93 protein-coding genes, 1 tRNA gene and 4 pseudogenes are annotated in these 99,557 nt (G+C 68.5%); 54 read left to right on the plus strand and 44 right to left on the minus strand.

Annotated features, from left to right (window positions below; genetic code table 11):
• The coding region (locus ABZ880_RS46955) for a DNA-directed RNA polymerase subunit alpha C-terminal domain-containing protein (RefSeq protein ID WP_361277171.1) at positions 1-390 on the plus strand (390 nt) is incomplete at its 5' end.
• An 85-nt stretch (positions 391-475) separates the two neighbouring features.
• Here the strand turns inward: ABZ880_RS46955 and ABZ880_RS46960 are convergent.
• Positions 476-887: pseudogene (locus tag ABZ880_RS46960) on the minus strand (DUF1326 domain-containing protein); the annotation flags it as partial.
• 163 nt (positions 888-1,050) lie between these two features.
• On the opposite strand from ABZ880_RS46960, the gene ABZ880_RS46965 reads away from it, so the two are divergent.
• The 6 genes and pseudogenes from ABZ880_RS46965 (at position 1,051) to ABZ880_RS46990 (ending at position 3,914) form a co-directional block, all read left to right on the plus strand.
• A complete protein-coding gene (locus ABZ880_RS46965; RefSeq protein ID WP_361277172.1) occupies positions 1,051-1,881 on the plus strand; it encodes a DUF2182 domain-containing protein in 831 nt (276 codons plus the stop codon).
• 125 nt (positions 1,882-2,006) lie between these two features.
• A pseudogene (locus ABZ880_RS46970) lies at positions 2,007-2,306 on the plus strand (hypothetical protein); the annotation flags it as partial.
• 4 nt (positions 2,307-2,310) lie between these two features.
• Positions 2,311-2,794 (plus strand): annotated as a pseudogene (locus ABZ880_RS46975) (SRPBCC family protein).
• Positions 2,795-2,800: 6 nt separating this feature from the next.
• Positions 2,801-3,130 (plus strand): TfoX/Sxy family protein, encoded by a 330-nt coding sequence (locus tag ABZ880_RS46980; RefSeq protein WP_361277173.1) that lies wholly within the window; start codon positions 2,801-2,803, stop codon positions 3,128-3,130.
• A 115-nt stretch (positions 3,131-3,245) separates the two neighbouring features.
• On the plus strand, positions 3,246-3,473 hold the full coding sequence (locus ABZ880_RS46985) for a DUF4287 domain-containing protein (protein WP_361277174.1): 228 nt from the start codon (positions 3,246-3,248) through the stop codon (positions 3,471-3,473).
• Between the two features lie 27 nt (positions 3,474-3,500).
• Entirely contained in the window at positions 3,501-3,914 is a 414-nt protein-coding gene (locus ABZ880_RS46990; protein ID WP_361277175.1) for a VOC family protein, read from the plus strand.
• Positions 3,915-3,946: 32 nt separating this feature from the next.
• Here ABZ880_RS46990 and ABZ880_RS46995 read toward each other — a convergent pair whose 3' ends face one another.
• Together ABZ880_RS46995 and ABZ880_RS47000 are read right to left on the minus strand one after the other, a co-directional pair.
• Positions 3,947-4,771: an alpha/beta hydrolase gene (locus ABZ880_RS46995; RefSeq protein WP_361277176.1), complete on the minus strand. Its 825-nt coding sequence runs from the start codon at positions 4,769-4,771 to the stop codon at positions 3,947-3,949.
• A gap of 179 nt (positions 4,772-4,950) precedes the next feature.
• The gene (locus ABZ880_RS47000) at positions 4,951-6,321 is read right to left on the minus strand and encodes an FAD-binding oxidoreductase (protein WP_361277177.1); all 1,371 of its coding nucleotides are present in this window, start codon (positions 6,319-6,321) and stop codon (positions 4,951-4,953) included.
• A gap of 105 nt (positions 6,322-6,426) precedes the next feature.
• Here ABZ880_RS47000 and ABZ880_RS47005 point away from each other — a divergent pair, with 105 nt between their 5' ends.
• The 3 genes from ABZ880_RS47005 (at position 6,427) to ABZ880_RS47015 (ending at position 8,226) form a co-directional block, all read left to right on the plus strand.
• The gene (locus tag ABZ880_RS47005) at positions 6,427-7,125 is read left to right on the plus strand and encodes a helix-turn-helix domain-containing protein (protein WP_361277178.1); all 699 of its coding nucleotides are present in this window, start codon (positions 6,427-6,429) and stop codon (positions 7,123-7,125) included.
• A 145-nt stretch (positions 7,126-7,270) separates the two neighbouring features.
• Positions 7,271-7,945, plus strand: a complete 675-nt coding sequence (phoU, locus tag ABZ880_RS47010; RefSeq protein WP_361277179.1) for a phosphate signaling complex protein PhoU — start codon at positions 7,271-7,273, stop codon at positions 7,943-7,945.
• An 89-nt stretch (positions 7,946-8,034) separates the two neighbouring features.
• Complete coding sequence (locus tag ABZ880_RS47015) at positions 8,035-8,226, plus strand: hypothetical protein (protein WP_361277180.1); 192 nt, start codon at positions 8,035-8,037, stop codon at positions 8,224-8,226.
• 206 nt (positions 8,227-8,432) lie between these two features.
• On the opposite strand, the gene ABZ880_RS47020 is transcribed toward ABZ880_RS47015, so the two are convergent.
• Together ABZ880_RS47020 and ABZ880_RS47025 are read right to left on the minus strand one after the other, a co-directional pair.
• Entirely contained in the window at positions 8,433-9,557 is a 1,125-nt protein-coding gene (locus ABZ880_RS47020) for a tyrosine-type recombinase/integrase (RefSeq protein ID WP_361277181.1), read from the minus strand.
• A gap of 307 nt (positions 9,558-9,864) precedes the next feature.
• Positions 9,865-10,074, minus strand: coding sequence for a helix-turn-helix domain-containing protein (locus tag ABZ880_RS47025; protein ID WP_361277182.1), 210 nt, complete (start codon positions 10,072-10,074; stop codon positions 9,865-9,867).
• Positions 10,075-11,231: 1,157 nt separating this feature from the next.
• Here ABZ880_RS47025 and ABZ880_RS47030 point away from each other — a divergent pair.
• From ABZ880_RS47030 to ABZ880_RS47070, 9 genes are all read left to right on the plus strand, one after another.
• The gene (locus ABZ880_RS47030; RefSeq protein WP_361277183.1) at positions 11,232-12,221 is read left to right on the plus strand and encodes a hypothetical protein; all 990 of its coding nucleotides are present in this window, start codon (positions 11,232-11,234) and stop codon (positions 12,219-12,221) included.
• Complete coding sequence (locus ABZ880_RS47035; RefSeq protein ID WP_361277184.1) at positions 12,212-12,622, plus strand: pilin; 411 nt, start codon at positions 12,212-12,214, stop codon at positions 12,620-12,622. Before ABZ880_RS47030 ends, ABZ880_RS47035 begins: the two co-directional genes overlap by 10 nt.
• A gap of 392 nt (positions 12,623-13,014) precedes the next feature.
• Positions 13,015-14,574 (plus strand): hypothetical protein, encoded by a 1,560-nt coding sequence (locus ABZ880_RS47040; RefSeq protein WP_361277185.1) that lies wholly within the window; start codon positions 13,015-13,017, stop codon positions 14,572-14,574.
• Complete coding sequence (locus ABZ880_RS47045; protein WP_361277186.1) at positions 14,571-15,671, plus strand: PrgI family protein; 1,101 nt, start codon at positions 14,571-14,573, stop codon at positions 15,669-15,671. The genes ABZ880_RS47040 and ABZ880_RS47045 overlap by 4 nt, the downstream gene beginning before the upstream one ends.
• Entirely contained in the window at positions 15,668-17,578 is a 1,911-nt protein-coding gene (locus ABZ880_RS47050; protein WP_361277187.1) for a DUF87 domain-containing protein, read from the plus strand. The genes ABZ880_RS47045 and ABZ880_RS47050 overlap by 4 nt, the downstream gene beginning before the upstream one ends.
• 91 nt (positions 17,579-17,669) lie before the next feature.
• Positions 17,670-18,500, plus strand: a complete 831-nt coding sequence (locus ABZ880_RS47055) for a hypothetical protein (RefSeq protein WP_361277188.1) — start codon at positions 17,670-17,672, stop codon at positions 18,498-18,500.
• A 53-nt stretch (positions 18,501-18,553) separates the two neighbouring features.
• Positions 18,554-21,055 (plus strand): DUF87 domain-containing protein, encoded by a 2,502-nt coding sequence (locus ABZ880_RS47060; RefSeq protein WP_361277189.1) that lies wholly within the window; start codon positions 18,554-18,556, stop codon positions 21,053-21,055.
• Positions 21,056-21,145: 90 nt separating this feature from the next.
• The gene (locus ABZ880_RS47065) at positions 21,146-22,171 is read left to right on the plus strand and encodes a replication-relaxation family protein (protein ID WP_361277190.1); all 1,026 of its coding nucleotides are present in this window, start codon (positions 21,146-21,148) and stop codon (positions 22,169-22,171) included.
• Positions 22,172-22,177: 6 nt separating this feature from the next.
• Positions 22,178-23,122, plus strand: coding sequence for a C40 family peptidase (locus ABZ880_RS47070; RefSeq protein WP_361277191.1), 945 nt, complete (start codon positions 22,178-22,180; stop codon positions 23,120-23,122).
• 19 nt (positions 23,123-23,141) lie between these two features.
• On the opposite strand, the gene ABZ880_RS47075 is transcribed toward ABZ880_RS47070, so the two are convergent.
• The 15 genes from ABZ880_RS47075 to ABZ880_RS47145 form a co-directional block, all read right to left on the minus strand.
• Positions 23,142-23,624 (minus strand): hypothetical protein, encoded by a 483-nt coding sequence (locus tag ABZ880_RS47075; protein ID WP_361277192.1) that lies wholly within the window; start codon positions 23,622-23,624, stop codon positions 23,142-23,144.
• An 8-nt stretch (positions 23,625-23,632) separates the two neighbouring features.
• Positions 23,633-23,869, minus strand: a complete 237-nt coding sequence (locus ABZ880_RS47080) for a hypothetical protein (RefSeq protein ID WP_361277193.1) — start codon at positions 23,867-23,869, stop codon at positions 23,633-23,635.
• 187 nt (positions 23,870-24,056) lie between these two features.
• Positions 24,057-24,950 carry a hypothetical protein gene (locus ABZ880_RS47085; RefSeq protein WP_361277194.1) on the minus strand — a complete coding sequence of 298 codons (894 nt, stop codon included), beginning with the start codon at positions 24,948-24,950 and terminating at the stop codon, positions 24,057-24,059.
• 230 nt (positions 24,951-25,180) lie between these two features.
• Entirely contained in the window at positions 25,181-26,374 is a 1,194-nt protein-coding gene (locus ABZ880_RS47090) for a DUF932 domain-containing protein (protein WP_361277195.1), read from the minus strand.
• Between the two features lie 73 nt (positions 26,375-26,447).
• A complete protein-coding gene (locus tag ABZ880_RS47095) occupies positions 26,448-26,798 on the minus strand; it encodes a hypothetical protein (protein WP_361277196.1) in 351 nt (116 codons plus the stop codon).
• A 54-nt stretch (positions 26,799-26,852) separates the two neighbouring features.
• A tRNA-Ile gene (locus ABZ880_RS47100) sits at positions 26,853-26,927 on the minus strand.
• 139 nt (positions 26,928-27,066) lie between these two features.
• Positions 27,067-27,672 (minus strand): hypothetical protein, encoded by a 606-nt coding sequence (locus ABZ880_RS47105; RefSeq protein ID WP_361277197.1) that lies wholly within the window; start codon positions 27,670-27,672, stop codon positions 27,067-27,069.
• A 234-nt stretch (positions 27,673-27,906) separates the two neighbouring features.
• Positions 27,907-28,341 carry a hypothetical protein gene (locus tag ABZ880_RS47110; RefSeq protein ID WP_361277198.1) on the minus strand — a complete coding sequence of 145 codons (435 nt, stop codon included), beginning with the start codon at positions 28,339-28,341 and terminating at the stop codon, positions 27,907-27,909.
• Between the two features lie 168 nt (positions 28,342-28,509).
• The gene (locus tag ABZ880_RS47115) at positions 28,510-28,908 is read right to left on the minus strand and encodes a hypothetical protein (RefSeq protein ID WP_361277199.1); all 399 of its coding nucleotides are present in this window, start codon (positions 28,906-28,908) and stop codon (positions 28,510-28,512) included.
• On the minus strand, positions 28,905-29,489 hold the full coding sequence (locus tag ABZ880_RS47120; RefSeq protein ID WP_361277200.1) for a hypothetical protein: 585 nt from the start codon (positions 29,487-29,489) through the stop codon (positions 28,905-28,907). The genes ABZ880_RS47115 and ABZ880_RS47120 overlap by 4 nt, the downstream gene beginning before the upstream one ends.
• Before the next feature lie 216 nt (positions 29,490-29,705).
• On the minus strand, positions 29,706-30,074 hold the full coding sequence (locus ABZ880_RS47125; RefSeq protein WP_361277201.1) for a hypothetical protein: 369 nt from the start codon (positions 30,072-30,074) through the stop codon (positions 29,706-29,708).
• A 115-nt stretch (positions 30,075-30,189) separates the two neighbouring features.
• A complete protein-coding gene (locus ABZ880_RS47130) occupies positions 30,190-30,576 on the minus strand; it encodes a hypothetical protein (protein ID WP_361277202.1) in 387 nt (128 codons plus the stop codon).
• Between the two features lie 175 nt (positions 30,577-30,751).
• Positions 30,752-31,159 (minus strand): hypothetical protein, encoded by a 408-nt coding sequence (locus ABZ880_RS47135; RefSeq protein WP_361277203.1) that lies wholly within the window; start codon positions 31,157-31,159, stop codon positions 30,752-30,754.
• 459 nt (positions 31,160-31,618) lie between these two features.
• Entirely contained in the window at positions 31,619-32,440 is an 822-nt protein-coding gene (locus ABZ880_RS47140) for a hypothetical protein (protein WP_361277204.1), read from the minus strand.
• 864 nt (positions 32,441-33,304) lie between these two features.
• Positions 33,305-33,550 carry a hypothetical protein gene (locus tag ABZ880_RS47145; RefSeq protein ID WP_361277263.1) on the minus strand — a complete coding sequence of 82 codons (246 nt, stop codon included), beginning with the start codon at positions 33,548-33,550 and terminating at the stop codon, positions 33,305-33,307.
• On the opposite strand from ABZ880_RS47145, the gene ABZ880_RS47150 reads away from it, so the two are divergent.
• Positions 33,524-33,715: a hypothetical protein gene (locus ABZ880_RS47150; protein ID WP_361277260.1), complete on the plus strand. Its 192-nt coding sequence runs from the start codon at positions 33,524-33,526 to the stop codon at positions 33,713-33,715. The genes ABZ880_RS47145 and ABZ880_RS47150 overlap by 27 nt on opposite strands.
• 30 nt (positions 33,716-33,745) lie before the next feature.
• On the opposite strand, the gene ABZ880_RS47155 is transcribed toward ABZ880_RS47150, so the two are convergent.
• From ABZ880_RS47155 to ABZ880_RS47215, 13 genes are all read right to left on the minus strand, one after another.
• Entirely contained in the window at positions 33,746-35,593 is a 1,848-nt protein-coding gene (locus ABZ880_RS47155; RefSeq protein ID WP_361277205.1) for a hypothetical protein, read from the minus strand.
• A 1,038-nt stretch (positions 35,594-36,631) separates the two neighbouring features.
• Positions 36,632-37,084 carry a pilus assembly protein TadG-related protein gene (locus ABZ880_RS47160; protein ID WP_361277206.1) on the minus strand — a complete coding sequence of 151 codons (453 nt, stop codon included), beginning with the start codon at positions 37,082-37,084 and terminating at the stop codon, positions 36,632-36,634.
• Positions 37,081-37,482, minus strand: a complete 402-nt coding sequence (locus ABZ880_RS47165) for a TadE/TadG family type IV pilus assembly protein (protein WP_361277207.1) — start codon at positions 37,480-37,482, stop codon at positions 37,081-37,083. The genes ABZ880_RS47160 and ABZ880_RS47165 overlap by 4 nt, the downstream gene beginning before the upstream one ends.
• 77 nt (positions 37,483-37,559) lie before the next feature.
• Positions 37,560-38,006: a TadE family protein gene (locus tag ABZ880_RS47170; RefSeq protein WP_361277208.1), complete on the minus strand. Its 447-nt coding sequence runs from the start codon at positions 38,004-38,006 to the stop codon at positions 37,560-37,562.
• 10 nt (positions 38,007-38,016) lie between these two features.
• Positions 38,017-38,202, minus strand: a complete 186-nt coding sequence (locus ABZ880_RS47175) for a hypothetical protein (protein WP_361277209.1) — start codon at positions 38,200-38,202, stop codon at positions 38,017-38,019.
• Between the two features lie 31 nt (positions 38,203-38,233).
• The gene (locus tag ABZ880_RS47180; RefSeq protein ID WP_361277210.1) at positions 38,234-39,127 is read right to left on the minus strand and encodes a type II secretion system F family protein; all 894 of its coding nucleotides are present in this window, start codon (positions 39,125-39,127) and stop codon (positions 38,234-38,236) included.
• Positions 39,128-40,027: a type II secretion protein F gene (locus tag ABZ880_RS47185; RefSeq protein WP_361277211.1), complete on the minus strand. Its 900-nt coding sequence runs from the start codon at positions 40,025-40,027 to the stop codon at positions 39,128-39,130.
• A gap of 8 nt (positions 40,028-40,035) precedes the next feature.
• Entirely contained in the window at positions 40,036-41,475 is a 1,440-nt protein-coding gene (locus ABZ880_RS47190) for an ATPase, T2SS/T4P/T4SS family (protein ID WP_361277212.1), read from the minus strand.
• Positions 41,472-42,266: a GTPase domain-containing protein gene (locus ABZ880_RS47195; RefSeq protein WP_361277213.1), complete on the minus strand. Its 795-nt coding sequence runs from the start codon at positions 42,264-42,266 to the stop codon at positions 41,472-41,474. The genes ABZ880_RS47190 and ABZ880_RS47195 overlap by 4 nt, the downstream gene beginning before the upstream one ends.
• A gap of 38 nt (positions 42,267-42,304) precedes the next feature.
• Entirely contained in the window at positions 42,305-42,820 is a 516-nt protein-coding gene (locus ABZ880_RS47200; RefSeq protein WP_361277214.1) for an SAF domain-containing protein, read from the minus strand.
• Between the two features lie 298 nt (positions 42,821-43,118).
• On the minus strand, positions 43,119-43,508 hold the full coding sequence (locus tag ABZ880_RS47205) for a hypothetical protein (protein ID WP_361277215.1): 390 nt from the start codon (positions 43,506-43,508) through the stop codon (positions 43,119-43,121).
• Between the two features lie 635 nt (positions 43,509-44,143).
• A complete protein-coding gene (locus tag ABZ880_RS47210) occupies positions 44,144-44,503 on the minus strand; it encodes a hypothetical protein (protein WP_361277216.1) in 360 nt (119 codons plus the stop codon).
• A gap of 543 nt (positions 44,504-45,046) precedes the next feature.
• Positions 45,047-45,724, minus strand: a complete 678-nt coding sequence (locus ABZ880_RS47215) for an HAD hydrolase-like protein (RefSeq protein WP_361277217.1) — start codon at positions 45,722-45,724, stop codon at positions 45,047-45,049.
• Positions 45,725-45,856: 132 nt separating this feature from the next.
• On the opposite strand from ABZ880_RS47215, the gene ABZ880_RS47220 reads away from it, so the two are divergent.
• The 10 genes from ABZ880_RS47220 to ABZ880_RS47265 all read left to right on the plus strand — a co-directional run bounded on the left by ABZ880_RS47220 (position 45,857) and on the right by ABZ880_RS47265 (position 54,682).
• The gene (locus ABZ880_RS47220) at positions 45,857-47,068 is read left to right on the plus strand and encodes a helix-turn-helix transcriptional regulator (protein WP_361277218.1); all 1,212 of its coding nucleotides are present in this window, start codon (positions 45,857-45,859) and stop codon (positions 47,066-47,068) included.
• Positions 47,069-47,163: 95 nt separating this feature from the next.
• Positions 47,164-47,526, plus strand: coding sequence for a hypothetical protein (locus ABZ880_RS47225; protein WP_361277219.1), 363 nt, complete (start codon positions 47,164-47,166; stop codon positions 47,524-47,526).
• 241 nt (positions 47,527-47,767) lie between these two features.
• Positions 47,768-48,220 carry a hypothetical protein gene (locus ABZ880_RS47230; RefSeq protein WP_361277220.1) on the plus strand — a complete coding sequence of 151 codons (453 nt, stop codon included), beginning with the start codon at positions 47,768-47,770 and terminating at the stop codon, positions 48,218-48,220.
• A 383-nt stretch (positions 48,221-48,603) separates the two neighbouring features.
• A complete protein-coding gene (locus tag ABZ880_RS47235; protein WP_361277221.1) occupies positions 48,604-49,854 on the plus strand; it encodes a TfuA-like protein in 1,251 nt (416 codons plus the stop codon).
• Positions 49,844-50,989, plus strand: a complete 1,146-nt coding sequence (locus ABZ880_RS47240) for a YcaO-like family protein (protein WP_361277222.1) — start codon at positions 49,844-49,846, stop codon at positions 50,987-50,989. Before ABZ880_RS47235 ends, ABZ880_RS47240 begins: the two co-directional genes overlap by 11 nt.
• A complete protein-coding gene (locus ABZ880_RS47245) occupies positions 50,986-51,747 on the plus strand; it encodes a class I SAM-dependent methyltransferase (protein ID WP_361277223.1) in 762 nt (253 codons plus the stop codon). The genes ABZ880_RS47240 and ABZ880_RS47245 overlap by 4 nt, the downstream gene beginning before the upstream one ends.
• A gap of 92 nt (positions 51,748-51,839) precedes the next feature.
• On the plus strand, positions 51,840-52,850 hold the full coding sequence (locus tag ABZ880_RS47250; RefSeq protein ID WP_361277224.1) for an NAD(P)H-dependent glycerol-3-phosphate dehydrogenase: 1,011 nt from the start codon (positions 51,840-51,842) through the stop codon (positions 52,848-52,850).
• Between the two features lie 59 nt (positions 52,851-52,909).
• Positions 52,910-53,263: a hypothetical protein gene (locus tag ABZ880_RS47255; RefSeq protein WP_361277225.1), complete on the plus strand. Its 354-nt coding sequence runs from the start codon at positions 52,910-52,912 to the stop codon at positions 53,261-53,263.
• Positions 53,250-54,104: a hypothetical protein gene (locus ABZ880_RS47260; RefSeq protein ID WP_361277226.1), complete on the plus strand. Its 855-nt coding sequence runs from the start codon at positions 53,250-53,252 to the stop codon at positions 54,102-54,104. Before ABZ880_RS47255 ends, ABZ880_RS47260 begins: the two co-directional genes overlap by 14 nt.
• 38 nt (positions 54,105-54,142) lie before the next feature.
• Entirely contained in the window at positions 54,143-54,682 is a 540-nt protein-coding gene (locus tag ABZ880_RS47265; RefSeq protein ID WP_361277227.1) for a transposase, read from the plus strand.
• On the opposite strand, the pseudogene ABZ880_RS47270 reads toward ABZ880_RS47265, so the two are convergent.
• Both ABZ880_RS47270 and ABZ880_RS47275 read right to left on the minus strand, forming a co-directional pair.
• A pseudogene (locus ABZ880_RS47270) lies at positions 54,657-54,845 on the minus strand (IS630 family transposase); the annotation flags it as partial. The gene ABZ880_RS47265 and the pseudogene ABZ880_RS47270 sit on opposite strands and share 26 nt — an antisense overlap.
• A 269-nt stretch (positions 54,846-55,114) precedes the next feature.
• The gene (locus ABZ880_RS47275) at positions 55,115-56,191 is read right to left on the minus strand and encodes an enolase C-terminal domain-like protein (RefSeq protein ID WP_361277228.1); all 1,077 of its coding nucleotides are present in this window, start codon (positions 56,189-56,191) and stop codon (positions 55,115-55,117) included.
• A gap of 212 nt (positions 56,192-56,403) precedes the next feature.
• On the opposite strand from ABZ880_RS47275, the gene ABZ880_RS47280 reads away from it, so the two are divergent.
• The 7 genes from ABZ880_RS47280 to ABZ880_RS47310 all read left to right on the plus strand — a co-directional run bounded on the left by ABZ880_RS47280 (position 56,404) and on the right by ABZ880_RS47310 (position 63,339).
• Positions 56,404-57,726, plus strand: coding sequence for an ABC transporter substrate-binding protein (locus ABZ880_RS47280; RefSeq protein WP_361277229.1), 1,323 nt, complete (start codon positions 56,404-56,406; stop codon positions 57,724-57,726).
• 4 nt (positions 57,727-57,730) lie between these two features.
• Entirely contained in the window at positions 57,731-58,651 is a 921-nt protein-coding gene (locus ABZ880_RS47285) for a sugar ABC transporter permease (protein ID WP_361277230.1), read from the plus strand.
• 81 nt (positions 58,652-58,732) lie between these two features.
• Complete coding sequence (locus ABZ880_RS47290) at positions 58,733-59,599, plus strand: carbohydrate ABC transporter permease (protein ID WP_361277261.1); 867 nt, start codon at positions 58,733-58,735, stop codon at positions 59,597-59,599.
• A gap of 112 nt (positions 59,600-59,711) precedes the next feature.
• On the plus strand, positions 59,712-60,398 hold the full coding sequence (locus ABZ880_RS47295; protein WP_361277231.1) for a GntR family transcriptional regulator: 687 nt from the start codon (positions 59,712-59,714) through the stop codon (positions 60,396-60,398).
• A gap of 171 nt (positions 60,399-60,569) precedes the next feature.
• Positions 60,570-61,421, plus strand: a complete 852-nt coding sequence (locus ABZ880_RS47300) for a fumarylacetoacetate hydrolase family protein (protein ID WP_361277232.1) — start codon at positions 60,570-60,572, stop codon at positions 61,419-61,421.
• Between the two features lie 108 nt (positions 61,422-61,529).
• Positions 61,530-62,276, plus strand: coding sequence for an SDR family oxidoreductase (locus tag ABZ880_RS47305; protein ID WP_361277233.1), 747 nt, complete (start codon positions 61,530-61,532; stop codon positions 62,274-62,276).
• Between the two features lie 10 nt (positions 62,277-62,286).
• Complete coding sequence (locus ABZ880_RS47310; protein ID WP_361277234.1) at positions 62,287-63,339, plus strand: aldo/keto reductase; 1,053 nt, start codon at positions 62,287-62,289, stop codon at positions 63,337-63,339.
• 73 nt (positions 63,340-63,412) lie between these two features.
• Here ABZ880_RS47310 and ABZ880_RS47315 read toward each other — a convergent pair whose 3' ends face one another.
• From ABZ880_RS47315 to ABZ880_RS47345, 7 genes are all read right to left on the minus strand, one after another.
• A complete protein-coding gene (locus ABZ880_RS47315; protein WP_361277235.1) occupies positions 63,413-65,338 on the minus strand; it encodes an alpha-L-fucosidase in 1,926 nt (641 codons plus the stop codon).
• A 376-nt stretch (positions 65,339-65,714) separates the two neighbouring features.
• Positions 65,715-67,313, minus strand: coding sequence for an ABC transporter substrate-binding protein (locus ABZ880_RS47320; RefSeq protein ID WP_361277236.1), 1,599 nt, complete (start codon positions 67,311-67,313; stop codon positions 65,715-65,717).
• A complete protein-coding gene (locus ABZ880_RS47325) occupies positions 67,310-69,148 on the minus strand; it encodes an ABC transporter ATP-binding protein (RefSeq protein WP_361277237.1) in 1,839 nt (612 codons plus the stop codon). Before ABZ880_RS47325 ends, ABZ880_RS47320 begins: the two co-directional genes overlap by 4 nt.
• Complete coding sequence (locus ABZ880_RS47330) at positions 69,145-70,029, minus strand: ABC transporter permease (protein ID WP_361277238.1); 885 nt, start codon at positions 70,027-70,029, stop codon at positions 69,145-69,147. Before ABZ880_RS47330 ends, ABZ880_RS47325 begins: the two co-directional genes overlap by 4 nt.
• Complete coding sequence (locus ABZ880_RS47335; protein WP_361277239.1) at positions 70,026-71,036, minus strand: ABC transporter permease; 1,011 nt, start codon at positions 71,034-71,036, stop codon at positions 70,026-70,028. Before ABZ880_RS47335 ends, ABZ880_RS47330 begins: the two co-directional genes overlap by 4 nt.
• A complete protein-coding gene (locus ABZ880_RS47340) occupies positions 71,036-72,382 on the minus strand; it encodes an aminotransferase class III-fold pyridoxal phosphate-dependent enzyme (protein WP_361277240.1) in 1,347 nt (448 codons plus the stop codon). Before ABZ880_RS47340 ends, ABZ880_RS47335 begins: the two co-directional genes overlap by 1 nt.
• Entirely contained in the window at positions 72,379-73,674 is a 1,296-nt protein-coding gene (locus ABZ880_RS47345) for an aminotransferase class III-fold pyridoxal phosphate-dependent enzyme (protein ID WP_361277241.1), read from the minus strand. Before ABZ880_RS47345 ends, ABZ880_RS47340 begins: the two co-directional genes overlap by 4 nt.
• 940 nt (positions 73,675-74,614) lie before the next feature.
• Here ABZ880_RS47345 and ABZ880_RS47350 point away from each other — a divergent pair.
• The 7 genes from ABZ880_RS47350 to ABZ880_RS47380 all read left to right on the plus strand — a co-directional run bounded on the left by ABZ880_RS47350 (position 74,615) and on the right by ABZ880_RS47380 (position 85,079).
• A complete protein-coding gene (locus ABZ880_RS47350; RefSeq protein WP_361277262.1) occupies positions 74,615-75,454 on the plus strand; it encodes a polyphosphate polymerase domain-containing protein in 840 nt (279 codons plus the stop codon).
• Positions 75,451-76,128, plus strand: a complete 678-nt coding sequence (locus ABZ880_RS47355) for a DUF4956 domain-containing protein (RefSeq protein ID WP_361277242.1) — start codon at positions 75,451-75,453, stop codon at positions 76,126-76,128. Before ABZ880_RS47350 ends, ABZ880_RS47355 begins: the two co-directional genes overlap by 4 nt.
• On the plus strand, positions 76,128-77,867 hold the full coding sequence (locus ABZ880_RS47360) for a CotH kinase family protein (protein WP_361277243.1): 1,740 nt from the start codon (positions 76,128-76,130) through the stop codon (positions 77,865-77,867). The genes ABZ880_RS47355 and ABZ880_RS47360 overlap by 1 nt, the downstream gene beginning before the upstream one ends.
• A 227-nt stretch (positions 77,868-78,094) precedes the next feature.
• Complete coding sequence (locus tag ABZ880_RS47365; RefSeq protein ID WP_361277244.1) at positions 78,095-78,847, plus strand: response regulator transcription factor; 753 nt, start codon at positions 78,095-78,097, stop codon at positions 78,845-78,847.
• Between the two features lie 53 nt (positions 78,848-78,900).
• Complete coding sequence (locus ABZ880_RS47370; protein ID WP_361277245.1) at positions 78,901-80,412, plus strand: HAMP domain-containing sensor histidine kinase; 1,512 nt, start codon at positions 78,901-78,903, stop codon at positions 80,410-80,412.
• Between the two features lie 565 nt (positions 80,413-80,977).
• Positions 80,978-82,621, plus strand: coding sequence for a glycoside hydrolase 43 family protein (locus tag ABZ880_RS47375; RefSeq protein WP_361277246.1), 1,644 nt, complete (start codon positions 80,978-80,980; stop codon positions 82,619-82,621).
• 139 nt (positions 82,622-82,760) lie between these two features.
• The gene (locus ABZ880_RS47380) at positions 82,761-85,079 is read left to right on the plus strand and encodes a beta-L-arabinofuranosidase domain-containing protein (protein ID WP_361277247.1); all 2,319 of its coding nucleotides are present in this window, start codon (positions 82,761-82,763) and stop codon (positions 85,077-85,079) included.
• A 427-nt stretch (positions 85,080-85,506) separates the two neighbouring features.
• Here the strand turns inward: ABZ880_RS47380 and ABZ880_RS47385 are convergent, their stop codons facing one another.
• Together ABZ880_RS47385 and ABZ880_RS47390 are read right to left on the minus strand one after the other, a co-directional pair.
• Entirely contained in the window at positions 85,507-86,958 is a 1,452-nt protein-coding gene (locus ABZ880_RS47385) for an aldehyde dehydrogenase family protein (protein ID WP_361277248.1), read from the minus strand.
• A gap of 170 nt (positions 86,959-87,128) precedes the next feature.
• Positions 87,129-88,106: a helix-turn-helix domain-containing protein gene (locus ABZ880_RS47390; protein ID WP_361277249.1), complete on the minus strand. Its 978-nt coding sequence runs from the start codon at positions 88,104-88,106 to the stop codon at positions 87,129-87,131.
• Positions 88,107-88,405: 299 nt separating this feature from the next.
• Between ABZ880_RS47390 and ABZ880_RS47395 the strand changes: the two genes are divergently transcribed.
• From ABZ880_RS47395 to ABZ880_RS47440, 10 genes are all read left to right on the plus strand, one after another.
• Positions 88,406-89,914: a fumarylacetoacetate hydrolase family protein gene (locus tag ABZ880_RS47395; protein ID WP_361277250.1), complete on the plus strand. Its 1,509-nt coding sequence runs from the start codon at positions 88,406-88,408 to the stop codon at positions 89,912-89,914.
• Positions 89,911-90,834: a 4-hydroxy-tetrahydrodipicolinate synthase gene (dapA, locus tag ABZ880_RS47400; RefSeq protein ID WP_361277251.1), complete on the plus strand. Its 924-nt coding sequence runs from the start codon at positions 89,911-89,913 to the stop codon at positions 90,832-90,834. The genes ABZ880_RS47395 and dapA overlap by 4 nt, the downstream gene beginning before the upstream one ends.
• A 9-nt stretch (positions 90,835-90,843) precedes the next feature.
• Positions 90,844-92,337 carry a 5-carboxymethyl-2-hydroxymuconate semialdehyde dehydrogenase gene (gene hpaE, locus ABZ880_RS47405; RefSeq protein WP_361277252.1) on the plus strand — a complete coding sequence of 498 codons (1,494 nt, stop codon included), beginning with the start codon at positions 90,844-90,846 and terminating at the stop codon, positions 92,335-92,337.
• On the plus strand, positions 92,334-93,332 hold the full coding sequence (gene hpaD / locus ABZ880_RS47410; protein WP_361277253.1) for a 3,4-dihydroxyphenylacetate 2,3-dioxygenase: 999 nt from the start codon (positions 92,334-92,336) through the stop codon (positions 93,330-93,332). Before hpaE ends, hpaD begins: the two co-directional genes overlap by 4 nt.
• A 105-nt stretch (positions 93,333-93,437) precedes the next feature.
• Complete coding sequence (locus ABZ880_RS47415) at positions 93,438-94,280, plus strand: MoaF C-terminal domain-containing protein (RefSeq protein ID WP_361277254.1); 843 nt, start codon at positions 93,438-93,440, stop codon at positions 94,278-94,280.
• Positions 94,264-95,052 carry an SDR family NAD(P)-dependent oxidoreductase gene (locus ABZ880_RS47420; RefSeq protein ID WP_361277255.1) on the plus strand — a complete coding sequence of 263 codons (789 nt, stop codon included), beginning with the start codon at positions 94,264-94,266 and terminating at the stop codon, positions 95,050-95,052. The genes ABZ880_RS47415 and ABZ880_RS47420 overlap by 17 nt, the downstream gene beginning before the upstream one ends.
• Positions 95,053-95,093: 41 nt before the next feature.
• The gene (locus ABZ880_RS47425; protein WP_361277256.1) at positions 95,094-95,699 is read left to right on the plus strand and encodes a cysteine hydrolase; all 606 of its coding nucleotides are present in this window, start codon (positions 95,094-95,096) and stop codon (positions 95,697-95,699) included.
• Between the two features lie 70 nt (positions 95,700-95,769).
• Positions 95,770-96,798, plus strand: coding sequence for an ABC transporter permease (locus ABZ880_RS47430; protein WP_361277257.1), 1,029 nt, complete (start codon positions 95,770-95,772; stop codon positions 96,796-96,798).
• On the plus strand, positions 96,795-97,646 hold the full coding sequence (locus ABZ880_RS47435) for an ABC transporter permease (RefSeq protein WP_361277258.1): 852 nt from the start codon (positions 96,795-96,797) through the stop codon (positions 97,644-97,646). Before ABZ880_RS47430 ends, ABZ880_RS47435 begins: the two co-directional genes overlap by 4 nt.
• A gap of 35 nt (positions 97,647-97,681) precedes the next feature.
• A complete protein-coding gene (locus ABZ880_RS47440) occupies positions 97,682-99,466 on the plus strand; it encodes an ABC transporter ATP-binding protein (RefSeq protein WP_361277259.1) in 1,785 nt (594 codons plus the stop codon).
• Positions 99,467-99,557 lie beyond the last annotated feature (91 nt).

Here is a 99,557-nt window from a genome sequence, read left to right on the forward strand (position 1 = left end):
GGCAAGACCCTGGTCGAGCTGTTCGGTCTGGCCCGCGAGCTCAACATCGACGCCGAGGGCATCGACATGGGCCCGTCCCCCACGGACGCCGCCCTCGCCGCCGACCTCGTGCTGCCGATCGAGGACCTCGACCTCACCGTCCGCTCCTACAACTGCCTCAAGCGTGAGGGCGTCCACTCCGTGGGTGAACTCGTCGCGCGCTCCGAGGCCGACCTGCTGGACATCCGCAACTTCGGTGCGAAGTCCATCGATGAGGTCAAGGAAAAGCTGGCCGGCATGGGCCTGGCCCTGAAGGACAGCCCGCCCGGATTCAACCCGCCCGCCGCCGCCGAAACCTTCGGCACGAACAACGACGCGGACGCGGGCTTCATGGAGACCGAGCAATACTGATCGCCGCCGCCACGCTGTTCCCTGCCCGGTCGACGACATAGACCGGGCGGAGACAGCTGGCGACAAAGCGCCGGCCGATCGCACCTCAGTCGGGACCGCTCCAGTCGAAGGGGCAGTACCAACTGGACTTGCCACTGCGGCTCCAGCTGAGCCGAAGGCGTCGGCCCGGTCGGTGATGGCCCGGCCCCAGGTGGCAATCTGTCCCGGGCCGATCTCGGCACCGGGGGCGTTGTGGAGCTGGACCCGCGCCCCCTCCGGCGCGGTGGGACCGGTGAGGGCCTCGGCACGGGCGGTCGCCCGGCCGGGGACTTCGGCGCGCCACGCCCCGGGTCCTCGTCGACCTCGCCGGTGCTCGGAGCGGTGTCCATGCCGCGCATCTCGGGTCGGAAGTCCTCGACGAACTGCTGCGGCCGGCCACCGGCCTGCCCACCGAAGAGCGCGCCGAGCGCGGCGCGCTGCTGCTCGTCGCGGAAGACGGCGGCACACGGGTCGGTGTGCTCGCATCCACGAACGGGGCACCGCTCCGCTGCCGTGCGGGCCGCGCCCCGTCTCCCGGTCCTGCGCTTTTGAAGCCTTCGATTCTGTGCTCTGCTGGAGATGTCTTCGGAGTGCTCGCCGCAGCCACCCACCGCGGCGGCGGGCTTCCTTGGGAGGCATGTCATGCCGTATCTCCGGCTGGCCCCGCCGGAGCCCACCCGGCCGGGGGTCCTGCTGCCGAGGCGTGATCTGGCCCTCGGCTGGTCCCTGCTGACCCTGATCGCCGCTCTGGCATGGGTGCTCACGGCCGCGCAGGCGCGCGACATGGGGATGGAGCCGGGCACCATGGGCCTGGCGCTTCCGCTCTTCCTCCTGCTGTGGGTGGTCATGATGGCGGCGATGATGCTGCCGTCACTGGCACCCGTGGCTCTGACCTGGGTGCAGGCGATCAACCGCAGCACCGCGGGCCGCGTCCGTGCGCTGCGCCTGACGGAGTTCGTCGGCGGTTACCTGCTGGCCTGGGCCGGGTTCGGGCTGATCGTGTACGGGGCCCTGGCGGCGACCGGACACTTGGTCGACGATCACCCCGAGGCGGGCCGATGGATCGGAGCGGGCGCCTTCCTGCTCGCGGGAGTTCAGCAGTTCGGGCCGCTGAAGCGGGTCTGCCTGCGGCACTGCCGCAGCCCGATGTTCCAGCTGCTGCGATACGCGCGGTTCCGGCCGTGGGCGAAGGATCTGCGGGTGGGCGCGCACCACGGGCTGTACTGCGTCGGCTGCTGCTGGGGGCTGATGATCGTCCTGATCCCGCTCGGCGTGATGAACGTGGCGGCGATGGCGGGACTGGCCGCGGTGATCTTCCTGGAGAAGCTGTGGCGGGGCGGTCCCTGGCTCAGCTGGGCGGTGGGTGTCGCCTTCCTCGTGCTGGCCGTGCTGGCCCCGTTCCAGGACTGGCTGCTGCCGGGCCTGCAGATGTCGGATCCGTCGATGGACCAGATGCTGGGCGCGCTGCCCTGACCACGCGCCCGGTCGGCGCACCCTGAGGGTGCTTCGCGGCGGCACACCCGAGGCATTCCTCACACAAACGAACCTTCCATGACCTCAGCCGACACCCGAAGCACCGCACGAAGGGGTGGGTCCATGGGCTGATCCCCGACCAGGCCGACGCCACGATCCCGGACGAGGGCATCACCTGGAACGACACGACCTGGCTCACCATCGCCTTCCTGTTGCCGGCCGCGACCCTGCTCGTACGGTTCCGTCGCACCGGCGGCCTGGCCATGCTGCGGATGATGGGCGGGACACCCGACGGCACTGAACACGAGCACGCCCGCTGCAGAACGGTCATCACCGCTGAAACGTCACCGCGCGCGCCGGCGCGCGGCCCCTCGGCCATCTGCTGCGCACCGGGTGGTGGCTTCGGCCGGGAGCGCGGAAGGTGAAGGCATGACGATCGACGTTACGGCCGAGCGCGTCGTCCGGCTGCCGCCCGAGCGGGTGGCCGCGTACGCGATGGACTGGCGGCATGACGCCCGGGGGCACCTCCCATGCCCGTTCAGGGCTATGGGGGAGGACCCAGGGCATCCGTACGGCGGAGCTGACCCGGGAGGCGGAGGGCGGGGGCTTCGGCGTCGGGGCCGAGGTCACCCGCACGGCGTACTTCCTGGGGCGGCGCATCGACTACGTGCTGCAGGTGGCCGCGTACGACCCGCCCCGGTTGCTGGACATGATCTCGGTGGCGGGCCCTATGCCCATGCATGTCACGTACACCTTCGACCGCCACCCGGACGGCACCCTCGCCCGGATCCGCGTCCGGGGCGGCGACGGCGGCTTCTACCGGCTGGCGGCACCCCTGCTCGCCCGCCAGGTGCGGGGCAACCTCGTCAAGGACCTGCGCGATCTGGAAGCACGACTCGTGGAAGGAGGGTGAGACGCGATGGCGTACGACGAAGGGCTGGCCGAGCGGATCCGCGAGCGGCTGGGCGCGGATCCGGCGATCGCGGAGAAGCGGATGTTCGGCGGGATCGCGTTCCTGCTGCACGGCAACATGGCCGTGGGCGTCACCGGAGACGACCTCATGGTGCGGGTCGGGTCGGAGGCGACGGACGCGGCGCTCGCCCGGCCGGGGGCGCGGATCTTCGACATGACCGGCCGCCCGATGCGCGGCTGGATCGTGGTCGACGGCGCCGCGGTCGCGGAGGACGAGACGCTCGACGCCTGGATCGCCGAGGGGCGGGCCTTCGCGGCGGGTCTGCCGCCCAAGTGAGGCGGCGAACCGGAGGGCACGCGTGTGACGCAGCGCACATCGGATCGCCGATGACTTCGGACGACGCCGTCGGTCCTACAGCGGACGACACCGGCACAGACGGGAGACCACCGCCATGACTGCCCCAGTGAAAGGCCCCGCGAGCTACTTCCCTTCCATCGAAAAGAAGTACGGCCGCCCGATCGCCGAATGGCAGGACCTCATCCGCTCCTCGCCGCTGACCAAACACATGGAGCTCGTGAACTGGCTGAAGTCCGAACACGGACTGGGCCACGGCCACGCCAACGCCCTCGTCGCCCACACGCTCGCGGAGCGCACCGGCGACACCCCCGACCGAAACTGACCCCTGGCCCGTTCAGGAAGGATTGCAATGGCCTCGCGACTCAACCCGTACATCAGCTTCGCCGGCGACGCCCGCCAGGCGATGGAGTTCTACAAGGAAGTCTTCGGCGGCACGCTCGCACTCAACACCTATGGCGAATACGGCAAGCCGGACTCCCCGGAAGCGGACAAGATCATGCACGCCATGCTGGAGACCCCCAGCGGCTTCACGCTGATGGGCGCCGACTCCCCGCCCGGCATGGAACACACCCCCGGCAGCAACTTCTCCGTGAGCCTGAGCGGCGACGACGAGGCCGAGCTGCGCGGCTACTGGGAGAAGCTGTCCGCCGGCGGCACGGTGTCCGTACCCATGGAGAAGCAGATGTGGGGCGACGTCTTCGGCATGTGTACGGACCGGTTCGGCATCCCGTGGATGGTCGACATCATCGAATCGCAGAGCTGAGGGATGACCGCGCCGCCCTGGCCGCTCACCGGTCAGGAGTGGCGACGGCTGTCTTCGATGAAGCCGGTCACGCGGCGCGCGTAGGCGTCCGGGTGGGTGACATGGGGGATGTGGCCGGCTCCCTCGAAGGTGTACGTCTGCGCCTGCGGCAGCGCCCCGGACAGCCGGGCGGTGATCGTGGCGAACCACGGCGGGCTCTTGGTGCCCTTGGTCAGCAGGGCGGGTCCGGTGTAGCCCGAGAGGCTGTCGAGGTCGAGGTTGGGCCACTCCGGGTCGGCCTGCTCGTCCAGGAAGGTGGGGGCGTTGGTGAGGAACGTCTGGCGCAGCTGTTCCGGCAGCTGGTCCCAGGCCCCGGGGCCGAAGGCGACCTCCTCCACGAACTGCCGCGCTCCGGCGAGGGTCTCGTCGGCCCGCAGGTGGCCGAGGACGGAGTCGATCTTCGTTGCGGTGTCCGCCATCAGCGGCCGCAGTGCGGGGTCGTCGGCCACGATGCCCATCAGCGGAGGCTCGTGGGCGACAAGACCCCGGAAGAGTTCGGGGCGCCGGGCGGCCAGGCCGAGGACGGTCGAGGCGCCGAAGGAGTTGCCCGCGACGAAGGCCGGCGCGAGCCCCAGGGTTTCCATGAGCGCCGCCAGGTCCTCCTCGTCCTCGTATCGCGCCCCTTGCCCCGGCGGACGCTCGCTCTGGCTGTGCCCGCGCCGGTCGTAGACCAGCACCCGGAACCTCGCCGTGAGGGCGTCGAGGACCGGGGCCCAGTTGTGGTGGTCGCCCCAGGACCCGTGCACCAGGACCAGCGGATCGCCGTCCCCGGCCACCTCGTAGAAGAGCTCGACGCCGTTCACTTCGGCCCGTGGCATGCCCGGTCTCCTTACATGCTGTCGGCGGCTGCTGCGGCCCATTCAGCCACCGCACGGCCGGAGCGCACGACCGCTGCGGCCCTGCCGGACGGAAACGTCACGCGTCCGGCGCACCGGTTCGGCTCGCGGGCTTCCCTCCGCGACGGTGCGCCGTCCCCCCGAGCACCTTCTGGCCCTGCTCAACCGGGGCCGATGTTCTTGTTGTGGTGGAAGGCGTTGTCGGGGTCGTACTTGGCCTTGACCTCGGCGAGTCGCCGGTAGGTGCGATCGCCGTAGGCTTCGCGGACGCGGCCGGTGTCGTCGTCGGAGTCGAGGAAGTTGACGTAGACGCCGGTGGCGCGGTGCGGTTGGAGGGCCTGGAGGAATCGCCGCGCCCAGGCGGTCTCGGCGGCGGCGTGCTTGCCGGACTCGGCAGGGAGCCACACGCCGTCGATGATGATGTTGTGGGCCACCTCGCGACCGGCGTAGGCGGTGGCGTCCTGGGGGACGCGGGCGACGGCGCCGCCCATGTGGAACATCGCCGAGTACGACCGCGGCGAGCGGGCCGCGTAGGCGTGGTCGGTGATGACGGCGATGGTGTCGTCGGAGAGGCCGGCGAGGTTGGTGGACTTCCAGTAGTAGTGCCACCCGTGCAGGACGGTGTCGTCGGTGGCGGCCTGGAAGGCGGCGTACCGGGTGGGTGCGAGCAGGTCCACGAGCGGCGTGCCGAACCGCCGCAGGGCCCGCACCGCCCGCTCGCCGTCGTCGACGGCGCCGGCGTAGCAGCAGATGACGGCGACGGCAGGCCGCCAGTGCAGCTCCGCGGGGATGGCCGGCAGTGGGGGGACGGTGCCGAGCCGGACGACGGTGCCGAGCTCGTCGGGTGCCTCGGCGGCGAAGTCCCGGTAGAAGCGCAGCACTTCGGTGGTGTCGTCGGCGGCCCAGAAGATGGGACCGGCCAGCACGGTCGGGCCGACGGGATGCAGAGCGAAGCGGAACGAGCTGACGACGCCGAAGTTGCCGCCGCCGCCTCGCAGTGCCCAGAACAGATCGGGGTGTTCGTCGGCGGACGCCCGGACGACGTCGCCCTCGGCGGTCACCACCTCGGCGGCCAGGAGGTTGTCGACGGTGAGCCCATGGGCGCGCATGAGGAAGCCGATGCCGCCGCCGAGGGTGAGCCCGGCGACGCCGGTGTGGCTCACGATGCCGCCGGTGGTGGCCAGCGCGTGGGCCTGCGTGGTGTGGTCGACGTCGCCCCACAGCGCACCACCCTGCACCCGGGCGGTGCGGCCTGCGGGGTCGACCCGCACGGCCCGCATCGCCGAAAGGTCGATCACGATCCCGTCCTCGCACACCGCGGTGCCGGCCACGTTGTGACCCCCGCCCCGTACGGCGATCTCCAGGTCGTGGTCGCGGGCGAAGCGCACGGCCGCGGCCACGTCGGCGCTCCCGCCGCATCGGGCGATCAGCCGGGGGCGCCGGTCGACGGCGCCGTTCCACACCGCTCGGGCGGTGTCGTAGTCGGCGTGGTCAGCGGTGATCAGCCGGCCCCGGAACCCGTTGATCTTCATGGCGATCGCCTCCTCGCTCGCCATCCATCGCATCACCGGGGCCCGTGGCCGTGAAGTCAAGAATCTGGACCACGGCACCGCGGGCAGCGGTGGGAGACTGGTGTCGTGCGGAGCTATGGCCAGTACTGCCCCATCGCCCGCGGCGCCGAGATCTTCGCCGAGCGCTGGACGCCGCTGATCATCCGCAACCTGTATCTGGGCTGCGGAAGCTTCGGTGAGATCCTCCAGGGCGCGCCCGGGCTCTCCCGCACCCTGCTCTCCGGGCGGCTCAAACAGCTCGAACGGCTCGGCATCGTCGAGTCGGCACCCAAGCCCGACGGACGCGGACGCCATTACGAGCTCACACCCGCCGGTCACGACCTCTTCAAGGTCTGTGTGTCGCTCGGCGAGTGGGGTGCCGCCTGGCTCGAGATCGCCCCCGAGCACCTCGATCCCTTTGTGGCGCTCTGGTCGATGTGCAACATGCTCCGCCGGGACCGGCTCCCGGAGCAACGCGTCGTGATCCGCTTCGATTTCACCGGCCGACCGCGCCCCGAGCGGTACTGGCTGCTGATCGAGCACGGAGAGACCGAGATCTGCAGGACGTACCCCGGCCTCGACGAGGACCTCTACATCACGGCGGAGGCCGAAGCCTTCGTCAAATGGCACGCCGGCCGGCAGACCTGGGCCGCCGCCGTCCGCGACCGCCGCATCCAGCTCCACGGCCCCTCGTGGCTGGTCCGGGCGTTTCCCACCTGGAACGCCCGCAGCGCCTTCGCCCACATCAAGCCGGTCTCCGGAACTGCGGCGAACTCGGCAGCCTGACCTCTTCGACGCGGCTCCGGCGGGCCGAGATCGTCACCGGCTGCGGTCTCGAACGCTGAAGCGCCCACCGGTGGACGCCCGGCCACCGCCGTGTGCGAATCTGGCATCTGGTGCAGGCAGACCGGGGACGAGAGGGTGAGGACGGATGCGGGAGGCGTACCACAAGGATCTGGAGGCGATCAGCGAGGCCCTGGTGGACATGGCCGCCCTGGTCGGTTCGGCCATGGGCCGCGCGACCAGCGCCCTGCTGGACGCCGACCTTCCGCTCGCGGAGAGCGTGATCTCCATCGAGGAGCGGGTCGAGGAAATGCAGCGGGATCTGGAGAGCCAGGCGATCGCCGTGCTGGCTCGCCAGCAGCCGGTCGCCACCGAGCTGCGGGTGGTGGTCACCTCCCTGCGGATGAGTGCGGAGCTCGAGCGCTGCGGGGTGCTGGCCCAGCATGTGGCCGGTGTGGCCCGGCGGCGGCATCCCCAGCACGCCGTGCCACGGGATCTGCGCCGCACGATCCTGGAGATGGGCCAGCTCGCCCAGCGGCTGATGGCGCAGGCGGCCGAGGTGCTCATCACCCACGACATCGACGCCGCGCTGCAGTTGGAGAGCGACGACGACCGGATGGACGAGCTGCACCGCATGATCTTCCAGCATCTGTTGGACGACCGCTGGCATCACGGGGTGGAGACGGCCGTCGACGTCACCCTGGTCGGCCGCTACTACGAACGCTTCGCCGACCACGCCGTGTCCATCGCCCGCCGAGTCGTCTTCCTGGTCACCGGCGAACATGCGGACGACCTGGTCACCGACCCGCCCGCCACCGCGTGATCCGACCCGCCGCACACCACCTCCGCGGGCGTGACCGAGTGCCACCCGGGCATCCCGGGCTGTCATGCCCGCGCGGTTATGCTGACGATGTGAGTGCCCTCGAAGACCCGGGGTGGGACGACCTCGGCACACCTCACCTGGACGAGGCGACGGCGGCAAGACTCGTCGAGAACCTGTCGTCGACTGCAGATCCCCGTGACATCAGGGCACTGGCAGCCAAGCGGGACGCGCTTCTGACCGCGGTCGTCGCGGCGACGCACGGCCATGGCGCCTCCCACTAGTTGCTCCGGGGGCAGCGTTCGGGCGCTGCTCAGCCCCAGGCCGTCACCGGCACGAACGAACCGTCCTGGCGGGAATGTCACTGGCCACGAGTACCTCCTGCCTGACCTGCACAACAGCCTGGTCGGACAGCACCTGTCGCACATTTCATGCACATTTTCGGCAGTCGATTGCGACGCGCTGTCTACGTGCAGGACGGCTTTGGAGATCATGACTTCCCCCTTCCCTTCTGTTCAGTGGCAGTCACTGCTGAGCCCCGCTTGCGTGTGCGACGCCCCCTTCCCTCTGTCTCATTTACTCTTCGCGCGATCCGCTCCGAACGAGGAACCAACGCCTCCGCAGGCAACCTGGGAGGCGCCGGGAACCCAAACAACTCCTCGAAGGACGCCGGGGCGTTCTCCCAGTCCACCTCCAGAGCGAAGCCGTACGTGTCCAGAGTCTCCGCGAGCGTGCCGTGCCTCATCCGAGCCTGGACACTCCGGGGCGGCACCCCAGCAGCGATCAGAACGGCGTCCATGAAATCCCTCAGGTCCCGGAACGTAGCCGAGGAAGGGATCTTCACCCCGTTGGCGCGAGCTTGCCTCTTCGCTCGATTGAACGCCTCAGACAGCGTGTTCCTGCGCAGCGGCGTCCCGCGCCGGGTCACAGTGACGAGTTGGTCGTACTCCTCAGGACGCGGAGTCCAACCGCTCCTTCTGCGATGGCGCAGCGCACTGTCAGAGGGTGGCGCGGTCCGACGCGCCATGTGCGCCGCGTACTTCTCCATGAGGAACGCCCCGGCAGGGACTACCGCGTAACTGTGCGCCGTCTTGAGTGGAGCCGGCTCACCACGCTGGCGCTGCTCCACCACCTCCTGCTTTCCGAGGCTGCTCTTCATGTCTGTTGTGCGTACCGCACAGGCTTCCATGCTGCGCAGCCCTTGGAGGGCCCCGTACCAGATAAGCATTTCGAAAGCTGGGTCGATGTGCTCGGCCAAAGCAACCACGTGCTCCCAGCTCAGCCTTGCCTTCTGCCTTTGCCCTGAAGGCAACTTGATCCCGATCACCTGATTTCCTGGCATCACGTGGCCGAAGTCCGGATCGTCAAGTGCCGCAGAAAGCAGAGAAGACAGTGCCTTCTTCACCTGCAACCGATAGGCGTCGGGCATCCCGTCCGCTCGCAGTGTCGCGAAGAACTTCTTATACTCGGGCCGTCGGACCTCGGCGATCGGTCGTTCACCCAAACGCGGTACGACGTGTAAGCGCAGGCGGTAGCCGTACCCCTCCATCGTGTTCCTTCGCGCCTCGTGCTCAGCGAGGAAAATCTCGACGTACTCAGCGATCGTCGGCACCATACATGCTCTTTTTTGCCTGCGATGCAGGAGCGGGTCGCGTCCCTCCTCAACGGCCGCTCGCTGACTGCGCTGGTAAGCGATGGCAGCCGTCTTCCTGTTCTTCGGAAAGTTCTTGGACCGCTGCCTACCGTCCTTGTCGCGCCAGCGAGCCTGCCAGCGGCTTTCGATCCCATGTTCAGCACTTGGAACCAAGCCGGGGTGTTCGGCGCACTCCCGTTCACCTTCGTCCGGACGAGCCTTGTGCCAACGGTCGTACACCTCCTCCTTGGCCAATTCCTATACCTCCTTATTCTCAGCTCGCCCTACCTCAAGCAGTGCGCGGCGAGCAGTCGATCAGCTCCGCCACGTCCGACTCCCGATAACGCAGCGCCCTGTTGCCCATGCGATACGGCTGAGGACCGCGGTGCTCCACATCCCAGGTGCTGGCCCAGTTGTAGAGCGTCTTGCGTTTCACACGGAGGCGGTCCGCCGTCTCCTGTGCTGTCAGCCAACGCTCGGTTCGCGGAGACTTCGTCATCGGAGGCTTCCAATCCCCGCCCGACAGGCAGCTGTCAGAGCGCTCACGGCATGCGCGAGAGGGAAGTTGGGTGTATCGCTCGCTCCGGAGCCGGGATCCGGCGCCGTGGTCAGTCGCTCATTCACGCCGCCTCCCGCAGCAAGGCATGACGGCGTGGACGGTTGACCAAACGAGGCCGCGGTAGCCGCAGCGCGGCCCCGGGGGACGCACTACAAACGGTGCAGGCCACGGAGCCAAGCAGGCCGATGAAGTGGCTCCCCAATCGGTCACCGTCCGTGATGAAGCCGAAGAGACCACACGATGCCAGCAGTAGGTTCCCCGGCAGATTCGATGCCTCGTCCGCGTACAACGGGTCGACGGGAGCAATGTCGGCGTCGTAGGAGTCCGAGGCGACCGCGACAAGTCCGGGTCGAGGCTGAATCGGACCGGAGTGAGTCGGCGCGCGAGAGTCCGACTTGCCGAGGAGTCGCAACACCGACTGGCATACGAACCACGAAGCGTTCTGGGTGGTGCGGGTGGTGGTGTCAGACGCACTCACGCTGGCTGCCGCGGTCCGACCAAGTCGGCTTACGGTCCCGGCGGCCTCGACCAGAGCGGGCAGCAGTCCGTCCATGGTTCGCTCGTCCACACCGCTCCCGCGAAGTGTGGGGTCAGGATGGCTCGCCCGCTGAGCGACCGACCATACGGAGCTCGTACATCGTCGGGTGCGGCAAGTGACTTGCAGGCGGTCCGGCGCCATGTCCACTCTCCCGGTCGCGGTGATGTTGTGAGAGGTGCGCTGTCACCGCAAAAGACCGGGAACCAGGGCGGTTTTGGACACGGCATCACGAGATCCGCGCCACGGTCTCCCTCAAGTCGATCACATTGGGCTGCTGGATCCCTCCAGCAGCTGATTCCCAACCGAGAGGCTTCACAGCTGAGGTTGCCTAAATAGGCCTTACGGCGGACCTAAACCCGCAGGTCAATAGCTTATGAGCCACGACCAAGTCGCTACTAAACTAGAAGCTAAAGCCGCATAGGGTAGATGTTTTCAAGCCTCCCTTGGCAGCCATTTAAAGCCCTGCGGAGGAATTAGCGGCATCCCGTTGTCCTTTTCTTGTCGGCTACCTGGATTCCTTGAGGCGTCTTTACTTCCGCCTCCTGAAGGAGTCGCCGACATGTCGGACAGGCATCACGACCACGACGCCCCTACCGCCCGCGAAGCGTTGCCCCTGGACACCGCGCGAGAGTGCTTCACCCTCTTGGTCACAGGCCCGCAGCCGCTGAGCGTGGACTGCCGGCGGTACGCGGGGCTGCCCAACCGGCACATCCCGCTGGACGAGCTGCGGGATCGAATGCTGCGGCGCCGCTGCCCCCGTAAAACGCGGGACGAGGTGTGGGCACATCTCGTAGAGCAGTCTCGCGCGCACGGTGCGACGTGGACGCTGGCCTGCGCTGGGATGGCCCTGCCTGCGTTGTCATCAGTGACTCGCTGGCTGGCAGCCCGCTTCCCCGGCGACACTTTCGACCTCCAGGCGGAAGTACTCTCCGGATTCCTCGGAGCGCTGACCACCATCGACCTCGACCGGCCGCGCATCCTGGTCCGGCTGCGCTGGGCTGCATACCGCGCCGGGTTCGCCGCCTTGTCCGAGGCCCTGGACGCGCCCATGCCCGTGAACGGCGAGTTCCGATCGACGCCACCGAGGCCGCCGTGGGGTCACCCGGACCTCGTGCTGGCGCGGGCGGTCCGTGAATCGGTCCTGAATCGGACTGAGGCAGACCTCATCGGTACGACCCGACTGGAGGAGACCCGCGTCCCGGACTGGGCCGACCGCCACGGGATGACCGCCGCCGCGGCCTACAAGGCGCGTCGGCGTGCCGAGCGACGTCTCGTGAACTTCCTGCATGATCAGGCTTCAACGACGGACCCGGACGATCCTGTCGCGTCGCACGTCGCCCACGAACTGAGTCACCCGACCAGGCTCTCCCGGCCCAACCGTCGGTCACCACGCGTCACCGCCGCGGACCGATGCCCTCCACGCCCGTCGGATCGGGAGTTCAGTGAGGCATTGTCCAAACCCGTATCGGAATCCGGCCTTCTTGGGAGCGGGGGATCCGAACTCACCCTCGTGTCCCGTGTCTCTTCGGAGGTGCCCCGATGCGTCTGATCCCCCGCCAACGCTCCCGTAGTCACACCGCTGCCGACGACCGCAGGCACCTTTCTCGCGCTGACTGGCTGTGCCGGACGTTGATATTGGCCGGTCTGACCACGCTGGTGCTCGCTGTCGTCATCACCTCGGCGCACGCCACCGAGACGGCTCAAGTTCTCGGCTTGGCGAACTCGGTCAACGATGTGCTGAACAACATCCGCAACTGGATCATGGGCATTCTGGCTGGTCTCGCCACCGTGTTCCTGTCCGTCGGCGGCGTCCGCTACATCCTGGCCGGAGGCGACCCCGGCGAGGTGGAGAAGGCCAAGACGGCCTTCAAGAGCGCCGGTTGGGGCTATGCACTCGCCGCCCTGGCTCCACTCGTGGTCGAGATCCTCAAAGGGATCGTGGGGACCTGATGTTCTCGCTCCCAGCTCCGGAGGCTGTGTCCCGACCGCTTTCCGTAACGGCAATACGACGCCAGGCCGATGCAGGGAACGCGGGAACATCGAGCTCGCCTCGTACCAACTCCTCAGGACGAAGGCTCCGTTGGCGCCGTACCTTCCTGATCTGCTTCGTCCTCCTCACCGTTCTGACATCGGTGTTCTCCGCCTACGCCGATCCAAGTCCGACACCGGGACCAGCACCAACCGCAACCTCGACCGCCGATCCCGCGCCGACGCCATCAGCGCCCGTGCCGTCCTGCTCGGGACCCGACTGCATCCCTCAGCCCAGCCTCACGGCCTCCCCAATCCCGACCGCGGGAACCATTCCCCCGGCCGAGGTCCCCGACGGCGACGGTACGGGCGGTGTGGCCGGATGGATCGCCAAGGGCATCAGCAGCGCGATCACTGGATTCTTCAAATCGGTGATCAAGTTCGCGCTCAATCCGCTGTTGGAACTGATCAGCAACACCTTGCTGACCACGCCGAACCCCACATCCATGCCGCGCGTCGGCGCGCTGTGGACCAACTCTTGGCAGATCGCCCTCGCTGGCTACGTCCTGCTGGTCACGATCGCCGGAGTGGTGGTGATGAGCCACGAGAGTGTACAAACCCGCTATTCGATCAAGGAGATCGGGCCGCGGATCCCACTGGGTTTCCTCGCCGCCGGACTGTCGTTGTTCCTTGCGGGCAAGGCCGTCGATCTTGCCAACGCGCTTTCCCGTACCGCCACCGGCACGGGCGTCGACGCCGATACCGCCGGCCCCGCACTGCGCGACTTCGTACTGAGCTCCTTCCAGTCCGACAGCGGAAACCTCTTCGGGGTCCTGATGTGGGTAGTCGTCATCGTCGTCCTGGTCGCCGTACTTATGACCTTCGTAGTCCGGGTGGCGCTGACCGTGATTCTGGTCGTCGCCGCCCCGCTGGCCCTGATCTGCCACGCCCTGCCGCAGACCGACGGCATCGCGCGGTGGTGGTGGAAGGCTTTCGGTGGAGTTCTGGTCATCCAGGTCGCGCAATCCCTCGCCCTCATCACGGGCGTCCGGGTGTTCCTCACCCCCGGTGGGTTCGGCCCGACCGGGCTGTTCGGACTCACCAACAACGGACTGGTCAACGTGCTCATCACGTTGGCGTTGATGTACATCGTCTTCAAGATCCCGTTCTGGATCCTGGGATCGATCCGCTTCAGCCACGGCCGCTCGTTCGTCGGCAGCACGGTTCGCGCTTACGCCATGTACAAGACCCTCGGATTCCTTCGAGGCGGGCACGGGGTGGGGAGCGCTTCGCGCGTCGGCGGGCGCCGCACGCCACCGCCCTCTCCGGGCCCGGGCGGAGCGACATGGTCGCCGCACCCCAACGGCTCTGGACCATCGCCGGGCAACCCAGCCCGCCGCACAAGTGCCAGCCCCTCTCCCACAACAGCGGGCCAGCCCAACAGCACCCGACGGCAACCACCCGGGCAGCCACAGTTCCTCTCGCCCATTCCCGAGCCGACCCAGGCGAGCCGTCCGCCCATCCCGGCAGCCGGCCCCCCGCCGATGCCGGAGTTCCGGGCCCCCAGCGCCCCCGGCGCTGACGCTCCCTCACCACCACCGCCTCGATCACGAACACGGCCACCCCATCCTCCCGGCCAGCCGGTGTTCCGCCCATCGATCTCCCCCCGGACTCCCCGGCCCTCAGGACGGCCTCCAGCTCCGAGCCAGCCGCGCTTTCAAGAACCCACTCCCCAGCCCCGGACCCCACCGCGTCGTGCCGCCACTCCCCCAGCGCCTGCCGTATTCCGCCCACCAGTACCCGAGCCCGTCCCGGTACGACCGCGTCGCAGTGGTAGCGCCCCGCCCCCGTCCGTCTTCCGCTCACCGCCACCCAGGAACGCTCTTCCCAAGAATCGAGCCAGCGGCACCTATCCAGGAGGTGAAGCGTCATGACGCAGACCGTGCGCATTCCCGCCGACATCGACCGCGAGGACACCGTTCTGGCCGGCCTGACCGCCCACCAGCTGATGATCCTGGCCGTCACCGGCCTCGTGCTGTACGGAGGTTGGTCTGTAAGCCGTGCCTTCGTGCCGCTACCGGTCTTCCTGATCCCCGCTGTCCCCCTCTCGGCCACAGGAGTCCTTGTCGCCTTGGGCCGACGCGACGGGTTGCCTCTGGACCGCCTGATGCTCGCCGCCCTTCGCCAACGCATGGCTCCTCGCTATCAGGTGACCGCCCCGGAGGGCATCCACTCCGCCCCGGCCTGGCTGTATGAGCGGGCGGCCATGGACAACGAGCAACAGGCCGTCACTGTCGCCCCCGCCGCATTGCGATTGCCGGCCGAGGGCGTCACGGCGGCGGGTGTGATCGACCTGGGCGCGGACGGGGTGGCGGCGGTGGCGATATGCAGCACCGTCAACTTCGCGCTGCGCACTCCCGTCGAACAGGATGCCTTGGTCACCGCATTCGGCCGGTATCTGCACTCGCTCACCGCTCCTGTTCAGATCCTCGTCCGTGCCGAACGCCTGGATCTGTCTTCACAGATCTCCGAATTGCACGAGCGTGCCCCTTCCCTGCCGCACCCCGCCCTGGAAGCCGCGGCCCGCGAACACGCCGACTACCTGCATCACCTGGGCCGAACCACTGATCTGCTCCGGCGCCAGGTCCTGCTCGTCCTGCGCGAGCCCCTCGGCGCGACTGCCCCGGTAGACGGGCTCGGCGGAGCCTCACCGCTGGCCGCGCTCACCCGGCGTAAACTCGTCCACCAGCCGGCTCCGGCCAGCGACGTGACACGGCGTGCTGCTGAGGCCCGGCTGGCGCGTCGGCTTGGCGAGGCAGGCGAACTCCTGGGGCCCATTGGCGTCATCGTGACCCCCCTGGATCCAGGGCGGGCCACCGCCGTCCTGGCCTCCGCCTGCAACCCCGACTGCATGGTGCCGCCGTCCTCCGCACTCGCCGGGGCCGACGATGTCATCACCACGGCGACTGTCGGCGAGGAGGACGTAGAGGGTTCATCGCACGCTCGCTTCGAAGGTCGGGGCTCGGCGTGAAGCGACCAGGGATACCTCTGCGGCCTCAGGCACGAGCAGGAGCAGGAGCAGCCGCGGGTGATGCCGGAGCATTCACCCCGGACGCGCTGGCAATCGCCCCCCGCCATCTGGAGGTCGGCGACGAGTGGGTGGCCTCCTTCGCCGTAACCGGCTATCCCCGCGAGGTGTACCCGGGCTGGCTCCAGCCCCTGGTGACCTACCCCGGGCGGGTGGACATCAGCCTGCACGTCGAGCCGATCGATCCTGTTACTGCAGCCAGTCGGCTCAAGCGTCAGCTGGCCAAGATGGAGTCCGGCCGTCGTTACACGCAGGAGCACGGCCGGCTCCTGGACCCTCAGGTCGAGGCGGCGACCGAAGACGCCTACGATCTCTCCGCCCGCGTCGCCCGGGGCGAGGGCAAGCTTTTCCGACTCGGCCTGTACCTGACCGTCCACGCCGCCAGCCACGACACCCTGATCGACGAGGTGGCCGCGGTACGCTCGCTGGCTGCCAGCCTGTTGCTGGACGCCAAACCAACCACGTACCGCAGTCTCCAGGGTTGGGTGACCTGCCTGCCGATGGGCCTGGACCTGGTGAAGATGCGTCGCACCTTCGACACCGCGGCGCTCTCGGCAGCGTTCCCCTTCACCAGCCCCGACCTGCCCCCGCCCGACCCCACCTCGGTCACCGCGCCCTCGGGTGTGCTGTACGGCTACAACATCGGCTCGCAAGGGCTGGTGCACTGGGACCGCTTCGCCCTGGACAACCACAACAGCGTGATCCTCGGGCGGTCCGGCGCGGGCAAGAGCTACCTGGTCAAACTGGAGTTGCTGCGCTCGCTCTATCGCGGGATCGAGGTCCACGTCATCGACCCCGAGGACGAGTACGCCCGCCTCGCCCAGGCTGTGGGCGGCACGTACATCCATCTCGGAGCCGACGACGTTCGGGTCAACCCCTTCGACCTGCCCGTCCACACCGGCTCCGACGGACGCCGCACCGCGCCCAAAGATGCCCTGATGCGCCGTGCGCTGTTCCTGCACACGGTCCTGGCTGTACTGCTCGGCGACGAACTGGCGCCCAGCGAGCGAGCCGTCTTCGACCGGGCGATTGCCGCGACTTATCAACGAGTGGGGATCACAGCGGATGCCCGAACCTGGACGCGCCCCGCACCGTTGCTGGCCGATCTCGTCGCGACGCTCCGCCAATCCAAGGACGGTACGGCCAACGAGCTTGCCGCCCGACTCCACCCGTTCACCGAAGGCGCGTTCTCCGGCCTATTCGCCGGACCCACCACCACCCGGCCGGACGGCCACCTCGTGGTGTTCTCGCTGCGCGACCTGGCCGACGAACTCAAGCCTGTCGGAACGCTGTTGACCCTGGACACGGTCTGGCGCCGGGTGTCCAACCCAGCGGTGCGCCGACCACGCCTGGTGACGGTCGACGAAGCATGGCTGTTGATGAAGGAGCCGGCCGGGGCAGAGTTCCTGTTCCGGATGGCCAAGGCTTCCCGCAAGCGATGGGCCGGCCTGACCGTCGCCTCGCAGGACAGCGGTGACGTCCTCGGCTCCGACCTCGGCAAGGCGGTCGTGGCGAACGCCGCCACTCAGATCCTGTTGCGTCAGGCCCCGCAGGCCATCGACGAGATCACTCGCGCGTTTGATCTGTCCGAGGGTGAGCGGCAGTTCCTGCTGTCGGCCGACCGTGGCCAAGGGCTGTTGTCCACCGGGACGCACCGGGTCGCCTTCCACGCCGTCGCCTCGCCCACCGAGCACTACCTGATCACCACCGATCCGGCCGAACTCGCCACGTACGCCGAGGACGACACCTCCATGACGGTCGACGGGTCCTACGTGGACCTGGAAGCCGCACGCTCTGCCGCAGAGGCCTTTGAAGGCGACAGCAGCGGCCACATCGACCTCGCTCCCTGACCGCGCCGTTACCCGCGGCGGCGAGCTTCGCGCAGTCACCCGAAGCCCTTGACCTGGGCACTCTCACATCTTCTCCGCGAGGGGAGTCTTCATGCCCCTGCCCGCAGCGATGCCCTCTCCCGCATCGCCCCGCCCCATACAATTACTGACCCAGAACCGTGAGATGCGCGCGATCGGCGCATGGAACTGGACGCTGCCCGCATGGGCGGGCCGGCTTCCGGACGGGCAGACCTACAACACCTGCCCGTCCGCCGGCGTCTGCCGCCGCGTCTGTTACGCCCGCCACGGCACCTACCTCTGGCCCGTCGTCCGCGCGAAGCACCAGGCCAACCTTCAGTTCGTGCTCGACGACCTGCTTGGTTGGCAGCGAGCCATGATCGCGGAACTCGGTGCACGAAGGTTCCGTGGTACGTGGGTACGCATCCACGACAGCGGTGACTTCTTCTCCGACGAGTACCTGCTCGCCTGGCTGCACATCATCCGCGCGCGCTCTGAGACGCACTTCTACGCGTACACCAAGGAGGTCGCAAGGTTCCGCGCCTTGGTCGAGCCCGACCCGCCGTCCAACTTCCTCTGGGTCTACAGCCTCGGTGGTGTCCAGGACTCTGCCCTGGATTTCTCTGTCGACCGAGTGGCGGACGTCTTCCGTGATGAAGCGGCGATCACCGCAGCCGGATGGCACTCACAGGCAGCCAACGACCTCCTCGCCGTGCTCGGCCCCCACCTGGTCGGGATCCCGGCCAACCGCATCCCTCACTTCCTCAGGCTTCTGGGAGATCGCACCTTCGGCTCCTGGCAGGCCGAGGTCAACGCGGAGCGCGAGACCGCCCGCCGTAGACGCCTCGATCGCCAACAGGCGACCGACCCGGCGCCAATGCCCCACAGCACCTATACGGATCCTCAACACGGGCGCACCGCCTGACAGTTCGCCACGCGATCCGCGGTGTCTCGTTACCTATCCGGAGGCTCTTCACCATGGTCATCGGCCATGCCCTCCCCTCGATCCGGCTCTCTGCCCCTGCCGAACCGGACTCCCCGCTGGTGGTATACCTACGCGATCCGGCGGGGGCCGTTCACACCGTCGTCGACCACGCGCTGCGTTGGATCACCATGTGGGGGCTGACCGCGGGCTCCGCCACGGCGGTCGCTCTCATCACGTTGAGCTGGGCGCGCTGGTGGTGGCGCCGACGATGTCGCCAAGAGCTTGCCCGTGACGCTCGGCTGGTCAGCGTCCTGCCTCCACCCGCCGCCGACCCGGCGGGCGCCGAAGCTCTATGGGCGAACCTGCTGGGACTCCTACGACCGGCCTGGCGCCGCCGCCTCGCCGGCCAGCCCCACTTGGCCTGGGAATACGTCTTCGACCACGAGACCATGCGCCTGCGCATGTGGGTGCCGGGCGTGATCCCGCCCGGGATGGTGGAACGCGCCGTCGAAGCCGCTTGGCCTGGAGCGCGCACCCGCACCACACCCGCACCGTCTCTGCTGAGCGCCCCGGGCCAGAAGACCGAGGCCTCGGGAGGCGACCTTCGGCTCGCCCGCACCGAAGCTCTGCCCATCCGGACCGATTTCCCAGCCGATCCGATCCGTGCTCTGCTCGGCGCAGCCGTCGGACTCGGTCCTCACGAGCAGGCCGTCGTCCAGGTCCTAGCCCGCCCCGTCACCGGACGCCGCGTGAAGAAGGCTCGCCGCGCCGCCCGCCGTACCCGAGCGGGACGTTCCGCCCGTCCCATCGGCAACCTCCTCGATCTGATCACCCCCGGGCAGCACGCACGTCCCCGTACCCGCCGGACGACCTCGCTGGTGGACCGGCAGACCACGATGACCGCTGCAACCGAGGACAAGGTGATCGTGGCGAAGCAGCGTGGTGCCTCGTACGAAACCCGCATCCGCTACGTCGTCAGCGCAGCCGTCCCCGAAGACCTGAGCGCCGACAAGAATGCGGCGACTCGCGACCTGCTGCGCGGCCGATGCCACTCCATCGCCTCGGCGTTCGCCACCTTCACCGAGCACAACTACTACCGCCGCGGCCGGCTCCGCCACCCCCTGCCGTACCTTGCCGAACGCCGCCTCGACAAGGGCGACTTGCTGTCCATCCCGGAGTTGGCTGCGGTCGGGCACCTGCCCTGGGACGAAGCCGTCCCCGCTCTGCAACGCGCCGGTGCCCGTGCGGTGCCGCCGCCCCCCGGTATCGCCACCACCGGCCCGTCCGTCAGGCCGATCGGTCTGACGGACTCGGGGCATGCCCGCCCGGTGGGTCTGCGGGTTCCGGATGCCCGCCACCACGTGCACATCCTCGGCGCCACTGGCTCCGGCAAGTCCGAACTCATGGCCCGGATGATCCTCGCCGACGCCGCCGCCGGACGCGGTTTGGTCGTGGTGGACCCCAAGGGAGACCTGATCACTGACATCCTGATGCGCCTGCCCGAAGAGCTTGCCGAGAAGGTGGTGCTCTTCGACGCGAACAGCAAGAGCCGCCCGCCCGTGATCAACCCGCTCGAAGGCGCGGACACAGCTCGGACGGTCGACAACCTGGTGTCGATCTTCTCGCGCGTCTATGCCTCCTCATGGGGGCCGCGGACGGACGACATCCTGCGCGCCGGCCTGCTCACCCTGCGCGAACTCCCTGGCACTCCCGTCCTCACGGATCTGCCCAAGCTCCTGTCGGTACCAGCCTTCAGACAACGCGCCGTCGAGCAAGTCCACGACGACGTGCTGCGAGGCTTCTGGTCCTGGTACGACGCCTTGTCAGGCCCCGCCCGCGCCCAGGTCACTGCCCCACTGATGAACAAGGTCCGCGGATTCCTGCTGCGCCCCTTCGTCCGGGACGCCCTCGCGGGAGGATCCTCCACCGTCGACATGGATCAGGTACTCGACGGCGGAATCTGCCTGGTCCGCATCGCCAAGGACGCGCTGGGCACCGAAACCTCCCATCTAATGGGCTCGGTCGTGGTCGGTCGCACTTGGCAGGCCGCCACTCGCCGGGCCCACGTCCCCCAGGGCCGGCGGCGGGACGCCGGGCTGTATCTGGACGAGGCACACAACTTCCTGAACCTCCCGTACCCGTTGGAGGACATGCTCGCGGAGGCTCGCGGCTACCGACTGTCGATGACCCTCGCTCATCAGTACCTGCGTCAACTGCCCAAGGAACTGGAGGAAGGCATCAGCACCAACGCGCGCACCAAGATCTTCTTCAACGCCTCACCCGAGGACGCCCGCCACCTCACCCGGCACACGGAACCTCGGCTGAACGCTCACGACTTGTCCAACCTCGACGCCTTTCACGCGGCTGTGCGGCCAGTGGTTGGCGGAGCCGAGTCGCCTGCCTTCACGGTGGTCACCGAACCACTTCCCCCGGCCGTCCCTGGTCGGGCAAGCAAGATCCGTGCCGCTGCCCGCCGCAACGTCCATCCCAAGCCGCTCGCCACCGGCCGGGCGCCTGGCAGACCGGGCGCCGTCGATCCCCGCCGTGCCCCATGAGCCTTGGGTCCCCGCCCCGCCGACGCTCGCCGTTTGCCCTTACGACCTCCCGGTCCTCCGCATGCTCTCGTCAACTGGAGGCGCACGACCGTGATCACCAATCCCACCCAACAGCGTGCCCTACGGGGTCACCGGCCTCAGCGCGTCAGCCACCGTGTCGCCGCCACCGGCGAGTACGTCGCTCGACTCTCCGAGCGCCTCACTGACCGCGACCGCTGGCTCGCCCGCATGCTCTACGAGCACAAGGTCCTCACGACTCACCAGATCACCGAAATCGCCCACCCCTCCCCCCGCGCGGCCAACACACGGCTGCTCCAGCTGTACAAGTGGCGTCTGGTGGACCGCTTCCAGCCCTTCATCACCTCCGGCAGCGCCCCCATGCACTACGTCCTCGATGTCGCCGGCGCGACCATCCTGGCCCGCGAAGACGGACTCGACCCCAAGCAGCTGAACTACAAGCACGAGCGAGCCATCGGCATAGCCCACTCCCTACACTTGGCCCACACCGTCGGCACCAACGGGTTCTTCACCGCTCTCATCGCCTACTCGCGCCGACCCCGGACTCCCGGGGAACTCACCACCTGGTGGTCCGAGTCCCGCTGCCGACGTCACTTCGGCGACATCGTCCTTCCCGACGGCTACGGCCGCTGGCGCGAGCAGCGCACCGAGTTCGAGTGGTTCCTGGAGTTCGATCTCGCCACGGAACGCCCCGACCGGGTCGCCGCAAAGCTGCCCCGTTACGCACAACTCGCCACCGCGACCGGCATCATCACTCCCGTCCTGGTCTGGATGCCTACCGCTCGCCGCGAGACCCAGGTTCGCCGAGCGCTCACGACGTCCCTCGCCATTCTGGATGGCCCCGAGTCGGTCCCCGTTGCCACCGCTGCCGCCGACCTCAACGCTTCCCCCTACGCGGCGTGCTGGCAGCCCCTGGGCTCTCAGCAGCCCCCCACCACCCGCCTACGCCTTTCTGAACTAAGCCACGCCTGGCCGCACCTACCACCACTGAGCCCCGCCTCGTCCCTCACGAACACGACCGGCAGCGGTTCCTCCAATGATCTTCTCCCGCCACCACCGCGGGCCCCCAGCCCCACACTTCGCCGCCCCAGGCGGTGAAAGCTGATGGGAAAGATTGGCGCTGTGGTCCTGGCGGCCGTGGTCCTGATCGTCGCCCTGGCCGCGGCCGGTACGGGCGCCATGCTGTCAGCCTTCGGCAACGCTGACACGCAGCCCAGCAGGGCCGCACTCAACGACATCCCGTCCGAATACCTCGGCCTCTACATGCATGCGGCGACCACCTGTCCAGGCCTTGAATGGCCCGTCCTGGCGGCCGTCGGCAAGACCGAATCGAACCACGGCCGATCGGCGCTCCCAGGAGTCCGCAGCGGTGTCAACCACGCAGGAGCCCGAGGCCCCATGCAGTTTCTGCTGCCCACCTTCCAGAACGTGATCGCCAGACACCGCCTGCCCAAGGGCGGAGCGACCCCGCCCTCGCCGTACAGCGCGCACGACGCTGTCTTCGCCGCCGCCGCGTACCTGTGCGACTCCGGTGCACGCGACGGCCGCGACCTTACCGGCGCCCTCTACTCCTACAACCACGCCGACTGGTACGTCTCTCAGATCCTCGCGCAGGCACAGGCATATTCAGGCAGCGCCGCCTTCGGCGCCGATGCCGCCCCTGCCTCAGCCGCCCTCCAGGCGATCAACTACGCCCAGGGCCAGCTCGGGCTGCCGTACGAGTGGGGTGGCGACGGTCCCGGTGCGAGCGACGCGGGCTTCGACTGCTCCGGCTTGACCAAGGCCGCCTACTCGGCAGCGGGGATCCCATTGCCTCGCACCGCGCAGGAGCAGTTCGACGCCGGCCCGAGCGTGCCGCCCGAGCAGCCGCTGAAATCCGGCGATCTCGTCTTCTACGGCGACCCCAGCAGTGGCATCCACCACGTCGGCCTCTACATCGGAGGCGGGATGATGATCGACGCACCTCGGCCCGGCAAAGCCATCCGTGTCGAGCCTTACCGGTATCAAGGAGACGACTACGCAGGTGCAACCAGGCCTGCAAGCAGCTGACTCGCAGATCATCGGAGACCTACTGGTCTCGGGTCAGATCCCGCAGGAGGTGGCGTCCCGGAAATTCGTCGTACGGCTGAACCGGGACGGTGATGACCTCATGCTCGTCGAAGACAGGCTCGCCATTCGGGCGCCGAGCGTACGGGAGATAGCCGTAGTCCACTCCGTCGTCCGCGTCGAAGGTCATCCACGCCATGAGCTCTTGCTCGCCCTGCCTCAAGGGGAGATTGGCAACTGCCCGGCCGTACACAGCGTCCTCGGCGAACAGCCACACCTGCGGGACAGCAAACGCGAAACGGACGGCGTGAACCTGCTGTGCCTTTTCCGCCGCCCGGCGCTCGAACGCCTGGGCGGTCGCGTCGTCTCGCAGGTAGTCGAAGTCCGAAAGCGTCAAGGTCCGCTCTCCCTGCATCGCGACCATCGCCGGGCAGTCCTGCCCGCGGATAGCTCGCTCCAGCCGGTCGGTGACATCCCGCAGCAGGATCTCGGTGGCGTGGTTCATCCGGCTGCTCACTTCCCGGCCGGCCGGTCCCCATCCCAGTGTCTGAAGGCGTAAAAGGCGTCCATTACTTCGATGGAGCTTCGGCTGCCGAGATGGGCGAGGTACTGCAAGGTACGACTGACCTCTGTGCGCTGGCGCGAACCGGCACGTGTCGGAGCTTCGTCCACGACGGTGCCGTCCAGTTCCTCCAGCCGGTCGGCCAGTTCGCGTACGGTCTGCCGTACCGTGCTCAGATCGATCTGCAAGGTCCATCCTCCAGGCTCTCTGGCAGTCTTCCGCAGCCGGAACGCCCGAGGCGTTCGGCACGGCGGTCAGCTGCCGTGGCCCGGTGTTTTCCTGGTCACGACAGTCCGACAGCTGCTGAACGAGGAGGTTAGCCGTCGGGACGGCTTCGCGCAGGATGACTATGGGGAGCGGACGCTCGCCGCGGGTTCAGTGAGTGTGGCCGACCGGCTCTCCTACGTCACCCAGGTCGGGTGGCTCGCAGTAGTCGACATCCGATTCCAGCCGGAGGACTTCTCCCGAGCCAATGCCGCTGTGGTAAGCGTCGAACACCTCGCCGGCTGTGAGAGGTTCGAGTCGGTCACCGGCCATTCTCCAGCCGTAGATGCGATCCGTGGCTCCTGGGGCACTCGCACGGATCACGAAGCCTCCAGCGCTGGATTTCGCAATACCGAAGGCCAGGACCGTGACGAATTCCAGCGCTTCGCCTTCGTCCACTCGTGGCCTGCCTTCGATCTTGACGTCGGCGTGCAGACTTGCGGCGAGAGTTTCGGGCCTGGCGATCACGCTGCACACAAGGTGATGGTGGCCTGGGCCGACAGCATCGAGGATGCCCGCGAGCAACTTCGTGGCCCGCGCGTACGCTGCGCGGCCGATGTCTTCCCCACATACCGAGCAAGGGCCCATACGGGCGAGGGCTGTGGCCGCGAACTCCCAAGTGACTTTACGGACAGCCTCGTCGATGAGGACGGGGATCAGCTCGGACAGGGGTTGTCCTTCGTAGGGCAGGGCGGGACCAGTAGCGGCGAGTTCAGCCGTGTAGCGCGTACGACTGGCCGGAGCATCGGGTTCAAGACCCAGGTCGGTGCAGAACTCGACGTACTCCTGGGGGTCGAAGAGAGCGACGGTGGTGTGGCCGCCTGCGGCTGCACGGGTTTGCAGTAGCGCTTCCACCGCGTTCAGGTAGTCCTCATGGTCATCAAAAGGAAAGGTGCGATAGGCCTGCATGGCTGCGAAGTCCTGCCGATCGGTGAGCAGCCCGATGGTCCCCGCCATTTCACGACGTATGAGGCGTCGCATCGCGAGCTGATTGGTCGACGTCATGGTGGCCTCCGGTACACGTAGTTGATGCCCTTCGGGTTCAGGTGGCCCTCTCCTGGGAGAGGGAGCTCAGGAGAGGGCCGAACCGCCCCTGGCGAGAGGGGCGGAGACCGGTGGCGGGGAATGCAGACGAAGCCGCCACCGGAGTCTGATCAAGCAGGCGAGGAGACCGGTGCCTGTGCGGCCGGGCTCAAGAGTGGCAGTGGCAGACCGGACCCTCACCGCGGTCAGGATCACCGAGACAGGAGCAACAAGCCGCGGTGTGCCTTGGATTTGAGGTCGTCGTGGCTTCCCTCCAGCGTCCGCTGCGCACGCGCGAGGTCCTCGCTCAGATTGCGCGGTACAACTCGCATCCGGTGATCGAGGAAGTCGGTGATGGTCCGCTCGGCCGTGTAGGCGGTCCGGCCCAGTTTCTGTGCCTGTTCACGGAACATTCCGTCCAACTGGTCATGCCGGTTACGGGCGGAGGCCTTGGTCCGGTCGGTGGCGTCCTCGTCGACCGACCACAGGTCGTCGACGAGCTCATGGAATTCGTCGATCAACAGGTCGGTGCGGACGAGCTGGTTCTCCTCGGCCTCGAAGGTCTCCGCGTAGTTGAGCGTCAGGCCGAGCGTGCGGCGAGCCTCTTCCAGACTGGACAAGCCGCCCTTGGTGTGGCGGATGCCCCAGCGGTGGACGGCGTCCCGCGTCGCGAAGCGCTCTGTGTTGCCACACGCGATTCGCCAGGGTGTGACGACGGATTCGGCCTGCGATGTGCCGTCGTGGGAGTTGATTGCGGCGAGGTAGAGGGTGATCTCGTCGTCCAGGCCGCCGCGGTCGATGACGACCGAGCGGGGGATCCGCATGGTCACGAAAGTCTTCCGGCCCCCGCGGAGCGCGCCGGCCGACTCCCAAATCGCGTCGTAGCGCTGCACCAGGTCCTGCAGGAACTGAAAAACACGTCGGTTCTGGAAGACCTCGTACCGGCCGCCCACAGTGCCGAGGGCGTCGCCTGAGTCCGTACGGACGGTGACGTAGCGATCGGCGGCAGCACGGACCCCGTCATCCCACTCATACAGAACGCGGCGCCTGCTGACCTCCCAGTCGATTCTGGCGAGCTTGAGCACCTCGCCGATGTCCGAGATCCCGCCGGGGATCATGGCGCCCAGGCCGTGCCAAGCCGGAGTGGTGGTGTAGAGGGCCGCTCCACCGGTGGTCGTGTCCAGCCCGTGCCGGGCAAGGATCTGCTCGATCTGCCCCTCTGCGTTGCGCCGTACGGTGAATGTCTCACCCGCATCCCAGCCGGTGAGCACCTCGTATTGGTCACCGCCCAGGGGACGGATCTCGCCTCGGTCGATACGTGCCTGGAAGGCACGCGCCTCAGCACGTACGGCATCGATCTGCTCTGCCTTCACCTGCGCGAAGGCGGTGTTGACGTCAATCGTCATGGTTCGACTCCTTGAATGATGTCCCTGAGGTCGTGGGCGTCGAGGGCCATGTGCGCCCTGCGCCGTTCACGGCTCACGCGCGGGTTTCCTTGCCCATCTCGCGCAGGAGGTCGATGGCTCGGCTCTTGGCGTCCTCTGCACTACAGGTCTGCACCGTGACTCTGTTCTGGATGCGCTCGGCCGCCTCATTCAATAGTTCGGCCTTGACAGTGGGTACGGCCTCACCGGCCTCACGCCGAAAGGCGATCGTCGAGATGACGAACGGCTCGACCTTTCGGCCGTGTACGCCCATAAGGAACTTGATCGCCCAGGTGACATGCCGACCGCACACCTCAAAGGTGGTCGCCAGCCGGTCCGTCCGCAGGGCGTAAGCAGGAAATCCTGCACAATCCCCCTTGTCGCATTCCCAACCGTTGTTGGCCACGGTCCGACTCCTTGGAAGTTTTTACAATCCATGAACTTGATTGAATCCGAGTAGTAGTTGCGGCGGGGCTCGAACCCGCGACCTCAACGGCTTATAAGACCGGCGCTCTACCAACTGAGCTACGCAACCGTGGAAGGGACCTGTTCAGAAGAGCGTGACCGCAACGTTTTGGCGACGTCGGGAAATACCCGGGTATCCTTCGAGGAGCGAGAGGAAGAATGCCCGGGGCTTGGAAAGCCGAGCCCGATGATTGTGTCGGCCGACCTGGTCATCTACGAGGACCACGCGTACCGGTTCCGGCGATGCGTTCGGTGTGGACGACCCACGTAACTGACTGCACCGTGCTGGGCAGTTCACCGAGCCGCAGAGCAGCTTCGCGATAGCAGTGCGCCAGCAGCGCGTACCGACGGGCGCTCCCCAGGCCGCGGTCGCGTTGCCCGTACGTCTCCCCCACTGCGACATCGTGGGCGTGACGGTCGATCACTACCGCCTCAGGGTCGGACGGGTCGGCAATGCAGCGGAAGAACATCCCCGTCTTGCGCTCCATGGGCAGCACTTCTGCCGGGTCCGCGCCAGCCATGATCCTTGCGACCTTGGTCAGCGCGTCCTGGAAATGCCCTGAGGGAACGCCGGTTTCATATGCCTGACGGGCTAACCGACTGTTCTCCGGCCAGGACTTGTTCGCGGAGAGCGCGGCGATGACACCAGCACCGGCCCGTGGGTCACCGTCAGTTATGACAGATGCGAGGTCGTGAGCAGCGCAATACCACGAGCGTCCGCGTTGTAGTTGTTCCGGGGTGGCAGCCTGCCATGTGGCGATGATGTTGCGCACATAGCGCTCGCGCGTTTCCTCGGATGCATTGACGGATATCATGGCGTACCTCCCCGATGAGTGGAAGATCGGGCGGGCTTGCCAGCGCCCGAACGGCTGCAGCGACGAACGGTCGGCTTGCGCAAGACGGGCGCTATCACCAAGGGGCGAATTGCGGATGCATTGACCGCCCGGCGCCCTCACTCAAATACAGTTCTGAAAGGTAGCCAATTACCGATCTTGCTCGGCTATTTGCGACCAGCCCCAAACTGGGACGCGCGACGTTTCGGCAAGCCGTCAGAGGCGCTGCGCGATGTCCGGATGCAACTCCTCCTTGACCACCACGCGCTCCGGTTCCAATTCCTGCGCAAAGATGCCGGCGTTCGTGATCCGCCGGTAGGTGATCGTCCCTGCGGGGTGATCTGGCGGACCGCCGAGTGACTGGAGCGGTGTGAGCCACTTCTCGACCACGACTCGCTCGCCCTTGCGGTTGCGGTTCACATACGCCGTGATCCGGAGAGCACGCCCTCTGTCGGAGGTCACCTCACGCACGGTGATCCTGTAGAAGACAGGAAGGAGGTAGGCCGTGTTCTCGGTCGACTCGCGCCGGGTCTCCTCCCACTCGACGGTCACGAGGGGGTAGGCGTAAAACCGCCTGACGATCGCAGTACGACCGTCCCCGTCAACATGACGAACCCGCCGACCAATCTTGATGTCGTGTTCCTCGCTCACGGTCTCGTCCTCTCCCTCAGGTCATGACAAGGGCCAGGGCTCCGCCCGACATGGCGGAGCCCCTGGAATAGCCCCGCACCCTCCCGGGGGCATGGGGAGTTGAGAGGGTGCGGGAGTCTGGGTTGGTCAACTCGCTCTGCGCGCGACTCTGGTGTCAGCCCATGAAGGTCAGCTGCGACTCACTGCACGGAAGACTTCCGCGCGCTGTTGCGGGGACCAGTCGCCAGTCAGGCGTACGGACGTCTCGGTGACCCTGCTGTCGCCCTCGTACGGATCTTCGTATCGGCCGCTGAGCCAGGCATGGTCGGGAAGGGAGTCGCCAATAGGAGAAGCAGACGGCTCGGTCACTCCGGTCGGGTCGATCTTGGCGACGGCCCAGGAGATCAGGTCGCCGTCCCACCACTGCGCGTCGTCTTCGTCGTACGACTCGCAGGTCGTGAACGGCGGCTCGATGGTGCGGAAGTCACCGTCCATCCACTGTCCGCCGTACTGAACCCCGGTCGGGGTCACCCCGACCCTGGTGCGGTAGCTCACGACGTGGCGGGTGATCTCGATCGTGTAGCTCATGATCGGGCCACCTGCTCAACGCCAGACGCGGGACCGACGTCGTACGACGTTGCCCAGCCCTGACGGACGCTGTAGCTCTCGCTGTACTCCATCCGCACCGGCGCAAAGTCCCCGTGAAGGGGTTGCTTCGGCAGGCCCAGGCGCGAGACCCAACCACGTCCGTTCCGGCCCTCTCCTCCCACGGGGTGGCCGTCGGCCCGTGGCCAGTCCCAGCTCCCAGGCGCTTGGGTCGGCGCGAACACGCGCTCACGCGGGGCGTCCTGCGGGAAGCTGTCGGGGGCCTTGTCCAGGGCGTACAACAGACCCTGGTGGCGAGTGGTAGTGAGCGAGTAACGCACCTGCGGCACGACGATCGCGCCGTCGTCGAGCACCCACGCGATGGGCGTGCTGTAGCTGTAGACCTGATAGACGATGCGTCCGGCATCAGCGTCCGCCCGGTATCGGTCGGCCCACTGTTGCGGAAGACGTCCTACGCAGTAGTTGCGCTGGTTCGTGGCACGGAAAGCACCGTAGGTGGTGAACGGCTGTCGAGCAGCCAATGCCCGGCGCACTGACCACGATTCCGTGGCAAGCTTGGCCATAGTCCTGTCCTCTCCAAGACCGGGACTGTGAGGGCCACCAAGGCGTCCGGCACCCGTGTGCAAGACCTGGGTGCCACGGGGCGGCATCCCCGTAGGCGACACTTGGGGCCCTCATCCATGGAGCTGGAGTTCGGCCGGCGGAGTTCGCCGCCCTACCCAGCACACGAACGTGGAGGCGCACCACCCTCGTTCGATGCGCCTTCTGCGGGGCGGCAGCTACAACGTGATCTCCACTCCTGTCGCCAGGTCGAAGATCGCCAGTTGCTCTCGTTGCTTCCCGGCTAAGATCGCCGCCTCCCGATCGGGGATGATCTCGATCGGGTCGACGTAGACCATGCCGTCGGCCAGCCAGCCGCCAAGGCCGGTGACGTTCTCGTATTGAGTCGTCACGACGTGGACAAGGTCTGCGAACACCTCGAAGGGTGCCGCGGCGGAGACAGTGTGCTGCGTCGAGGTGACGCTCACCGCATATCCGTCGGCAGGTGCGTACACGCTGCCGTCCGGACAGATCATGATCGTGAACCCGCCGTTCAGGAACAGCGCGTCGTACAGGCAAGCAACGACAGACGTGGTCAGAGTGTCCATGACCAGTCCTCTCCAGCTGATCACGGTCCCGCCCGGCATGGCGGGAGTCTTGCGGGCTGCAAGACCAGAAGGACGCACGTCCCGGCATGGACGTGCGCCCCTCATGGCCCAGCAGTCAGGTGCCCGCGTGGACGCCGAACACGGCCAGCACTCCGCCCCATTCGGCGTTGCCGTACTCATGGACCAGCCAGGCGACGACGGCAGCGGCGAACGCGCTCACCGCCGTGGTGGCCGTATGGCCGACGGCCCGCAGTACACGCTGCCGGTCCGCGTACCAGTGGACATCGATCTCCACTGAGCAGCCGAACAGCCCGGGGTGGAACTCCCCGTGAATGCGACCGAACTTCGGGTGCAACCGAGAGGCGTTCACCCGGTGCCCATCGGTCGCGTGCTCGGTGATCTTCTCGAACCGCCATGCCTGGCCCGCTTTCGGGCCGGACACCATGTGTAACGTGGCGCCCGGCTCGACGGTGGACGCAGTGGCATCGTGGATGAGTCGCATGATCCCTCTCCTCGATCACGTGCCTGCAACGGACGGGCGTCGACACCCCGTTGCCGGAGTGCCGCACCCATGCCACGCGGCAGGCGGACTCACCAGTGCGCCAAGACGACGACCAAACTGAGCGCACATGCGGTCACTGCACACCAGCCCGTCAGGCAGGGCGCCCGTCCGGGCATCACGCGATGCCGAACTGAAGATCGCCCATCAGGTCACTCTTGCCGTTGCGTGCCGCCCAACGGCGCATCCCGTTCGCCCGGTGGGGATGGAAGGGCGCCCAGTGAGTCGGCCGCACGCGCAGGAACTCCCGAGCCTCGTGCTCTTCGATGGACATGATCACCTGGAGGAGGGCGGCATACAGGTCCTCGTCGGTGCAGTCCTTGATCACCAGAGGGAATTCCGCGTACGTGGTGATCTCTTCCGGGTAACCGGCCGGGGCTTGATCCCGGTTGCTGTTACGCGCCGGGTAGTCGACACGCACCACAATCGCGCCCTCGAACCTCTTCGTATGCTCGCGAGCGGTGAACGTCCAACCCGGCTTGTAGACCACGTGATCAACTAACTCGATCGCGCTTGCGGTTTCCATGATCCCTCTCCTACGGGTCATGGGGGCTCCAGCATGAGCACCCCAATCAGCGCGCGTGCGGGACGTGCACTGAAGTGGAGCTCTGTCGGAAGGTCGTTCATCCGGCCCGGAGAGCGCATTGCGACGACCATGTGAGCCGTAATTCGCTCTCACATAGATACGTCACCCAGAACCATCCAATTACCGATCAAGCAAAAAGACTTCCGTGAACTCTTTCCAGACCCACGGAAGTCGAAGGATGCCGACACGATCACTCACCCCGGCGTCCCGTCAAGCCCTCACAGAGATACGTGTCCCAGAATTCACCAAATCCCGATCTCCGGAAATCTCTTTGGAGATCAAAACCTGGGTACCCTCTTGAATACGGAGTGCCGAACCGCCCGATTACCGATCACAGACACATAAGCAGGGTCCCCCGACCTGTACGGTCGGGGGACCCTGAATGGAGCCTAGGGGAGGCTAGTCGTTCTTCTGCTGTCGCGTGCTGCGGTAGACCAACTCGTCCCGCGCGGAATCAAGCGACGCTGACAACGCTCGCCATTCCTTGATTCCCGCATCCCGGGCACGCTGCACTTTCGACGACGAGTTGAGCGGGCCGCCGTACAGCTCCTGAGCCGTCTTGCCGATGATGCCAGCACGACCAAGGTCGTCCGCATTGGTCGCGTGACGGAGCATCCCACGCAGCGTCGGGTATTCAGTCCCGTCGCCCCATACAGAGCGGAAGATCGTTTCACTGTTTCCCGACAGATACGGGGTCACAGCGAGGGTGGTCAGCTTGTCCGCGTGCGGAATTCCACGCGTGATCTGCCTCCCTGGAGTGGCGTCGGTTTCCTCCGGCTTGACGTCCAGCCTGTAGCCGTTGCGTGCAGCAGCGTCCCTGACTGCCCAGTACTGGAGCGTCTTTCGGGTGACGACGATCGTTTCGCCGTCCCGGCGTACGTACTGCCACGCGGACGGCTCGCGGGTAGCAACCCAGACCGCCGACACCTCGCACGTCTCGATGATGTCACCCAGCCGCTTCGCGAAGATCAAAACGGCATCCTGTGTCACGTCGTCGCTCACGTCGTCCGTGCCGTACGGGGCACCCCCGCTACGGGCGATCGTCGCGCTTCCGTCCATCCGCTTACGCGAACGGGTCGAATCGACAGTGCGGCAGTATCCGCGCGCGATCCTTTGCAGTTCCGTGAAGTCAGCCACCGTCAAGCGCTTCACGTCTTCTGCCGTGACTTGCCTGGCTCGCCGGTCGGCCGGGTTTCCCCTTCCGGATAACTGATTGCTCACGATCGTCTCCGGTCGTTCGCGACGCGTACCATAGTGTACTGCGCCTCGGTAATTCAATTATCTCGCATTTTCCGATAACAGCAAGAAGCAACGGCATTCTTTTTAAAATCCGCCAGGAAGGCCGACGACCATAGGAAATGGATTCAACTAGTGCGACCGGGTATTGCCAAGCAAGGGATTGATCGGGGTTGGCCGGCAAAAAAGGGGCTGATTAATTAGGAATGCAGAAACAATTAGGCCTCCAGTAAATGGAATGAAGCCAACAAGTAGCTATGCCGGCGCACTCTCATCCCTCAGCCCCGTCCGCACGTCTGATCAGGTGCTTACCAGTAACCCAGTTGCGTGCCACATCGGTAGGGCCCAAATTCCGTCTGCCTGCGACAAAGGCGAGTGGAGGCCTACCGCTCTAACGGGCAGTGAGACAAGAAGCCAGACAGGAAGTGAGATGGGAAGCCGTACCCCGGAGCCGATCAACCCCCGTCACTACGCTCGCCATCAGCCACATGGCAACCCGATCACTTCGCACCGTGCAGAACCTCTGTGTGCAACCTGTCCATGATGCGAGGGGCATGCCACACTGCTGGGGCGACCGGGGGGCTTGAGGAGGCATGCAACGTGTGCGCACCGCGGTTTGCCCTGACCGTCCTTCAGAGGGTGCTGGGCAGGCGGCTCCAGGAGTTGCGCCCGGCAAATGCATTTTGCTTACAAGAAGCTGACGCCATCTCATGAAGAAACCAGAGGGAGATTTTCATGCCCGATCGATTAGGCCGCTGGCGGAGACGGGGGCCAGGCAGGCATGACCAGGACGAAGAGCAACTACCGCACAGAGATGGTGAGCACACCGGGCAGGGCCCGGAGAATTTATTAACGCCAGATGATGAGCGTTTCTTGCAGGGTATTCACAATACTCGACACCTGATGAGTGGCGAATGGACTTGGGACGTCCTCGCCGCCCTGCAATCGGGTCCACTTCAGTACACAGCCCTCCTCGATGCCATTCGATCGAATCAGACCGGAAATTCCTGGCCAGGTAAAAAGCACAACTACCTTCGAGACGGCACGCTGAACAGGACTCTTCGGCGACTGGAACAGGGCGAACTCGTCAGGCACGACAGGGAAGGTGTCTTCCCCTACCGCACTGCTTACGAGTTGACATCTGCGGCGCAGAGTTTGCTCCTTGTCGTGGTGCCTCTGGCCGAGTGGGCAGAGACGAACGCGGAGCTTTTGAAACGTGCACGAGAGCGCCGACGCGTCGAGGAAGCCGGGAACAGCTGAAGGGATTTCCTGGGCCACTCCACGGCACCATCAGTCGGCTCCCAGCCCGCCTGTTGGCTGCTCGGCGGGCCGAGGGCGCTGGAGGAACTCATACAGGGCCAAGGTCTCCCGACTGGGCTCATGGTCGATCTCGGCCAGAGTTGTGGTGAGCAACGACAGTGTGCGGGAAATCGAGTCGTGCTGGCCAAGCAGAGCTTGGAACCGGGCGATGTCGCGATAGATGGCTTCGTTGTAGCGATCCAGAGTGCGGGCCTTCTCCAGGATGGCCAGCGCCCTCACCGGATCTTCGTCACGCAGAATGCGGACCAGCGCACTGACAGCGTCCAGAACGTCACGACGGAGAGCCTCGCGGGGGGCTTCAATCCATTCCACTACGAGATCGGCGGCCAGATCGCCGGCGTAGAGCTCCACTATGCGCTCCAGCGCCGTACGGCGGAGTCTCTCGTTGGAGACGATACAGCTGCTCTCTATAGCCTCTTGCAGGTGCCACAGGTCGACCGTGACCTGGCTGTGGTCCAGGCCGTAGCGGCCGTCGTCATGGAAGGTCATGTCGCTGAGGATGTCGTGAGTCGCTGTCCGCAATGCCCGTCGCAGTTGGCTCAGCGTCGCATGGAAGCTGTTGTACGGGCGGTCTCTGGGAGCGTCGGGCCATATGGCGCTGGTCAAAGCCTCACGTCGAGCGCCATCGCGGTGAAGAGCGAGGTAGACAATAACTTCGCGTTGCTTGGGCGCGAGCGAGCTGGTGAGGTCAGCATGTTCGTTGCCGCCGATTCGGTGGTGCGTCAGCCGCGTCCGGCCCAGGACAGACATCTGGAAGGGCGGCTGAGCATCGTTGTCACCTGGAGTTGAGGCAGCTTCGTCCCCTTGAAGACTGTCCCGAGCAGCCGTGGGCTGACGATCGTTCCCAAGTAGCGGCTCCTCCTCCTTCGAGCAGCCGCCAGGACCGTGCGCGGGGCGGCCACGAGGCGTGGGGCGTGCAGACCCGGTAGTGGGCGCCACGAAATCGAGGTCACCTTGCTCTGGCGAAGGAAGCGAAACTTCCGACGTGGTTGGTGGCCGCTGAGCACGAGCAAGGTGGGGTACGTCTGCGTCGCGGAGGAGATCCAGCAGATCCTGTGTGTCGAGGATGGGCAGTGTGTACAGCCGCGCACCGGTGAGTAGGTCTGCGACGGAGGAGCTGGTGGCAGCAACAGTCCCGTCGGGGCGGATGCGGACGGTGCCGCCGGGCCGCCACTGTCCGAGGAGAACGCCGGCTAGCCCGTAGGTGGAGCCGTTGTCGAGGACGGCTTGCATCCGACGGTCGGCGTGGGGAGCAGGGGTGGCGACAAGCACCAGGTTTACGGCAAACGGCGCAGTTCCGGCGGAGCCAGCCGCGGGGTCCGTGCGTGTGCGAGTGAGCAGCGCGGCCTCCATCTCGTCCAGCGCCGTGTCAAGATCGTCGACAACACGGAGCCGGGGAGGACGTTCTGCGTCCTCCCCGAACAGGGTGCGGGCGTCGGAGTCCGGGACGAGGATCTCGACCGCGTTGGCGTTGAGCGGCTGGGCTTCGGCAAGCAAGGTGACAAGCAGGGCCCGGATGGCGTCGAGAGCTCCTGGACCGACGAAGCCAAGTCCGCGGGCCTGAGCGATGTTCCAGGCGAGTGCCTGCCCGTCTTTGACGCCGATGATTCGCTCATCCGGCGGTGGGGACGCGCTTGGTGCAGGGGGCTTGAAAGGCCGTCGAGAGGCGTCGTCGACGGGAGGGCGGGGTTGCTTGGATTCGTCGGGTGTATCGGTGTCATCGGCGCTGGCCGCGTCGTCGTGGGCAACACGTAGAGCGCGCACGACGGGAGCGATGGTCAGGTCGGCACGTTCACCGTTCCCGGGTCGGTAGCTCACACGTCGTCGCCACCGGACGGTGAAGAGAGCGGCTGTGACCAGAGCGGCGAAGCCGATTCCGACGAACGCTCCGGTCGGCAGGCTGACGCCGGGGTCTTGAGGATCGCGGCCGGGGAGGGACGGTGGCTGCGCCGTAGGAGTAGAAGGAACAGCTGGAGCACCGGGGGACGGAGCAGTGGGGGATGAGGTACTCGGCGTTGCAGGAGTGTCGGTTTGAGGGGGACGGGGAGATTCGGGCGTCGGACTGGCTGGGTCACGGTGGGCAGGGCCGCTGGGAACCGGGCTTGACGCGGCGTGGGGCAGACGGAGGGCCCAGCCAGGACGGATCAGGTCGGGCCTGATGAGGCTGCGTCCGTCGGGCTGAGGGCGGCCGCGGTTGAGGGCGTAGATCTCTGGCCAACGGCTCCCGTCGCCGAGGGTGCGGTCGGCGATGCGCCAGAGGCTGTCGTAGATGCCGTCGTGAGGCGGCTCGACCACAACGGTCGCGGTCGTGCGGCTATGAATCTGTGCATGCGTTGCAGCGGGCTGTGCAGGGGCGACCAACGCGGCTGGGGCGGGCGTTGGATGGTACGTCGTGGTGGCGGTGCGCGTAGAAGCCGCGGTCGGCACAGTGGTTCCCGGGATGGTTGGCCGCTGAGCCAGCAGAGCCATGATCACAGCGCCGACGAGTACGGCTGCCGCAGAGTTCAACGGGCCGGTGCGAGGTATGACAGGCCGGGCGAGCACCCGGGCGTCGTCCGCGATCGTGCGGACGACGTCGTAGACGAACGCGCTCCAGGCCGGCCACAGGACGCATGCCAGTGTGTTGAGCAGGAAGGTGGTGCTCATAGGGGCGAACAGTGTCGCTTCGATCTCGGACCAGGTTAGGAGACGACCTGGCAGCGGCCAGCCGATGTAGCGGACCAAGCCCCATGGGATCCCGACAACCAACGCCGTCAGCACGGCAACGGCTAGCGCGCCGCGCAGCAGCACGCTCGGTGCGCGGCGGGCCAGCCGGGAACGGGACGGTGATTCGTGTGCGGGCACGGCCGGTCCTCGTCAGGGTTCGGGCGTGAGGACGCCGCGGACGGGGTGCGCAGAACCGGTGCCGGTGACGGTGAGGGAGTCGACGCCGAGCAGTCCAAGGAGTTGAGTGCCCTGGTGGGCGGTGACAGTCACCGTGACCGTGTCTCCGTTCACTGTGACCGTGCCTGCATCGCCGGTGGAGCCGAGGTAGGACTGGGCCAGCGCGCGGGCTCGACCGGGAACGACGCGCACGGCGCCGGAGTCGCGGAACGCCGCGAGATCCAGTGCTTGGGCGCCCGCACGGGCGGCTTCCTGGGCCTCACCGATGGCACGGACCTTCGCGGCCAGTGCGAGGCCGCCGTCCACGATAAGGCCGGCGAACATCACGATCGCGACCGCGAGGATGGTGATGAATGGTGTTACTTGGCCACGGTCGTCAGCGGCTCGGGCGATCGGACCGGTGAGGGGAAAGCGACTCGTTCTCACGATGCGTCACCTACAGCGTTGGTCGTGGTGGAGCGGTAGACGTCAACCGGCGAGGCGAACTCGGCGGTGAGGGCCGTGGTCCCAGGCGCTTGGAGCAGAGCCAGGTCGTGCAGCTTGACGGTGCAGGAGATCTCGACCCTGACCGTGGAACCGGCTCGCAGGGTGCCGTGGACGCTCACAGTCAGGCGCTGGCAGGCGACACCAGCGCCGCTGAGGGCGGACGCGGCGGTTGAGCGGGCGTCCGCCAGTGCGGCCGGGAGGCTGCGGTTCAAGGTGGCGGCGCGGGCGGCCTGATGGGCGGCGTCCTCGATCTGTAGCCGCGTGTCGGACGACCGGCCGCAGTACACCAGAAACCAGAGCATCAGCACCAGGATGGGGATGGTCAGCACCAGCTCCACCGTGGCTGATCCGCGCTCGCCAACGTGCTGCCATCGGCCGGCCGCCCAGCATGGACCGGACGTGCGCGGGAGCCGTCTCATGGTCCCGCCTGTCCGCCCGGGCGAAACTGCTCGACCGGGCCCGAAACGTGAGTGCGCACAGGCAGATGCAGAAACGGGACGACGCTAGTGGCGGTGCCGGTGATTCGGACTTCGGCGCCGTCAGCGGTTCGGGTGATGGTGACGTGCGTGCCGCGCAGTGGTCCGCGGCCGAGTTGGTCCAGGACTCGTTGAGCCTCGTTCTGGCCGCCGACGGCTGTGCCGTTCTCAACTCGGCTTACGGCTAAGGCATCAGACGCTGTGACCTGGGCGATGTGGACCGCATGCCACCAGATCGTGGCCTGCGCGAGCAGGAGCACTATGGTGAGCAGCACCGGCATGATGATCACCATCTCGGTGCTGCTAGCTCCCGAGTCGTCCCGAATTCGGCCTGGAGCAGGCCGAGGCAAGGCGTCCTGTCGGCGTCCAGTCTCGGTAAGTGTCATGTCGCCACGCCTACTTGAACACGACGCTCTTCGCCGCGGCAGTGATCTCCGGACCGAAGATGCCGACGATGGTGAGGGCGAGAGCCGCGAGGCCTGCGATCCAGATGACCTGTTCTGTGGTGACGCCGCCAACGTCGTCGGTGTGCCTGCGGATGAAGGAACGGGCACGAGTCAGGAGTGATTTCAGTGAAGACATCGGAATCCTTCCGGTGTAGATGCAAGTCCCTTCACAGCGAGTTCGTGATCTGAGTCAGGGCGGGATAGAAAACGAAGATGATGAAGCCGAACGCCATGAGGATGCCGGGCAAGGCCATCCGTTCCGTGGCGGCGTTGGCCTTGCCTTCGGCCTCGGCTCCACTGCGTTGCCGCATGCCGGCGGCCTTGGCGGCCAACGACGCCCGTACTTTCGCGCCCTCGGTGCCCGCCAGCGACAGGCCAGCGGCAAGCTCACTCAACTCACTGATCTGGAGCTCCTCACCGAGCTGTCCCAGGGGCGTCCAGGGGGACGTACGGGTGAGCCGGGCGGTGTTCAAGGCACGCCGCAGCTGTTGAAAGGGCCAGCCGTGCCCGATGCCGGCCGCGTCGTTCAGGGCGCCGTCGACCCCGGCGCCTCCCGCGAGCAGCACGTGGATCAGGTTGAGGTAGGCGCCGAGGGCGTGACGGAAGGCATCTCGGCGACGCTCGGCCTCGGCACGTACGGTGACATCCGGCAGAAGGAACCCGCTGACCGCGAAGACCAAGGTGCCACCCAGTGGTACGGGCCAGGGCAGTGCGCGACCTCCCAGAGCCAGGAGAGTGCCGACCGCGCCAGGCAGCAGAAGCCCGGTCAGCGCGAGCGCGGCCTTCTCCGCCAGATGTGTTTCGGACGACCGTTCGGTGATGGCCAGGTCTTGGGTGATGGTGCGGCCAGGCAGACCGACGGCGCGCAGCAGGCTAGTGAATGGGCTGCCGATGCGGACGGCCCAACCGCCTTGGTCGGGCCTAAGGATCGGCGGCGGCGCAGACGCGGCGTTGAGCCGGGAGATCAGTGCAGCCAAGGGTGGCCGGGGCGGGATCAACCAGACCACCAGTGCCCACAGGCCGAGGCCGACCCCAATGCCCAGGAGTACGAGAGCGGTCATTCAGGGCACCTCCCGGGGCACTGGCGCGGCCTCCTCGGTTACGTGGCCGATGTCTTCGATACCGCTGAAGAACCGGTCCGGTTCCTCGATGCGGGCTAAGCGGCGCAGCCACGCGAACGCGACCATGAACAGCGCTCCGATCAGGAGCAATACGAGTTGTCCGGTCACGGTGTCGTACGGCGTGAGGAATTGGGGGTTGAACAGGATCAGGGCGCCCGCGAATGACAAGGTGGTGATCACCACCACCCGCACGGTGGTACGGGTGCGAGCACGGCCGGCCTCGACTCGGTGGTGCATCTCCACTTGGGAGCGGGCGGTCGTGGCAAGTTCCCCCAGAAGGGAGGCGAGCTGCCGGGCCTGGTACTCGGAGGCCAGGATCAGAGCGGCAATCACCAGGTCAGCGGTGGGTTCGTCAAGGTCCTCCGCCAGGTGCCGCAGGGCAGGGTTCAGCCGTTCGCCATGTTCCAACCGCTGGGCCAGCTGCGCTATTTGAGAGCGGATAGCTTCCGGAGCTGCGGGGGCGGTGGCCATGATCGTCTGTTCCAGACCCGCCGCGGCGGCGAGGGTGTCACGCAGCATCTCCGTCCACCCCGCGACGCCCTCGACCCGCGCGGTTCGATCGCGTTGCCCCGTACCGGAGCCGAGAAAGCGCGGCAGACTCCAGCCCCCCATCGCCGCAAGCAGCCCGCCGACCACCCACCCGGTAACGGCCCCGACCAACAGTCCTGCCCCGGCCGCGATCGCGAGCCAGCGCCCGGCATCGGGATGCGGCGCGCGCCGTCGCAGACGGCGAGCCGGACGGGCAGCAGGGGCCGGGACCCGCCACACGCGTACCAGCAGTACAAGCCCGCACCCCGCACCAAGGCCCAGGAGTGCCATCAGCGGCACGTATCCGCTCATAGACGGCGTCACATCCACTCGACACGGTCGATCGCCTCCGGCCTGAAGCCGGCCGCAACCAAGTCCTCCATGGTCTCGGCGCGCAGCGGCACACCGGGTACCGCGCGCAACTCGGGGCCAGGCCGGAAGACCTCGTTGGAGACGATCTGCTTGTCGTCGGCGTCGATGATCTCCCTGATCGAGGACACCACTCGCTTGTCGTCGTGGCCGCGGGGCTTGTCCAGATGAACGACGAAGTCGAGTGCGCCCGCCACTAGGAGGTTGGTGGCCTCCAGTGGCAGCCGCTCCGGGCCCTGGACCGCGTAGGCGGCCAACTTGGTGAACGCTCCCCGGCTCGTGGAGGAATGGAGCGTACCCATGGAGCCGTCGTTGCCCTGCGACATCGCGTTGCACATTGGAATGACCTCGGGCCCTCGGACCTCGCCGACGATCACTCGGTCCGGGGACATGCGCAGCGCCCATCGCACCAACTCGGCCTGACTTACCGCGCCTTGACCTTCGATGTTCGCTTCGCGCGCCTGCATGGCCACCACGTCCGGATGGGCGTACTCGTCGGCATCCAAACCGAGCTCGAAGACGTCCTCGACGGTGACCAGGCGCTCCCATGGCGGGATCTCAGAGGCCAGGGCGCGCAACATCGTGGTCTTGCCGATGGCCGTCCCACCGGTGATCAGGATGTTCTTCCTCGCGCGGACCATCGCGGCGAGCAGGGATTCCAAGCCCGGATCGAAGGTGCCGTTCTTGCGGAGTTGAGCAAGGGTGACGTGCTGGAAGCGGTGCCTCCTTATGGACAACGACGGGCGGGTGGTCACTGCCATTACCGCGAACGCCCTTGCTCCGCCCGGGAGTTGAAAGCTCACGCCGGGGCTGCCCCGGTCGAAGCGGCGTTCCTCGACTCCGTTCCGGGCGGCCAGGTCGCGGATGAGCTGCACCAACTCCGCGTCGGAGCCGACGACCGGAGCCAGTCGATCGCGACGGCCGTCGGCATAACGGACGAAGACGCGATCGCCGGTGACGTTGATGTTCTCGACCTGCGGGTCGTTCAGCAGCGGTTCCAGCCCGGCCAGCCCGAACACCTCGTTCAGGACGGTGGTGATCACTGCCTGCTCGACGTCCGGCGCCACCACAACCTGTCCGCTCGTGAGCAGTTTCTGCGTGTACTCCTCGGCGGCGTCCGAAAGGATCCTCTCCGCTAAAGCCATCCGGGCAGCGTCGGTCATGGGTGCGCGGCCCGCGGCGTCGTCATCCTGAATCTGCTGTGCCATCCGCTCCGAAAGCCGTTGGCGCAAATGGATCCGCAACCTCTCGGCCGGCGGCTCCGTCTGCACCCGGCGCACCCCGAGTCCGTTCAACAATGCGGGGCGTACAGCCGCCTGCCTGCTCCCGCTTCCCGGCGGGACAACCCCTCCGTACGGCAGCGTCGTGTACCCCTTCTCCGGTTCGGTCATCGCCGTACCTCACTCCACGACTGCGTCGGATAGCCGTTGTGAGCGGCTTCGGATTGGACGTGCCTCGCACCAGGGGTGACGTTCGCTGCGTGCGTCGCCCGTCGGCCGCGACGGTCGAGGCCCCGGGAGGCAGCCAACTCGGCGGTTTCGGCAAGGGCCCTGCCCAATGCTGATCGTGCCGCTGTCGAGCGCCGTCCAGGTCGTCCACCGAGGGCGGCTGCGCCCTTCGGATCCTCCGGAATGCGCGCCATCACCTCGATGTCCAGCTCCCGCGCGACCTCGTCGGTCGCGTAGCCGTCGCCGACCAGTACGAAGCAGGGGCGCCGTGACCAACCCTCCGTGGCCTGCCATCTGGTGGCGACATGGGCCAGGGCGTCGTCGTGGGCGCGGGCCAGCAGCAGGATGACGTCGGCCTCCCGGACCACGGCGAGTCCGGCGGTATCCGGATCGATACGTCCGCAGTCGGCGATCACGACCGTCCCAGAGCGGTCCGCGGCGCGTCGAAGCACTCCGCTCCCCGTCGGATTGAGCTGAGCCAGCGACGCACGGGCCTGGGCCGCACCGGGCGGACCCACCACTACGGGCAGCCCTCCGGGCAGACGTTGTGTGTGCTGCCAGAGCAGCCCCGGCTCGGCCCTTTGTCGGGCGGCGGCAGCCAGGCTCATCAGCCCTGGAGCCGTCTGTAGACGGAAGCGCGCCATCAGATCGCCGCCGGCCGGATCACACTCCACCACCACCGGCTGCTCCGCGGACGGCCACGCGGCCGCCAGCCCCAAGGCGGCTGTGGTCACGCCCGGGGAACCCTTCAGACTGCACAGGGCTACCAACGTCACTTCCCGCCTCCATGCACCATCACCACGCTGATCTGGCCGGTCGGCGCGGCAGCGAGTCGGCGGGCATCTTCCTGGACCATCTGGAGCGAGATCACGGTGAGCTGATCAGTGCTGTTGTTGCGGACGTCGGTCACCGAGGCGTCCCACGCCGAGGACGGCGTGGAGGTCTCGTTCGCGTTGGTTGGCGCCACCACCACGATGACGTGGTTGCCGGGCTGCACACCGGGTGGAAACTGTCCCGCCTTGAGGCCCACCGCAGCCACCGCCAAGCCGACCGGAGGGACGTGTGCCTGTCCCAAGAGGTCTTCGGTGAGCGGAGTCCCCGCAGGCAAGCTGTATGCGACAGGCTGTCCCTCCGCCTCGGCCCGCGATCGCACAGGGATGAATGCCAGCCCGCTGTCGGTCGACACGCTCTCTTCCCGCAGGTCCTCGTCGGACAACGTCTGCCCCACCGTGACCGCTCGGGCCAGCACCAGCACCGGCTCCTGATGGCCAACTCTTGTCGCCGCCACGACACCACCTGCGGTACAGCCCAGGACCAGGAGTAATCCCACCAGCAGGTAGGGAAGTCGACGTGGCCTCGGCACGCTGGTCATCCGTGCCGGACGCTTCACATTCCGGCTCGCTCGGCCTGCGGAAGGAGCGCTCCCTCGGACGCCGGGATCCGAGCGCATGGGCACATGAGTACTCACCAACCATCGCCTCCTGGCGCAGGTCTTTTCTCCGCCACGGCATCAGCGTGGCGGCCAGATCACGGGTAGGGGTTGCCTCTTCCGCACGGTCCGTCGACGATGCGGTCGGGTTTCAGCGTCAGCCGCCGTTGTTCAGGGCCTGGCTCTCCGCGACCCGGAAGTCCGCAGTCGATGTGGTCGTCATGTCGGGGAAGACACCGGCCTGTCCGGCACCGGCCCAGGTCACCGTCCAGTGCACGGTCGCCGAGACCGGGTACGCACTGTCCGATTGGCCCGCGGACGAGGTGCCGTAGGTGTAACCGCAGTCGGGGGACGAGCTCTTCGGGCTCGTGCTCGATGTGTACGGCGTGCCGGCTCCGCGGCACGTCACCGACTTGCCGTCGCCCATCGTCCACACCACGGACGTCGGCCGCGCCACGGCCGTCACCGACACTCCCGGCACCGAGGCTGTCGCCGACACTGCGCCCCAGTCTCCGCGGTCCAACCACAACCAGGTCGGCAGGTTCACCAGCTGCTCCTCAGCCGGATTTGTCTGAATCTCCGGCGACGGCAATCGCAACTGGTTTCGCGCAACCTGCGCTAATTCCGCCGGCGTCGGCTGCGGAGCGCCTCCGCCCTGCTGAGGCGCGTCCGGGATCCAGATCGGCGGCCGGTACACGGCATCGCGGACGCCCCCTGCCTCGCACTTGTACACGTACCAGGCTCCCGACTCCCCCGGCTTCGGGTCAGCCACCCGCATGAGCGCAGATGGCACGGCCGCGGAGTACACAACGGAAACCGCCGCAACCACACCTCCTCCGCCCCGCTCACCCTCGAACGCCGTCTGGGTCGCCGCAGGCGGAGGCTTGTAGTCACTGCGCCGGTACGAACACTCCGCCAGGTTCAGATCCGGATTAGAGGACTTAGGCTGCTCCTGGTGCCCACTCGCGCCGTTACCTCCGCCGGTGGATGTGCCGTCTGAACCTGACGAGCCGCCACCGGGCTGGGTGCTGCCGTGCCGTCCGCCCGACCCCGCGCCAAGCTCACACCCGGGGTGGGGGTTCTGGTCGCACTGCACCGAACCCCATCCGCCGTCGCCGAACGCGGGGACCGCGGCCACCTCTACGATGCCCAGGGACAAGCTCACGGCGGCAGCTGCCCGTCTCAACATGAGCCCACCCCCTCGACCGCGAAGCGCGTGACCTTCCAGGTGCCGTTGAGCTTCTTCGTCTCGGCCGTGATCGCCTGTCGCCCACCGGGCTCGTCGTCCGCGAGCTTGCCGTTGTCCTTCCGGTACTTCAGCCAGTGCGTCGAGTCACCGCAGTCGGAGATCGTGATCGTCGTCGGGTTGGCCGGGGGCACAGCCGACGTGACCTTCGGATCGTTCCTCGGCTCCCCCTTCGTCACCAAGCCGTTGAGGTGATCCGCGTACATTCCGCGCGAGATCGCCGACAGCGCGTCGCCGGTCGCGTACCGTGCCAGTTCAGGTGAGTTCCAGTCCGATGTGGTCCCGGCCTGTGCCATGTCCTGCCACATCCCCAGGTACGCGGTCGTCGCCTGTCGGCGCGCGATGTCGGCAGGGGCGGCGGAACGCGCTGGATCAGGTGTCGAGGCACTCGCCGAACGATCGGGAGCTCCGTCCTTTCCGGATGAGGTCGAGCCGGCCGTAGTACAGCTGGCAACCAGCAGGGCCATGGTGGCCGCTGCTGCCCCCTTTGCGACTTGTCCGGCACGCCCGGACGTCCCTAAACCCGTCACCGACACATCACCCCGCGAACGATGTAGATCTGACACTCGGTCTGAGCTCGGTTCCCACATCTATCGCTTCACCCCGTTCCCACTGCAAGGAGCGAACAGCGACCCAACTGCTCCAACTTCAGAGCGGGAACGGCAACTTAGCGAATCCTTTACCAAACACCTGGGAATTCGGGGAGATTGGCCGCGAGCCGCGCAACAAGCCCTCACCCTCCAGGCGGATCAGAATCCATTGCAGTCGGGAACTCTCGATGGCCGCAATACACCGTTCCCGCACGGCACTTGCCAACTTAATATGACATTTTCGCCTGCCTACTGGCGATCGCCACGCACGATCTTGATCAGCAACTCCGTGTCCCGCAGATCCGACAGCACGACGTCCGCGCCGGCCTCCCTCAGCACGCCTTCGTCGCTGCGTCCGGAAGCCACCGCGACCGCCCGCACGCCGTTCTTGTGAGCACCTTCCACATCCGCTGGTGTGTCGCCGATCAACACCGCTTCGTCGGCCTCACAGCCCGAACGGCGCAGGGACAGTTTCACGAGTTCCGAGCGGACGTCGTTGTCCTCACCGTACGCACCGAGCTCCCAAAGAATGTGGCGATCAAGCCCGAACACCTGGAGTTTGATCTCGGAGACAGGGCGGATGTTGCCCGAGACGACCGTCTGCTGGATCCCGACAGCGTCGAGGGCGTCGAGGGCTGCCGCTGCACCGGGCAGGGCATGCCCACGCTCTCGTAGGTCTGCTGCTCGCTTCAGGTACTCCTCTGTAAGGGCGCGTGCGAAGCGCTCGAAGTCGGCACGGTCGGTGGTCAGCCCGTGCAGCTTCGCCGTCTCCCGGAAGATGACGGGCTCCGTGATCCCGTCGATCTTCGCCTGATCACGCATGGCCTGCCCCGTGCTCTGCAGGAATGCGGCCGCCGACAACTCGCGGCCGACGCCGCGTGTGTCGATCAAGGTGTGGTCGATGTCCCACAGGACCAGCCGCGCCATGGCACCCTCCCCAACTGCGCACCCATCTCTGGGTACTCATGTCTCACACGAACGAGTACAGACCGCATACGCGATGATGCCCTCCGTCCTACGCTGACGGTACGAGACATCGACGGAGAAGGGGGCGGACCGGTGATCTCACCGAAGCTTCCCTTGGGCGAGAAGGTCAAGCACTACCGGCGGAAGAGCGGCCGAACACAGGTCGCCGTGGCCGGGCTGTGCGGCATCAGCGAGCGCTACCTCCAACAGATCGAGGCCGGCCAGAAGGTGCCCTCCGCCGACGTACTCGCTCGTCTTGCCGACGAGCTGGGCGTACCCCTGGCAGGCCTTCTCACTGAGGACAGCGTCGAGGAGTCGACGGTCCCGCTGACGGCCGCGCCCGCGATCGCCAGAGCGCTGATGGGCTACGACCGACCACCTAGATCGACTCCTGCGGGCCCGTCGGAACTCCGGGAGCGCGTTGAGCAGGCCTGGCGGACCTGGCAGTCGTCAAAGGATCGGTTCACGGCTGCCGCCCTTGTCCTTCCCGACCTGATCAGCGACGTCGAGCACGCCGTGCGCGTGCACCGTGCCGGAACCGACGCCGAGGTCCGACGCGAAGTCCTGCGTGCGGCAGCGGATTTGTACGGGTTGCTGCGGTCGTACTGCCGCCGTGCAGGACGCCTCGACTTGTCCCTCATGGTCGCCGACCGAGCGATCCGAGCCGCTGAGGACGCCGACGACCCGGTACGTATCGCCGCGGCGCAGTGGAACCTCGGCCATGTGCTGCTCTCCCACAACGAGCCAGCCGCAGTGGAAGATGCCAAGGAGGTGGCGCTCCGAGCCGTCGAACAACTACGCCAAGCACCGACGTCAGCCGAGGGCAAGGCCGTTGAAGGGGCTCTCGAACTGGTCGCAGTGGTCTCCGACGCCCGCCGTCGCTGCTGGTGGGAGGCGCGTGACCGGCTTGAACAGCGTGCGGCCCCACTCGCCGAAGAGGTCGGCGAAGGCAATGTCCAGTGGACCGTGTTCGGACCTACCAATGTCGCCATGCATGCGATGAGCATCGAGATGCTCGCCGGTGAAGCCACCGAGGGGCTGCGTGTAGCCGATCAGATCGACACGCACTGCCTGCCCAGCCGTGAGCGGCAGTTCACCTTCGGCCTGGAACTGGCCAGGTGCCACGACCTGCGTCGTGAGGACGCGGCCGTGCTCGTTCACCTGCTGGACCTTGAGGACACCGCTCCGGAGGACCTGACGCGCAGTCCCCTCGCTCGCAACATGATTCTGGATCTCCAGAAGCGTATCCGTCCCACCTTCCGCCGCCAGGTCGACGAACTCGTTCAACGCCTCCATCTCGTCTGATCACGAACCAGTGGTTCACCCGAACTCTCAGTTCGGGTCGCGTAGTTGGCCCGGCCGTACCGTCACCGCACAGCGCAGTGAAGGACGGACGGCAGATGATCGACGATTCGGCAATGACGATGACCGCAGCTGGGCTGCGACTTGCGCCCGCTGGTGTCGAGTGGGACGCCGTGAAGATGGGGCGGCATTTGGGCGTGCGCGCGATCGAACGGATCGCGGAGGTCGGCGCCGTGGCGGTGGATCCCCATCGCCGGGAACCAGTGCTCTACTTCTTGGTCCCCAAGGGCAGCGCGGCGCGCTGGGATGTGCCGAACACCACCGCGCTCGGCACAAACGCCTACGTGGTGCTGCCGCCCACTCACAGAGATGCGCCACCCGGCCCGTACTGGCTCGTCCCCGAGCACCACGGCCTCACTCCCGAAGTCGTGTTGCGACAGGCACTGGAGTTGACCGAGTGAAGACGAACCGTCCCGTGTTCGCCGCGGTCGAACCCGCGTTGGTCCCCTTCATCACCCAGAGGGAGGGAGAGGGAGCGGCGCCGGACAACCTCGTCATTCTCCAGCACTCGACCGGTCCACGCCTCTATTACCAGGACGAGGACCCTCGAGACCGGGACACCTTCGGGGCGTACTGCTGGCACGGTGCAGCTTCAACCCGGTCGACTCGCAGGGCCGCCCGACGGGCAAGCCATTGTGGAAGATGATGCACCCCTACCGGCAGATCATGTGCATGCAGGCCATGCGCTGCCAGGTCTGTCAGCAGCCTGCTCGGACACCCCTCGGGTACCTCTTCCTCGCCGGCCCCGCGGACCACGACCCCATGCAACCCACAATGCTCACGAACCAACCACCGGTATGCGTCAAGCACGCGCGCGCCGCCACCAGACTCTGCCCACACCTTGCCGGCCGCCCGATGGTCTTCCTGGCAACGGGCTTCCCCCTCTATGGCGTGCACGGCACTCTCTACGGGCTGGGGACGGACGGGGTGAAGGTCATCGACCAGCCGGAAGCGCCCCTGCCGTTCAGGCATCCGAATCTTCCGACGTTTCTCGCCTCCCAGTTGGTCCGCAAACTCACATCCTTCCGCGTCGTCGACCTCGATGAGGCTCTCCAGCAACTCACGGTTTTCAGCGCACAGTCCCCTGCCCGGTGACCGGGAAGACGTCCGGCGACCCCGGCCGTCGGGCAGGTACCACGCTCCGCCCGAACGTCCAACGGCATTCGGCGCGGGTGGAGACGGTGCTGGGGCCCTGTCCCCCATGGGCTCCAGCACCGGCGAACAGCCCGACAACCGGCGCCCCGGTTCCGGGTCGCCAGGTGAATACACGACACCAAGGAGGAACGCGATGTCCCAGTCCACCGCCGCACCCACGGACGAGACGACCGAGCAGGTCACGGAAGTTGTGATCGTCGCCGTCGACGTCGAGGACGAGGAGTAATCCTCCTCGCCCCTCTGAACAAGGCGTCCCTCCCCACCTCAAGGTCCTGCTGGACCTGGGGAGGGACGCCCTCGGTCCTGACCGACTGGAGGCCGCAGTGCATCACGTGTTCGTCGGACCGACACTGCACAGGTCCGAACCCATCCTTGCGACGCCGAACGTGCAAGTGTGCCCGCCGGTACAGCACGGTGATCTGTTCTCGGAGTCAATCGGCGACGGCGACACCGTTGTGATCATTGACGGGGTGTATCACCAGGCGCCGGCACTGCGGCACAAGGAGATCCTGGCCGCCATGGGCCGCGGAGTCCGCGTGATCGGCGCCGCGAGCATCGGAGCAATGCGCGCCGCTGAACTTGCCGGGTTCGGGATGATCGGCATCGGTTCCATCTACACCGCTTATGTGAACGGGCGCATCGATGGCGACGACGAAGTAGCTGTAGGGCAGAGTCCAGAGGGAGAGGCGCTTACCTGGCCGGTGGTCAACCTCCGGCGGGCCTTGGAGCTGGCAAGCCAAGCCGGTGTGCTCGAGAACGACCGAGCCGTCGTACTCCTGGAAGAACTTCGGTCGGTGTACTACCCGCAGCGCACGACGGCGGCGGTGCGGGCGGTGTGCCGTCAGCAGGGCGGGCACGTGTTTGCGGAGTGGCTCGCCGAACAGCGAGCCCGGGACCAGCACTTCGCCGATCTCAAGCGCGCCGACGCCCTCGCGGCCCTGCACCGCGCCCTGGTCGATCAGGCTCCGTCCGCCGTCTGCGCTTCGCCGGAGATATGGGAGTCGGCGTACTTCCTGCATTGGTCAAATACCTTCGCCCGCAGCCGCATCGACGGTCTCGACCTTGCCACCGCTGATCGCCTCGTCTACCAGCAGGTGTTCACCCGAGATTTTCCCCGGACGTGGACCTCCTACCTCGAACATCGCTCTCTGCGCGCCGCCGGGGGCAGTCCCGGCTTGCCACTGCGGACCCGGCTCGCCCAGGTGACGAGCAGCAACCTCCCCGCCCACAGCATCTTCCGCCCACCGGTCGACCTGCGGGACAGGGTGACCGTGGCCCTGCTGTTCGCCCGGGAGACACCCGAGGACCGCCGCTCAGTCGCACGGTATGCCGAGGCAGTCGCGCTGGCGCACCGCACCCAGCCCGGATTCTGCACCGACGCCGTACGCGGAGATCTCTCCCGCCGGATGCTCCTGGAGGTGTGGGGATGTCCCGCCGGTCGGTTGGATGCCGAGGCCTCGTCGCGCGGGCTGGTCTCCGCGACGAACGCCATCAGGGCAGCGAAGCGACTGGTCCCCGGTTACCTCGAAGAGAGGATCAGCCACACGGAGGAGGCGTTCAGCAGTGCGCCATAACGACATGCTTGCCCTACGGGGCACGGTGCGAGCCCGCTCCGCGGAAGAAACCTGGCAGGCCGTGGCCCCCTTCCTCACCGAGTTCGGGATTACCCGGGTCGCGAAGTTAACCGGCCTGGACTGCATCGGGCTTCCGGTGTGGACGGCGATCCGGCCCTCATCCCGGACACTGAGCGGATCGCAGGGCAAAGGCGCCACCGACCTCCTCGCGAAGCTCTCGGCGGTGATGGAGGCAATCGAACTGTGGCACGTGGAACAGCCACTGCCCATCACCACGCGCGGCCCGGCCCGGGACGTCGCGCCGAACTGCCCGGTCTCAGCACTGCCCTTGACCATCCGGTACGACGAGGATGTCCTGACCCGGGTGGTGTTGGAGTGGACGACCGGAACCCGGTTAATGAACGGGGAGAAGGTGCTGCTGCCGGTCGACCTGGTGCGTCGCCGCGTACAGCGCCCTCCATGGACTCCAGATCTACTCCGCGCAACGACCACCGGCCTGGCGTGCGGAAACACCAGGGACGAAGCGCTGCTGCACGCCCTGTATGAAGTCGTCGAACGCGACGTGCTGCTCCGGAACGCGCAATCCGGCGGACAGCGGCGCACTTTCATCGACCCTGGCACGGTCGATGACACCTTCGGCCGGGAGGTCGTCGAACGTCTCGCGGACGCGGGAATGGCGGTGGAACTGGCACTGGTCGACGGCCCCTACGGGCTGCCGGTGTGCGTGGCCTACATCTGGTCGGAGGACCTCCCCACGCTCTTCGCCGGCGGCGGCTGCCACAGCGACCCAGGCATCGCGGCCACCCGGGCGCTAACCGAGGCCGCCCAGTCGCGCCTTGCGGCAATCGCCGGCACCCGGGACGACCTGCCGAGCACCCCCGCCTCATCGGTACTGCCGGCCTTCTGCCCTCCGCAGGCCGAAAGGCTGACGGACTGGGCGGAGGCGACGGCACGCTTCAGTCGCGATCTGTGCGGATTCGCCGATCAAGTCGACAACATAGCCCGGCAGATCACCGAGGCCACCGGACACGAACCGACCGCCTTGGACTTGCCCTCCTCTGCCGCGCCGATCCACGCCGTGCAGGTCATTTGCCCCGGCACCCGCTCACGCGTCACAAGGACCATGCACCGATGAACCACGCCACCATCCCCACGACAGTTCTGTCGGCCCAGTTCGACAGGTTGCACACGGCACGAGCCCACAGCACACTGCCCGCCCGCCTGTACGCCGTCGCGATGGGCGACGACTACCCGGACGAGGTCGCCCCCTCCAGTTCCTGCGACTGGCCCCTGCTGGAGCTGATGGCCACCCGACTGCACATGCACCCCCGCCAACTCCTCGTCGACGCCGGATGTGGCACCGGAGGGATCGGTCTGTGGCTGGCCCGCGCCCTCGCGGTCCGCCTCGAAGGCATCGACATCTCCCCTGCCGCCATTGAGCAGGCCACCGCCCGCCGCAGCCACTTCGCCGTCCCTGCCACTTTCCGCGTCGCCGACCTGGAAAACACCGGCCTGCCCGACGGGCGCGCGCACGGCGTCGTGTGCGTGGATGCCCTTTCCTTCACCACCGATCGTGTCAACGCCCTTCGTGAGCTCGGCCGGATCCTGGACCCCGACGGACGGCTGCTCGTCACCCGAGCGGTCCGGCACGGCGTCGAACCACGGTGGAGCACACAGGTACGCGCCGCCGGTCTGGTCGTGGAACACGTCGATGAGCGGCCTGCGGAGCCCGCGATGTGGGCCCGGCTCTATCAGCTGTGGATCGATCACGCCGGTGAACTAAGGCGCGAGCTCGGCGACGAACAAACTCAGAACATGCTGCGCGAAGCCCACACGAGGCTCCCCACACTCCCCGGCCGCCGAGCGGTCCTGCTGACCCTGCGCCGCCCATGACCAGGCCGTCTGCTCCCGAGAGGGCCGATACGATGGCCAGCCCCGGCCGACGCCCACCCCACACGTCTCGCGACCAGCAAGAGGAGTCCGCAGTGAGCCAGTCCCCCGCCCGCGCGGCCGTGTTCTCCGCCGGGTCCTGGGGCACCGCCGCCGCGAAGATCCTCGCCGACGCCGGCTCCGTCGTCACCGTGCACGCCCGCCGCAATGAGATCGCCGACGCGATCAACACGACGCGCCGCAACCCCGGCTACTTCCCGGACATCGACCTGCCCGCCACACTCACAGCCACCACCGACCCGGCGACCGCGCTGGACAACGCCGACTACCTCGTGCTGTCCATCCCCGCCCAGTCCCTGCGCACGAGCCTCGCCGACTGGACACCACACATCGGCCCCGGCACCGTGATCGTCTCGCTCATGAAAGGCATCGAACGGGACACCGGGAGGCGGGCCAGCGAGGTCATCGCCGAGGTGACCGGTCTGAGCGCGGAGCGGATCGCCGTGCTGTCCGGGCCCAACCTGGCCCGCGAGATCATGGCCGGGCAGCCCGCAGCCGCGACCGTGGCCTGCCCCGACGAAGCCACCGCTCGCCGCTTCCAGACGGCCTGCCACACCTCGTATTTCCGCCCCTACACCAGCACCGACGTGATGGGCTGCGAACTCGGCGGCGCGGTCAAGAACGTCATCGCCCTGGCCACCGGCATCGCCCATGGCATGGGGATGGGCCACAACGCCGTCGCCACGATCATCACGCGCGGCCTGGCCGAGACAACCCGGCTGGCCACCGCCCTCGGCGCACACCCCGAAACCCTTGCCGGTCTCTCAGGCTGCGGCGACCTGATCGCGACCTGCACCTCTCCCCTGTCCCGCAACCGCACCTTCGGCACCCACCTCGGCCAGGGCATGAGCGTCGACGAAGCAACCGCTGCGGCCCGGCAGACCACCGAAGGCGTCAAGTCAGCCGAAGCGATCCTCGAACTCGCCCGCACCCATGGTGTCGAGATGCCGATCACCGAGACCATCGCCGCACTCCTTCACGGCAAGATCAGCCTCGAGGAAGCCGTGGCCGCGCTCATGCAGCGGCCGGCCAAGCCTGAACGCTGACCCATACGCCCACCCACTGAGGCGTCCCTCATCACCCTCCCGTTCCTGGAGGCTCCGTCATGTCCGCATCGGCAATGTCCGCTGTCCAACTCGCCGTCACCGGTGTCCTGGTGGTGTGGATGATCACCGGGTTCACGCGCCTGCCCGGCCGCTGGCTGCGCTGGAAAATGTTCTGTAGGGCCACCTTCACCGTCGTCACCCTCACCGGCACGAAAGACGGCCGCACCGAGTCAGTCAACGTCTACCGACACCTGTCACCAGGCAGTTTCCTCCTCGGCCCGCCCCAGCTCCAGGCGGTCATCACCTACCTGACCAGCAGCGGCCATTACGACCGGATCGACGGCACCGGCCGCGTCCTGTCCGCAGCAGGCGAAAGGCCGCTGGAGGTGACGAACAGCCGTGTGGTTCTTTGACGCCATCACCGCCGGCTTCCGCTACCCGACCGACCCGGGACGCCTGCAACTGTTCCGGATCATCTTCGGCACCATCTGCACCCTGCGCTTCGCGCTGTCCATCGGACAAGGCGGCTGGCACCGGATCATCCCCGGATCACTCAGTCTCCACCTCGCGGAGCAGCGGTTCGGTCCTCGCCGGGCCCGCCTCCTCGCGGGTTTGTACCGGCCGGCGCTCGTGATACGGACGGCTGCCGCTGTCGCCCTCACTCTCGGGCTGCTACCTCGGCTGTCTCTGTTGGCAGTCCTGGCCGGAGCCACCATGGAACTGTTCTACCTCCGGAGCCCCAATGCGGTGCGGTACACCCTGCTGACCGGCAGCTGTCTCCTGGTTGCAGGCGATCTCGGTCACGGACTCGCCATCGAGCACACTCCGAGCACCGCCAACACGTGGGCTCAATGCCTCCTCGTGCTGATCACCACGGACATCTACTGGAACAGCGCCTGGCAGAAGCTTCGTTCACCGCAGTTCCGTACCGGGCTGTACCTGGCCCAGTGGGTACACGTCCTCACACAGGTCAGAGAACAACTCCCCTACCACCGCCAGTTCGCCGTCCCCGGCCTCATCCGCCGTCATCTCGGAAACCTCAGCGAACGCGACGTACGGCTCTGGCAGATGATCTCAACCGCCGTTATCACGGCGGAGATTACCTTGCCGCCAGCACTGCTCGTCCACGCCACGACCCCATGGGCGATCGCTCTTGGCATCGGGATACACACAGCATTCGCCTGCCTCAAGCCTCGCCAACTCATCACCTTCTCCGGCCTCACAGTCGGCACCTATACCGCCTTCGCTCTCTAAGATCGTGTCCTAGGTGGTGGGGCGTCGTTGTTCCGGGCATGGGGCGGGGGGCCAACGTCAACGACGTCACCCAGAACCTGGCCCTGGTCGACGGCATCTCGCCCGCCGCGGGCCGCCCCGACTGGCCCGGCCGCAGGCCCGAAGCTCTGCTCGGTGACAAGGGCTACGACTCCAACGCCTACCGCGACGAGTTGCGTCGTCGGCGGATCCTGCCCGTCATCTCCCGCAAGGGATCGCAGAACATCCAGGGCATGGGCAAACTCCGCTATGTCGTCGAGCCGACGTTCGCCCTGCTTCACCGCTTCAAACGCCTCGCCGTGCGACGGCGCCAACTTCACGACGCCTTCGCCGCCCTCGCCTTCAGCCCCCACCGGCTGGCGAGGGCTTCGGCAGCCCAAGAACGACTGTCCGGAGTCAGGGGCGGCCAGGACATCAGCAGGCTGCTTCAGCACGTTGACACTCACGCGGAGGACCACCGCACCCTCGGGCGGGAGTCGACTTCGACAGCCTGCTGTGATCCGCCACCGATTTCCGCGACCAGTGGCTGGCGTTCTTCGGGAGCTCCTCCAAGATCGTGACCACCACCGCCTCAACCTGATCGACACCGATGGTGGGCGGCCGGACAGGCCGGGGCTCGTCAACAAAGCCGTCCAGGCGGTCGGCGATAGACCGCCGCCGCCATTTGCGGACCGCGTCAACGGTCACCCACAGCTCCCGGGCGACCGCAACGATGGGTGGCACCTCCGTCCCCGCTCACGCCACTACAATCCGCCTCGCACGCAGAGCCAGGGCACTGGGCCGACGTCGCCCGACGCGTTCACCACTCCAACAAGGCCCGCACATCAGCGGACAGCAGTGACCGGGACCGCCTGGGCGCATCCGAAGCTGACGGACCTGCCCCAACCCCGTTTCTCTCGCTCGTCGCGTGTGGACCGGCCCGAGCCTGCCCCGAGTCGCCCTTCCGATGGCACCCACGATCCCGGGCCCTTCGGCCCGCCCCCGATCCGACGCTAGTGGCCGCGCGCGGGCAGCCCGCACGTCTCCAACACCTTGCCGTCGTAGCCGATGCCGACGACCTGGGGCGGGCGGACCAATCCGTCGGCACCGACCGCCGGCTCCCGGCGGACCGGGTCGCTGTCGATCAGCGACTCGTAGTACGTGTTGTTGGGGATGGCCACGCCGAGGTGAGCGCTGATCGGGCCCGGGCTGTGGACCTCGGCCCGCAGGTGGAATGCCTCGGCGAGGTGGGCCGTACGCAGGGCGCCCGTGATGCCACCGCGCAGGTGCCAGCTGGTGCGGACCATGGTGGCGCAGCCCGAGGCGATGAAGTCGGCGGTGTTCATGTGCGCGCCGTCCGAGCACTCACCGACCAGCAACGGTGTGCGCACCCGCTCGCCGAGCCACTTGTGCGCGGTGACGTTGAACTCGCGCATGGGCTCCTCGTACCAGAGGTATCCGGAGTCGTCGAGGGCCCGGCCGAGGTAGACGGCGTCAGCGAGGTCGAAGCCGGCCGAGCCGTCGTACATCAGGGGGATGTCGTCGCCCACGTGTTCGCGCAGGGCCGTCACCAGGCGGGCATCACGTCGGGCGTCGCCCCAGGCGTGCAGCTTGATAGCGGGGTAACCGAGGTCGAGGCACTGGTCGGCGACGTGCAGGTACTGCTCGATGCTGTCGAAGGTGACGGTGGAGGCGTACGCGGGGACGGCGTGGCGGAAGCCTCCCAGCATCCGGTACAGGGGCAGTCCCGCGGCCTGGGCCGCGATGTCCCACAGGGCGATGTCGACGGCCCCGAGGACGTAGATCGGCATCTCCTCGACGCGGTCGAGCTCCCACACCCGATGCCAGAGGAACTCGCGCATCAGGGCGTCGGCGCCGAGCAGTTCCTCGCGCAGCCGTCGCTCGACGATGTCGGCGAGGATCGCTCCGCGGGCGACCGGCGAGATCCCGCTGATGCCCTCGTCGGTGCCGATCACGAGGTAACCGGTGGTGTTGACGCGCTCCGAGCCGGGCAGTCCGTCTCGCCACTTGAACTGGGGTCCGATGTCCTTCGGGTCTGCGAGATGGACATCGACGCTGGTGATGCGCACGGTGCGGGTCCTTTCGGCGGGTGGGCGGCGATCGCGCTCAGAAACTAAATTTAAAATCTCAGATCTCAAATCTCTTGTCGGACAGTAGGTGTCGTGCTTCCCTTGCGTCAATCCCCCCAGATCCATCGCTCACCGGGCCAGACGTCGCCCCACGAGCAGACACAGCTCCCCCACCCGAGCCGTCCGTCCCTTCCCTCCCTGCGAGGTCACCCGTGAGAAGAACTCCGCTCCGCGCTGCCGTGCTGGTCGCCGCGCTCGCCCTCTCCGCCGCCTGCGGCGACGCCACGCCCCCGGACCAGTCGACGGCCCCTGACGCGGCCGCGTTCAAGCCCGTCAAGCAGGAGCCCGGCAGCACCCTGACCGTCTGGGCCGACTCCACCCGGCAGCCGGCCGTGGAGGCCTACCGCAAGGCGCACCCCGACGTGAAGATCGACCTGGTCACCTACAGCGGCCAGGACAGCGACCTGCGTACCAAGATCCAGCTGTTCGACCGCTCCGGCAGCGGCTGGCCGGACGTCGTCTTCTCGACCTCGCTGACCACGGCCTCCTGGACGAGCACCGGCGCGCACCCCTACGCCGCCCCGCTCAACAAGGGACTGCTGCCCGAGGCGACCATCTCCGGTTTCTCCAAGGGCGCGCTCGACCCCTGCACTTCCGCAGGCACCGTCCACTGCCTGCGCAACGACGTCGCCCCGACCCTGCTCTGGTACGACAAGAAGCTGATGACCAAGTGGGGTTACCAGGTGCCCACAACCTGGGAGGAGTACCAGAAGCTGGGCGAGAAGGTCGCCAAGGAGCACCCGGGCTACCTGGTCGGCTCCGTCGACGTCGCCCCGAACACCTACCTGTGGCCCAGCCGTTGTCCGGCCGAGGGACTCGCCGGACCGAAGGAGATCCACGTCGATCTCACGGACCCGAAGTGCACCCGCATGACCAGGATGCTCGACACACTGCTGAAGTCCGGTTCCCTCACGGCTGAGAGCCCCTGGGACGCCTCGTTCGCCAAGACGAAAGCGGACAAGGTGCTGATGATGCCCGGTCCGACCTGGTACGGCCAGTACCTGTTCGCGGGCCCGCTGAAGGTCCCGGCCGGCCGGATGGCCGCGGCGGCTCCGCTGAAGTGGTCCGACGACGACCGGACCTACACCGGCGACTACGGCGGCGGCGTATGGCTCGTCTCCTCCCACAGCAGGAACCTCAAGGGCGCCTCCGGCCTGGTGAAGTGGCTGACGACCGACAACTCCGTCCAGGTGGTCAACCCGGGTTTCCCGGCATTCACGAAGGCCGCCGAGGCCTGGCTGGTGAACCCGAAGAACACCTCGTACTTCGCCGGTGACGTGGCCCCGGTTTTCCAGCAGGCCTCCGCCCAGATCTGGCCCGGCTGGACCGACACCACCGAGTTCAACGTGACCGAGCTGTACAAGTCGACCGTCCTGTCGAAGGTGACCCAGGGCGCCACGATCACCTCGCTGCTGCCTGATCTGCAGCAGGCGATCGAGGACAAGGCCTCGTCGCTCGGATACAAGGTGAAGTGACACCATGCAACTGACAACCGTCCCCGCCCGCCGCGGCAGCGGCGAGCGGGCGCCCGGCCCCCGCTCGGGGCTCTCCGGCCGGGCCGGCTACCTCTTCGTCAGCGGCTACACCGTCCTGCTGATCGCCTTCGGGGTCCTGCCGGCCGCGTACGCGCTCTGGCTGGCGCTGTCGAACAGCCGTCACCAGCTCGTCGGCCTCGGTAACTTCACCCGCACCTTCGCCGACTACCGCTTCGCCTCCGCACTGGGCAACGTACTGCTGTACGTCACCGTCTGGCTGGTCTCGCTGACCGTCCTGGTCCTGGCCGCGGCCCTGATGCTGCACGGCCGGATGCCGCGCACCGGCAAGGTGCTGCGGTTCGTCTACTACGTCCCCGGGGCGCTGGCGGGCGCGGCCAGTGTGGTGCTGTGGCTGATCATGCTCGACCCGGCCGTCAGCCCCGCCGGCTTCCTCCTGCGGGCGATGGGCCAGGACTCCCTGCCCACGGTCATCCTCCCGGAGCACCTGCCGGTCGTGTTCGCCGTCATCGCCTTCTGGACCGGCGCCGGCGGCTGGATCATCGTCATGTACGGGGCGCTCAACAACATCCCGGCCGAGCTCCTGGAAGCCGCCCGCATGGACGGCGCCGGTGTGCTGCAGACCGTGCTGCGGATCCAGCTGCCGATGCTGCGGAAGTGGATCACCTACATGGTCATCCTCGCCTTCGCGGGCGGCACCCAGCTGTTCGTGGAGCCGCAACTGGTCACCACGGCGAGCCAGCGGATGGTCTCCGACTCCTGGTCGCTGAACCAACTCAGCCTCCAGTACGCCTTCCAGGCCGACGACTTCAACGGCGCCGCCGCCCTGTCGGTGGACCTGCTGCTCATCGGTGTGATCGCCGCGGCGGCCGTGGTCTTCCGCGGCGGTCTGTTCGAGAGGGACTGATGCCCTGTGTCCGTCATCGACTCCCCGCCCGTCCGCAGCGTGCCGGCGGCCCCTGCCGGGCCGTCCGCCGGCCGCCGCCGGATCACGGCCCGCTCGGCCGCGGCACGCGGTCTGTGGTGGCTCTGCTCGACGGGTTTCGTGGTGTTCTTCGCGGTGCCGATCGTGTGGCTGGTGCTGGCCCCCACCAAGTCCGACGCCCAGATCATCGGCGGCAACCCCTTCGCCCTGGGCTCGCTCGACGGCCTGGCCCGCACCTGGCACAAGCTGTACGGCTACCAGGACGGGGCCGTCCTCACCTGGATCAGGAACTCCACCGTCTACTCGTTCGGCGCGCTCGCCCTGACCCTGGCCACCTCGGTCCCTGCGGGCTACGCCCTCGCGCTCACACAGTTCGTCGGTCGGAAGCTGCTCCTGACCATCACGCTGATCGTGATGATCATGCCCGCGTCGGTCCTGGTGCTCCCCATCTACCTGGAGGTCAACGCCGTCCATCTGACCGGGACGATCTGGTCGGTGGTCTTGCCGCTCGCGTTCTTCCCGTTCGGGGTCTACCTCACCTACATCTACTTCTCGTCTACCATCCCGGCGGACGTCCTCGCCGCGGCCCGCATGGACGGCTGCGGCGAGTGGCAGGTGTTCACCCGGATCGCGCTGCCGCTGGCCCGGCCGGTGATCGCGCTGGTCGGCTTCTTCAGCTTCGTCGGCAGCTGGAACAACTTCTTCCTGCCGTTCGTGATGCTGCCGTCCAGCTCGCAGTACCCGGCCCAGGTGGGCCTGAGCAATCTGCTGGCCTCCTCCCAGATCGTCTATCCGGCGGCCGCGAGCGGCATGGGCCGCCCCGAACTCGCCCTCGCCGCCCTGGTGACGATCCTCCCGGTGCTGCTGGTGTTCCTCTTCTCGCAGCGTTCCCTCGTCTCCGGAATGCTCGCGGGTGCCTCGAAGGAATGACCGCCCGAGCAGGACAGAACCCCTCTTGGAAATCCCAAATCCGGAATCTATTGTGGGTGTGGGACGGTCGCGCCCCGCCGGTGCGCCGCGGATCCAGAAGAGCGAAGAGTCCATGACACAGCCGGTCAATCAGCGAAGCAGCGAGCAGATCGCCCGCAGGCCCCGAGTGGCGGACGAGGTCCGCGACGGCCTGCGCCGGCTCCTGCTGGCGCGGGAACTCCTCCCGGGCGACAGGTTGCTCGTCTCCGACCTCGCGCAGCGGTTCGGGGTCTCCCCGACACCGGTGCGCGAGGCTCTCTCCCTGCTGGAGGGCGAGGGCCTGGTGGCCAAGCGGCCGCGTCAGGGATACGTCGTGGGTGACCTGCTGGACCACTCCACGCTGCAGAGTCTCTACGCCGTACGGCTCCGTCTGGAACCCTGGGCGGCAGGGCAGGCTGCGGAGCACGCCACCGTCGAACAGCTGGACGGGCTCGAGACGATGTGCGGCGCGCCGCCCGCGCCCTCCGGCGCAACGTCCTATCACGACTACGGCGGTGTGCAGGACGAGGACCTCACCTTCCACGGCATGGTCGCCGACGCCTCCGGGAACGTCGTCCTCGGGGACGTGCTGCGCCGGCTCGCTCCCAAGTTGCGCCAGTTCCACGCCTACCACCAGGCCGGCGCAACCGAACTGGCCTGGCAGGAACACCGCGCCGTGGCCGAGGCGATCGCACGGGGCGACGCCGTCGCGGCCGAAGCCGCGATGACCGCCCACCTCCAGGCGGCGCTGGAACGAATCCGCTCCGCCATCGCCCCCTGACAGCCTGCTCGCCCGCGGTGAGCCGGCGAGCGGCCGGAACCATCGTCACCACCCTGGCACTGACATCGGCCCCCGGGGCGAGCACCGGCGCGCCTCCCTTCCCTACCGAACCGAATCCCCTGTTCCGATCCCGTCCCGAGGCCATACCTCCGGACCTTCTGGAGGTACCCCATGAAGCTTCTGCGCGTCGGCCCGCCCGGCGGGGAAACCCCCGTCGTCATCGCACCGGACGGCCGGACATACTCCCTGACGTCCCTGACCGACGACATCGACGGGGCCTTCCTCGCCGCAAACGGGACGGCCCGGGTACGCGAGGCCCTGGCCGCCAACGCACTTCCGGAGACCGACACCACCGGGCTGCGGACCGGCGCACCCGTCGCCCGCCCGGGCAAGATCATCTGCATCGGGCTGAACTACCGCGACCACGCGGAGGAGACCGGTGCGCCGATCCCGCCTCGTCCAGTGGTGTTCATGAAGGCTCCGTCCACCGTGGTCGGCCCTTATGACGAGGTCCTGATCCCCCGCAAGTCGGTGAAGACGGACTGGGAGGTGGAGCTGGCCGTCGTGATCGGGCGGCCCGCCCGCTACCTGGACTCCCCCGAGGAATCCGCGGACGTCATCGCCGGGTACGCGATCAGCCACGACGTCTCCGAGCGTGAGTTCCAGCTGGAGTACTCGGGCCAGTGGGACCTCGGCAAGTCGTGCGAGACCTTCAACCCCCTCGGCCCCTGGCTGGTCACCGCCGACGAGATCACCGACCCTCAGGCGCTGGGCCTGCGGCTGTCCGTCAACGGGGAGCGGCACCAGGACGGCAACACCAAGAACATGATCTTCGACGTGGCGTACATCGTCTGGTATCTGAGCCAGTACATGGTCCTGGAGCCCGGTGACGTGATCAACACCGGCACCCCTGCGGGCGTCGCCCTCGGTCTGCCCGGCACACCGTTCCTGCGCTCCGGCGATGTCGTCGAACTGACCGTGGACGGCCTGGGCACCCAGCGCCAGACCTTCGCGCAGGCCTGAGAGGGAGGACTCCATGACCACGCCGACCACCATCCCCCACGGCCCCGGCCACCCCGCCGCGCCCATCGAGCCGGGCCCTGTCACGGCCGCCGCCATGGGGGTGCGCGCATGACCGACCTCGACGGACTGCGGGCGATCGTCACCGGCGGAGCCTCCGGCATCGGACGCGCCGCGGTCGAGGAACTCACCGGGCGCGGTGCGGTGGTCGCCGTGCTGGACCTCGATCCGGGCGACGCCGTCCACGGGTTCCGGGCCGATGTGAGTGACGACGCGTCGGTGCGTACGGCGGTGGAGGCCGCGGCCTCTGCCCTGGGCGGGATCGACATCCTGGTCAACAACGCGGGCATCGGCGCGACCGGAACAGTGGAGGACAACACGGACGAGCAGTGGCATCAGGTCCTGGACGTCAACGTGCTGGGCGTGGTGCGCACGACCCGTGCCGCTCTCCCCCATCTGCGCCGATCGCGACACGCGGCCGTCGTCAACACCTGCTCGATCGTAGCGACCGCCGGACTTCCGCAGCGTGCCCTGTACTCCGCGAGCAAGGGCGCGGTGCTCTCGCTCACCCTGGCGATGGCCGCGGACCACGTACGGGAGGGCGTCCGGGTCAACTGTGTCAATCCGGGCACCGTCGACACCCCGTGGGTCGCCCGGCTCCTCGGCTCGGCGGCCGACCCGGAAGCCGAGCGCGCCGCGCTGAACGCCCGTCAGCCCACCGGGCGCCTGGTCACCGCCCGTGAAGTCGCCGCGGCCATCGCGTACTTGGCCGGCCCCGCCGCAGCTTCCGTCACCGGGGTCGCGCTGGCCGTCGACGGCGGCATGGCGGGCCTGCGGCTACGACCGACCGGAAGCTGACGGCCCTGCCATGGCAGAGACGGGACAGATCAGGCGCAGACGGCTCGGCCGCGGCGGCGCCTGGGTCGGCGAACTGGCCTTCGGCGCCGCCGGAATCGGCAACCTGCTTACCCCGGTGAGCGACCAGGAGGCGGCCGAGGCCCTGGCCGTGGCCTGGGAGTCGGGCATCCGCTCCTTCGACACCGCTCCGCACTACGGGCTCGGGCTCTCGGAGCGCCGCCTCGGTGCCGCGCTCCGCGACCGGCCCCGGGCGGACTACAGCGTCTCCACCAAGGTCGGCCGTCTGCTGGAACCCGTGGCCGAGGTGGCGGGCGACGACCTCGCCAACGGCTTCGCCGTCCCCGCGACCCACCGGCGGGTGTGGGACTTCAGCGCCGACGGCGTACGACGCAGCCTTGAATCCAGTCTGGAACGGCTCGGCCTGGACCACGTGGACACCGTCTACCTGCACGACCCCGACGACCACACCGAGCAGGCCCTCACCGAGGCGTACCCGGCGCTGGAGCGCCTCCGTGGCGAGGGGTTGGTGAAGGCCGTCGGCATCGGCATGAACCAGACCGCCGTCCCCGCACGCTTCGTCCGCGAGACCGACATCGACGTCGTGCTGCTGGCGGGCCGCTACTCCCTGATCGACCCGAGCGGTCTCGCGGACCTGTTGCCGGAGGCTCATCGGCGCGGCACCTCGGTCATCGTCGGGGGCGTCTTCAACTCCGGCCTGCTGGCCGCTCCCTCGCCCGGCATCACCTACGACTACGCGCCCGTGCCGGAGGAGTTGCTGCGGCAGGCGATGCGGCTCCAGGAGGTCTGCGAGCGGCACGGGCTGCCGCTCCGGGCCGCCGCCGCGCGTTTCCCCCTCGGGCACCCGGCCGTCACCGCGGTGCTGATCGGACTGCGCAGCGCTCAGCAGGTCCGGGACGCCGTCGAGCAGTTCCGTCGGCCGGTTCCGGACGCTCTCTGGCACGAACTGCGCACAGCCGGGCTGCTGGGGCCCGACGTACCCGTGCCGGGCGAGGCCGACGGATGTGCGCCGGGTGCCCATGGGGGAAGCCTCCGAAGCCCGTAGGGGCGGCTCGGCCACCGACGGAACGCAGATACGACAACGGCCCCGTCCGCGACGCGGACGGGGCCGGAATCCGTCACACGGACACGATCTGCCACTGTTGCCGCTCTGCACGGGTGTAGGTCCACTGGTTGACGGCCGCTCCGTCCGCCGTCGATCCGTTGTCGACGTTGAGGGCGAGCCCGGAGAGCCTGTTGGTGAGGTAGAAATAGCCGTCGCCGGTCGGGGTCACCGCCCAGTGCTGCTGCGGAACGCTGTCGTCCGACCAGATGTCGGCCTTCCCGCCGTTCACCCGCGAGAGCCCGCCCACCTCCAGGACCTTGCCGCTGCTCGCACTCCGGACGGTGTAGTAGCCGTCGCCGGTGGAGACGAAGGTCCACTTCTGGTTCGCCTGGTTCCGCCAGGGCTGCTGGCGCACTTCGGTGCCGTTGGCGGTGCCGTCGGCGAGGACGTCGGCCACCTTGCCGCTGGCGCGGTTGACCAGCTGGTACACCGTCGAATCGCCCGGCAGCACCCGCGACACCAGGGCCGGCTTCTTCCTCCTGCCGCCGATCCGCACGCCGCCCATGTTCGTGTAGCCGCCCGTGCCCTCCTCGGCCTCGATCCGCACGTACCCGACGTTGCGGGGGCTCCACTCGACTACCTTCAGGGCCATGCTCCCGGCCCAGATGCCGTCGGCCACCTGCGTGAAGCGGCTGCCGTCGGTGCTGGTGGAGATCTTGTACGAGATGATGTCGCCGTCGGTGGAGTTGTTGCGGCCCCACTGCTTGGGCAGGTACTCCAGCGTGGACACGTTGCTCCAGACCCCGCCGAGATCGATGGTGATCGAGTGCGGCAGGTTCAGGCTCCACGTCGACCAGCAGGTCTCGAAGTTCCGGTCGCTGAGTCCGTCGATGGCGTTCATCGGGCCCTCGCCGTCGTGGAAACCGGTGGCGTAGGCGCTGACGGGTGTCACCGGGTGCTCGGCGCGCGGCGTCTGCGCGGGGAGCGGCGGGCGGGACTTGTCGGGCCGCCAGGCGTCCCCGACCTCGGCCAGCCTCTTGACGATGTTGTCGTCGAGTCGGCCGTCGCGGTTGGGCGGGCAGTTGAGGATGAACGAGGTGTACTTCGGCTCCAGGTCGACCAGATGGGACAGGATCGACACCTTGCTGATGGGGTTGGTGGTCGGCGTCGAGGGGTGCCAGAACCAGCCGTTGCTGATCGTCTGCCCCTGCAGTGCGGCGTGGGTGTTCCCCTCCGGCGCGGTGATACCCAGAGGCTCCTCGAAGTAGATGGCGTCACCGAGGAACGGCACGGACAGTCCGCCGTGGTCGATCATGACGATGTCCGGCTGGAGGGACTTCACGTGTTCGCGGATGCGCTGGTACGAGACGGCCTGCTGTCCCATCTGCCAGGCGTAGCCGTCGGTGACGAACATGTCGATGGTGCCGTAGCCGGTGAGCAGTTCGGTGATCTGGTTCAGTATGTAGGTCAGGTCACCGGGCACGATGGTCTGGTCCGCGCCCACCCCGTGCCGGGTGTCGTAGCCCTGGACGTTGTACGACCGGTCCCAGATCGAGAAGTACAGGCCGACACGGAGCCCCTCGGCCCGGAAGGCCTTCACGTACTGGTCGACAATGTCCCGCCGGTATCCGCTGTTGGCGACGTTGTACTTGTTGTACTTGGTCGGCCAGAGGCAGAAGCCGTCGTGGTGCTTGGTGGTGAGCACGCCGTAGCTCATCCGCGCCGCCTTGGCGGCCTTGGCCCACTGCACGCAGTCCACCTGGGACGGAGCGAACTGGGCGGGGTTCTGGTTGGGCGCTGCCCACTCCTCGTCGGTGAACGTCCCCATGTTGAAGTGGTTGAACATGCCGAACCGCAGGTCGGCCAGTCTTCTCAGCGCGCTGCCCGGCTTTTCGGCGGCCTGGGCCGTGGAGGTGGAGAAAGCGGGCAGCGCCGCCGCCGCGGCGGTGACGCCGCCGGCGGTCAGGACGGAACGGCGGGACGGACTTCCTGACGGCATGGTCTGGCTCCTGAGCTCGGAGGGGTACGGCGCCCGGCACCGGAGGTCGCGCCTCCGGGGCATCGGTGCATGGTGCGGCCGTGGGGTGTTCCTCCCGGTCCACGGACCATGTGGAGCCGCCCGTCGAACAGATGACGGCCCGCGGTGCCGACGACTGCACGCCGACGCGGGACGTCATCTCGGCAACGGTGCGGGCGTCGCCGGATGTACGGCATGAACCTCTTGCATGTAACCGGACCATGTCAACTGTCTTGCTGGGATGAAAAGCGTTTCGGATGATGCATTTGAAGGCTTGCATCCCATTTCTTCCGCTATTTTTCTTTCAGGCATCCCATGTCTGTAGGCCTTGCGGAGATGAGGCCCATCCCGCCGCCGGTCAGGCGAGCCAGAGGTTTCCGTACCGGTAGTACGGCATGCCGCCGACCTCGGGCTCGGCACCGGAGACACCCCGGGAGGCGTCGAGGATGTCGACGTAGGCGGGGATGATGAAGGTGCCCCGCTCGAACTGGATCTCCTGCATCCGGTGGATGAGTTCGGTGCGTCTGGCGTCGTCGGTCTGGCGGATCGCCTGCTTGAAGAGGCTGTCGTACTCGGCGTCGTGGAAGTGCGTCGAGTTGGCGGTCGAGCCGGGGCCGTCGGTGTACGTCGCGGAGATCAGGATGTTCCCGGTGGAGGGGATGTTGGCCGCGAAGGGGAAGTTGAGGCCCTGGCTGCCGAAGAAGGTGCCGGGGTCGACCTTGTCCACATGAACCGTCACCCCGGCGGCCTTGGCCTGTTCGGCGAAGACCTCGGCGCCGCTGATCATGCCGGACAGCAGGTCGCTGGTGGTCAACCGGACCTCCAGGCCGCTGCCGTGCCCCGCCTGTCTGAGCAGCGACCGCGCCTTGTCCAGATCCTGGTGACGCTGCGGCAGGGCGTGGTCGAAGGCGGGGTCCTGCCACGCGAACAGGTCGTTGGCGACGGTCGCGTAGCCGAGGACCGACGACTTGATCAGCGCGGGCCGGTCGACGATCAGCCGGAACGCCTCGCGGACCCGGTTGTCGTCGAAGGGCGCGACGTCCGCCCGCATGCCGAACGCCTCGATGGCCGCCTTGGGCGACTTGACGACCCGTATGCCCGTCTGCCCCGACAGGGTGGCCGCCAGCGGATAAGGCACGCCGTCGACGATGTGGATCTGCCCGGTCTTGAGCGCGTTCAGCCGTGAGGTGTCGTCGGCGAAGTCGATGATGTGCAGTTCGTCGACGTACGGGTGGCCGGGGCGCCAGTAGTTCTCGAACCGGGTGAACACCGACTGCCGGCCGGGCTGGAAGCTCTGGTACTTGAACGGCCCGGTCCCCACCGGACGGTGGGGGTCGAAGTCGACCGGGACCACGTAGACGAACGTCGACATCGCCTCGGGCAGCGGTACGAAGCCCGAGGTCAGTGGGATACGGACGGTGCGGTCGTCGAGCTTCCGCAGCCCTTTGGGGTCGATCATCGCGAGGCTCCCCGCATAGGGGGACGCGATGGACGGGTCGAGGGTCCGCCGGATCGTGTGGATCAGGTCGTCGGCCGTCAGGGTCTTGCCGTTGTGGAACTCCACACCCTTCCTGAGCCGCACCGTCCACACGTCGGCCGTCGCGTTGGAGCTGTACTCCTCGGCCAGCCACTTCTGTATACGGTAGTCGGCGTCGGGGCTCCAGACGTTGTCGAACAGTGCCCCCGCCCTCGCGGTGTCCAGGGCGTTCATGCCCTTCGCGGGGTCGAGGGTGTCGCTGAAGCTGCCTCCGGTCATGCCGTGCCGCAGCACACCGCCACGTTTGGGGGCACCGTAGCGGAGCTTCTCCTTTCCGGCCCCCGGCTCGGACTTCCCGGGCTGTACTCCGCCACAGGCGGTCAGCGCCGCTCCGCCGAGCAGCGCTGCCCCGCCGAGAGCGCCGTACCTGAGCAGCTCACGGCGGTTCGGGAACGACTCTCCGGTCCGCACATCGGTCATCTGGGCTCCTTCAACGAAGAACTGTCTGCCGGTACGTCGGGACCACCGGAAACGGCCGGGGCGTCGACGAGCGAGAGGGAGTCGCGGATCAGCGTCATGGTGTAGGGGGTCGTGGCGTGGTCGAGGATCCCGTGCACCGGACCGACCTCCGCGAGCCTGCCGTTGTGCAGCACGGCCACCCGGTCGGCGATCTGCCGGACGACGGCGAGGTTGTGCGTGACGAAGAGCATGGTCAACTGCTGCTCCGCCTGGAGCCGTCCGAGCAGTTCGAGGATCGAGGCCTGCACCGACACGTCCAGTGCCGACGTGATCTCGTCGCAGATCATCAGCGTCGGCCGGCAGGCGACGGCCCGTGCGATCGCCGCTCGCTGCCGCTCACCGCCGGAGAGGTCACGGGGCAACCGCTCGGCCAGACCGGGAGAGAGCGAGACCAATGAGAGCGCCTCCCGAGCCTGTGCGCGGGCCTCCTCCTCGGAGACACCGAAGAAGTGCCGGATCGGGGCCACGACGCTGCTGATCACGGTGCGCCGCGGGTTCAGCGCACGGTCCGGGCTCTGGAAGACGTACTGGATGGTGCGCTGGCTCTGCCGGTCGCGCTCGTGCGCGTGCCTGGCCAGCTCCGCGCCCGCGTAGCGGACCGTACCCGTCCACTGTCCGGTGAGCCCGACCAGTGACCGGGACAGGGTGCTCTTGCCCGAACCGGACTCACCGACCAGCGCCAGGCACTCGCCCTGCCGGACGTCGAGGTCGACGTCGAAGAGCACCTGCGCCGAACCGTAGTGCGCGCTGAGGCCGCGAATCTCCAGCAGTGCCGGGGGAGCCTGGGCGGCGTCGGGGCCTTCGACCGAGGAGGCGAAGGCGGGCTGTGCGGACTGGGGCCCTTGTACCGGTTGCCAGCAGGCGACCTGGTGGGCGGGACCGATGTGGGTGACGGGCGGGTGCTCGTCCGCGCAGTGTTCGGTGGCGTGCCGGCAGCGGGGCGAGAAGGGGCACCCCGCGGGCCGGTCTCCGGGGCGCGGCGCGGTGCCGGGGAGCCGGCCCAGGATCCGACGGCCCGCGACGTCGGGGACGGCGGAGAGCAGGGCACCGGTGTAGGGGTGTGCGGGCGCCTCGAAGATGGCCTGCCGGGTGCCGACCTCCGCGATCCGGCCGCCGTACAGGACCAGCACCCGGTCCGCCAGGTGCCGTACGACGGCGAGGTCGTGCGTCACGTGCACCGCCGCGACCTTCCGGGAACGGCACTGTTCGCGCACGATCTCCAGGATCCGGGCCTGGGTGGTGACGTCCAGGCTGGTGGTCGGCTCGTCGAGCACGATCGCGGCGGGCCGCAGCAGGAAGGCCATCGCCAGCAGCACACGCTGCAGCTGTCCGCCGGAGAGCTGGTGCGGGAACCGGGCCAGGAAGCCCTCGTCGGAGGGAAGCCGCACGTCGGAGAGCGCCGACGCGACGGCGTCCGAGCGCTGCTGTGCCGAGAGGCCGGCGGCGTGCTCGCGCAGCACGTCGTGCAACTGCCAGCCGACCCGTCTGCCCGGGCTCAGCGCCGAGGCGGGGTCCTGAGGGACGTACGCGATGCGTGCCCCCCGCAACCTGCCGAGTTCGTCCGGTTTCAGCGCCAGCAGGTCGACGCCGTCGAGCAGGACGCTGCCGCCCGCGATCCGCGCCCCGCGCCGGGCGTGGCCCAGCAGTGCGGTGCCGATGGTGGTCTTTCCGCAGCCCGACTCGCCGACCAGTGCCACGATCTCGCCGGGCCGGACATCGAAGGAGACCCCCTGGACCACCGGTGTCCCGTCCGCGAGTTCCACCAGCAGGTCCCGTACCTCCAGGCCGCTGCTCATGAGGCGGTACTCCGTTCGACTCCGGTGAAGCTCCGTCCGACGCCTTCGGCGAGGGTGTTGGTGGCGATCGTGAACAGGGTGATCATGACGATCGGGGCCAGCACCGCGAGGGGCTGCACGGTCACCCCCGAGAAGTTCTCGGAGATCATCAACCCCCAGTCGGCGGCGGGTGGTTGGACGCCGAACCCGAGGAAGCTGATGCCGGCGACCAGACCGATCGACCAGGTCAGCAGGGCGCCCGCCTGGACCAGTACGGGGGTGAGGACGTTGGGCAGGACCTCCTGCAGGACGATGTCCCGCCGGGAGAACCCCATGGCACGCGCGCTCTCGACATGCTCCCGGCCCACCACCTCGAGCGTCAGCCCGCGTACCAGCCGCACCACCACGGGCAGGAAACTCAGCGCGGTGATCATCACGATGATCCACGGGTCGCGCCCGAGGAGGACGATGAACATCAGGACCATCACGATGTCGGGCAGGGCGAGCAGCACGTCCATCGACCACACGGTGGCCGCGTCGGTCCTGCGCCCCGAGTAGCCCGCGATCATCCCGACGGTGACGCCGACCACGAGGGTGATCGCGGTGGCGGCGAACGACATCCAGATCACCGACCGGCCGCCGCAGAGGATCCGGGACAGTACGTCCTCGCCGAGGAAGTCGCCGCCGAGCGGCATGTCCGGGCCCGGTGCCTGGAACGGCACGCCGACGATCGCGCTGGGTGAGTGCGGTGCCAGCCAGGGCCCGCAGACCCCGACCAGTACCATCAGCGTGGTACCGACCGCTCCGGACCTCGCCCCGCGGTCGGCGAGATACCTGGCCACCCAGCGGGACCTGCCGCGGCGCCGCGGCGCCGGCCGGGTGTCGCTCGCGACGGACGTCATCGCATGCCTCCAGAGGTACGCAGTCTCGGGGTGAGGAGCACGGTGAGCACGTCGGCCGCGATGTTGGCGACCACGATCCCGGCCGCGAAGACCATGCAGACGGCCTGGATGACGGGCAGGTCCCGGGTGGACTCGGCGTTCTGGAACAGCGTTCCGAGGCCCGGGTAGTTGAAGATCACCTCGACGATCACGATGCCGCCGAGCAGATAGCTGAGGGTCAGGGCCGAGGACTGGATGGCCGGGACCAGCGCGTTGGGCAGCGCGTGCCGCCACACGACGTTCCGCTCGGAGATTCCGCGCAGCCGTGCCATGGCCACGTACTCGGAGTCCAGTTCCTCGATCATCGCCGCCCGCGACAGCCGGATGGTGTAGGGGGCGGAGATGAGGGTCAGTGCCAGTGCCGGCAGCACGAGCTGCCGCACCTGGGTGAACGCCGACGCTCCCGGCGGAAGGATGGTGCTGGCGGGCAGGACCGTGAACACCGAGGTCGCGAAGAACAGGACCACTCCGGTGGCGATCACGAAGTCGGGCAGCGCCAGCAGGGTGAGCACGACGGGGCTCGTCACCCGGTCGGTGAACCGGTCGCGGCGCACCGCCAGCCAGGTCCCGATCACGATGGGCAGCGGGATGGCCACGGCCGCCGCGTACGTCATCAGGGCCAGCGAGTCCCGCAGACGGTCCGCGACCACGCTGCTCACCGGCCGGCCGGCGGCCAGTGACTGCCCGAGGTCTCCGGTCAGGACACCCCGAAGCCAGTGCCAGTACTGCTCCCACAGTGGCCGGTCCAGCCCCAACTGGTGGCGAAGACGTACGAGTTGCTCCGGCGTGGCGCGGCGCCCCAGGATGGCCTGCGCCGGGTCGGAGGGCAGTACCTGGGTGGCCAGAAAGACCAGCAGCGACACCACGAGCAGGACCACCACACCGCTCAGGACGCGCCTCAGCAGCCAGCCGCCCAGCCCCGACCCGCGCCACCGGCCGCCGGAAGCGTCCTCTCCTGTCCGTGCCATCAGCGTGCGCCGTCCGCGGGCGCCAGCGAGCCGTCGGGGCCGATCCGACGGACGGTGGCCACGACGGCGGCGACGATACGGTCGGCCTCGGCGTCCGTCAGGACCAGCGGGGGCACCAGGTTGACCGAGCCGTGGTAGTACATCGCCAGGACGCCGTAGTCGTCCCTGAGCACCGAGTCGATGACCTCCTCGCCGATCACCAGCTCCGCCCCGGTCGCCCGGTCCGAGGTCAGGTGCACCCCGAGCATCAGACCGCAGCCGCTGACGTAGTCCACGACCGGCACCGCCGCAAGTTCGGCGGCGAGCCGCTCCTTCATCCGCCGCCCGAGCTCCGCGGACCGCCCCACCAGGCCCTCCGCCTCGATCACGTCGAGGTTGGCGCAGGCGACCGCGCAGGCGACCGCGTGCCCGCCGTAGGTGCCGCCGCCCTCGGCACCGGTGATCGCCGTGGCCACCTCCGCGGAGAGCAGCAGCGCCGCCAGCGGCGCGTAACCGCTCGCGATGCCCTTGGCCACGACGATGATGTCCGGCTCGACTCCGTAGAGGTTGGCGGCGAACCAGTCACCGCAGCGTCCGAAGGCCGTCACGACCTCGTCGAACACCAGCAGGATGCCGTTGGCCCGGAGGACCTCGCTGACCCGAGGCCAGTAGTCCGCGGGCAGCTCGACCATGCCGGGACCGGCCATCACCGGCTCGGCGAAGAACGCGGCGATGTTCTCCGCGCCCAGTTCGTCGATGGTGCGCCGCAGCGCCTCGATGCAGTGGTCGGTCGGATCGGCCCCCTCGAAGCGGGCCGTGTTCTGCCGCAGCGGTGAGATCACCTGACGGACCCGGGGCAGCATCGGGCCCAGGCCCATGTCGGAGGTGAATCCCTGCAGGGCCGCCCCGGAGTAACAACGCCCGTGGAAACATCCCTCCAGGGACAGGACCCAGGTGCGATCCGGCTCGCCGCGCCGGGCGTGGTAGAGCCGGGCGAGCCGGAACGCGTCGTCGTCGGCCTCCGAGCCACAGCTGGCGAAGCGGACGCGTGCCATGTTCGCCGGAGCCTTCGCCAGCAGGCGTTCGGCGAGTTCGATGGCGGGCCTGTTGGTGAGGACCCCCTCCGTCGAGATGTGACCGAGCTGTTCGGCCTGCCGGCGTGCGGCCTGCGCGAGCTCTGCCCGGCCGTGTCCCACATGCGTCAGCCAGGCGGCGGACTCCCCGTCCAGGAAGGCGCGGCCGTCGCTGTCCCATACGGTGGCGCCCTCGCCTCGCACGATCACCGCGCGCTCGGTGACGGCGGCATCGAGCCACGGGTGCTGCACGACCGCGCGGTCGCGTTCGGCCCAGGTCGCGGGTGTGCTCACGATTGCCCCCTCAGGATCGATCCGTCGGGCCGGACCCTGGACAGGGCGCCCTGCAGTGCCGTGCCGAGGAACTCGGCCTGCGCTTCGGTGAGGACGAGCGGTGGTGCGATCGTGACGATGTTGGCGTGGACGCCGACGATCACGCCGTGGTCCTGACGGATGACCCGTTCGAGCAGTACCGGGTCCACCGGGCAGGGTTCCCCGGTCGCATGGTCCGCGACGAGTTCGACGGCGGCCAGCAGACCGAGGGCGCGGACGTCGCCCACGGCGTCCAGCCGCCGTAGGGGTGCGAGCGCCCTCGCCAGGTGGTGCCCCACCGCCTTGGCGTTGGCGACCAACGCCTCCTTGTCGATCACGTCCAGGACCGCGCCCGCCACCGCGCAGGCGGCGCCGTGGCCTCCGTAGGAGCCCCCGCTGTCGGCGCCGGCGAGCACCTCGGCGGCGCGCTCGCTGTAGAGGATCGCCGCGAGCGGCAGGTAGCCGCCGGCGATCCCGTTCGCGGTGATCACCAGGTCGGGCGCCAGACCGTGGTGCTCCGCCCCGAACCAGGTGCCGGTCCGTCCGAACCCGGTGACGACCTCGTCGAGCACCAGCGGAATGTCGAACTCGGCGAGCAGTGCGGTCACGCCGGACCACCAGCGCCGCGGCAGCGGGACGACCAGGTCCCGCGCGCCCAGGACGGGTTCGGCGAAGAAGGCGGCGACCCGGCTCGGGCCGACCGACTCGATGGTGGCGCGCAGCTCCCGCAGACAGTGCTCGACGGAGGTCCCCGCCGGATCGGACGGACGCTCGCGCGGCGCCGCCACCTGGACGAACCCCGGGAGTACGGGCCCGTACCCGGCGTCCTCACCCCAGCCGCGGAGCGCGGCCCCGGCAAGGGTCCGGCCGTGGTGGGAACCGGACACCGAGATGATCCAGTGCCGCTCGGGGTGCCCGCGTCGGTGCTGGAACTCGCGGATCAGCCGGACCGCCTCGTCGCACGCCTCGGACCCGCTGCTGAGGTAACTCACTTTTCGGATCCCGGCCGGCGCGTGAGCCACGATGCGCTCCGCCAGGGTGATGGCCGGCGGATTGGTGACGTTCCCGCCGGTCCCGAAGTGCTCCAGCGTCAGCATCTGCTCGGCCATGACGTCGGCGATCTCCGCGCGGCCGTGACCGATCTGGGTGAACCGTCCGCCGGCGTAAGCGTCCAGGTACTCCCGGCCGTCCATGTCGCGGACCTGACTGCCACGCGCCTCCACGATCACCAGGCGTTCGTCCGTCTCGTCGCCGATCGTGGGGTGCTGGATCACGGCGCGGTCCCGTGCGGCCCAGGCCGCAGCGCTGTCGATGGAGGTCTTCCCGGAATCATTTGATGGTGTAAGGATCGAGCGCCCTCCGGAGATCTTCCGCTCGGCGAGCCACCGGCACAGTGCCAGGACCTGACCGGTCAGCGGTGTCTTCCGGACAGACTGGCCCGTTCCCGGTTGCGGCAGTAGTGGTGGACCCGGAAGCGTGCGCCCACCGACAACTCAAGGACACCGGACGTCAAGTCAGAAGTGCCGCGAGGCAACGGCGCAGCAGTTGCGCCGACGAGGTGGGAGCGGGCGCGCGGTCCGGCTCCGCACGCCCGGGATTCCGTTTCCCCGGCCGGAGCGAGGTTCGTGTCCCCGTCGTGGTGTGGACGATCACGGTCCGTCGCTTCCCCTTCGGAGCCGTCCGGCACGTGCCGCCGCGCGCCGTCGTGCGAACACCGCTGGTCCCGGCTCGGGGAGCCTCAACTCGCCCTCCGGCGAAGGCGATTCGGGCCGCGTCCCGAGTGTTCCTCCAGCTTGACCGGCTACGGCGGGATGCCAGTGGAACCCTGTGCACTACGGCGACGGACTCGCCGGGCACACACCGGGAAGGGCCGGCGTCCGCGGACGCGCGTCCGACCCGGCATCAGGTGGTGCGCCGACGCCGGTCCTCCGTGGCGGGACGCTCCCCGCCGCCGCGATCGGACCACCGGGCCGCCACCCCCGGCCGTTCATCTTCCGTAAACCAAAAGGACTCCCCGAATGCACCCCCCATTCTCATCAGCCCTTCAGGAGCCGCTGGTTGCGTATGCGTCGCTGGCTGGTCCGCAGGAGAGCAAGGAGACACATGGTGTTCCGGTCGAAGGCAGCAGCGCCCAAGCATGCCCGGGCCCGTGGGGCACAGGCGCAGGAAGGCGACGGCAAGGTCGTCGAACGCGAGGATTCGGCTCCGCTGCACGTGGCCAGTCGCCTGCACGCGTTCAACCGCTTCGAGCTGAAGTATCTCGTACCGGTCGAGCAGGCTGCCGAGATCCGGGACGAACTGGCCGAACGGATGGACCGTGACCTGCACAGCCCGGTCGGCGGCTACGGGGTGTGGAGCCTGTACTACGACACCCCGCAGCTCCGCTTCTACTGGGAGAAGATCGAGGGACTGAAGTTCCGCCGCAAGCTGCGCATCCGTCACTACGGCGACCTCGACGGCGTGACCGACGAGTCGCCGGTGTGCGTGGAGATCAAGCAGCGGGTCAACCGGGTCACGCAGAAGCGCCGTATCACCCTCCCTTACCAGGTCGCGCGCAGACTGTGCGACGGCAAAGAGATGGTGGAGCACTCGCCGAGGGAGAGCGCGTTCATCCAGGAGGTGCTGGAGCTGATCGTGCGGCTGAATCTGCAGCCTACGGCGATCACCGGCTACCAGCGCGAAGCGCTGGTAGGACGCGACGCCGACACCGGGCTGCGGGTGACCTTCGACCGGCGCGTCCGCGGCCGGGACCGGGACTTCCACTTCGGTGTCTCCACACCGGAGAACCGGTTCACCATCCCCGCGCACCTGTCGGTGATGGAGATCAAGGTGAACGAGCGCACCCCGCACTGGATCACGGATCTCGCGGCCCGCCGGAACCTGAACCTCGTCCGGATCTCCAAGTACGTGCAGTCCATCGAGGCCTTCGGCCTGGCACCCCGGTCGGTCTTCCACGTCAACGAGGCGGACTACCCGCCCCCCACCCCCACAGGACAACCGCCGCAACACCAGCGGCCGGCGCCGGGCGCGCCGATGAAGGCAGGAGCACAGTGAACTTCGAACTACAGGAACTCAGCGGCACGTTCAGCGTGGCCGACGTGGTGGCGGCCATGGCGCTGTCGTTCATCCTGAGCACGGCGATCGGATACACCTACCGTTACACGCACCGCAACGTCTCCTACAGCCAGTCCTACGTCCAAACCCTGATCATCGTCGGCATGATCGTCGCGTTGATCATGCTCGTGGTCGGATCGAACCTGGCCCGGGCGTTCTCACTGGTCGGCGCGTTGTCCGTGATCCGTTTCCGAAACGCGATCAAGGAAACCAGGGACGTGGGCTTCGTCTTCATGGCCATGGCGATCGGCATGGCCTGCGGAGCCCGCTTCTACACCCTGGCCGCCGTCGGCGCCGTGGTCATCTGCACCGTCGTCATCGTCATGTTCAAGTTCAACTGGTTCGCGCTCAACGTCCAGCGGCAGGTCGTCAAGGTCCAGGTGCCGGCCGGGGAGAACTACACCCCCGCCATCACGGACGTGCTGATCAAGTACACCAGCGAGTTCGAGCTGGTGAGCACCGAGACGATCCGGGGCGGGGCGCTCACCGAGGTGTTCTACACCGTCCGCATGAAGAAGGGCACGGAGCCGGGCGACCTGGTCGCGGCCCTCCAGGCACGCACGTCCGGGCAACGCGTGACGGTCCTGACCGGCTACGACACGACCGACCTGTGATGGCGGGCCGTCCGAGGAGGCTGGGGCGACGGCTCCGCGACCGGCTTCCGGTCCGTCTGCGCCACCACTGGAGGCCGGCCGCCGCTCTGGGCGTCGGGCTCGCGTCGATGGTGTACTTCCTCGGCGACGCGCGTGTCACCCCCTATGTCACCTCCGCGTCGCAGGTGGAGTCCGACCCCGTCACGGAGAACGTCGAGGGCACGGTGGACCTGTACGACCGGACCGTGTCCCACTCGATCCAGCTCACGTACGACCAGAGCAGGTTCGAGGAGATGATGGAGGAGTTCCGCGACGAGGGCACCAAGGACTACATACAGGCCGACCTCGTCATCGACGGTGTCTATCTGGGAGACGTCGGGATCCGGTTGAAGGGGAACTCCACACTGATGTCCCTGCGTGGCACTTCGAACATGCCCGGTGGCGGCCGGACCATGCCGAATGCCGCGCAGGGCGCTCCGCAGGGCGCCGGTGACGCCGACGCGGGCCCGTCGGGCGAGGCGACAAACGCAACGGGCGGTCAGGACGGCGCCCGGGGCGCGGACGGCGGCACCGCTGGCACGGGCGGCGGCACCGGAGGCGGCGCGGGCGGCGGCAGGGGCGGCGGCATGGTGTCGTACAACCTGTCCGAGGACAAGCCCGAGGAACTGCCCTGGCTTGTCAAGATCGACGAGTACGTCGAGGGACGCGCCTATCAGGGCGAGCGGGAGATCTCGCTCAGGCCGGGCAGCGAGGCGCAGGTGCCGCTGAACGAGGCGCTCTCGCTGGCGTTGACCGAGGAGAGCGGCCAGGCGGCAGAGCGCTTCGGCTTCACATCCGTGCAGGTGAACAACCGGCCGGCCGTCACCCGCCTGATGGTGGAGAGCCCTGACACGGACTACGCCGAGGACCTGGGCAACGGAGTTCTCTACAAGGCGAAGGCCGGAGGCAGCTTCGCCTACAACGGCGATGACCCAACTGACTACGAGTCGTCGTTCAAGCAGCTGAACAAGAAGGGCAGTCAGGACCTCGAACCGGTCATGCGGCTCATCAAGTGGGTCAACAGCGCCTCCGACGAGGAGTTCGCGCGGGATCTCGACACGTACGTCGACGTCCAGTCGTTGGCCAACTACGTGGCCATGCAGAACCTCCTGATGAACGGCGACGACATGGCCGGCCCCGGCAAGAACTACCTGCTGTGGTACGACCTGGAGACAAAGAAGTTCTCCATCCTCGGCTGGGACTACAACCTCACCTTCAGCGGAGACGCCACAGCGGGGCCGGACGACACTTTCAGCATCGGAGGGGGCAGAGGAGGCAACGGCGAGCAGGGTGCTTCCGCGGGGAACGGCACGGCACCGGAGGCCGGGCAGGACGGCGCGGCGGGCGGAGCGCCCCAGGGCATTCCCTCCGGTGCTCCCCAGGGAATGCCCGGCGCAGCCGCAGGCGGTGGCCAGAACGGTGGCGGGGAGGGCCAGGACCGCACCGGCGGAGGCGGAGGCGGATTCTCTTCGGGACACATCCTGAAGGAACGGTTCCTGGAGTCCGACTCCTTGGACGATGTCTACAAGGACGCCTACCGCTCGCTCTACCAGAAGCTCTACGGATCGGGAGCCGCCGCGGACGCGCTGCAGACCATCTCCGAGGAGGCCCGCGCCGCCGGAGCCGACAGCGAAGACCTCGACACCGCGGCCTCGACCCTCGAACAGACCGTCACCCAGCGGACCGAGGCGCTCGCCAAGGACACGCAGGTGACCGGCTGAGACACCGGCGTCCCGGGCTTCCCGTCTGTCAGTCCCGCCCGGGACGCCGGCCCACGTCACCTTCCGGACCTCCGGGGTCCGTGCACCTGACGCGATCTCATCGGGCGTTCAGGGAGCGAGGGCCCCAGGCTCATGCCCCGCACAGAAACCGTGGATAGCATCGCGCCTCCGTCCCCGACCGGGCCCCCGGGCCCGGTCTGCCTACATGTCCGAGGTGAGTCGGAGCCGTGAGCCTGAAAGATGCCGCCCCGTCGACACCCGGTGCCCGCCACACCGTTCTGATCGTGGAGGACGACCTTGGTATCCGCGCCCTGCTCACGTCCGCCCTGCGCGCCGCGGGTTACGCGGTGGTGCCGGCCGGTACCGGGCAGGATGCCATGTTCGAAGCGGGCCGCCGCAGCCCGGACCTCATTCTGATGGACGTGATGCTCCCGGACACCGACGGGTTCGTGCTGACCCGGGAGTTACGGACGCTGGGTGCGTACACCCCTGTCCTGTTCCTCACCGCCCGAGGCGAGGTGGAGGACCGGATCGTCGGGCTCAGCTCCGGCGGTGACGACTACGTGACCAAGCCCTTCCACGTACAGGAGGTACTGCTGCGGATCCGAGCCATCCTGCGCCGGGGCAGCGCGCCCGCGTCCGCGTGGAGCCCTCGGCGGGAGCTGCGCTATGCCGATCTGATCCTGGACGAGGGCACACACGACGTACTGCGTGCCGATCGGCCGCTGAAACTGTCCCCCACCGAGTTCCGGCTGCTGACCTGTCTGCTCTCCCACCCCGAGCGCGTGCTGGAGAAGGCCGAGATCCTCAGGCTGGTGTGGAAGTACGACTTTGCGGGCGACACCCGCATCGTCGACACGTACGTGAAGAATCTCCGCCGCAAGATCGACCAGACACCGCCCGCTCTGATCCACACCGTCCGAGGGGTCGGCTACTGCCTGCGCCTGCCCCGCCAGGGAGCCGGGACGGCCACCCCGTGAGAATGCGGCTGCGACCGTCACGACCTCGTTCCCTGCGCGGGCGCCTCATCTGGATGGCCTGCCTGCCGGCCGCGGCGGCGGTGCTCGTGTGCCAGATCGCCGGGTTGATCGTGCTGCGGTCCTGGCTCATCGACCAGATCGACGACCGGCTCCTCGACTTCCGTCCCCCCGCCCATGTGTACCTGCAGATCGCCGACACCGGAACCCTGCGGCATCCCGACCCCGACGACGGTCTGCCCTCGGACTACCACGTGTACTTCTACGGCACCGACGGCCTCCTGCTCGCGGACTCCCTCGGCGACGGGGCGGGTCCTCCCCTGCCGGAGACGGACGCCGGTCTGCTGTCGGCCGACAACGAGCCCGTCACAGTACGGGACGACACCGGGAACCGGGAACGGAGTTGGCGGCTCGTGACCGACTCCGGGCCCCGGAACATGCGCGCCGTGGTGGCGCTCCCCCTCGACACCGTGGACGGCGCGACCACCACACTCCTCTGGTTCGGCCTCGTGCTGGACGCGGGTGTAGCCCTCGGTGTCGTCCTGCTGAGCAACGCCGCGGTCCGTCTCGGCCTGCGACCGCTCACCAGGATCGAGCACGCGGCGCAGCGCATCACGGACGGTGCGCTGGACCTCGGTGTTCCAGCACCCGACCCGAACACCGAGGTCGGCCGCCTCGGTCTCGCGCTGAACACCATGCTCGACCGACTGCGCGCCGCCCTGCGACGTGCCGAGGCGTCCGAGACCCGTCTCAGCCGCTTCATGACCGACTCGGGCCACGAGCTGCGCACGCCGCTCACCTCGATCCAGGGCTTCGCGGAACTCCTCCTCCACGAGCCCGGGATGAGCGACCGGCGGCGCATCGAGGCGTACGAGCAGATCGCGCACAACGCCGACCGCATGACGCGCATGGTGGGCGATCTGTTCACGCTCGCCAAGCTCGGCGACGCGCCACGCCTCAAACGGGAGACCGTCGACATGCTCGCCCTGGCCGCCGACACGGTGACGACGGCGGCGGTACGTCACAGCGGCCACCGCGTCGGCCTGGAGCCCATGGGCGACGGTCACGAGGCCGGCCGGGACGGCGAGCTCGCCGTCGTGGAGGCACTCGGCGATCCGCACCAGCTGGCTCAGGTGGTGGAAATCCTCGTGGCCAACGCTTGTGTCCACACCCCCGCCGGGACGTGGGTCCGTGTCGGGGTCGGCACCACACGGACCGACGCGGGAGCCATGGGCGCGGACCGCCCCGGACGGAGCAGCGTCTGTCCTCCGTTGCCGCCGGGCGTCCCGGTCTGTGTGGTCGAGGTCTCCGACGGCGGCCCCGGCATCGGACCTGACGAGGCGCCCCACGTGTTCGACCGGTTCTACCGAGCCGCCGCAGATCCCGGCACGGAGGCCGAAGCGGGGTCCGGCCTCGGCCTCGCCATCGCGTCGGCCATCGCCGCGAACCATGGCGGTCGGCTGGAACTGGACACTCTTCCGGGCCCGGGCTGCACCTTCCGCCTTCTCCTTCCCGTCACCCACCCCGCGGCACGGGACGATCACCCTTGTGTTCCGGGCGAGCAGTGACGGCGACGTCCGCACGCGAGAAGGGCAGTAGGCCGCGAGGAGGATCGCCGAGGCGGCCGCCGTCCGTCACGAGACGTTCGGTGCGAGAGGTATTGACGTTCCCTCTGAGCCTTCTAGTATCCAAGGCGACCGACGGGCCGATCGATGGTCGCGATATCGAACAAGACTGTCGGTCGATCCGGCACGTGGCACGACCCAGGCACGACAGCACCCGCATCATCAGCACCGGCAAGGCACTTCCACGCGCCACCACGCCGGACGCCCGACGACGCGCAAGGTGGTCGTACGGCGGGCCCCGACCGCCCATGGAGTCTGTATGCCCAGACAAGCAGCGCCCGTTGGGCGCCCCTGTCATGTCACGGCCGCCCGGTTTCCCCACCATCCGGCGGGAGCCCCCGGGCGGCCGGTCCGTAACCCGGGCCGGCCCGCTGCCACACGCGACACCCGAGCTCTGTACGCCGGGGAACCGACACCCTGGCATCTCCCCTGACGCAACGCACCCCGTCGTGTACCACCCGTCACCCGCTGACGTCCGGTCCCGTCACACGAAGGAGAGCGAACGCCCATGTCATGGCTCAACCAAGAGCACAGTCGCCGCTCGGCGCTGGCCACGGCCACCGGTCTGCTGGCCGGAGCCTCGGTGCCTGCCGCGTCCGGAGCACGCGCGGCAGCGTCCCCGCCCGCCGCGGTGAGTCCCGAAGCCGTCGCCGCCTCCTACACCAACCCGGTGATCTGGCAGGACTTCGCGGACATCGACATCATCCGGGTCGGCAACACCTACTACTGCTCGGCCTCCACGATGCACTACTCGCCGGGGGCGCCCGTCCTGCGCAGTTACGACCTGGTCAACTGGGAGTTCGCCGGCCACTCCGTGCCGACGCTGGACTTCGGCGCGAAGTACGACCTGAACGGCGCGCGGGGCTATGTGAGGGGCGTCTGGGCCTCGTCCCTCAACTACCGCCCGAGCAACAGGACGTTCTACTGGCTGGGGCAGATCGACTTCTCCAAGACGTACATCTACACCGCCACGTCCGTCGAAAGCACCTGGAGCAGGCTCACGACGATCGACAACGCCTACTACGACGCGGGCCTGCTCATCGACGATGACGACATCTTGTACGTGGCCTACGGCAACACCACCATCAGCGTCGCCCAGCTCTCCGCGGACGGACGCAGTCAGGTCCGGACCCAGCAGGTCTTCACCACGCCGTCGAGTGTCGGGGCCCTGGAGGGCTCCCGCTTCTACAAGATCAACGGCAACCACTACATCTTTCTCACCCGTCCGGCGAACGGGCAGTACGTCCTGAAGTCCACCAGCGGCCCCTTCGGGCCCTACACCTTGCGGCAGGTTCTCCTCGACCTGCCCGGACCGGTCTCCGGCGGCGGCGTCCCGCACCAGGGCGGACTCGTCCAGACCCAGAACGGTGCCTGGTACTACATGGCCTTCGTCGACGCCTACCCCGGCGGCCGCATCCCCGTCCTCGCCCCGATCACCTGGACCTCGGACGGCTGGCCGACCGTACAACTCGTCAGCAACGCCTGGGGCGCCTCCTACCCCACCCCCGCCGTCCCGGCCCCGCCCCGCCAGGTCACCCCCCTGACCGGCGTCGACACCTTCAACGGGACGACCCTCACACCGAAGTGGGAGTGGAACCACAACCCCGACAACAGCAAGTGGTCAGTCGGCAACGGCCTGACCCTGACGACCGCCACGGTCACGGACGACCTGTACTGGGCCCGGAACACCCTCACCCACCGCATCCAGGGCCCCACGTCCACCGCGACGATCCAGCTCGACCACTCCGCAATGAAGGACGGCGACCGAGCCGGGCTCGCGCTGCTGCGCAACTCCTCGGCCTGGATCGGAGTCAAGCGCGACGGCGGCGCGACACGGGTGGTGATGGTGAACGGCCTGACCATGGACAGCAGCTACAACACCACCGGCACCGGCACCGAGGTCGCGAGCGCCACCCTCTCGGGGAGCCGCGTCTGGCTGCGCGCGAACGCGGACATCCGCCCCGGCGCGGCCCGACCGGGAACCTTCTCCTACAGCACCGACGGCACCACCTTCGTCCGACTCGGGCCCGCGTTCACGATGGGCAACGAGTGGCGGTTCTTCATGGGCTACCGGTACGCCGTCTTCAACTACGCCACCCGGGCGCTCGGCGGCTCGGTCAAGGTCACCCGGTTCGAACTGACCGGCCCCTGACCGGGCAACGCCGCGCAGTCGCCAGAGCGGGGCCCGGCCCTCCCCTCAGGAGGAAGGCACTCGCGCTCGTACGTCGACCGGTCCTTCCGCGTCGACCGAACCACCGACCAGAGTCCCCCCGTCATGGAAAGGGCACACGATGTCTTCCTCTGTCAGCAGACGCCGCCTCCTGCAGGTGGCCGGGGCCACAGTCGTCGCCTCCTCCGCCGGACCCGTGCTCGGCAGTGCCCCCGCGCGGGCCGCCGTGGTACCTCCGGCCCGCGCCGACATCGGGGTGCTGGCACACCCCTTCGACTTCGGCCAGGTCCGGCTGACCGCGAGCCGTTGGCTGGACAACCAGAACCGCACCAGCAGCTACCTGCGGTTCGTCGACGTGGACCGGCTGCTGTACGTCTTCCGCGCCAACCACGGTCTGTCCACGGGCGGCGCCACCGCGAACGGCGGCTGGGACGGGCCGTCGTTCCCCTTCCGCAGCCACGTCCAGGGCCACTTCCTCACCGCCTGGGCCCAGCTGTACGCCGTGACCGGCGACACCGTGTGCCGGGACAAGGCGGCGTACATGGTCGCGGAACTGGCCAAGTGCCAGGCCAACAACGGCGCCGTCGGCTTCGGTACCGGATATCTCTCCGGCTACCCCGAGTCCGACTTCACGGCCCTGGAAGCACGCACCCTGAGCAACGGCAACGTGCCGTACTACACGATCCACAAGACTCTCGCCGGCCTGTTGGACGTGTGGCGCTACATCGGCAGCACCCAGGCCCGCAGCGTCCTGCTGGCCCTGGCGGGCTGGGTCGACACGCGCACCGGCCGACTCACCACGGCGCAGACACAGGCCATGCTCGGCACGGAGTTCGGCGGTATGAACACCGTGCTGACGGACCTCTACCAGCAGACGGGGGACGACCGCTGGCTGACCGCGGCCAAGCGGTTCGACCACGCCACCGTGTTCGACCCGCTGGCGGCCGGCACGGACGCACTCAGCGGGCTGCACGCCAACACCCAGGTACCGAAGTGGATCGGCGCCGCCCGCGAGTACAAGGCCACCGGCACCACGCGCTACCGGGACATCGCCACCAACGCCTGGAACATCTGCGTCGGCACCCACACCTACGCGATCGGCGGCAACAGCCAGGCAGAGCACTTCCGCGCTCCCAACGCCATCGCCGCCTACCTGAACCAGGACACCTGCGAGAGCTGCAACACCATCAACATGCTCAGCCTCACCCGGGAGCTCTACGCCCTCACCCCCGACCGGGCGGCTCTGTTCGACTACTACGAGCAGGCATGGCTCAACCAGATCATCGGCCAGCAGAACCCGGCCGACCCGCACGGCCATGTCACCTACTTCACTCCGCTCAAGGCCGGGGGCCGGCGCGGTGTGGGCCCGGCCTGGGGCGGTGGCACCTGGAGCACCGACTACACCACCTTCTGGTGCTGCCAGGGCACGGGCCTGGAGATGCACACCCGGCTGATGGACTCCGTCTACTTCCACGACGGAGGCAGCACCCTCACCGTGAACCTGTTCGTGCCCTCCGTCCTCACCTGGACCGAGCGCGGCCTCACCGTCACGCAGACCACGTCCTTCCCGGCGACCGACACGAGCACCCTGGTCGTCACCGGCAACGCCTCCGGGACGTGGACGATGCGCATCCGCATCCCGGGCTGGACCACCGGGGCCGTGATCAGCGTCAACGGCACACCGCAGAACGTCACCGCCACCCCCGGCAGCTACGCCGCCCTCACCCGCTCCTGGGCCGCCAGCGACACGGTGACCGTCCGCCTGCCCATGCGGATCATCATGCGGCCGGCCAACGACAACTCCAAGGTCGCCGCGATCACCTACGGACCGCTCGTCCTGTCCGGTGACTACGGTGACACCACGCTGAGTTCCCCGCCCTCCCTGGACACCTCCACGATCAAGCGGGCCTCCACCGGCCCGCTCACCTTCACCGCCACCGCGAACGGCTCCACCGTCGACCTCGAACCGTTCCATGACGCGCACGGCCACAACTACACGGTGTACTGGAGCATCGGCTCGGCCCCCACCGTCCGCCTCGTCAACGCCGGCAGCGGTCTCGTCCTGGGCATCCAGAACATGTCCACGGCCGACGGCGGCCGGGCCCTGCAGTGGAACGACAGCGGCACGGCCGACCACAACTGGGAGCTGGTCAACGACGGCGCCGCCTTCCGTATCCGCAACGCCCACAGCGGCAAGGTCCTCGGCGTCCAGGACATGTCCACGGCCGACTCCGCGACCGTCCTGCAGTGGTCGGACACCGGAACCGCCGACCACCGCTGGAGCCTGCTGGACCAGAACGACGGCACCTACAAGATCCGTAACGCGAACAGCGGCAAACTCCTCGCCGTGACGGGCGGTTCCACCGCCGTCGGCGCGTTCGTCGTCCAGGACTCGGACGACGGCACGGCCGACAACCGGTGGCGCGTCGTGCGCAATTAGCGCTGCTGCCCCTCCCCCCCCCACCGAGTCAGCCGGGTTCCCGGGCCTCAGCCGTCGAGTTCGCGCGGCGCCCCGGCTCAAGGGTCCCTCGTGGCTGCACGGCGGCATCGCGTCGGCCACGCGGGACGTGGTCGGGCCGGCCGGCATCGCGCGGCTGCTGGGTGACGGGACGGGAGCGGACCGGTGGGCCGCACCGGGCGGCGCCCCACGGGTAGGGGCCGGACACCGGCACCAGAGCGTACGAGGGCGGCGATCACGGGGCCCTGCGGAACCGCCCCTTGACCGCCGCCCTCGGCCTGCCACAGCTCCCCGACCACGGCGCCGGGCGGGTCAGAACTCCGCGGCCGGAGCCCGACCGGGGTTCACCGACGACGGCCGGAACCCCGTCTCCCCCGGTACGTCGCCGTGAGGCCGCTTCCGACCGGGCTCAGCCCAGATGCATCCAGACGCCCTTGACCTCGGTGTAGACGTCGAGGGCGTACTTCCCCATCTCGCGGCCCCAGCCGCTGGCCTTGAACCCGCCCCAGGGAGCCGCACTGTCCGGGATCGGCAGCATGTTCACGAAGACCGCGCCGGCCCGGACCCGGGCGGCGAGATGGTGGGCGGTGGACAGGTCCCGGGTCCACAGGGCCGCCGCGAGGCCGTAGTCGCTGTCGTTCACCCGGGTGGCCAGTTCGTCCGGATCGTCGTAGGCGAGTACGGGGAGCACCGGGCCGAAGATCTCCTCGCGGGCGATGGCCATGTCGTCGTGGACGCCGCCGAAGACCGTGGGGCGGTAGAAGTTGCCCCGCTCCAGCGCGCCGTTCTCCCGGCTGCCGCCGGTGACGAGATGCGCCCCCTCGGCCACGCCCCGCCGGACGTAGGAGTCGACCTTGGCGAGGTGCTCGTCGCTGACGAGCGGGCCGAGCTGGGTGTCGGGGTCGATGCCGGGGCCGAGGCGCAGTCCGGCGGCGGCGCGGGCGAGTTTCTCGGTGAACTCGTCGGCGCGACGGCGGTCCACGTAGAAGCGGGAGTAGGCGGCGCAGACCTGGCCGCTGTTGAGCAGAGCGCCCTGGAGGCAGCCCTCGACGGCGGAGTCGATGTCGGCGTCGGCGGCGACGACACTGGCCGCCTTGCCGCCGAGTTCCAGCGTGACCCGCTTGAGGTTGCCCGCCGAGGCCCGCACGATCTCACGGCCCACGGCGGTGGAGCCGGTGAAGGAGACCTTGTCGACGCCGGGGTGCTCGACCAGGGCCCTTCCCACGTCCGGTCCGCCGGTGAGCAGGTTGACGACACCGGCCGGGACACCGGCCCGCTCGATCAGCTCCACGAGCCGCAGCGTGGTGAGCGGGGTCTGCTCGGCGGGCTTGACCACGACCGTGTTGCCGCAGGCCAGCGCCGGGGCGATCTTCCAGCTCGCGATCATCAGGGGAAAGTTCCAGGGGGTGATCAGCGCACAGACGCCGACCGGCTCGCGCCGGGTGTAGTGCAGGGTGTCCGGGAAGGACACCGGCGTGACCGTGCCCTCGATCTTGGTGCACCAGCCGGCGTAGTACCGGAAGTGCTCGGCCGCGCCGGCCACGCTCACTCCCTGGGCGATCCCCAGCGGCTGTCCCTGGTCGCGGGTCTCCAACTCGGCGAGTTCTCCGGCGTGTTCCTCGATCAGGTCGGCCACCCGCCACAGCAGTCGGGCTCGGGCGGCAGCCGTGATGCCGGCCCAGCCGGGCGCGAGAAGAGCCTCGCTCGCCGCCTCCACGGCCTGGTCCACGTCTGTCCGGCCGGCCTCCGCGAAGAGCCCGACGGGCTCGCCCGTCGCCGGGTCGAAGCTGGTGAACTCCGCCCCGCCGGCGGCACCGGCCCATTCGCCGCCGATGAACAAACTGCCCCGAACGACGTCCATACCGGTGCCCGCCTCATCTTGTCCCGTTGGTACCCGCTGGTCTGCCGCAGGCCGCTGACGCGGTCCTGCCAGGCTGCGTGACCAGCGTCTCCGTTCGGGGCCAGGGGGTCTTGTCCGTGAGGGAACAGCGGTTGACGGGTCGTGCCCAGTCGGCGGGTGACCGGCGCGGATCAGTCGAGCGACAGGGTGAGACCGCCGGCCGGCTCGCTGGTGAGCCGGTACTCGCGCGGGCTCGCCCCGTACGCGGACCGGAAGACCCGGCTGAAGTGGGCGGCGTCGGCGAAGCCCCACCGGGACGCGATCGCCCCCACGGGGCGGCTCAGTTGCAGCGGGTCGCGCAGGTCCCGGCGACAGTGCTCCAGGCGCCGCTCGCGGATCCAGGCGGACACCGTGGTGCCCTCGTCGCGGAAGAGCTTGTGCAGGTAGCGGGTGGAGATGAAGTGCGCGGCCGCGACGCTCTCGGGGCCGAGGTCGTGGTCTCCCAGGTGCCGTTCGATGAACGAGGCGATCCGCATCATCAGCGCGCGCCGCCCGGAGTCGGGGGACGGCGCCTCGGTCTCCAGCCGTTCCGACAGCAGGGTCACCAGCAGGTCCACGATGTTGTCGGCCAGCCGGAGACTGCCGACGTTCTCGTACTCGTCCAGATGGTCGGCGAGCCGCAGCAGCAGAGGGGAGACCAGGGCGCCGATGCCGTTGCGCCCGGACACCCGGACGGCCGTGATCCGGGAGACCTTGTCCGGCGGGACACGCAGCACGGTGCGCGGCACCATGAGCACGAGCTGCCGGTAGCTGTCGTCGAAGGACAGGGTGTACGGGCGGGTCGTGTCGTAGATCGCGAAGTCGCCGGGGGTGAGGGGGGCCTCGCGTCCGTCCTGGGCGAGCAGACAGTAGCCGCGCAGCTGGAGGCCGAGCTTGAAGTAGTCGGCGTCGGAGGAGGCGATGGTGCGTGGTGTGCGGTACACCGTGTGCGCGGTGGCCTCGATCTCGGTGACCTGCAGCTCCCCCAGACTCAGGCCGCGCAGTTGACCGCGGAAGGGGCCGTCGCCCGGTTCGGCGCGCAGCGGGACGAAGGCGTCGCAGACGATGTCGCGCCAGAAGTCGAAGCGTTCGGACTGGGGCAGATCTGCTGTACGCAGGGCCAGCGACATGGTGCCTCCCTCGGGGGTCCCGACTGGTCAGTCATGGTGCACCCGATTGGACGTTTCGCATATTTCGGTCAGGTCACAATCGTTTGAACCCCAACGAATGAGCCCACTGTGCCGTGCCGACGGCCCCGCGCCAAGGGTCCGGCCCCTCCGGCGTTCGCTGGCGGTCAACGGGTGTGCGTCCCCGCACAAGCCACCCGGGCCGCCGCCGGGAGACCGTGGACGGCGCCGCGTGCTCCGGCGCGTCCGGCCGTACGGCCCCCGGCCCGTCCGCTTCCAGACCCATCGCTCGGAGAGCCCTCATGCCGCATCCCCTGGGCGTCAGCCCCGGCAAGGTCGTCGCCGTCCACCTGAACTACCGCAGCCGTGCCGCCGAGCGCGGTCGCGTCCCCGACCAGCCGTCCTACTTCCTCAAACCGGCCACCTCCCTCGCCGGCACCGGGGACGAACTGGTCCGCCCGCGAGGCTGCGAGCTGATGTCCTTCGAGGGCGAGATCGCGCTGGTCGTCGGGGAACGGGCGCACCGGGTGCCGCCCGACCGGGCCTGGCGGCACATCCGGTGGGTGACGGCCGCGAACGACGCGGGAGTGTACGACCTCCGCTACGCAGACCGCGGTTCCAACCTGCGCTCCAAAGGCTCCGACGGCTTCACCCCGCTCGGCCCCCGGCTGCTGGACGCCCGCTCGGTCGACCCGGCGGCGCTGCGCCTGCGCACCTGGGTCAACGGCGAGGTCGTGCAGGACGACACCAGCGACACCCTGCTCTTCGACTTCGCCCGCCTGGTGGCCGACCTCAGCCGCACCGTCACCCTGGAGCCGGGGGACGTCATCCTCACCGGTACGCCGAGCGGCGCCGGTGTGGTGGGGCCGGGCGACCTGGTCGAGGTCGAGGTCAGCGGATCCGGGCAGAGCACGGGCAGGCTCGCCAACCCGGTCGTCGAGGCCGGGGGTCCGCTGGCCGAGTACGGGGCGATGCCCCGCACCCTCCCCGAGGACCGGGCCGCGGCGTACGGGACCCCCGTCGAACCGGTACTGACTCCGGAGCGGCGGGAGGCCCTGACCTCGCTCTCCGTCGCCACCCTCGCCTCGCAGCTGCGCAAGCGGGGCCTCAGCGGCTGCTACGTCGACGGTGTCCGCCCCGTCCGACCGGATCTGCGGATGGTAGGCACCGCCCGGACACTGCGCTACCTTCCGCTGCGCGACGACCTGTTCGCCCGCCACGGCGGCGGCATGAACGCCCAGAAACGGGCCGTGGAGTCCGTCCTGCCCGGCGAGGTACTGGTCATGGACGCCCGCCGGGAGGCCGACGCGGGCACTCTGGGTGACATCCTCGCCCTGCGGGCGCTGCGGCGCGGCGCGGCCGGCGTCGTCACCGACGGGGGCCTGCGCGACAGTGCCGCCGTGGCCGGACTGGGCCTGCCCGTGTACTCGACCTCGGTGCACTCCGCGGTCCTGGGACGCAAGCACGTCCCCTGGGACACCGACGTGCCCATCGCCTGCGGCAACGCGCTCGTACAGCCCGGGGACGTAATCGTCGGCGACGCCGACGGGGTCCTGGTGCTGCCGCCGCACCTGCTGGACGAGCTGATCGTCGACTCCGTCGAGCAGGAGCGGCAGGAGGCCTTCATCGCCGAACGCGTGGCCGAGGGCGCCTCGGTCGCCGGTCTCTACCCGATCGGCCCGGACTGGCGGGAGGCGTATCACGCCTGGGGCAACGCCCGGTCGGCCGCCGGGTCGGCACGGCTCCCCGCCTCCCCCACCCCTCAGTCCGACGTCCCCCCGACCCCCGCACCCCAGGAGAGCCGACCGTGAAGTTCCGCAGCGACCCCGCCCGCATCCGGGGCTCCCTCGCCCCCGTGGTCACCCCGTTCACCGACGACGGAACGGTGGACCTCGACGGTCTGCGCCGTCTGGTCCGCTGGCAGATCGACTCCGGTTCGCACGGCATCTCCCTGGGCGGTTCAACCGGAGAGCCCGGCGCGCAGACGGTCGCCGAGCGCGTCGCGGCCATGCGCGCGGCCGTGGAGGTGATCGACGAGAGGGTGCCGTTCCTGCCCGGCACCGGCTCGGCCAAGATCGACGAGACCCTCGAACTGACCGCGGCCGCAAGGGACCTGGGAGCGGATGCCGCGCTCGTCATCACGCCGTACTACGCCCGTCCCACGCAGGAGGCGCTGTACCGCTGGTACGCGACCGTGGCCCGGGAGTTCCCGGACCTGCCGCTGGTGGTCTACAACGTGCCCTCGCGCACCGCCGTCGACATCGATCCCGAGACGGTCGCCCGGCTCTTCCGCGACTTCGACAACATCGTCGGGATCAAGGAGACCACCAAGGACTTCGAGCACTTCTCCCGCACCTTCCACGCCTGCGGCAAGGACCTGCTGATGTGGTCCGGGATCGAACTGCTGTGTCTTCCGCTGCTCTCCCTCGGCGGCGCGGGTTTCGTCTCCGCACTGGCCAACATCGCCCCGGCGGCGGTGTCCCGGATGTACACGCTGTGGGACTCCGGCGACCACGAGGCCGCGCGTGACCTGCACTACCGGCTGCATCCGCTGGTCGACCTGCTGTTCGTGGAGACCAACCCGGCGCCCGCCAAGTGGGTGCTGAGGGAGGCCGGACTGCTGGGGTCCGCACATGTACGTCCGCCGCTGGTCGAACCCACCGAAGCGGGCCTCACCCGGATCAGGGCCCTGCGCGCCGCGGGAGCCGACCTCCTCGACTTCGACCTCTGAGGACCAGACATGTCCAAGACACCCGACGACCTGCCCAAGCTGATCCAGCACTACATCGACGGGGCGTACACCGACTCGGCCGACGGGAGGACGTTCCCGAACGCCGACCCGGCGAGCAACGTGCCCTACTGCGCGGTGGCCTCCGGCGGGCCCGCCGACGTCGACGCGGCGGTCGCCGCCGCGCACCGGGCGTTCACGGACGGCCCCTGGCCGCGGATGAGCCCGCGCGAGCGGGGCCGGATCCTGCAGCGGATCGCCGACGGCATCGAGGCCAGCGAGGACCGGCTCGCCGAGCTGGAGTCCTTCGACACCGGACTGCCCATCACCCAGGCCCGGGGACAGGCCCGCCGGGCCGCCGAGAACTTCCGCTACTTCGCCGACGTGATCAACGCGCTGCACGAGGACGCCTTCCGCAGCGCCGCGCAGATCGGCTACGTGGTCCGCAAGCCGATCGGCGTCGCCGGGCTGATCACCCCGTGGAACACCCCGTTCATGCTGGAGAGCTGGAAGCTGGCCCCCGCCCTCGCCTCCGGTTGCACGGTGGTGCTCAAGCCCGCCGAGTTCACCCCGCTGTCCGCCTCGCTGTGGCCGCGGATCATGGAGGAGGCCGGCCTGCCCCAGGGCGTCTTCAACCTCGTCCACGGCATCGGCGAGGAAGCCGGCGCCGCCCTGGTCGAGCACCCGGACGTACCGCTGCTCTCCTTCACCGGAGAGACCACGACCGGGCAGCTCATCATGCGGGCCGCAGCCACCGGCCTGAAGGGCCTGTCCATGGAGCTGGGCGGCAAGTCCCCCTGCGTGGTCTTCGCGGACGCCGACCTGGACGCGGCCGTGGACGGGGCGCTGTTCGGCGTGTACTCCCTCAACGGGGAGCGCTGCACGGCCGGCTCGCGGATCATCGTCGAGGCCTCCGTCTACGACGAGTTCGTGGCCCGGTTCGCCGAACGGGCCGCCCGCGTCCGCGTCGGCCTCCCGCAGGACCCGGCGACCGAGATAGGTGCGCTGGTCCACCCGGAGCACTACGAGCGCGTCCTCGGCTTTGTGGCGTCCGGCCGGGAGGAGGGTGCCCGGCTGGTCGCGGGCGGTGAACGGCCGGCGCACCTGCCGGAGGGCAACTACCTCGCGGCCACCGCCTTCGCCGACGTGGACCCGTCGATGCGGATCTGGCGCGAGGAGATCTTCGGCCCGGTCGTCGCGCTCACGCCCTTCGAGGACGAGGCGGACGCGATCCGTCTGGCCAACGACACCCGCTACGGACTGGCCGGCTACATCTGGACCTCCGACCTCAAGCGCGGTCACCGTGTCGCGCAGGCGATCGAGGCCGGCATGGTGTGGCTGAACTCCCACAACGTCCGCGACCTGCGCACGCCCTTCGGCGGGGTCAAGGCCTCCGGGCTCGGCCAGGAGGGCGGGGTGCACAGCATCGACTTCTACACCGACCGGCAGATCGTCTCGGTCGCCCTCGGCGACACCCACGTCCCGCGCTTCGGAGCCCGCCGATGACGACCGCCCCCGATGTGATCCGTTCCGCCTACGCACAGCTCGCCGTCACGGATCTCGGCGCCGCCCGCTGGTTCTGGGTCGACATGCTCGGCTTCCACGTCCAGTACGAGGATGCCGACAGCCTCTACCTGCGCGGCACCGACGAACTCACCCACCACTCACTCGTTCTGCGCAGGGGCGGGATCGCCGCCCTCGACCACATCGCCTACCGCGTCCGCGCCCCTGAGGACGTCGACAAGGCGGAGAAGTTCTTCGCCGGACTCGGCCGCCCCGTCAAGCGATTGAAGAAGGGCGAGGGCACGGTCGGCGTCGGCGACGCCGTACGCGTCGTAGACCCGCTCGGCTTCCCGGTCGAGTTCTTCCACGAGATCGAGCGAGGCGAGCGCCTCATCCAGCGCTACGACCTCCACCGCGGCGCCCAGATCGCCCGCCTCGACCACTTCAACATCTGCACCCCCGACATCCCGGCCGCCTACGCCCACTACAAGTCCCTAGGCTTCGGCTGCTCCGAGACCATCGAGGGCGACGAGCACGAGCTGTACGCGGCCTGGATGTACCGCAAGCAGACCGTCCATGACGTCGCCTTCACCGGCGGCGCCGGGCCCCGGCTGCACCACCTGGGCGTGGCCACCCACGAATCGCACCAGGTCCTGCGGGCCGCCGACATCTTCGGCGCCCTCCGCAAGGAACACCACATCGAGCGCGGACCCGGCCGCCACGGCGTCTCCAACGCGTTCTACCTCTATCTCCGCGACCCCGACGGGCACCGGGTGGAGATCTACACCTCCGACTACTACACCGGCGACCCCGACCACGAGACGTACCGATGGAACGTCCACGACGACCGCCGCCGCGACTTCTGGGGCAACGCGGTCATCGAGTCCTGGTACAAAGAGGCGACCCCGGTCCTCGACCTCGAAGGACGTCCGCAGCCCGTCTCCGACGCCCTGCTGGACGAGTCGGCCGTACGGGTCGGTGCGGACGGCCTCGGCTGAGCCGGCCCCTCCCGGCCCCGCGCCGACCGTCAGTGTGCCGCTCCCGGCAAGTGCAGGTCGCTGGCGGACAAGACCCCGGTCCACTCCGACGAATAGACAAGAACCATGAGCACTCCATCCGATCTCGACGCCGACGCCGGTTCCCTCGGGCTCGGCGACACCTTCCTGACCAACAGACCCGCACCCAGTGAGGCCCTGCACGGCCGCCGGCTCGTCATCGCCCTCGACGACGGCGCCGAGGTCGTGGTCGACCTGCGGGAACCGTCGGCCGCGGTGGACTCCTCCGGCGGCTCGGCGGTCCGGCCCGTCCACCGTTACGAGGTGTTCCAGGTCGCCCCCGACCTGTTCTTCCTGCGCCGGGAGGCGATCACCGAGGGCAAGACCTCCCGGTCCGCGCTCCTCGACCTGCGCGACGGCAGGGCACTGGTCGTCGACAGCACGGTCGCCGGGACGAAGACCCCCGGACAGCCCAAGGTCGGACAGCGGTTCCGGCACGGAGCCCTCAGCGGCTCCGGGGGCACCGGACGGTTCGAGCGCTCCCGGGAGCTGGTCGGCCGCCGGATCATGTGGACGTACAGCCCCACCGACGTCTACGAGCACATCTACCTCAACGAGGACTGGTACGTGTGGCACTGCCTGGCCGGTGAGGAGTTCCGGCTGGCGGAGGTCGACCCGTGCGTGATGTTCAAGGTCCGCGACGACATCCATGTCCTGGGCTTCGGCGAGCGGGTCCTGCCGATCGCGGCCGTGATGGTGCTGAACCTGACGACCATGCAGTCGTACGCCTCGATGCTCGGCGAGGAGGAGGACGGCTCGCTCAACGCCTTCTCCTTCGGCGCCCGCGGTACGGCGATCAGCAACAGCTGGTTCCCCGAGCCGTACGACCCCCGGACCGCCGCCCTTGCCGATGCCGAGCAACCGGGAGACCCACGTGAGCTCCGGCACTGACGCGAGCGGGCGCCGGGACGCACCGGTGGCCGTCGTGACCGGCGGGGCCACGGGTATCGGTCTCGCCGTCGCCGAGGCCCTGGCGGGACGGGGCTACGACGTCGTCGTGGCCGGCCGTCGCGCCGAGGCCCTCGCGGACGCGGTGGAGCGCCTCCGTACGATCGCGCCCGCCGCCCGTGTCTGCGCCGTACCCACCGATGTCGGCGCCCCCGCGGACGTCGACGCCCTGTTCGCCCGGGTGGAGGCCGAGTACGGCCGGCTCGACGCCCTGGTCACCGCCGCGGCGGCCCTGCACGTGGCGCCGTTCGACGAACTCACACCCGCCGACTGGCACACCATGATCGACGTGGTGGTCAACGGCGCGGCCCTGTCCTGCATGCACGCCACCCGGCTGATGAAGGCCCGAGGAGGCGGGCGGATCGTGCTCATCGGCTCGGTCAGCGGAATGGTCAGCGACGCGGGGCTGGCCCACTACAACGCCGCGAAGGCCGCCGTGCACTCCCTGGCCCGCAGCCTGGCGGTCGACCTCGCCCCCTACGGCATCACCGCGAACGCGATCGCGCCGGGCTGGATCCGCACCCCGATGATCTCCGACTTCGTGGACACCGTGGACGCGGAGTGGCTTCGGCACATGAACCCGATGTCCCGTGCCGCCGATCCCGCCGAGGTCGCCGACGTCGTGCGCTATCTGGTCACCGAGGCGCCCACGTTCCTGACCGGCGCGACCATCGCCGTCGACGGCGGCCAGACCGCCATGAACCATTACCACTGAGCCTCCGGCCCCGTCGGCCCAACCGGGAGAGACCCCAGCCCATGAGTGAGATCAAGCCCCTCGACTCCGCCCACACGGCCCTGCTGGTGCTCGACATGCACGAGAGCGTGGCCGGACCGGACGCGGAGGACGGCGCAGGCGCGCACGCGATCGAACAGAACGTGGTCGCGCACATCGCCTCTCTGCTGGACGCGGCCCGCGCGGGCGGCCTCCAGGTGATCCATGTGCACCACCGCAGCGCGAAGGGGGTACGGCCGACCGGCCGGCTCCCCGAGCTGTTCCGCGAGCTGGCCGACGAGGAGAGCCTCCAGGAGGGCGACCCGGGCATGGACGTACTGCCCGGTCTCGAACCGGTCGACGGTGACCTCGTGATCCACAAGGAACGGGTCAGCGCGTTCACCGGGACCGAGCTGGACATCGTGCTGCGCGCCGCCGACGTCGACACCCTGATCCTGACCGGAACGTGGACGAACCTGTCCGTGGAGAGCACCGCCCGTTACGGTGCCGACATCGGCTACCGGATCGTCCTGGCCAGTGACGGCCTCTGCTCGATCAGCCGCGAGTGGCACGAGGGCGCCCTGTCCCTCGGTCTCTCGCTGCTCTGCGAGATCGGCACGACCGCCGAGGTACTGGCCGCGCTCAAGTAGAACGGCCTTCCCGCACTACGCCCCCTTCCCGCCCGGCCTCGACCCACGTGCTCCCGCGAGAGGGCCTTCCATGATCGAAACCGTTGCCCCCGTCATGACCGGCGGCGCCGTGGGCCGGGCCACGCGTCGTGTCCGCAGTTCCCGGCACCTGTGGATCGTGGCGCGGATCGGCTCCGGCGTGCTGGTACTGCTGGCCGTCTCCGTCGTGATCTTCTTCGCCACCCAGTTGCTCCCCTCGGACCCGGCGCGCACCATCCTCGGCAAGCAGGCGACACCCGCCCTGGTCGCCGAGCTGCGGACCAAGCTCGGCCTGGACCAGTCGCTGTCCAGCCAGTACTGGCACTGGCTCAGTCACGCCGTCCGCGGCGACTTCGGGCAGTCCATCGCCTCGCAGCGGCCGGTGGGGTCCCTGCTGGCCGACCGGGCGGTGAACTCGCTGTCCCTGCTCCTCGTGGTGGCGGTCCTGATGGTTCCGCTCTCGCTCGCCCTCGGCATCGCCCTGGCCGTGCGACGCGACCGGCTCGCCGACCGCTCGGTGAACACCGTCCTGGTCGGTCTGATGGCCCTGCCGGATTTCGTCATCGGCGCGTTCGTGCTGATCGTGCTGTCCACCACCGTGGTCGCCTGGTTCCCCTCGGCCTCACTGATCCCACCCGGGTCGAGCCCCTTCGCGCATCCCTCGGCGCTGGTGCTGCCGAGTCTGACCCTTCTGCTCACCACGACGCCCTTCCTCGCCAGGATGGTGCGCGCGTCGGTGATCGAGGTCCTGGAGTCCGACTATGTGGCGATGGCACGGCTGCGCGGCATCCCCGAGCGGCGGATCGTCTGGCGGCATGCCCTGCCCAACGCGCTGGTGCCCGCGGTGCAGGGGACGGCGCTCATGCTCAGCTATCTGCTCGGCGGGGTGGTCGTCGTCGAGTACGTCTTCACCTACCCGGGTCTCGGCGGCGCGCTCAACGACGCCGTGTCGTACCGGGACATGCCGGTGATCCAGGCGATCACCCTGCTCTTCTCCGCCGGAGTCGTGATGTTCAACCTTCTCGCCGACATCGTCACCGTGTACGTCACCCCGAAGCTGCGGACCAGGGGGCTGCGATGACGGCGCTGAGCCTCACGCCGCCCAGGCCCAGGGCGCTGCGCGACGGGCAGCTGCTGTGGGGCGCGGTCGCCACCGGGCTGATGGTCCTCCTCGCGCTGGCCGGGCCGTACCTGGCGCCGCACGCCCCGTCGGACATCGTGGGCGCGCCCTACCAGCCGCCCGGTGCCGGGCACCCGCTCGGTACCGACTACCTCGGGCAGGACGTGCTCTCCCGGGTCCTCGCCGGCGGCACCTCCGTGGTGTGGATGGCGGTGGCCACCACCGCCCTCGGAGTGGCCCTGGGCACCGTACTGGGGCTGGTGGCCGGTTACGTCCGCCGCTTCCTGGGCGGCTTCATCGTGTGGCTGATGGACGTGCTGCTGGCCTTCCCGCAGATCGTGTTCGTGCTGCTGTTCGTGTCTCTGCTCGGTCACAGCCCGCTGCTGATCGTGGTCCTGGTGGCCCTCGGCTGGAGCCCCACCGTGGGACGTCTCGTGCGCGGGGTGACGCTTCAGACGGCCGAGCAGGAGTTCGTGGAGGTGGCCGAGATGATGGGCGTCCCCCGGCGACGGATCCTGCTGCGCGAGGTGCTGCCGAACATCGTCGCCCCTCTCGTGGTGCAGACCGGGGCGATCCTGACCTGGTCGATCGGTGTGATCGCCGGACTCAGCTTCCTGGGCTACGGCATCCAGGCGCCCCACGCGGACTGGGGCCTGATGGTGAACGAGAACCGGGCGGGCCTGGTGTTCCAGCCGTGGGCGGCGGCCCTGCCGGTCGTTCTCATCGCCCTGTTCACGCTGGCCACCAACACCCTCGGCGAGGGAGTCAGCCGCCGTGCGGCCGGACTCACGGACGGGAACGGCGCATGACGACCTCCACGACTTCCACGGAAAGGCGGCGCCCGGTGACGAGAGCGCACATGGTCGAGGTGTCGGGGCTGCGCGTCGAGCTGACGGCGAGCGGCGCCGACGTGGTCAGCGACGTCGGGTTCACCCTCGACGCCGGGGAGATCGTCGCCCTGGTCGGCGAGTCCGGCAGCGGCAAGACCACCGTCGGATCGGCCCTGCTCGGCTACGCCCGCAAGGGCGCCCGGATCACCGCCGGCCGGGTCGTGGTCGACGGAGTGGACATCCTCGGGCTCGACCGGGCCCGGCTCGCCGACGTACGCGGGCGCCTGGTGGCGTACATCCCGCAGGACCCGGGCGCCGCCCTCAACCCCGCGCACCGGATCGGAACCCAGCTGCGCGAGGTCGTGACCGTGCACCGGCCCGGCGTCTCCGACGAGGAACTCCAGAGCCTGGTCACGCGCGCGCTGGACGAGGTCAGGCTGCCCGCCGACAAGGCGTTCCTCGCCCGCTTCCCGCATCAGCTCTCCGGCGGTCAGCAACAGCGGCTGGCCCTGGCCATGGCGTTCGTGCTGCGCCCCAAGGCGATCGTCCTGGACGAGCCCACCACCGGTCTGGACGTCATCACCCAGGCGCACGTCCTGGAGACCGTCAAGGAACTGTGCCGTCGGCACGGGGTCGCCGCGCTGTACGTGAGCCACGACCTGGCGGTGGTTCAGGAGCTCGCGGACCGGGTCATCGTGCTGTACGCGGGGCGGATCGTCGAGTCCGCGCCGGCGCCCGTCCTGTTCACCGGCCCCCGGCACCCGTACAGCCGCGGCCTTCTCGCGACCGTCCCGGACGTCACGGAGCGGCGGGTGCTGACCCCGGTCCCGGGACACGCGCCCTCCCCCGGATCCCGCCCGCCCGGGTGTTTCTTCGCCCCCCGCTGCGCCTTCCACGAGGCCCGGTGCGACGAACCGGACCCGGTCCTGCGTCCCCTGGGGACCGACCACGCGGTGCGCTGCACCCGGGTGACCGATCTCGACGCGCCCGTCAGGATCGCCGGTGAGCCGGACGCCCGGCAGATCCCCGAGGACAGTCGCCCGCCGGTGCTCGACGTCCGCGGGGTGAGCGTGGGCTACGGCGGGGTGCCCGTCATCCAGGACGCCACCTTCTCCGTGGCGGCCGGCGAGTGTCTCGCCGTGGTGGGCGAGTCCGGCAGCGGCAAGACCACGCTGTCGCGCTCGCTGGTGGGACTGGCCGCGCCGGACACCGGGACGATCAGCTGTCTCGGCGAGCGGCTGGCCGGCCGCTCCCGGGAACGCACCGCGCAGCAGCGGCGCACGATCCAGTACGTCTTCCAGAACCCGTACCGCTCCCTCAATCCGCGTCACACCATCGGCGAGTCCCTGGCGGTACCGGTGCGGCACTTCTTCGGCCTGGGCCGGGCGGAGGCCGAGGAGCGGGCCGCGGCGGCGCTGGAGCAGGTCTCGCTGCCCCGTCGGCTGACCGGGGCGCGTCCCCGGGACCTGTCCGGCGGCGAGCGCCAGCGGGTGGCCATCGCCCGCGCGCTGCTGTGCGAGCCGACGGTGCTGGTCTGCGACGAGATCACCTCGGCGCTGGACGTCTCCGTGCAGGCCGCGATCATCGAACTGCTGGACCGGCTGCGCGCCGAGCGGGAGCTGGCCCTGGTGTTCGTGACCCACAACCTGGGTGTCGTGCGGGCCCTCGCCGACCGGGTCGTGGTGCTCAACGGCGGCCGCACGATCGAGTCGGGCACGACGGCGGACGTCCTGGACAACCCCGTCGAGGACTACACCCGCTCGCTGGTCGCGAACTCACCCCGCCTGGCGGTCTCCTGACCGCAACGGCGTGGGGCCGGGGGGGGGGGGGGGTCACCGGCCCCCCCCCGGGGGGGGAGGGGGGGGTCGGGAGGGAGGGGGGGTGGGGGAG

Source organism: Streptomyces sp. NPDC047043 (assembly GCF_040644055.1).
In the GTDB taxonomy this organism is placed as follows: Bacteria; Actinomycetota; Actinomycetes; order Streptomycetales; family Streptomycetaceae; genus Streptomyces.

Coding starts and splice junctions, on each gene's coding strand:
- ABZ880_RS47085 (WP_361277194.1), bottom strand. CDS start 24,950: ATGACGTCGACCAATCAGCTCGCGATGCGACGCCTCATACGTCGTGAA.
- ABZ880_RS47115 (WP_361277199.1), bottom strand. CDS start 28,908: ATGAGCTACACGATCGAGATCACCCGCCACGTCGTGAGCTACCGCACC.
- ABZ880_RS47320 (WP_361277236.1), bottom strand. CDS start 67,313: ATGACCGATGTGCGGACCGGAGAGTCGTTCCCGAACCGCCGTGAGCTG.
- ABZ880_RS47425 (WP_361277256.1), top strand. CDS start 95,094: ATGAGTGAGATCAAGCCCCTCGACTCCGCCCACACGGCCCTGCTGGTG.
- ABZ880_RS47075 (WP_361277192.1), bottom strand. CDS start 23,624: ATGAACCACGCCACCGAGATCCTGCTGCGGGATGTCACCGACCGGCTG.
- ABZ880_RS47310 (WP_361277234.1), top strand. CDS start 62,287: ATGGCAGAGACGGGACAGATCAGGCGCAGACGGCTCGGCCGCGGCGGC.
- ABZ880_RS47245 (WP_361277223.1), top strand. CDS start 50,986: ATGAACCACGCCACCATCCCCACGACAGTTCTGTCGGCCCAGTTCGAC.
- ABZ880_RS47330 (WP_361277238.1), bottom strand. CDS start 70,029: ATGACGTCCGTCGCGAGCGACACCCGGCCGGCGCCGCGGCGCCGCGGC.
- ABZ880_RS47025 (WP_361277182.1), bottom strand. CDS start 10,074: ATGACGAAGTCTCCGCGAACCGAGCGTTGGCTGACAGCACAGGAGACG.
- ABZ880_RS47130 (WP_361277202.1), bottom strand. CDS start 30,576: ATGCGACTCATCCACGATGCCACTGCGTCCACCGTCGAGCCGGGCGCC.
- ABZ880_RS47120 (WP_361277200.1), bottom strand. CDS start 29,489: ATGGCCAAGCTTGCCACGGAATCGTGGTCAGTGCGCCGGGCATTGGCT.
- ABZ880_RS47255 (WP_361277225.1), top strand. CDS start 52,910: ATGTCCGCATCGGCAATGTCCGCTGTCCAACTCGCCGTCACCGGTGTC.
- ABZ880_RS47045 (WP_361277186.1), top strand. CDS start 14,571: ATGACGCAGACCGTGCGCATTCCCGCCGACATCGACCGCGAGGACACC.
- ABZ880_RS47375 (WP_361277246.1), top strand. CDS start 80,978: ATGTCATGGCTCAACCAAGAGCACAGTCGCCGCTCGGCGCTGGCCACG.
- ABZ880_RS47430 (WP_361277257.1), top strand. CDS start 95,770: ATGATCGAAACCGTTGCCCCCGTCATGACCGGCGGCGCCGTGGGCCGG.
- ABZ880_RS47385 (WP_361277248.1), bottom strand. CDS start 86,958: ATGGACGTCGTTCGGGGCAGTTTGTTCATCGGCGGCGAATGGGCCGGT.
- ABZ880_RS47360 (WP_361277243.1), top strand. CDS start 76,128: ATGGCGGGCCGTCCGAGGAGGCTGGGGCGACGGCTCCGCGACCGGCTT.
- ABZ880_RS47435 (WP_361277258.1), top strand. CDS start 96,795: ATGACGGCGCTGAGCCTCACGCCGCCCAGGCCCAGGGCGCTGCGCGAC.
- ABZ880_RS47390 (WP_361277249.1), bottom strand. CDS start 88,106: ATGTCGCTGGCCCTGCGTACAGCAGATCTGCCCCAGTCCGAACGCTTC.
- ABZ880_RS47035 (WP_361277184.1), top strand. CDS start 12,212: ATGCGTCTGATCCCCCGCCAACGCTCCCGTAGTCACACCGCTGCCGAC.
- ABZ880_RS47180 (WP_361277210.1), bottom strand. CDS start 39,127: ATGACCGCTCTCGTACTCCTGGGCATTGGGGTCGGCCTCGGCCTGTGG.
- ABZ880_RS47225 (WP_361277219.1), top strand. CDS start 47,164: ATGATCGACGATTCGGCAATGACGATGACCGCAGCTGGGCTGCGACTT.
- phoU (WP_361277179.1), top strand. CDS start 7,271: ATGCGGGAGGCGTACCACAAGGATCTGGAGGCGATCAGCGAGGCCCTG.
- ABZ880_RS47070 (WP_361277191.1), top strand. CDS start 22,178: ATGGGAAAGATTGGCGCTGTGGTCCTGGCGGCCGTGGTCCTGATCGTC.
- ABZ880_RS47395 (WP_361277250.1), top strand. CDS start 88,406: ATGCCGCATCCCCTGGGCGTCAGCCCCGGCAAGGTCGTCGCCGTCCAC.
- ABZ880_RS47135 (WP_361277203.1), bottom strand. CDS start 31,159: ATGGAAACCGCAAGCGCGATCGAGTTAGTTGATCACGTGGTCTACAAG.
- ABZ880_RS47055 (WP_361277188.1), top strand. CDS start 17,670: ATGCCCCTGCCCGCAGCGATGCCCTCTCCCGCATCGCCCCGCCCCATA.
- ABZ880_RS47060 (WP_361277189.1), top strand. CDS start 18,554: ATGGTCATCGGCCATGCCCTCCCCTCGATCCGGCTCTCTGCCCCTGCC.
- ABZ880_RS46990 (WP_361277175.1), top strand. CDS start 3,501: ATGGCCTCGCGACTCAACCCGTACATCAGCTTCGCCGGCGACGCCCGC.
- ABZ880_RS47215 (WP_361277217.1), bottom strand. CDS start 45,724: ATGGCGCGGCTGGTCCTGTGGGACATCGACCACACCTTGATCGACACA.
- ABZ880_RS47300 (WP_361277232.1), top strand. CDS start 60,570: ATGAAGCTTCTGCGCGTCGGCCCGCCCGGCGGGGAAACCCCCGTCGTC.
- ABZ880_RS47125 (WP_361277201.1), bottom strand. CDS start 30,074: ATGGACACTCTGACCACGTCTGTCGTTGCTTGCCTGTACGACGCGCTG.
- hpaD (WP_361277253.1), top strand. CDS start 92,334: ATGACGACCGCCCCCGATGTGATCCGTTCCGCCTACGCACAGCTCGCC.
- ABZ880_RS47090 (WP_361277195.1), bottom strand. CDS start 26,374: ATGACGATTGACGTCAACACCGCCTTCGCGCAGGTGAAGGCAGAGCAG.
- ABZ880_RS47295 (WP_361277231.1), top strand. CDS start 59,712: ATGACACAGCCGGTCAATCAGCGAAGCAGCGAGCAGATCGCCCGCAGG.
- ABZ880_RS47370 (WP_361277245.1), top strand. CDS start 78,901: ATGGCCTGCCTGCCGGCCGCGGCGGCGGTGCTCGTGTGCCAGATCGCC.
- ABZ880_RS47415 (WP_361277254.1), top strand. CDS start 93,438: ATGAGCACTCCATCCGATCTCGACGCCGACGCCGGTTCCCTCGGGCTC.
- ABZ880_RS47230 (WP_361277220.1), top strand. CDS start 47,768: ATGATGCACCCCTACCGGCAGATCATGTGCATGCAGGCCATGCGCTGC.
- ABZ880_RS47380 (WP_361277247.1), top strand. CDS start 82,761: ATGTCTTCCTCTGTCAGCAGACGCCGCCTCCTGCAGGTGGCCGGGGCC.
- ABZ880_RS47020 (WP_361277181.1), bottom strand. CDS start 9,557: ATGGTGCCGACGATCGCTGAGTACGTCGAGATTTTCCTCGCTGAGCAC.
- ABZ880_RS46995 (WP_361277176.1), bottom strand. CDS start 4,771: ATGCCACGGGCCGAAGTGAACGGCGTCGAGCTCTTCTACGAGGTGGCC.
- ABZ880_RS47210 (WP_361277216.1), bottom strand. CDS start 44,503: ATGGCACAGGCCGGGACCACATCGGACTGGAACTCACCTGAACTGGCA.
- ABZ880_RS46980 (WP_361277173.1), top strand. CDS start 2,801: ATGGCGTACGACGAAGGGCTGGCCGAGCGGATCCGCGAGCGGCTGGGC.
- ABZ880_RS47030 (WP_361277183.1), top strand. CDS start 11,232: ATGTCGGACAGGCATCACGACCACGACGCCCCTACCGCCCGCGAAGCG.
- ABZ880_RS47190 (WP_361277212.1), bottom strand. CDS start 41,475: ATGACCGAACCGGAGAAGGGGTACACGACGCTGCCGTACGGAGGGGTT.
- ABZ880_RS47170 (WP_361277208.1), bottom strand. CDS start 38,006: ATGACACTTACCGAGACTGGACGCCGACAGGACGCCTTGCCTCGGCCT.
- ABZ880_RS47105 (WP_361277197.1), bottom strand. CDS start 27,672: ATGATATCCGTCAATGCATCCGAGGAAACGCGCGAGCGCTATGTGCGC.
- hpaE (WP_361277252.1), top strand. CDS start 90,844: ATGTCCAAGACACCCGACGACCTGCCCAAGCTGATCCAGCACTACATC.
- ABZ880_RS47315 (WP_361277235.1), bottom strand. CDS start 65,338: ATGCCGTCAGGAAGTCCGTCCCGCCGTTCCGTCCTGACCGCCGGCGGC.
- ABZ880_RS47185 (WP_361277211.1), bottom strand. CDS start 40,027: ATGAGCGGATACGTGCCGCTGATGGCACTCCTGGGCCTTGGTGCGGGG.
- ABZ880_RS47325 (WP_361277237.1), bottom strand. CDS start 69,148: ATGAGCAGCGGCCTGGAGGTACGGGACCTGCTGGTGGAACTCGCGGAC.
- ABZ880_RS47175 (WP_361277209.1), bottom strand. CDS start 38,202: ATGTCTTCACTGAAATCACTCCTGACTCGTGCCCGTTCCTTCATCCGC.
- ABZ880_RS46965 (WP_361277172.1), top strand. CDS start 1,051: ATGCCGTATCTCCGGCTGGCCCCGCCGGAGCCCACCCGGCCGGGGGTC.
- ABZ880_RS47265 (WP_361277227.1), top strand. CDS start 54,143: ATGGGGCGGGGGGCCAACGTCAACGACGTCACCCAGAACCTGGCCCTG.
- ABZ880_RS47305 (WP_361277233.1), top strand. CDS start 61,530: ATGACCGACCTCGACGGACTGCGGGCGATCGTCACCGGCGGAGCCTCC.
- ABZ880_RS47285 (WP_361277230.1), top strand. CDS start 57,731: ATGCAACTGACAACCGTCCCCGCCCGCCGCGGCAGCGGCGAGCGGGCG.
- ABZ880_RS47000 (WP_361277177.1), bottom strand. CDS start 6,321: ATGAAGATCAACGGGTTCCGGGGCCGGCTGATCACCGCTGACCACGCC.
- ABZ880_RS46985 (WP_361277174.1), top strand. CDS start 3,246: ATGACTGCCCCAGTGAAAGGCCCCGCGAGCTACTTCCCTTCCATCGAA.
- ABZ880_RS47335 (WP_361277239.1), bottom strand. CDS start 71,036: ATGGCACGGACAGGAGAGGACGCTTCCGGCGGCCGGTGGCGCGGGTCG.